This is a genomic window from Paraburkholderia youngii (assembly GCF_013366925.1).
GTDB lineage: Bacteria > Pseudomonadota > Gammaproteobacteria > Burkholderiales > Burkholderiaceae > Paraburkholderia > Paraburkholderia youngii.
In genome coordinates this window covers 1,204,420-1,315,389 of record NZ_JAALDK010000002.1, presented here as the reverse complement: position 1 = coordinate 1,315,389, position 110,970 = coordinate 1,204,420, and the positions used below count along the sequence as shown (strand labels likewise).

Genomic DNA, 110,970 nt, shown 5'->3' with positions numbered 1-110,970 from the left:
TTCGTCGAGTTTTTGCAGCGCGAACGCGAGCCAGGAGCGGATTTCCGCATCGAGCTTCTCTTCGCTCGCGAGATCGACCGGCACGTGCAGCAGCGAGCACGACGGCGCGAGCCACAAGCGCTCGCCGAGTTGGCGCGCGAGCGGCGCGAGCCATTCGAGCGCGGCGTTCAGGTCGGTCTTCCAGACGTTGCGGCCATTGATCGCGCCGACCGACAGCACGCTGTGCGCGGGCAGCTTGCGCGCGGCCAGCGCGACTTCGTCGCGTGCGTTGATTGCGTCGATGTGCAGACCGTCGACGGGTAAGCCGCACGCGAGTTCGAGGTTCTCTTTCAGCTGGCCGAAGTAGGTAGCGAGCAGCAGCTTGACGCCGCGTTCCTCGAAGCCTTGATAAGCGGTCACGAACGCGTCGCGCCATGCCGGATCGAGTTCGGTGACGAGCACCGGCTCGTCGATCTGCACCCACTCGACATCCATCACCTTGAAATAGTCGAGCAGCGCGCGATAGACGGGCATGATGCGAGCCAACAGCGCGAGTTTGTCGGAGTCGTCCTTCGCCTTGCCCAGCCATAGATACGTGATCGGGCCAATGATCACCGGCTTCGCCTTGACGCCCTGCTCGCGCGCTTCACGCAGCTGTTCGAGGAAGCCGGACGTGTCGAGGTTGAACGTCGTATCGGCGGTGAATTCAGGGACGATGTAGTGGTAGTTGGTATCGAACCACTTCGTCATTTCGCCGGCCGCGACGCCGCCGCAGCAGGCGGCGTGCTCCTCGGCACCCTGCGCCGAACGGCCGCGCGCGACGCGGAAGTAGTTGTCGAGCCTGTCGCCATGAAAGCCCTGCACGCGTGCCGGCAGACAGCCGAGGGTGAAGCTCATGTCCAGCACCTGGTCGTAGAACGCGAAATCGCCGACCGGTGCGAGATCGAGCTCGCTCTGGTCATGCCAGTGACGCGCGCGTAGTTGCGCGCCTAGCGCCTTCAGTTCCTCGCGCGACGATTCGCCCTTCCAGTAGCGTTCGAGGCCGAACTTCAGTTCGCGTTTTGCGCCGATGCGCGGGAAGCCGAGATTATGTGTCGTGACCATGGAGGCTGCCTTCCGATGAAAAAATGCAAGGAACGATGTAAGGATCGGCAGCCATGATAGGGGCTTCGTTCCATGAAGAAAAATGGCATTATTTCATTTATTCATTAGTTTTGTTCATTCGAGTTGTCGGGCGCCTGGATCGGGTCGCGGCGTCGGTTCGCGTCTCAACGCGAACCGACGCCATGTTCTTCTGCCATCACGCGTCGACAATCGTTTCGAAACCGCCATAAATTAGCCGCTGGCCGTCAAAAGGCATTGGATCTTTATCTGGTTGCAGCCGCGGGTCGGCCATTACCGCTTTCATTCCTTCGTCTCGCGACTGACGCGACGGCCAGACAACCCAGGAGAACACCACTGTCTCATCATCCTTGCGCTTGATCGCCATTGGAAACGACGTCACCTTGCCTTCCGGCACGTCATCTCCCCAGCATTCGACCACCTTCAACGCGCCGTGCTCCTTGAAGACGGCCGCCGCTCTTTCGGCGAACTGTCTGTAAACTTCGCGGTTGGCTGTAGGCACGGGGACAACAAATCCATCGACGTAAGTCATTCGGAAACTCCTTTTCCCATACGGACCATTGGTGACGGTCGGCAGCGCATCGCAACACGACCGCCCATACGTACGACGAGCGGGGAGTCAAGAAATCGACAATAGTCGGTTCCCTTGCACCGATAGCCTGCTTCGATCCTAAGCGGCGCTTTCAGGGCATGGTCCCTTCTGTATAAGCGATCCCGTTTATCGTTTTTAGGCCGGGACGATCGTATTCTTTCGAACGCGATGAATGAGCTTCATGCAGCGAGACTCGCCGATGCGGTATGCGATACACCGATTGCCGAGCGGATCGCATCGACGACATGCGCCGCATCGCGCGCAATGCCGGAGAAGCGGCCCGACCCCCAGGTATGCAGCCACGGCAAGCCGATGAAATACAACCCGGCTTGCGGCGTCACGCCGCGTACGTGGGCAGGATAGCCTCGTCCATTGAATACGGGGGCGTCGATCCAACTGAAGTCCGGCGTGAACCCGATGCACCAGATAATCGACCCGATGCCGCTCGCCGCCAGATCGAGCGACGTGCGTTCGCCTTCGGGCTTCCACACGGGTTCATACGGCACCCCCGGCGGCGCGTCGATGCCCTTTCTGTCGATGAAGGCATCGATGCTCGCATTGATGCGGTTGTACGTGTCGTCGGCGCTTTCCAGATTGCCGGTCAGGTTCGGCGCGAAATGAAGGTGGCCGTCGCGCACATCGTCAAGCCGGCCGTACAGTTCCATTCCTTCGAGCGCAAAGCGTCGCAAGTCGATATCGCGGCCGCCGTCGCGGCCCGTGACGTAGTGATTCGTGTTGTCCCGCACGCCTTCGCGCAACGGATGCTGATCGACGGGCATCTCGTAGTAGCCCATGTCGGCGAGCCAATCCACCACATCCCGGCCGCGATAGAAGCGCGCGCAACGCGGCGCCTCGCCGACCGCCAGATACACCTTGCGACCCGCGATCTGCAGGTCCTCCGCGATCTGCGCGCCGGATTGCCCCGATCCCACGACGAGCACCGCGCCTTCGGGCAAGGTCTGCGGACTGCGGTACTGCGACGACTGCAACTGCACGATGCCGTGCGGCAAGCGTTCCGCCATCCGCGGCACGATAGGCGTGTGATAGCCACCCGATGCGACGACCACATGATCGGCCGTGAATTCGCCATTCGACGTCGACACCACATAGCTGCCGTCATGCTGACACCTGACGCGCCTGACCTCCGTATGATCGACCACGGGCGCATCGACCATTTCGATGAATCCATCCAGATACGCGATGATCTCGTCCTTCTTCATGAAGCCGTGCGGATCGTCGCCGCGATACGGATAGCCGGGCAGCGCGCATTGCCAGTTCGGCGTGACGAGACAGAAAGCGTCCCAGCGCTGCGAGCGCCACGTATGGGTGAGCGTGTGTTTCTCGATGACGAGATGATCGATGCCCGCTTCTTTCAGATAAAAACTGATCGACAGACCAGCCTGACCGCCGCCTACGACGATAACCGTATAGTGCGGAGGCTGGTTCGATCCGGTTTGCGTCATCGCATTCGAGTTCGACATGATTCGTTCCTGCTGTTCATTGGATGGGCCGGCGCGCCGTCCTGCTCGTGACGCGAGCGGCACTCGGGTTTCACAAAAGTTCGACGATATGCACCTTGGCCTGCGCATCCGAGGCGAAGCGCTCCGCCTGCGCCTCGATCTGCGCAAGCTGGTCCATCGCAGCCGAGCACGCGAAGCCGTACTTCTCGCGTACGCGTTCCGAGCCGATATGAAGCGCTTCGCGCGCCAGTTCGACGAAGTCGTCGAGCGCATAGCGCTGCCCGGCAACGAAGTATTCGCCGACTACGGTCGAGGGCGAATAGCAGTTGGCCTCGGTGCCGTCCGGCCACCGGACCCTGAAATGCATGACAGGCATCGCGTTTCCTTTGAAAGAGAGATTCAGGCGGCGGCGGGCTGTGCATAGCGCCGGTACAAACCGATATGGCGGCGGGCGCTCTCGCGCCAACTGAAGCGATTCAGCAGGTCGGGCACCGCGTACTCGAAGTCGATGCCCCCGCGCCGGTCGAGCGCGTGTTGCAGCGCTTGCGCGATGCTGCCCGCGTCGTCAGGTTGCGCCCAGCAGCAGACGCGCTCATTCAGATGCTCCGTAAACGGCTCGATCCGCGAGACGACGACGGGCGTCCCCACGGCTAACGCTTCCAGCACGACAAGCCCGAAACCCTCGCACCGCGACACCATCGATACGACATCGGCACGTCGCATCAATGCGGGAATCTCTTCGTCGCGCAGCGCGCCCGTGACGACGATTGCCTCGCCTCGTCCAATCGCGAGGTTCAATTGCGTGGCCCGCTCGACGAATCGCCGTGTATAAACGTCGTGGTCGAGCAGACTTGCGCCGCCTGCGATGACCAGTTGCCCATCGGTGTGCGTGCGTCGGAACAAAGCAAACGCGTCGAGAAGTTGCAGCGTGTTCTTGCGCGCTTCGATACCGCCCACCGCCAGTACGACCGGCGCACCACCGATTCCGAATTTCGCGAGCGCGGTCGTATCGTTCCCCGCGTCGGCGGCCCGGAAACGCTCGACATCGACGCCGTTGCTCACGGTCGATGCCGCGGTGCCGTAATCCTTCAGCATCCTGCGCGTCCATGTCTCGCTGACGCAGAAGACCGCGTCGGCATCCGCATACGCGCGCCGCTGCCATTCGATCAAACGAGGATCGCTGAACGCATCGAGATGATGGACGGTACGCACGAAGCCGCGTATCACCCCTTCCTGACGAAGCTCGGCGAGCGCATTGCCGCCGATCCCGTCTTGCGCGTGAAGGATGTCGAAGCCCGAAGGTCCGTCGGCGCGCAATGCGGCCTTGAGCGCGTCGATGCGCATCTGCACCATCGCTACCGTATCGTTGCCGTGCACATCGACCGGAGCGGGCACGATCCGGCAAGGCGAAGCACGAAACATCCGCGCGCCGTTGACCGAAGGCGCGAAGATCGTCACATCGTGCCCTGCGTCTTGCAGCGCGCGCCCGAGTTCGAGCGTGTGTACGACGCCGCCACGCGGATTCACCGAGTGCGTGAAGAGCGCAATGCGCAATGGCGTGGCGCTCATGCTGACAACGGCGCTGGGGCACCGATAAAAGGGCCATCGCCGAAACTCCATAGCAGCGCGGCATCCGTTTCTTGCATCACGACGACTTCGCGCGATGCGTGCACGCGCCCTATCGTTGCGCAAGCCAGATCGCGCTGCCGGAAGCGCGCAATGACTGCTTCGCAATGTTCTTCGCGAACCGACAGCAGGAAGCCGAAGCTCGGAAACGCGTTGAGCCAACGTTCGAAATCGACCTCCGCTGGCCGCGGAATCGCGTCGAGATCGATGCGCGCACCGACGCCCGAGCATTCGAGCAGCATCAACGACGTGCCGAGCACCCCCGCCATACTGATGTCTTTCGCCGCATCGCAAAGACCGCTTTCCGCGAGCAGCGGCAACAGTTCGAGATCGCCGCGCAAGCGTTGCGCCGGTGCGCCGACCGATGCGTTCCAGAATGGATAGGGATCTTCGAAACGGCCCCGCAGATCGACGGCCATGATCAGACAATCGCCAGGCTGCGCGTTGAAACTGGACAGCAGCCTCTGCGCGCGGCCGACAATCGACACCGCCAGTTGTGGCTGAGCGCTGCGCGCATTGCTATGGCCGCCGACGACGGCGACGCCATACGCGCGCGATGCCGCCGCGATACCCGCGAGAATCTCTTCGGCCGCGCCGAGCCCGTCGCTCCACAGCGCATCGACCACCGCAAGCGGCCGGCCGCCCATCGCGTAGACGTCGCTAATGTTGACCATCACGCTGCTATAGCCCGCGAACCAGGGCATCGACGCGACGAAATCGGACACCAGCCCTTCGATCGCAAAGAGCAGATAACCGTCGCCATCGGCAATCGCCGCACAGTCGTCTCCCACTGCGACGGCCTGGGCGAGATCGCGCGCACCATGGGGCAAATGCGCCGCCAGCGATGCAACCACGCCCGCTATGTCGGTCTTGTGGCGAAAGCCGCGGCTTTCGCGCATGCGTTCGACCAGATCGCGCAGGCTCATGATCGCCCCCGCCACGACGTGACGAAACCGCTCTCCGGCGTATGGCACGGCGGGTAATGCGCGAGATCCGCCTCCATCAGGTGATGCGGCCGGCCGAACAGCGTTTCTTCCGCGACCGTCTGCCAGTTCAGCCGCCGGAACAACGGTACGTTCTGGCTCTGCACATGCGCGAGAAAGGTCTCGCATCCAAGCGCTTGCGCGCTGCTGACAGCCAGCCTGATCAGCGTCGAGCCGAGCTTGCCGTGCGAACGGAACGCGGCGTGCACCGCGAGGCGCGAGCCGAGCCACGTGCGCGGCTGCGTTGCGTGAATCCGCACCGTCCCCACCACCTGTTCGGGCACGCCAGCAACGCAGCTGAGCGCGACGAGCAGCTTCGCGTGATGGTCGATGTCGTCGCGGTCGTCGCCGACGAAGATGCCCTGTTCGACGCAGAACACCGCGCGCCGCAGTGCATACGCTTCGTTGCTTTCCCATGGCAGCGTGGCCCATTTCACGCGGTATTCGGCCGGCGTGAACGCAAGTGGCAACGCGTCGGATTCGTCGAAGGTTTCGCAGTACATGGCTAGACCTCGTACGATGCCAGCGACGAGCACGCGCCGCATTTTCCGCAACCGGCCTTGATGTCGGCGGAGCGCATCTTCGCATCGCGCAGCATCGCGCCGAGCGGCGCGAGTATCGACTTCATGAACTCGGGCGTGGGCGCGGGGTGATCTTCGAGCGGCGTGCCGCTGATCGGCACGAACGGCACGACGAACGGATAGACGCCGATGTCGATCAACTCGCGCGAGATCGACAGGATCGCCTCGGCCGTATCGCCGAGACCCGCGAGTATGTACGTGCTGACCTGCCCCCTGCCGAACACCGCGACAGCCGCCCTGAACGCTTCCATGTAACGCGAAATGGGCACGCTCGCCTTGCCCGGCATCACGCGGGCGCGCACTTCGGGGCTCACCACTTCGAGATGCATACCCAGCGTATCAATGCCGCTCGCCTTCATTCGCTCGAACCAGAGGTCGTCGTCGGGCGGCTCGCATTGCGCCTGGATGGGCAGATCGACGGCCGCCCTGATCGCGAACGCGCTCTCGCATAGAATCCGCGCGCCGCGATCGGGCGTGGGTGGCGTGCCCGTCGTGAGCACCATGTGCCTGACGCCATCGAGCAGGACTGCGGCGCGCGCGACCTCGGCCAACTGCTCCGGGGTCTTGCGCGCGATCGTGCGACCCGCCGCGAGCGACTGGCCGATCGCGCAAAACTTGCATGTCTTCTTGCGGCTTTCGTAGCGGATGCAGGTTTGCAGCACCGTCGTAGCGAGCACATCTGTTCCGTGCAGCGTCGCGATGTGCGAATAGGGCACGCCGTCGAGCGTTTGCAGCCGCGTGAAGCGTGGCGCTTTCGGGAAAGTGATGTTCGCAATCGGAATCGTGCCGCGCATCAGCGCGCTTTCGCCCGCTTCGTCGGGCACGCCCGCGACGAACGGCGAATTCCACGCCGAGCTCGTGTGCACCGGCACCATGATCGTCACGCCATCGACCGTCACGGCCTTGTGGTCGGAAGGTCCCGCGCCACCACGCCGGCTCGCGGCGCCCGCGCTCGGATCGACGAGACGCAGGCCTGCCGACTGCAACTCGGTACGCAATTCCATCATCTCGCGCGCACTTGCGCCCTCAGACGACAGATTCGTGCTGGCATTCATCCTGACCTCCACTCGTGGTTTCGGACCCAAGGTCCGCGCTCGCGGTCGAAAACGCCGCAGACATCGGCGCGACGGGCGTCGCGGGGCGATCGTTGATGGCAAGACTGAGCAATTCAGGACGCGCATAGTGGCCGACCGAATTCATCATGCGTTTGCGCTTGGTGATCAGTGCCATGTCGAGATCGGCGACGACCATCCCTTCGCCTTCGCGCAGCGGCTCGGCAAGGTGCTGCCCTTCGGGCGAAACGATGGCCGTCATGCAACCGCCGCGCAGCGCCTGTTGCAGCTTAGGGTCGGTCGTCACCGACTCGATTTGCGCTTCGCTGAGCCAGCCCGTCGAATTGACGACGAAGCAGCCCGATTCGAGCGCGTGATGACGGATCGTGACCTCGATCTGCTCGGCGAAAATCGGACCAACGAGCGAGCCGGGAAACTGGCTGCAATGGATCTCTTCGTGCTGCGTCATCAGCGCATAGCGCGCGAGCGGGTTGTAATGCTCCCAGCACGCGAGCGCGCCGACCCGTGCGATGCCCGTGTGCGCAACCTTGAGACCCGCGGCGTCGCCTTGTCCCCAGATCATCCGTTCATGAAACGTCGGCGTGATCTTGCGGCGCTTGAGCACGAGGCGACCGTCGACGTCGAACACGAGTTGCGTGTTGTACAGGCTGCCGTGATCGCGCTCGTTGACGCCGAGCACGACGACCATCGCATGACGCCGCGCACGTTCCGACACAGCCTGAGTGACTGGCCCCGGCACGACGACGGCCTGCTCATAGAGACGCATGTGATCGGCGCCCGACGCCACCGGCGGACGCACGAAAGAGAAATACGGGTAGTACGGCACGAATGTCTCGGGAAAAACGATCAGCCGTACGCCCTGTTGCGCGGCTTCGTCGATGGCGGCGCACACCTTCTCGAGCGTGCCGCCGGGACGCTCGAACTCCGGCGCAATCTGCACCGCCGCCGCACGGATGATTCGTTGCTCGGACATGATCGGCACCCGGCGCGCTCAAACGGTCCACGTGTGGATGATCAGCGCGTCTTCCTTGCGATGAAGCAACTGGAGATCGAGCACATCGAGCGGGTTGATCGGCCGGATGCCTTCGATCAGCGACGCCTCGCCGTGACCGTACAGTGCCTGCAATGCAAAGCGGCACGCATAGACCTTGCCGCCCTCCGCCATGAACTTGACCAGTTGGTTATTGAAATTCAGATGACCGGGAAACGCTTCGTCGCCGAGTGTCGGGAAGCCGCGTTGCAGGCCCAGCGTCACGCCCGGGCCATAGAGCAGCACCGACGTATCGAAGCCCTTGCGCTGAAGGCGCGTCGCCTGCAGAAGATTGACGAAGCCGATCGATCCTTCGAATGCGACCGTATGAAACGTCACCAGTGCTTTTTCACCGGGCTCGGCCTTGACGTCGGGAAAGACCTTCTCTTCGTAGTCGACCAGGTAGTCGCCTTTCTGATGCAGAGGTTGATTGACGGCGGGCATTTCGCTCTCCAACAAGTCGTGTCATTGATCGGATTGCTCAACCGGAAAGAACCGGATGGCGAATCGTTTATTGCAACGCATGTGCCAATTTCCGGCCCGGTTCATGCAATCAACTTCCAATCAATCAGAACAGGATGGTTCGAGCGATCCGAAAAATTTCTTTAGGAGCCTTGTTCGACGGGCTTTTCAGACTATTTGCAAATTTGCTCGCGCACCGTCTTTGGGCAGCGAAAGCGCATCGTTCGCGTCTGCTTGGTGCGCACTACCCCTTAAGCGGGCACGGTCCGATCAATGCGATCAAGTCTTGAATTGAACCAATACCGATTATTTTTCGGGAGAACGCTGTGCTACTTTTGAATAAAGGCAATCAGGAATCCGCATTGGGAATTATTGGCATGGACAGTCTCACGCATCACTGGCTCAAACGGCTGACCGAAAGCCGCAAGCCGGCGTATCTCGTGATACCGGATCTGATCGAAGAGGATCTGGCGAGCGGACGTCTGCGTCCGCGCGACCGGTTGCCCGGATTGCGCGATCTTGCGGGTGCCTTGCATCTGAACTACACGACCATCGCGCGCGCCTATGCGGAGGCGCGCAAGCGCGGCCTGCTCGATGCCCGCGCGGGCAGCGGCACCTTCGTGCGTGGACGTACGCAGACCTTGCCGCTTGCCGGCGGAAGCAGTGTCGAGATGTCGATGAACATGCCGCCCGAGCCCCCCGAGCTTGCGCCACGGTTGCGGGAATCGGCGGCGAGCCTGCTCGCGCATACCGATCCCTATCGCCTGCTGCGTTACCAGGACTTCGGCGGAACGCCCGACGATCGCGCGGCCGGCCGAGCGTGGCTCAAGCAACGCTTACCGGATTGCGAAGAAGGTACGGTACTGGTGTGTCCCGGCATTCACAGTGCCCTCGTCGCGCTCGTATCGCAGCTTGCGCGACCGGGCGACACGATCTGCCTCGATACGCTCGCCTATCCGGGCATCAAGGCGATCGCATCGCAAATGGGTGTGCGCCTGCAGCCACTGCCGCGCGACGACGAAGGTCCGCTGCCGCATGCATTCGAAGCGCTCTGCAGGAGCGAAAAACCGGGCGCGTTCTACTGCAACCCTACGCTGCAGAATCCGAGCACGCTCACGCTGTCGTTACAGCGGCGCGAGGCGCTCGCGGATGTCGCGCTGCGCTACAGCGTCCCCATCATCGAAGACGATGCCTACGGATGGCTGCCATCAAACAAGCCTGTGGCACTTGCCACGCTCGCCCCCGAATTGACGTGGTATGTCACCGGCTTTTCTAAAACGCTGGGTGCGGGCTTGCGGGTCGCCTATCTGCGCGCGCCCACTGTGCGGCAGACACAACGTGTGGCGGGCGCGTTGCGCGCCACGACTGTGATGCCGAGTCCTTTCACTGTGATGCTGGCAACGCAATGGGTCAATGACGGGACCGCACATGAAATGCTCGACGCGATCCGCAAAGAAGCCAATGCGCGCCAGGCGATCGTGGCACAGGAACTAGCCGACTGGCACTACGACGCGCACGACGATGGCTTCCATTTATGGTTGCGGATTCCTCCGCATTGCGACTGGAACGCGCCCGAGCTCGCGCTGCAATTGCGCAACCAGGGCGTTGGCGCGGTGGGGGGCCCTGCTTTCTCCACGGACGGCAATCCGCCGAATGCAATCAGGCTCTGTCTCGGGGGCCCGCAAGACAGAGACGATTGTCGGTACGCGCTGCAGTGCGTGGCGCAGACATTGAACGATCCGCATCATCTGCACATTCCGATGATGTAAGCCTGCTTCATGCAGTTAGAGCTTTCGGACCCTGCGTTGAAAGTCCATGCAGCCCGACAGCTTGGTCGTCAGAAACGACTGCGGCGCGCCTGCGCCGCCGGGCGGCGGGAGATGGCAGCACGATATAGCGAAACAATTGCCAGCGCCCTGCGCCATCGAGGCTCGCCGCTTCGAGCGGATCGTCGGGAATGGTCTGCAATGTGGCCAGCACCATTAGCATCGTGAACGGGAACCATTGCCACGTGTCGGCGGCGGCGACTGCCCACAGCGCGGAAGACGATTCGCGATCAACGAACTCACAGGATAACCGGCCGACTCCAGCACACGATCCGCCTGCCACGCTCGCCATTCTTGCCCAAGGTCGGGGATTTACCTATTTGCGTCATTGGCCCGCAGGTGCAACATCGCAATTGCATTGCATAATATCCATGTATACGAAACAGCCGTCTAAATGCACATACTAAAATGAAGACGTGACCCTGCTGGTCGCACCCGCGTCGCTGCTATGTTGGGCCTGAATACACGGTAGTGGATTTGCGTTCATCGTCCGTAATGATCGAGAGGCGGATGCACTTTTCACCGGCCCCGTTTCAGAAAGCAAAATGACCAAACTAAATCGCAGATCATTTATCCATACCTCAATTGCATCGGTCGGCGGATTGATGCTGACTCCCGCGTCCGCCCATGCGGATGCGACGGTGGCACAGAAGCCTCCAGCGCAGAGCGCCGCTGGTCCGGATGACATCGTTGCGCTTGCAGACTATTGTTTGCAGACCACCTATGACAACCTGCCGAGCGCGGTGATTGCCATAACCAAGAATCAGATTCTGGATACAGTGGGCGCGGCGCTAGGGGGCACCAATGAGCCAGGAGCCAAAGAGATACGCGAGTTCACCATCGATATGGCCGGTAAGCGCGAAGCCGCAATCTGGGGTACCAGCATTCAGGTTCCCGCCCAGGATGCTGCTCGCGTCAATGCAATCATGGCTGACGCTCTCGACTATGACGATACCTATGAGCGGTCTTTCATGCACCCCTCGGTCATCACGATTCCGGCCGCCTTAACCGTAACCGATATGCTCGGCAATGTCAGCGGCAGGGATCTAATTACGGCTACGGCTTTGGGCGTGGACCTTGCCTGTCGATTGGCCAATTCGGCACAGCCTGGCGTCGATGCGTTCATTGTGGGCTGGCACAACACTAGTCTTTATGGATATTTCGCTTCAACTTTTGTCGCAGGTAAGCTGATGGGGTTGACGCGCGATCAGTTGATATCCGCATTGGGTATTGCATTTCATCAAGCCTCAGGTAATTCCCAAGCACATCTGGACGGTGCATTGACGAAGCGTATGGGCGCTGGCTTCGCTTCCTATGCCGGCGTAATGGCTGCGCGTCTATCTCAGCGGGGCGTCCAAGGAGCCAAAAATATTCTGGAAGGTCGCCGTGGCTTTTATTATCAGTTTCACGGTAACAAGTATTCGCGCGATTTCCTCTTTGAGGGACTAGGAAGTACTTTTGCCGCGACCGAGGTCTCGTTCAAGCCATGGCCGTCGTGCCGTGGTAGTCATACGGCGGTCGATGCAGCGCTGACTATGTTTGCAGAGAACAAAATTGAAGCTCCCGATGTGGAAAGCATCACCATCTACAATGGCCCGGGCGAATATCTGCTTCTCGACTTTCCGCTTGGCAAAAAGCAGAACCTAACATCTGTCGTGGACGCGCAATTCAGCAATCCTTGGGTTGTGGCGTGCGCGTTGGTGGACCATAAGGTCGGATTCGAACATTTCACTACGGCAGCGATCCGGCGCCCTGATCTGCTGGCAATGGTCAAACGCATCAACACGATGGAAGACAAAAGCCTGGCACGTCCGGGCGGCGGACCCGGTGCTACACGCCTTGACGTTTCTCTGAAAGATGGCCGGACGTTTACCAAAACGGTGGCATTTGCCAAAGGCGAACCCAAGAATCCAATGTCGCCCATCGAGTTCCGTCAAAAATTTCTCGATTGCACGAAAAAGGCGGGAATGAGTAGTGCGCAAGCCCAAGCGTTGATGGCCGACATTCAACAACTGGAGACCCTGCCAAAGGCCAACACCTTGACCACAGCTATGGCCTTGTAGCCGTGATCCTGCGGGGATTATATGGGCGGATTTACTAATCCGCCCCTAAGGAATCGCGTCTTCCTCATCGTCGAACGGAATACATGCCAATACCGGGCATCCGAACGTCCACGCCCTGCCGGGATAGGAGGCCTACCGCTGCACCAAGGCTAGCTTGACCCCGACCCCGACGAACGCGGCTGCAAAGCTCCGGCGCATCCACTTGAGAACATCGGGGCGCGAAAGAATGCGGTCACGGACCCTCGCGGCGAAGACGCCGTATGCCATGAAAACGACGAACGTCATCGCCATGAAGACGAGCGATAGTTCCAGCATGCGAAGCGCAGGCTGGTTTTCGCCGCGATCGATGAATTGCGGCAGGAACGCGAAGAAGAAGATCGAGAGTTTAGGGTTGAGAATATTCACGAGGATCGCGTGCAAGATCACATCCCGGTCGGTACGGGCGGGGCTGTCGAACGTGATCTTCAACGGTCCTTTTTCCTCGAGTGTTTTCCATGCAATGAGAAGCAGGTAGGCGACGCCCGCATATTTGATCGCTGAGAACGCGACAGCGCTCGCGCAGGAGCGCTGCCAGACCAGTGTCATCAGTCGAACGTGATCAAGTCCTTGAAGATCAGTCGTCCCCAGTTATTTCCGCGCGCGTGCACAAGCAGTCCACCCTCCGAAAGCCCGCCAAGTTGGATTGGCGCGAAACCGAGTTTTTCCGCAAGCGCACCAATTTCCGCTGCGGCGCCGTCATCATCGCTCGCGAGGAACACGACTCTCCTGCCGCCCTGCACGGCCGGATCCTGGCCGAGGCCGGCCGCAGCCAGATGATTGAAGCCTTTCACCAGCCTGGCTCCGGTGAACGCGTTCGCGACGAAAGCTGACGACGGGAGACCGTCGAGTTCCTCGGGCGGGGAGAACGTGTTCATCACGTCGACGATGATCTTTCCCTTCCAGTTGGGCAGCGCCTTCGCGACCTGCGGGTATGACTCGAAACGAACAGCCAAAAAGATGATGTCCGCCTTGACGGCTTCCGCCAGGGTTTTGGGAATGATCGTAGGTCCGATCGCTGCTGCATCGGAAGCAAAGCTTGCCGGGTCGCGCGTGGTTGCAACGGATACTTCGATGCCATTGCGAGCGAACGCCCTGGCAAGTGCGTGGCCGATCTTGCCGAAGCCAATGATTGCGTAACTCATATGTTTCTCCATCGTTTCCCGGCGGGCTCAGAGCTTGTAGCCGCCGCTCGCTTCAATCGTTTGGCCGGTCACCCAATGGCCTTCATCGGAGGCCAGGAACGCCACGACGGCCGCGATTTCTGAAGGCTCGCCAAAGCGGCCCAGCGCGATTTGGGCCTCGACCGCCTTGACGAGTTCGGGATTCGCCCGAAAATCGGCGTTCGCATCCGTTCGCGTGAAGCCCGGCGCTACGGCGTTCGCTGTGATGCCACGCGGCCCGAGCTCGATTGCGAGCGTATGGGTCAGGGTGTTGATGGCCGCTTTCGCCATCGAGTACACGGGCGCAGCCGTCACGGGCTTCGTGGCGGCTGCGGAAGAAATGTTGATGATGCGTCCACCATCGGCGAGTCGATCGAGAGCGGCCTGAATGATGAAGAACGGCGCGCGGGCGTAGACCGCCATCAGGGTGTCCCAACTCTCCGGCGTCGCGTCCTTGAAGCCAACCCAGCCGGAATTGCCAGCGTTGTTGACCAGAATGTCGAGGGCCTTGCTTCCGTTGCGCTTGATGAACTCGTCGTCGAGTCTCTCGAACAAGGCCGGGACGCTCGCCGGATCAACGAGATCCGCATGGATCGCGAACGCGGTGCCTTCCGCTTTCTCGATGGCCGCGATCGCCTCGTCCGCGCTGGATTTGCTGGCGTTGTAGGTTAGCGCGACTGTCGCACCATCCTTTGCAAGACGTTCGGCGATGGCGCGGCCAATGCCTCGTGATGCCCCGGTAACGAGAGCTGTTTTGCCCTTTAGAGGTTGTGTCATCTGATTCTTCTCCTCAGAGTTGTGCCAAGCCGCCGTCAACGGCGACCTCGCTGGCGGTCATGAAGCTGCTGTCCGACGACGCAAGAAAGGCGGCGACCGCCCCGATCTCCACCGGATCGGCCATACGCTGGAGCGGCGTCATCGCTCCGTAGGCCTTCTGGCCCTCTTCGCCTAGCGCCTCCTTCGCTAGTTCGGTCGCCGTCGCCCCGGGCGACAGAACGTTTATCCGGATGCCAGTGCCCTTCAGGTCTTCCGCCCAAGTCCGGGCAAGATTGCGCACCGCTGCCTTGCTCGCGCTGTAGGCCGTGAACCCCGGGGCTCCTGTGGTGCCAGCGCTCGATCCGGTCAGGATGATCGAACCGCCAGAGCCCATCAGCGGCAGCGCCTTCTGGACCGCGAAGATTGTCCCCTTCACATTGGTGTCGAAGGTGTCGTCAATGTGCTGGCCGGTGATCTGTCCGAGCGGAAGCGGGCTTCCCGTCCCCGCATTGGCGAAGACGATGTCCAGGGTTCCGCGCTCGGCCTTCACCGCCGCGTAGAGCCGGTCGAGGTCGGCCAGATCGGTGACCGAGCCCTTCACCGCGCGTGCATTGGGCCCGAGGGCGGCCACAGCGGCGTCGAGCGCTTCCTGCCGGCGGCCGAAGACGAAAACGAACGCGCCCTCCTCGATGAAGCGCTGAGCCGCGGCGCGGCCGATACCGGTAGCGCCGCCGGTGATCACGGCGGTCTTTCCATTCAGTCTGTTCATGTCATGCATCCTTCGAAACGAAAGCGACAAACACGATTCTGCTGCTCTTGATTCATGAAGCCAATTGACTAAATATGGATGTTTCTCATCTATTCTTTAGATACATATGCTCGACAACGTCACGATCAATCAACTTCGGGCCTTCGTCGCCGTGTGTGATCACGGAAGCTTTTCCGGGGCTGCACGGGAGCTGAGGCGTGCACAGTCGGCGATCAGTCACGCGATCAGCGCTCTCGAAAGCGCCTTCGATGTGGTGCTGTTCGAGCGCAACACTCGCAAAGCGACGCTGACGGCTGCTGGCCGCAGCCTCCTGCCTGATGCTCGCGGTGTGATCTCGCGCACCGAGGAAATGAAGATGCGTGCGGTTGCCATTGCTGAAGCTGGGGTCCCACAGGTCTCGGTTGCCGTGGATAGCTACTTTCCACGTGCGCACCTGATCGAATGCCTGCGCACCTTGCAGGCGGACTTTCCAACGGTTGCAATCAATCTGCGCATGACGACCATGCAGGACGGCGAGCGTTTGGTTCGCGAAGGCATGTGCGCGTTGGCGGTGACGATCACGGACGTGCCGGAGCTGAGCCCCGGCACCATAGAAAGGCAGCATCTATGTGACGCGCAAATGGTGACCGTCTGCGGGCCATCCCATCCGCTGGCCTCAATCGCGGGGCCAATCCCGCGGGAGGAATTTGGCCGGCACATCCAGCTCGTCGTAACCGACAATCAGCCCGATGCGGAAAAGACACAACAGGGGGTCGCCAGTGAACGACAGTGGCGGGTGAATGACCTCGGCGCGAAGCACGATCTGCTCAGAGGAAGCTTGTGCTGGGGGCACATGCCGCGCCATCTGGTCGAGGAAGACCTCTTGAAGGGGACACTTGTCGAACTCCAACGGCGCGCATGGCACATGCGCCCCCTCACGTTCATGATCTCGCAGCGGCGCGGCTACTCGTTTTCCGAATGCGAGGCACGGCTGGTCGAACTTCTCGGCAATCGTGATCCTTCGCAAACGGTGGGAAGACCGCGGCCAGCGTAACGCGCGGCCGCTGTCGACAGCGACACAAGAAACGCGCGCACAATAATGCGTCGCTTACCTGGCCCCGGAGGAAACAATCATGTCGCTCGATCGCTATACCCTGCTCGGTCGTTCCGGCCTGCGCGTGAGCCCGATGTCGCTCGGCACGATGACGTTTGGCACCGAATGGGGCTGGGGCGCCGACGAAGCAACGGCGCAGCGGCTCTTCGATCTATACGTCGACGCAGGCGGCAACTTCATTGACACGGCTGACCTTTACACGGAAGGCACGAGCGAGCAATGGGTCGGCCGCTTCACAGCGGCGCGCGCGATGCGCGAGCGGCTCGTGATCGCGACGAAGTACTCGTACAACGCGCAGCCCGGCAACCCGAACGCAGGCGGCAACCACCGGAAGAACCTGCTTCGGGCGCTCGAAGGCTCGCTCAGGCGGCTCGGCACAGACTACATCGATCTCTATTACCTGCACACGTGGGACCGCATGACGCCCGCCGACGAAGTGATGCGCGCGATGGACGACGCCGTCAGCGCTGGCAAGATCCGTTACGTCGGCCTCTCTGACGTGCCAGCGTGGTATGCGGGTCGGGCGCAGACGCTCGCGGACTGGCGCGGTTTCGAACCGGTCGCTGCAATGCAGTTGGAATACTCGATGATAGAACGCAACGCGGAACACGAGTTCGCGGACCTTGCTACACACCTCGGCATGGGGCTCGTGGCGTGGAGCCCGCTTGGCATGGGCGTGCTGTCGGGCAAATACCGTCCGTCGCAAGACGCCCAAAACCAGGCCGCTGTAACGGGCAGTGGTCGCCTGCAGACGCTAGGTACCGCGCCGCCGCCCGGATTCGACAAGCTATCTGCGCGCAACTTTTCGATCGTCGCCGAGCTGGAGGCAGTCGCGCACGCTGCGAATCGGCCGATGGCCCAGGTCGCCCTGAACTGGCTGTATCAGAAACGGGGGGTTGCGAGCATCGTCGTCGGCGCGACGAAGGCCGCGCAGCTCGAACAATCGCTCGGTGCACTCGACTTCGTGCTGGCGCCCGAGTTGATTGCCAGGCTCGACGCGGCTTCGGAGCCGCCCCACCCGTTCCCGTACTACATGTTCGCGGATGGTCATCAGGCACGCATTCATGGACAGGTCGATGTGGCCGCACAACCGCCGAATCATGCCGACTTTCAGCGAGTGCCCGCGCCGCAGCCCACCGGGAAGTGAGCAGCACACACTTACCGTCGCAACAACCACAAGAGCACTGACACCACGACCGAAATCACGATGCACGTGACGATCGGGAAATGGAAATTGATACCGCCGCGAACGATATGGATGTCGCCAGGCAGCCGGCCGAACGGGATACGCACGAACCAGCGCCATCCGAGGCCGGCAAGCAGGCACAGCACGCCCAAAAGAACGAGGAAGCGGTTCATGGTGCTCGGTCACTCACGAAAAAACCAATCGCGTCGAGGTCCCCTATCGAGAATGGCTCCAGCTACCGCGTCCGTTCTTCCCGGGTTGCCTGCTGATAGCCACGCCATCGACGCGCTCAAAGGAATCCGCCGCCGCCATCCCATGGGCACGCAGCACCTCGGCCAGCGAATCGCGCAAGAGTGCGATCGGCCGCACGAGCCGTCCCGGTAGCGGGTGGTGAACGAGCCAGACCTCGACGCCTGATTCGAAATCCGTGACATCAATCACCTGCAACACGTCGCGAAACGGGCTGCGCGCAAGCACTTCCGGCGAGACGATCCCGATTCCGAGTTGGCGCGCGACAAGCGATAGCTGCAAGTCGGAGCCGAACGCCTCGACGGCGATGTTGAACGGCAACCCCGCCCGCGCGAGCGCGCGCGACAGCGCCGAGCGCATGCCGCAGCCGTCCTGGTTGAGCACCCATGGATGCTGCGCGAGGTATTCCAGGGTGACGGGCGTTTTCGGCAGCCCAAGCGAACGCGCCGCGACGACGGCAGTCGGCATGAAAGCGAGCCGCGTACTGACCAACGCCTCGGGCAGCGCGATATCACCGGGCATCAACACGACAGCGGCGTCTACCTGCGCCAGTTCGACCGATTGCAGCAGACGCGGTGACCAGCCCGCCGTAACACGCAGCGTCAGCTTGGCGTAGGTGCCGCGCAAGCGGTCAAGCGGCTGTTCGAGCGCGAGGTCGGAGAGGAACGGCGGCACGCCGATGCGCAGTTCGCCTTCCGGCTCGCTGTCTGGGGACGCGACGGCCAGCAGTTCATCGACGGCGCCGAGCACATTACGCGCAAGCAGGTAGACCTCCCGCCCGGCGGCGGTCGGCTTGAGCGGCTTCTCCTGACGGTCGAGCAGCGCGAGAGCCAGTGTGCTTTCGAGGCTCTGGATGCGGCGCGTCAGGCCGGGCTGGGTTAGATGGAGCCGTTCGGCGGCACCGACGATCGAGCCACACTCGACGACGGCCACGAACGCCTGTAGATCACGCGTGTTCAAAACAATCTCGCATAATCATTATCAATACATTTCAATTGTCGCATAACGATGCGACTTCTAGCATAGACCATAAGTCCTTCAACCGGAGCGTCGTCATGGCCCGCCCCGCAGATCTTTCACCCTGTACCGTCGGCCAGCCGCACGCCGAACGCGCCGACGAGCGCCAGGCCGGCCAGCTCACCACGTCGATGACGGTTTTTTTCGCCACCGCAGTCGGTCTCATCATCATCCTGTTCGCCGCGCAGCCGCTCACCAGCCCGATTGCCACCACGCTGAGTCTGCCCCATGCGCTCGGCGGCCTCGTCTCGATGCTGCCGCAGCTCGGCTACGCCACTGGGCTCGTGCTGCTCGTTCCGTTGGTCGATCTGATCGAGAACCGCCGCCTGATCGTGCGGACGCTGTTCTGCTGCGCATTGCTCCTCGCTGTGCCAATGTTCGCGCGTTCGGCGTGGGTGTGCCTTGCCGCGCTATTCCTCGCGGGCGCGACATCGACCGTGATCCAGATGCTCGTGCCGATGGCCGCGTCGATGGCGCCCGAGGCCCAGCGCGGCCGCGCCGTGGGCAACGTGATGAGCGGCTTGATGATCGGTATCCTGCTGTCGCGGCCGCTCGCCAGTGTCATCACGGCTTGGGCCGGCTGGCGCGCGTTCTACGGCACGACCGCGCTGATCAATGCGTTGCTCGCGGGTGTGCTCATGCGGCGCCTGCCCTACCGCGCGCCGCCGGTAATCACACGCTACGCTGCCTTGCTGCGATCGCTCTGGACGCTTCTCGCGCGTGAACGCATCCTGCAGCGGCGCGCAACCTCCGCCGCTTTGGCGATGGGGGCATTTAGCGCGTTCTGGGCGTCGGTCGGACTACGGCTCGCGCAGGCACCGTTCGGATTCAGCATGCACGGGATCGCGCTTTTCGCGCTCGCGGGTGCGAGCGGCGCGGTCGTCACGCCGCTCGCCGGCCAGGCGGGCGACCGCGGGCACGGTCGCAGCGCGCTTCTGTTCGCGCACCTGTTGATCATCGCGGCCCTTGTGCTGATCGCCGTGGCGGGATCGGGCGGACTGGGGTTCGCCCCGCAGGCCCACCCCCGGCTCGCGATCGCGGCGCTAGTCATCGGCGGTGCGGCGATCGACACAGGCGTCGTCATCGATCAGACGCTCGGCCGCCGCGCCGTCAATCTCATGAATCCCGCCGCGCGCGGGCGGCTGAACGGGCTGTTCGTCGGTGCGTTCATGGTCGGCGGCGCGCTGGGGGCGGCGCTTTCGGGAGCCGGATGGGCTGTCGCGGGGTGGCGCGGTGTCTGTGGCGTGGGCGTTGCATTCGCGGGAGCAGCCTTTGCCTATGGTGTCGCGGGCCGCTCCAACCGGGTGGGAACCTGAGGCCTGCAACGCGGTTGAGCGCGCGTGGCCCGGCGCGAAGCGTCGCCGCCCGGAGGCACGCAGCCGGCCGTGCCCCAAGCACTACGGGCGGGCCGGCTCGGCCTCGATGCGATAGTCCTCCTTACAGAAAAGAGGCTCTGCGCATTGCGCGGACCGAGTTCGCCGACATGGCGAGCTTTACCCATGCGGCCGAGAGCCTCGGGGTCTCCAAAAGCCGTGCATCCGCTGTCGTGACCCAATTGCAATGCGAAGTCGGGGCGCGACTCCTGCATCGGAGCACGCGCAGTGTACGACTGACCGAGGACGGTCGGGCGTTTCACGAGCGCGCTATGGCGCTGCTCGCCGAACTCGACGAGCTGCGGGCAATGTTCGACGCCAGCAAGCAAAGAGCGCTCCGTAGCTCGCTGCGGGTGGATCTTCCGACCGAGCTGGCGCGCAGTATCGTTGTGCCGGCGCTGCCTGGCTTCATGACGGAATATCCGGAACTCAAGATCGAACTGTCCTGTGTCGACCGAAGGGCGGGCCTGGTGCAGCCACCTAACCCAATCTTCAGGGCCGGCCCATTCCCGCCGCTAACTACGAAACCGTTCAGCGCGAAACGGACGCGCATCAGCAAAAGTCGGTGTCCCGGTCATCATCTCCGCCAACAGTCGACCGGTGACGGGCCCCAGCGTCAAGCCATGGTGGTTGTGACCGAATGCAAACCACAATCCGGGATGGCGCGGCGCGCGACCGATGACTGGCCGCATGTCGGGTGTGCAAGGACGCAGGCCGAGCCACGGACTCGCGTCGAGTCGCTCACCCAGACCGAAGCTTGGCCTGGCGATTCGCTCCGCGCGTTCGAGCTGGATGCCTGTCGGCCTGGCGTCACGACGCGCGATCTCGACCCCCGTGGTAAGCCGCAAGCGCCCTTCCATCGGCGCCACCACATAACCCTGCTCCGCGTCGACGAACGGCATCGACAGCATCTGGCGGGTCGGACGGTAGTGCATGTGATAACCGCGCTTCGCGCGCAAAGGAATGCGGTAACCAAGCGGCGCGAAAACGCGGTCAGACCATGAACCGAGCGCCACCACGACTTCTTTTGCGCTGATCCGGCCCGACGATGTCTGAACCGTCCACGCGCCCGCTTGCGCCGTCAGCGTGGTGGCGTCGCCGGTCAACACCGTTCCGCCGCCGGCTTCGAAAAGACCCGCATAACCTTTAGTCAGTGCCCCGGGATTGACGATGCTCTTCGGGTCCTGCCAATGCAACGCGCCACAAAAGCCGTCGGCGAGGCCCGGCTCTCGCGCGGCCAGCGCCGCCGAATCCAGCACCGCGACCCGCAAGCCATAGGTCCTGGCAGTCATTGCGGCGGCCGCCGACTGCCGCGAAAATTCCGCTGGGGTGCGATAGGCGTCGATCCAGCCGCCGTCGCGAATGAGATGGCCGAGTTGCGCGCGCTCGATGAACCGATCATGTTCCGCAACGCTTTGCTGGATCAATGGCAACATGTCGCGCGCGGCCGCCATCAATCGCTCGGGCGACGATTCCCACCAGAAGCGCGCCAGCCAACTCGCAAAGTGCGGCAACGCCCGATAGTCCCAGTACAGGTCGGTCGAACGATTCTTCGCATAGCGCAGCAACGTGCCGAAATCGCGCGGAAAGCCGTACGGAACGACCGACGAGCTTTCAATCAGACCCGCGTTGCCGAAGCTGGTCTCTTCGCCTGGAGCGCGCCGGTCCACCAGTGCCACCCCGCGGCCGCGATCCTGCAACTGCAGCGCGGACGATACGCCGACAATCCCGGCGCCCAGCACTATCACATCGAAATCCATAAACTCGCTTCGCTTTTTCTGTCAGGACTGGACGCCGGGCTGCCGCATTTTGCGCAGCAAGCCGGCGCGAAACCTCTGGCGCCGGCTCGTGGACCCGTTACTTCGCGATGATGTCGTTGTTGAAATACTTCTGCGAAAGACTGCTCAGCGTGCCGTCTTTCTTCAGCGCGTCGAGTGCGGCATTGACTTTCGCGACCAGCGCCTTGTCGGCCTTGCGCAAGCCCCAGCCGGTGCCCTCGCCGAGCGTTGCCGGATCGCTGAGCGGCTTGCCGACGATCGCATACTCGTGGCCCGCGGGCTTACCGAGGAAACCGTCCTGCGCAGTTTGCGCTTCCTGAACGGCAGCGTCGAGGCGCCCGCCGAGCAAGTCGGCGTACACCTGATCCTGGTCCTGGTACGAGACGACCGTTACGCCGGCATTCGCCCAATGAGCTTTGAGGAAATCCTCCTGCGAGGACCCCTGCAACACGCCTACCCGTTTGCCCTGCAGACTTTTCACGTCGGGCAACAGGCCGGAGCCACGTCTGGCCACCATCACGATCGGCACGATATAGATCGGCTTCGTGAATTCAATCGATTGCTTGCGCTTGTCCGTGATGTTCATCGCGGAATTGATTACGTCGAATTTGCGGGCTTCCAACGCGGGAATCAGTCCATCGAACGCGTTTTCGACCCACACGCACTTCACGCCCAGCTTCGTGCAGACCGCATTGCCGACGTCGACGTCGAAGCCCTGCAATTGCCCGCTCGGCGACTTGCTTTCGAACGGCGGGTAGGCTGCCTCGATGCCGAAGCGCAAGGTGTCCTGAGCCTGCACGCCGACGGTCCCAAGCGAGCCCACCAACGCAGCGGCGACGATAAGTGAAAGTTGAAGCTTCCGAAACATAAAAGGTCCCCTGGTGTTTGGGCGACGACGATTGAGGGCATGCGCGACGGTTGACCGACCCGCTCCGAGACATCGCATGAGGCAGCTGACGCGCCGGCCTCACACCTGTTCTGGATTGACAGTCTATTCTGGACAAATATAAAAGCAAGCAATTTTCAAAATAAATGTCCAGACTGGACAGTTTGACTTAGAATCACCTCACCGCCGGAGCACCGGCACCGTTGTGGAGCGCAGTTCAATGATCCAGTCAGAAAACACAATGCCCCTCATCGTCGACCAGCAAACCGTTCGCGAGGCGCTACCTCACCTCGACGTGCGCAGCGTGCTGGCACAGATGTTTCGCGCGCTGGGAAGCCACATGGCAGTGCAACCTCCGCAGACGCTGACTCTTTTCCCGCAGAACGCTGGCGACTTCATCACATATCTGGGCGTGATGGCGGACGCGAAGGTGTTCGGCGCGAAGCTGTCGCCGTACATCGTCACGCAGGCGAAGCCCATCATTACCGCGTGGACGGCATTGATGTCGATGGAAACGGGGCAACCGCTGATGTGGTGCGATTCAGGCTTGCTGACGATCGAGCGCACCGCCGGAGCGACCGCACTCGCGGTACAGCAACTCGCCGCCGATCATGCGCGCCAGCTCGCGATTGTCGGCGCAGGGGCGGTCGGACGGGCTCATGTGCGCCATCTGGCGTCGACGCGGCCGTGGCAATCGATCTGGTTGTTTTCGCCCGGGCTTGCGAACGACACCGAAAAACGTGCGCAGCTTCCGGCGCTCGATGAAAGAGTGTCCATCTGTGCAAGGATCGAAGACTGTGTCGCCGACGCCGACGTCGTTGCGCTGTGTACCTCGTCCGGCACCCCGGTGCTGCACGAAAATATGCTTGGCAAGCCAGCGCTCATCACGTCTATCAGCACCAACGTGGCGAACGCTCATGAGATTCCGCCCGCATGGCTCGCCGACATGGACGTCTATTGCGACTACCGTCGCACCACCCCGGCCAGCGCGGGCGAGATGAAGCTGGCTTCGCAACATCATGGCTGGCGTCCAGAAGCCGTGCTGGGCGATCTCGCCGAACTCATGTGCGGCGAAGCGACCAAACCGTCCTATCGAAAGCATGCGTTTTTCCGCTCGATCGGGCTGGGTCTTGAAGACGTCGCGATTGCCTATGAACTGTTCAAATATCTGACTGCTCGAGCGGGCATGTAAGTAATCGCCACGATCTTGCCGACGCGCCAGATCGCACCATGCCGCCGGAGCAATGGCAAAGGCCGTTCGCCAACATGCTGGTCGTCGTGCCATCGAGCAGAAGTACCGCATCGCTCGTGGCAAAATGCCGAACGTTTTCGGACCTTCCATACCGTCGCCCACCCAAGTGGACTTTCAGAAAGCTGCAAGCATCTATCCCCTATGCGAAAGCCCAAGACAACGGCCGCACGTCGGCTACTTCTGGATCGCTACAGCCGTGTCGCCGATGGCATTGCGCTGTTGTTTTTCCCGTACGTCGAAATCGTCATTCATGACCTGCAAAGTCAAACGATCGCCTACATCGCCAATAATCTGTCGAAACGCGAACTCGGCGACGACTCCGCGTTGGAAGAGATCGACCATTCCGCGGAGTCCGGTACGGTCGGGCCGTATGAAAAAATCAATTGGGATGGGAGGCGGATGCGGTGCGTCAGCACGGTGTTGTTCGACGATGCCGGTAGCGCTGTCGGCGTGATGTGCGTGAACTACAACATCGCCGTGTTCGAAGACATCAAACATGTGATCGATCGTGTGATCTCCGGCGCCGGCGTCGTGAAGCAGCCCGAAGAGCTGTTCAAGGACGACTGGCAGGAACGCATCAACACGTTCCTTCACACATGGCTCCAGGAACGTCAGTTGGCCCTGAATTCGCTGACTCGCGACCATCGTCGCGAGATCGTCGAAGCGCTGTGGGCCGAAGGGGCGTTCAAGGGGAAAAGCGCTGCCAACTACGTCGCGAATGTGTTGGGGATGGGACGTGCCACCGTCTATCAGCACATTAGAGATTTGCGAGGCACGGCGACCTGATACGGGACAAACAACACCGACATGCACACGATGGCAAGGGCTATGCCCAGTTGCGACAGCGCGTGCATCACTCTGCTCGTGTGAATTTTCGTCGATAGACTGCTGTGCCGGTGCCTAGTTGCGTGCGCCGTGACCGCCGCTGTGGCCCCCGCCCTGCTCGAACTGAGTACTGCGACCGTGGAACCCATGGTGAAAGCCGTCGCCATGGTCAAAGTCGTGGAAGCGGCGGAAATCGCCGCCAAGGAATACACATGGCTGGCCGCGAGACGGGCACCCGGCATAGAACTCACACGGATAAGCCGGATACGCAGCGCACGTGTTGTAATAACCTGGCTCCGCAGCGCAATCAATCGCGCCAAGCAGCAGCACGGCAAACAGAACCTTCCCCTTCATGATGCAAACCTGCCATACCCCGTTCTTTCAGTACTCACCGCCACTATTCACAGCCGTCGGCATGATGGCGCCGTCAGCCGATGGCATGTTTTGCCTAACAGGTGGCGCGTTTTGCGTATCCGGTGCCGCTGTCCTGGTCTTTGATCGGCTATCCGCTGCCTCTGCATCGACGCAACGACTGAAGTTTAGTCCATTCGATCCAGTGGATAACCAGACCCGTGAGTAAAGCTCAGTCCGGAGGCAGCCGGTCACGTCTGGCGAGTTCCGCGACCGGCTGAGGCAAGGTCCTTCGTCCCGAACTTCGTCAATGGTCCGCGACTCGCTCCCTGGAGCCGCTTGCCGGAGCGATGATCCCGAAAAGTCCATTTGTCTCCTTGTTAGGACCGGCCGAGAAGTACAGCGTGTCCGGGCTCGAATTGCGGCCGCCACCGAGTGTCAGAGTCCACAGCCCGTCGATTGCCAGTGGATTGCCGAACTCATTCTCCAACTGATCGACGAACCCGCCGTCATTGTCGAAGACATTGATTCGACCATCGCCGAAGTTGCCAATGAGAATCTTGCCGCTGAAGCGGCCGAACGCAAACGATGCGCGCGTGATACCCCACGGCGAGTCGAGCGTCCCTCGGCTTGCAAAGCGACGCAGCAGGTGGCCGTCGGTATCGAATACATCGACGAATCCACGACCGCGTCCTGCATCGTCGTCGTGCTTCTCTTTGTTCTGCTTTGCGTAGGTGACGAAAAGATCCCCATCGATGTTCGCGATGCCAAACGGCGCATAGCCGGCTGGGATGTTCGGGTCGACGAAGCCGCCGTCGGTCGTCGCAGGCGTGAACAGGCCGTCTGAACCGTTCGGCCCAAATACATCGATCCGACCCGAACGGAAGTTCGTCGCAAACAGGAATCCGCCTTGCGCATTCACTCCGAAGACGAGCGCCTTGTAGACAGCCCCACTGGCGGCGGAGGGATTGGACGAGTTATCGACCGCGATCACGGCGTTGTTCGCCGGATTCAACCCACCGGCCCAAGCGGAAATCGTGCCATCTTCAGTTGCGAAGATGAATATGGCCGGGATCTTGGTACCTGGCACGAGAAACGCAGACGAAGGATTCCATACAATCCCGGTTGGCGCCGCGGGCGTGGGATTCGGTGGAGACTTCGGAAGGACGGGATGACAAGCGCCAGCCGGTATCACGTTGCCTGGCAGCGGAATGGCGACCTGCAGCGTCGTCACCTTGGTCCCCTCGCCGTCATACAGCGTGGAGCAGCCGGTGGCATTGTCGTTGATCCAGAATGGACTTCCTGCCGGACTAAAGGCAATACCCCAGGCGTTCTGCAAAACACCGTCGACCTTCGGGGCAGCGCCTGCCACGTTGGACACGAGCGGTTTGACGACATAGGCATCATCAGCAGCGGCATGCCCGATTGTGAAACCGGCGGCGAGCACAATCACAGCCGCCTTGAGACCACGCGAGATCAGAGACATAGCTACCCTCCTCGGCACTGGCGAGACATCGCCGCAAGCTAAACGACCGCAGGACTTCGAATATTCCCGCTCTACAAGAAGAATTCCGAAGCCACGACTTGCCACGACCGGTTGCTTCAGAGTCGACGACGTCGATCTATCTGCATAGTGATGAAGTGAAGGGGGCACGGCAGATGAGCGAGTTCGGCAGGTGGCTAAAGTGCCTTGCTAAAAGCCGCATCGTGCACTAAAAAACATCTACCTACCTCGTACGTCTACTGGCCGCCCAGCCAATGCAGTGGGCGCCTCCACCCAGCGAACGCGACAGTCTATGAGTCTTCTCGAGCTCAGAGGCGTTTCCAGACATTTCGGCGCCATTCAGGCCCTGATCGACGTGACGCTCAGCCTGGAGCCAGGCGAGGTGGTCGGGCTCATGGGCGATAACGGGGCCGGGAAATCGACATTGGTGAAGGTGGTCGCCGGCAACTTTCCGCCTTCGCACGGTGACATTCTCATCGATGGAAATCCCGTGCATTTCAACAAGCCGATCGACGCCCGCACGCGCGGCATCGAGGTCGTCTATCAGGACCTCGCGCTTTGCGACAATCTAACGGCAGCCGCCAACGTCTTCCTTGGCCGCGAACTGCGGATCGGGTTCGGACCTATCCGCGTGCTCGATCACGCGACCATGTATCGGCGTGCGGGTGATCTGTTCAAGCAACTGAAGTCCGAGACGCGCCCGCGCGACCTCGTCAGGCAAATGTCGGGAGGGCAGCGGCAAGCGGTGGCCATCGCCCGCACGCGCCTCTCCGAAGCGAGGCTCGTCCTCATGGACGAGCCGACCGCCGCGATCAGCGTCCGCCAGGTCGCCGAGGTGCTTGATCTCATCAAACGCCTGTCCGAACACGGTATCGCCGTCATCCTCATCAGCCACCGCATGCCTGACGTATTCGCCGTCGCCCACCGGGTGGTTGTCATGCGGCGCGGGCGCAAGGTCGCGGACAAGAAGACCGAAACGTCCTCCCCGGAAGAGGTGACTGGTCTCATCACCGGCGCCATCGCCGCTGCCTGAAACTGCCTTGCATCGGAGCCCCACATTGAACGACGCGTCGCGAAGGCCCCCCACAATGCCGCCATTGCTCGATGATCCACAGTCCGCGAGGACGCATACTCGCTGGTCGGGACTACTCGCAAGCCAGGTGTTCTGGGTCGTTCTGGCAACGATCGTTGCCTGTATCGCCCTATCGATTGCGACCTCGACCTTCGCGACCTCCGAGAATCTTTTCAACGTTACGCGAAACTTCGCCTTCGTCGCCATCGTGGCGCTGGGAATGATGGCGGTGATCGTCACGGGCGGCATCGACATTTCGGTTGGCTCGACCATCGGCATCAGCGGTATCGTGCTCTCGGTCGTCATGAACGCGGGCTACCCGATCTGGGCCGGCATCGGCATGGGACTATTGACCGCCGGGCTGGTCGGCCTCGTCAACGGCTTGCTGATCGCGTATCTCGGCATGCAGCCTTTCGTCGTGACGCTCGCCATGCTGAGCGTCGGCCGCAGCCTCGCACTCGTGATTTCCCGCAGCCGGACCATTTTCGATTTCGGCCCCGACGGCAGCAAACTCCTCGCGCTCGGCGGCGGCGCCACGCTCGGCGTCGCCAATCCGGTGTGGTTCCTGATCCTGCTTGGGCTGTTGTTCTGGTTCGCGTTCGGCTGGACGCGCTGGGGCCGCTACGTGTTCGCGATCGGCGGCAACCGTCATGCGGCGACTCTCACCGGCGTACCGGTACGCCGCATCGTTTGCAGCGTCTACGTGCTCTGCGGCCTGATGGCGGGCGTCGCGGCGATTCTCGAAGTCGGCTGGCTGGGCGCAGTCACGACAGGCCTCGGCACGGGCGACGAGCTGCGCGTGATCGCGGCCACCGTGGTCGGTGGGACCAATCTGATCGGCGGGGTTGGCAGCGCCTTCGGCACGATCGTCGGCGCGGCGCTCATCGAGGTCATCCGCAACAGTCTGATCCTGCTCGGCGTCGACGCGTTTTGGCAGGGCACGGTCGTCGGCAGCTTCATTGTCGTCGCAGTGCTCTTCAACCGGCTCGGTGGCGAGCGGCAAGCGGATTGAAATGTCTCTGGACGCATTGGCCGCTTTCGAGCCCGTGCGCAGGACGCGGGACGCGTTACGAAGACTGTGTAAGCCGACATGGGCACCGTAGAGCCGGCGCCGAACAGGAGGAAGCTATGAAAAAACTGTGGATGTGTCTTGCTGCGGCTGGAGGACTCGCGATGCTGGCGTCCCCGGGCTTTGCGGCCGATAAGACCCTTGCGCTGGTCGTCAAGGGTCTCGACAACCCGTACTTCGACCTTATGCATCAGGGATGCGAACGGGCGAACAAGGAACTCAACAAGCAAGGCTACAACTGTTATTACACCGGTCCCGCGACCGCGGCCGACGAGAGCGCGCAGGTGCAGATCATCGACGACCTGCTGACCAAGGGCGTCGCGAGCATGGCGATCTCGCCCGCGAACGCGCCGGCTGTGGCGGAGGTGCTGCGCCGCCGCGGCGGATCGGTCCCGGTCATCACTGCGGATGCCGATCTGCTGCCGAAGGATGCGTCGCTGCGCAAGAGCTATGTCGGCACCGACAACTACGAGCTGGGCGCCAAGCTTGGCGAGCAGTTGAAGATGCTGATGCCGAAAGGCGGCAACGTCTGCCTCGTGATGGGCAATCCGGCAGCGGAGAACATCAATCAGCGGGCCCAGGGCGCACGCGACGTGCTATCCGGCAAGAAAGGCGTCACCAAGCTCGCTGGCGAGAACGGCTGGCATGAGATCAGTGGCTGTCCGCTCTACGTGAACGACGACGCCGCGAAGGCGAACCAGATGATGCAGGACACGCTGACCGCCAACCCCACGGGCCTCGACGCCTTTCTGCTGGCGGGCGGCTGGCCGCTCTTCGCTCCGCAGGCCTTTTCGCAGGTCGTCGCCCCGATCATGGACAAGATCAAAAACGGCAAATTCGTGATCGTCTCGGCTGACACGCTCGGGCCCGAACTGCAGGCGCTCAAGGACCGCAAGGTGAATGTGCTCGTCGGCCAGCGGCCCGAGGAAATGGGCTACCGCGCCGCGATGGTCATGCGTGACCTCGCGGAAGGGAAGTCCGTGCCTCCGGTCATTCACACGGGACTCGACGTCTGCACGTGGAAGAACGCCGACACTTGCCTGAAGCATTGAAAGCCGGTGACCACGGCGACGACGAAGCCGTACTTCTCGAGTCCCGGATGAAATGGCCATCGAAATGGATGAGCGCGGTCCTGGCAGTCGTCGCGGTCGCTGCACTGCTTGCCGTCCCGTTGCCTCGGCTGGTCAATCTTACGACGAGGATTGCCACCGTGATCTCGATCGAGCGACCGGATACGGTGGTTTTCGACTACGTAACGACACCCGCTCACTGGCCCCGCTGGCATCCGTCTTCGCTATCGGTAAGAGGGGCGATCGACCACTCGTTAAACGTTGGTGAACAGGTTGCGGAAGAATTTCGCGTGGCGGGTCGCCGGGGAAGCGTCCTGTGGACCGTCGCCGTACGGGACCGTCCGCGCAAATGGGCGATTGTCGGCACGATAGACGGGAAGCCAGCAGGCACAGTGAGCTACGCTCTGACGCCCGTAGCGTCCGGGACACGATTCGAGCGCGAGTTCGTGTACCGCGCACCGACACTGTGGTTTGCGGTGTTAAATGTCTTGTTCGTTCGAACGAGAATCCAGCAGGAATCCGACGAGGCAGTCGCGCGACTGAAGAAAGCATTGGAAACAATGCCGTAGCCCGGATTTTTCCGAATCTCCAGGCGCAGCGACACGTCGAGTTGCGCGAGCGGTATGCGCCCGATCCGCCCACGTCTTCTAACGCTCGCGCCACACCACGTCTTTCGGGCTGATCGTGTAGCGCAGCATCCTTTCGCGCGATGCTTCGAGCAGACGCGTCATCGCGGCGGACGCGGCCTCCGGCTCGCGCGCAACGATCCGGCGACGCACCGCGTCATGCAGCTCGATATCTTCGCTCGGCCGCGCCGCCTGCCGCAGCAGCATCTCCGACGACACCCGCAACGCCGCCTTGATCGCACTGCCGATCGTAATGAACATGCCGTTCTGCGACATCGCGATGATCGCCATATGAAATTCCAGCACCGCTTCGCTCACCGCGCGCACATCCGAATGCGCCGACGGCGAAGCATAAGCGCTCGCCAGCTCGCGATAGCGGCGCTCGATCAGCTGAAGGTCGTCGTCGCTGCCGTGCCGCGCCGCCAGAAAGCTCGCGCGCGGCTCGAAACAAATGCGCATCTCGAAGATGTCCTCGACGATCTTCGAATCGAATTGCGCATTGAGCCGCCACGCGAGCACGTCACGGTCGAGCAGATTCCAGTCCGAGAACGGCAACACGCGCGTGCCGATCTTCGGCGTCACTTCGATCAGGCGCTTGCCGGTGAGCTGTTTGATCGCCTCGCGCACGGTCGTGCGACTCACACGGTACTCGGTGCACAACTCGCTTTCGACAGGGAGCAGATCACCAGGGCCGAATTCGCCCGAGACGATCCTCATGCCGACGATCCGCGCGACCTGCGCGGTCATCGTCCCTACGACGGGCTCACGCTCGAACATCACCCCTCCTTCGTAGACTTCCCGTGCGAACCACCTAGCCGCGCTTTGCCGCAGTCGTGACGATCACGTTCCACGAACCCGGCTTCAGGCGCGCCGTCAGTTTCTCGCCATCGACCGAGATCTTCTCGTTGGTTGCGGGCACGACCGTCAGCGGCGCTTCGCGCGTATTCACCGCCTTCATGTTCGGGTGGTGAAGTTCGAGCGCGTGATCGAGCGTGCGCTCCACGCCGAGGCCGCGCAATTCGATGCTGAGGTCCATCTCGTCGGTCAGGTGCCGGTTCAACGCGAAGATCGTCGTGGTGCCGCTCGCGCGGTCGTCGACTACGGCGGCGCACAGGTAGGCGATTTCGGAAAAGGTCTCGGCCTCGTAGGCCGGCGATTCGATCACCGGCTTGAGCACGCGGCCGTGACCGAACTTCGACGCCTGCGAGAACGGATAAAAGATCGTCTGCCGCCAGGCGGCTCCGCCCGGCTCGGTCATGATCGGTCCGATCACGTTGACGAGTTGCGCGAGGCACGCCGTTTTGACGCGATCCGCGTTGTTCATCATCGTGATCAGTGCGCCGCCGACCACCAGCGCGTCCTCGGCGTTGTAGACCTCCTCGATCAGGCGCGGTGCGCTTGGCCAGCCCGGTTTGCGCAGATCGTTGATCGAGCGCGCCTTGTACCAGACATTCCATTCATCGAACGACAGCATGATGCGTTTGCTCGAATGCTTGCGCGCCGCCACGCTGTCCGCAACAGCGACGATCTCCTTGATGAACAGATCCATCACGTCGATGTTGCCGAAGAATTCCGCGGTCGAGTCATGACGGTTCTCGAAGTACGTGTGCAAGGAGATGAAGTCGACCTGATCGAAGCAGTGTTCGAGCACGCGATCTTCCCATGCTCCATAGGTCGGCATGTCATGGGTCGACGAGCCGCACGCCGCGAGTTGAATGGTGGGATCGACCGCACGCATCAGTTTGGCCGTTTCGAGCGCGACACGGCCGTACTCGTCGGCGGTCTTGCGGCCGATTTGCCAGGGGCCGTCCATCTCGTTGCCGAGACACCAGAACTTGATGTCGTGCGGCTTCGCATAACCATGTTCGTGACGCAAGTCCGATAGCGCGGTGCCGCCGGGGTGATTGCAGTACTCGACGAAATGGCGCGCTTCGTCCGGTCCACGCGTGCCGAGATTGACTCCGTACATAGGCTCGATATCGAGCTCGCGGCACCAGTCGATGAATTCGTTGGTGCCGAACTGATTGGTCTCGACCGAATACCACGCGAGATCGAGCCGCTTCGGCCTTTGCGCCTTCGGGCCGACACCGTCTTCCCAGTTATAGCCCGACAGAAAATTGCCGCCGGGGTAACGGACGATCGTCGGCCCGAGTTCGCGCGTGAGCGCCATCACGTCTTTTCGATAGCCACGCTCATCCGCGTCGGGGTGATCCGGCTCATAGATGCCGGTATAGACGCAGCGGCCCATATGTTCGACGAACGTACCGAACAAGCGCCGGTCAAGGTCCGCGACGACGAAATCCCGGTCGACGACAAGGCGGGAGGTAATCATTGTGATAGGTCCTGTGGTGAGATCGCCTGCGCGTGCCGCGCGATGCGGCACGCCGGCTTTTGAGCTCGGTTGGGTTCGGTGAGGTTCCGTTGAGTTCGGGTCAGGCGCGCGGCCACTACCTGGACAGCAGCTTGTTGACGCGATCTTGCGCATCCTGTTCGACGGCGGCGATCGGCTTGCCCGAGGTCAACATGTTGCTGACCTCGCTGCCGACGATCTCCTGAATCGCGAACTGGCGCGGCACCGTGTTCGGCAGCGCATAGCCGGTGGACGAGATCTCCTTGATCTCCGCGCGATGCGGCAACGCGTTGAACGCCGCGCTATCGACGACCGACTGCCGCGCCGGCAGATGCCCGGTGCGGGCCCAGTCGGCGTCGTGGTCGTAGAGGAACTTGAGGAACACGAACGCGGCGTGGCGGCTCTTGTCGTCTTTCGCGCCGCCCTTGAGCATGACCCATGAGTGGCCATCGGCCCACACCGCTTTCTTCTGGAACAGGTTCGGGAACGGCACGACCTCGTAGCCGTTGTTGGCGAGCGGCGAATCGGCTTTCTTCGACAGATTGGTCAAGTCCTCGATCACCCATGTGCCGCAGATCAGCACCCCTGCCTTGCCGTTCATGAACGCCTGGTTCGACGCACCGTAGTCGAGGTTCGGGGTGATATCGCCCGCCTTCATCAGCCCATCCAGCAATTGCAGCGCATTGGTCACGGGCTTGACGCGCGGATCGATTTTTGTCGGGCCCGACGGGAAGAGCGTACCGTTCTGCTGATAGACCATCGTGTACAACGAGCGGGTCTGCGCGGCGCTCTCGTTGGCGATCGGCATCGTGAGGTACGGCAGACCGGTCTTGTCCTTGAACTGTTTCGCCTGCTTCAGCAGTTCGTCGGGCGTGCTCGGCAGGATCGGCTTGCCGCTCGCGTCGACGAGACCCGCCTTCCTGAACAGATTGATGTTGATATGCCACAGCCACGAATGCGTGTCGAACGGCAACGCGTAGGTTTTGTCGTCGAACGTGACGCCGCGGCGCGCGTGATCCGTGAAGTCCTTCGTATCGATCCCCACCGATTTGAACCCGGTGTCGAGCGGTTCGACGAGCTTGCGCTTCACATAGTCGCCGAGCACTGCTTCGTGCATGACCGAGATCGTCGGTACGTCGTGACTCAGAATGCGCGCATCGATCTGCGTATAGTAAGGAGACCATTCGATGATCTGCGGCTTGACGACGATGTCTTCCTTGTTCGTCGCATTGAACTCATTGACCAGCGTCGTGATGATTCCGCACTCACCCGCGGCCTTGCTCACGTCGTTCACATTGCCGTATTCAGCGTCGCAGGCGCCGAAAAAGCGCGATAGCGTAATTTCGGTTTTGGCCTGAGCGGGAGCCGCGAGGCCGGCCGTCAGACTCAGCAAGGCAAGCAAAAGCGCACCGCGTACGAGCGATCTCTTCATGGTTGTCTCCTGTCGAATACTCGATGAGCCGCGTATTTCCGATCGACACCGCGCGGCCGCTATGGGTTACCGGAGTGACCGGTTCTTTTCAAGCAAGGCGCCGATGTCTGGAAACATCGGCCAGCGGTTCAGCGCACCGTGGTGCCCGCAACGGCGGCCACGATGTACTTCTGGAAAAACAGGTACAGCACGAAGATCGGCAGGCCCGCGAACACGGCTTGCGCCATCAGGTAGCCAATGCCCTCGGACTGCGCGAAATTGCCTTGCGTCGATGCCAGGCCGATCGTCAACGTATACATCTCCGGCTTCGACGCCGACACGAGCGGCCACAGGTAGTCGTTCCACGCGCTGAGGAAGGTGAAGATCGCAAGCGTCGCCTGTGCCGGAATCGACAGCGGCAGCACGATGCGCCAGAACACCTTGAAGCGCGACGCGTTGTCGAGCAGCGCGGCTTCCTCGATTTCGACCGGCACGGCCTTGAAGTACTGGGTCATCAGGTACACGCCGAACGGTGACGCGAGCCGCGGCATGATCAGTGCGCCATAGGTGTTGTGCCAGTCGAGCGACGCGAACAGGCTATGCAGCGGAATCACGAGCGCCTGCTCGGGAACCGCGAGCCCGGCGAGGCAGACCACGTAAAGCCAGCGCTTGCCTGGAAAGGTCGTGCGCGCGAAGCCGTAGCCAGCGAGCGACGCGATGACGAGCGTCAGCAGGGTCTGGCCCAGCGCGACGATCGCGCTGTTGACCAACCAGCCGCCGACAGCTGAGGTGCCGATGATGCTGGCGTAGTTCTGCAGCGTGAACGGCGGCGAGAACAGCACATCGGTATGCTGCTGCAGGAAGGCGTTCGGCTTGAACGACAGCGCGAACACCCAGACCAGCGGCGCGATCCACACGAGCGCGAGCAGCACCACGGCGCCCAGCATCACGCGCTCGCCGAGACGACCGGCTAACGAACCGCGCGAACGTTCGGGACCGGCCGGATTCGAAGCGGATTGCATTGCGGCGGTACTCATGCGGGGTCCTTTCTGCGTACGATCCATGACTGCACGGCGATACCTAGCAGCATCAGCGCGAACAGCACCTGGGCCGCGGCAGCCGAATAGCCGAACAACCATTGGCGAAAGCCGGATTCGTAAATGAACTGGACGAGCGGTCGCGATGCATTGTTCGGTCCGCCGCCGGTCAGCAATTGCGCCTGACCGAACAGCTGGAACTGGAACACCGCTTCGATCACCGCAACTAGCGCGACGGTGCGCCGGATCGACGGCAGCGTGATCGCTACGAAGGTGCGCCAACGGGTCGCGTTATCGAGCGCAGCCGCTTCGTATAACTCCTGCGGGATCTGCTGAAGCGCGGCGAGAAACAGCATCATCGGCAGGCCCACGATCCACCACACGGTGACGATCGCGATCATCGGCAGCGCCGTGGCTTCATGGACGAGCGGCACGTACTCGGGGATGTTGAGCGCGCGGCTGACGTCGGCCAGCAGCCCATGACCCGGCATCAATACCAGCTTCCAGACGAGCGTGACGATCGTCACCGACAGCACCGACGAACCGAAGAAGATCGCACGCAGCGCGGCGCAAAATCGGCCCGGCCGATTGAGCACGAGCGCGAGCGCAAGACCGAGCGCGACGAACATCGGCACGGTCATGAACACGAAGTAGAACGTGTTGCGCACGGCGCCGCGAAAGATCGGATCGGACGCGAGGTCTAGATAGTTCTTCAGGCCGATGAACTCGGACGTGCCACCGAGCAGATCGACGTTCTGCAAGCTCAGCCACCAGCCGTACATAAGCGGCACGACCAGCAACAGCACGTAGACGATCACGAACGGCAATACGAACAGCCCGTTCGACCAGGACGCGAGGGGATAGTTGAAACGGCGCTGCCGCGCTTTCGGCAGACCGGCCGTCAGCGGGCGATCAGCCGCCATGATGCGCGCTCCCGTTGGCGTCGAACAGATGCAGATGGGCAGCATCGAGATTCATACGTAGCGGGTCGCCGGGCTGCAATTCGTACTCGCGCGGAATCTCGATGACGATCAGCTGATTGCTGGCCAGACTCACGTGCGCGAGCGAACGGTCGCCGAGGCGCTCGATGAATTCGGCGCGCCCATTGAGCGCGCCGGCCGCGTCGATCACCACATGCTCGGCGCGGATGCCGAGCGTGAGTTGGCCCGGAGGCAATCTGCCGGCCGCGATCGTGGTCGGAATCACGACGTTGTCGACGGGCAGGCGCACGCGCAAACGGCCGCCGTTTTCGCCGGCCGGTTCGACATCGATGAAGTTCATTGCCGGTGCGCCGATGAAGCCGGCCACGAAGCGCGTGGCCGGACGCCGGTAGATATCGAGCGGCGCGCCGATCTGCTCGATGCGGCCGCGGTTCATCACGACGATGCGTGTGGCGAGCGTCATCGCTTCGATCTGGTCGTGTGTGACGAAGACCATCGTCGAGCTGAGGCGCCGATGGATCCGCGCCAGTTCGACCCGGGTACGCGTGCGCAACGCCGCATCGAGGTTCGACAACGGCTCATCGAACAGGAACGCTTCCGGTTCCTTGACCACCGCGCGGCCAATCGCGACCCGCTGACGCTGACCACCCGACAGTTGCGCGGGGCGGCGCGTGAGCAGCGCATCGAGTTCGAGCATGCGAGCGGCCTCGGTAATGCGCCGGTTGATCTCGCTCGCGACGACGCCCGAGTTGCGCAAGCCGAACGCCATGTTGTCGTAGACCGTCATGTGCGGATAGAGCGCGTAGTGCTGAAACACCATCGCGACGTCGCGCCTCGCCGGCGGCAGGTGCGTGACCTCGCGGCCACCGATGCTGATCTGCCCTTCGCTGACGGCCTCCAGCCCGGCGATCATGCGTAGCAGCGTCGACTTGCCGCAACCGGACGGGCCGAGAAAGACGAGGAATTCGCCTTCATGGATGTTCAGGTCGAGACCGGTGATCACTTCCGTCTCGCCATACCGCTTTGTCACGCCGTTGAGCTGAATGCCCGTCACCGTGCCTCCTTGGGTTATGTCCCGGAACTGCCGTCTCTGTTTGTATTTGTCTGCTTTGATATTATGAAAATATAGTAATTTCGATCGCTTTGATTCGTCCAATCCCTATTTCGATATTGATCTATTCGGATTTGGTATCGGGATATGCGTATTGAATTGCCTTCGCAATACGCAATTCAAAACGAGAATTTGCGGCCGATGCCGAAGCGCTTTCTAAGCCAAAGACAAGGTCGTCCATTCGTGGGCGCGGAACAGGAAAGGTTACCGGCGGGCTTCCGTTGCCATACGGACTGCAAGGCCCGCTAGCACCGTGCCCATCAACCAGCGTTGAAGCGTAATCCACGTCGGGCGGCTCGCGAGAAATCCGGCAATCGAGCCAGCCATAGTCGCAATGGCTGCATTCACGCAGACGCTGATCACGATCTGCGTTGCACCCAGCGCAAGCGATTGATGAAATATGCTGCCGTGCGACGGATCAATGAACTGAGGCAATAGCGACAGGTAAAGCACGGCGATTTTGGGGTTCAGCAGATTGGTGGTGAACCCCATCAGGAACAGTTTGCGACGGCTGTCCACGGGAAGATCGCGGACCTGAAATGGTGAGCGTCCGCCGGGCTTGACTGCTTGCCACGCAAGATAGAGCAGATACATCGCGCCGCCAAAGCGGAGCGCATCGTAGGCGTAGGGTATAGCGAGAACCAGAGCGGTGATGCCGAATGCGGCACACAGCATGTAGAAGACGAAACCAAGGGCGACGCCAGCCAAGGAGATAAGTCCAGCTTGACGACCTTGGCAGATGGAGCGTGAAATCAGATAAACCATATTCGGTCCGGGGGTAAGCACCATGCCGAATGCAACGAGACCGAATGAAAGGAAATGGCTTAGATTGGGCATCGAAAACTCCAAAGTTACGCGTATCGAAGGCGGCGAATTTTCATCCGTGATTTTCCACTAGCTTTGCGGGTTGCCGCCAGCAGATGTTTTGCGAGACTCAAGCGAACGGATGCAGCGCCAGTTCGAGAACCCAGGACGATGAGGAATAGAGAAAGCAACGGCGGAAGGTTTTTGGACTGATCTTCTGCCGCACCATCGAGCCCAACCACATTCCAGCGAGAGCGGGCACGACAGCCAGCAGCGACACGCCGAGCCGGTCAATCATGAACGCGCCACGGGCGAGCATATGAGATTCGATCTCGCGGATCTGCGTCTGTTCGTTTGCGTGGTCGATGCTGGCAGCATTGCAGCCGGGGCCCGACAGGCAAATCTCGCATTGGCGTCGGCAAGCGAGCGGATCAGTAACATCGAGTCGGATGCAGGTGTCGTTCTGCTTGAAAGAAGCCGCCGGGACGTAGTGACCACCGAGGCAGGAGAGGCGCTCGCGCACCATGCGCGTCTGATTCTCCGACAACACAGTCTGTTGCAGGGGGAACTACGCGACTTCGGTGCCGGTGAACGTGGTACGTTGCTGCTGTACGCAAATACGGCAGCGCTTACTGGCCTCTTGCCGCACGCAGCCGGCGATATTGAACGCGCCCCCGCAATCGACCACCGCTGCGGTGGCGCCCAGTTCCGAGGAGTTACCATGCCGCTCGCCACCGCCTCCGCACGGCTCGCCGCCGATGCTCCCAACTATCTCGTGGCCCTCGAAGCCGGCCGCCATGCGCTCGCTGGCGACGAAGGCCCGCACGAAGGCGGTGAGGATCGCGGGCCCGCCCCTTTCGAATTCGTGCTTGCGGGTCTCGCCGCGTGCACGTCCGCGACGCTGCGCATGTACATGCAGCGCAAGGGCTGGCCCGACGGCGCCATCGATGTGACCGCGACGCTGCACGCGGACCAGGAGCGCAACCCGTACATTCGTCGCACCGTCAAAGTGGATGCGCCGCTCGACGCCACGCAACGGGCTCGACTCGCGGAGATCTGCGAAAAGACGCCCGTCACGCTCTTCATCAAGCGCGGCACGCGCATTGACACCACGATGATGGAGCGGTGAAGAGCGGACGAACGCGTACTGCAGGCTAGTTCCCGTCATTGCTCTCATATGGTCGATGCGCTTCGGCAACTGACGTTTGCCTCTCAGTGTTGCCAGAACAGGGCGGGCGGCTGCATACAGCCATCGGAGGGACATACGCAAGGGATTTATTTAACCCTTCAAGTTCCATCCAATCGTGCCGCGCATCGAACAAGAGCCGCATCGGCGACAATCAAAAAAAGCGCGTCAATCAATAAGCGCTTGCCTGCGTCAATCAACATCGGCTGCGCGGCCGAAAACGAGGCGGCGGATTATCTTGACCCGCCCGAGCCCGAACCGCCTCCGCCGTAACCGCCTCCGCCCGAACCGCCTGAGCCGTGACCGCCTCCACCCGGACCGCCTGAGCCGTGACCACCCGCGCCCGAACCGCCTGCACCCGAACTGCCTGCACCCGAACTGCCTGCACCGTGACCGCCTGCGCCCGAACCGCCTGCGCCCGAGCCGCCTGAACCTGAACCGCCTGCGCCCGAGCCGCCTGCGCCCGAGCCGCCTGCACCTGAACCGCCTGCGCCCGAACCGCCTGCACCCGAACTGCCTGCACCGTGACCGCCCGCGCCCGAACTGCCTGCGCCCGAGCCGCCTGAACTTGAACCGCCTGCGCCCGAACTGCCTGCGCCCGAACTGCCTGAACCCGAACCGCCTGCGCCCGAACCGCTTGCGCCCGAACTGCCTGAACCCGAACTGCCTGAACCCGAACTGCCTGAACCCGAACTGCCTGAACCCGAGCTGCCGGCACCCGAACTGCCTGCACCGTGACCGCCTGCGCCCGAACTGCCTGCACCCGAACTGCCTGCGCCCGAGCTGCCTGCGCCCGAACTGCCTGCGCCCGAGCTGCCTGCACCCGAATTGCCTGCACCGTGACCGCCTGCGCCCGAACTGCCTGCACCCGAACTGCCTGCGCCCGAGCTGCCTGCGCCAGAACTGCCTGGGCCCGAGCTGCCTGCACCCGAACTGCCTGCGCCAGAACTGCCTGGGCCCGAGCTGCCTGCACCCGAGCTGCCTGCACCCGAGCTGCCTGCACCCGAGCTGCCCGCACCCGAGCTGCCCGCACTAGAACTGCCCGCACCCGAACTGCCCGCACCGCGACCGCCTACGCCCGAACTGCCGGCATTCGAGCTGCCGGCACCCAAACCACCGGCACCGGAACCGGCCGCGCCTGCGCCGGAGCTGCCTGCACCTGCACTCGAGCCACCGGCACCTGCACCAGAACCACGTCCGCCCGAACCGACCGCGCCTGCACCCGAGTTGCCGGCATTCGAACCGCCCGCACCCGGACCGGCTGCGCCTACCCCTGAACCGCCCGCGCCCAAACCGCCTCCTGCGCGACCGCCTGCAGGCTGCCTTTGAACCAGTTGCAGTGAAGCAGAATTCCGAGAAGGTGCGCCGCGAGTATTCGGAGAAGGTGCACTGCGGTGATCGAGCGAAGCGGAAGACCCGCGTGGGGCGTGCTCAGCACTGCTAGTTGCAGATCCCAGCGCAGGAACTGGCGATGGTCCTGCGACATGATCGGACGAAGACGCTCGTGGCGTCGGCGATCTGGGTCCAGTGATCCCGCTCGCATGCCGCTCGATTGCTCTCACGTCCGGCGCCGAATGGCGGCGAGCTTGTGTAGCGGTATAGCTTGCCTGGTCGGGCCCTCGCGTAACCGACTGCGGCGCAGCACTATCCGGAGTAGCTTTAGCGCCATGATCGGACGGAACGGAAAACGCGGGCGGGGCGAGTTCAGCACTGCCAATCGCGGTTGGGTGAGTGGGAGGCGAGGGCGGCAGCGCGACATGCCCGAACCACGTCGTGTGTGGCGCTGGCGACGTAGTTTCGATAATCCCGAGCGCCTGATCATCGTCGAACCGATCGATTTGCGCGACCACACCCATGACCGCGACAGCCAACGCGCTTGCCGACCCAGCCCAAAGCGCGAGATGTCTGCCACGCGAAGGCTGTGCGGTATTGATGTCTGCATCCGGGCTACCTGCACCCGAACCCGGATGCCCGGACTGCCTGAACATTCCAACACGCTTCGGATCGTTTCGCCTGGTCCTTCCATTCACTACGTTCATCTGCCGTCCCCTTACGGAGAGCTCATCGAAATGAGCCGCGGTTCGGCCTGTTCGCCCACGGTTCCGTCACGGCAATGGGCAGCCGTGAACCAGCTTTTCTATCCTAAGCCTTTGAGCTATGAAAACGTCCGCCATCTTCGTGGCTGATCTGGACTAGTGGCCGGAATCGCCCTCCGGCGCACCTCTGCGCAATCCCTCCAAAGTCGGCGGCGACTCATGCAGACGGAGCATTCGCTGTGCCTGATCGGTCGCATCCCAATGAAGCTATGAGATCGTGGACATAGCATGGGCAAACACGGCTCAACAGGGTCCGTGCCGGGCGGGGTTGTGGTTTGCGTCGCCTTAGTCCCGCTTGCGTTATGAGGCACTTTGCATGCGCATCACGCAGCGACGGTCACCTGAGCGTGACGGAGACAAACCGGCGAGCATTTTGACGCTGGATCAGCACCGATATCGCTTTCTTCGCCTTTTCTTCCACTGCGCTCGCTTGCTCCCGGGATTCGATCAGCTCGCCATTGAAGGACAGGACGATATCGCCAGTGCGAATGCCAGCCGTCGCCGCAGGTCCGGTCACCTGGTCCACCATCATCCCTTCCGGAAGATCATTCGCCCGCTTCTCGTCGTTGTTCAGCGGATGCATCGTCAAGCCAAGGCGATCCGGTGCGGCGCTTGCACTTTGGGTCGGAGGGGGATTCGACGCTGCGTCAGGGGTTTGCACGGCGCTTGGGGTTGCGCCGGGCGCGCCGACGATGATTTCAATCGTCATCGGCTTTCGGCTGCGGATCAGCGTGAGCGTCGTCTTCGTTCCGGGCTGCAGCCCGGCGGCATACTGGGACAGTTCGGCCGAGCGAGCGATCGTCCTGTTGCCAATCTGCATGATCACGTCGCCAGGCCTAATGCCACTCGCGGCGGCCGGCGTACCAGGCGTGACGACGTTGACGAGCGCCCCGGCCGGCCGTTGCAGGCCAATGGCCACCGCCAACCCAGGTCCGACGTCCTGAACCTCTACACCAAGAATGCCCGCCGGGCCATTGCTCTGGGTTTGCAACTGCGCTCGCACCTTATTCGCCGAGTTGATCGGAATCGCAAAGGTCAGGCTCGGGTACCGCTCCGCGTCCGGATAAACCTGCACGTCGATGCCGATCACGTCGCCCGCCCGATCAAACAAAGGACCGCCCGAATTGTCGGGACTGGCTGCGACCTCGGTCTCGAAAAAGGGAAAACTGCTGCCGTCGGGCAACAGGCGCGACGTGGCGCTAACAATGCCAGTCGTAACGGTGTTCTGGTAACGGTCGGGCGATCCGATCGTCAGCACCTGTTCACCGACGCGCACGCGCGACGAGTCACCAAGCTTGACGGTCGGCAGCGTCGCAGCATCGATCTGAATCACCGCAACGTCGCTATCTGTGTCGACGACGAGCACCTTGCCTTTGAACTCCCGCCGGTCGGTCAGACTGACCGTGACTTCGTCCGCCTGATCCACCACATGTGCGGTGGTCAGAATGAGGCCATCGGGGCTGATGATGAAACCGGAGCCGGTGCCCGTTGTCACGCGAGCAATATTGCGTTGCGGCTCCGGGGATTGCGGCGCGACGCCGCTGAAAAACGCGGCAATCGGATCGTGGGGGCCGATGTCCTCAGGGGGCGGCGCCGATGTTTGCTTCTCTGCAGCCGTTGCGCGGATATGGACTACAGCGGGCCCGTATCGCTCGACCATGGTGGGGAAGTCAGATGGCGTCGTGGCATTGGCCGGTGCAACCAACTTCCCCTGGGCGGACTTGGGCGAGGCGTTGTCGCCGGCGAGCGCAGCTGGCAAGAGGCACGGACAGCCGCCCAGAAGTCCAGCTACCACCGCAGCATGGAGCAAGGTGCGATTCAAGGTCCGGCGGAACACGGCGCCTCCGAGGCGGTCGTCATCGCAGCGTATCGAAGTCTGAAGCGACCAAGGCTAACAGCGATGGCGAACAGGACAGACGCTGATGAAATAATTCTATGCCTCTGGCGGCGCTCCGGTGTGACACGGCTCGCCACGAAGGCAAAATCACCCAGTTCTGGCGCGCCAGAATATAGAGAATGACGTGGATGACTGAGACAGCTCGATACAACCCAGACCAGCTACGGATTTCGCGAATCGCTTGGCGACGGACCGGTGCAATTTCGTACTTCCTGACTAAAAGCTTAGCCGTTGACCGCTCCCGCCGCGCCGGATTGTTTGCTCTTGCGGCGCAGTTCTTCGGTCGTTTCGCCTCCGCCGTGCGGCAGCCAACCCGGCGGCTGGATCACGTGATTGATCGCGATCCACGGGCTCTTCGCGTTGACCATATCGCGAATCAGCGTGGCCCAGTGCTCGAACTCGACGACGAGCGGGTTGCGCGACGTGGTCGGCGTCACGAGACCGTAGCGACACGGTTCGTCAGCGCGTTCTTCCACGTAGGTGCCGAACAGCCGGTCATAGATGATCAGCACGCCACCATAGTTCGCGTCCAGATAATCGACGTTCGATGCATGGTGCACACGGTGGTGTGACGGCGTATTGAACAGATATTCGAACCAGCCCAGCTTGGGAATGTACGTGGTATGCAACCAGCCCTGGTACATGAGATTGAGGAACAACGTGAGCAGCACGACCTCGGGCTTGATCCCCAGCCATACGAGCGGCGCGAAGAACAGCGTCGAGCCGGTCAGTTTGCCGGTCAGGCCGAGACGATAGGCCGTTGAAAGCGTCAACTGGTTCGGCGAATGGTGCACGGCATGCGTGGCCCAGAAGAAGCGCACGCGATGCGACGCACGGTGATACCAGTAGTAGCAGAACTCCATTCCGATGAAAAGCGCGAACACCATGAGCGCGCTATTGATGCCGACCGTAAAGATGCGATGGTCGTACACGAAGCTGAAAATTGGCGTCGCGACCGAGATCGGCAGCAGCGACATCAGCCTGCGCGCGGCCAGGTCGAACAGTGAGATCCACACCTCGTGCCAGGCAAATGGTGAGGACGCACTCTTCCTGCGGCTCAGCACGACTGCTTCGATCAGCGAAACGACAACGACGACGCCGGTGACGGCAAGAAGAAGTTTTGTGAAGGATTCCATGACGATGCCATATCGGGTGGTGGCGGGAGGTATCGTCTGCGGTGGTGAGGGGTCAGTGCATCGCATCGATACGCGCACTTTAGACAGGGTTCGCGTGACTGGCTACGCAAAAGGTATTTCACCGAGTGTCATGGGATCACTATTCACGGGTCGCGGCGAACAAGGCGATGTGCCGCCGCTTCGCCCTCGTTGACTTCGAGAGCATCCTACCGAATTATTTCAACAAACTTACATCGTGACTGCGCGATTATCGGCAAGACGGCACGCGTAGCCTCCCCGAATCTTTTATTCACAGACGCGAACCTGTCCCCTTCCCCGGCAATATAAGTTGCACCCTTTTGAACTAGACTTGGAAAATGGAAAATCGGGAACGGGAGTGTTAGCCATGAGTGAACCGTGCATCATCTCTGTTGCGATCACTGGCTCAGTTCCGCGCAAGAAGGACAACCCGGCTGTGCCGATCACGATCTCCGAGCAGATCGAAAGCACCCAGGAAGCGTACGAAGCCGGGGCATCCCTCGTTCATCTGCACGTGCGCGACGAACAGGAGAACTCGAGTTCCGACCGATCGAGTTTCGCCGCACTTCAGGACGGCATCCGGAAGCACTGCCCTGACATCATCATTCAGTTTTCGACAGGCGGTCGTGGCCGTTCGTTCGAGCAACGCGGCGCCATGCTCGACCTGCGCCCGGATATGGCGTCGCTGGCAACGGGCTCCGTCAATTTCCCGACTACCGTCTATGAAAATCCGCCGGACTTCGTGCGCGCGCTTGCGCAAATGATGCTCGACTACGATGTCAAACCGGAAATCGAAGTCTTCGATCTGGCAATGTTGTACAGCACGGCAGATCTCGTTCAGCAAGGGCTGCTGAAGTCTCCGGTGCACGTTCAATTCGTGATGGGTGTAAAGAACGCGCTGCCTGCGCGCCGCGAGATTCTCGAGTTCGAGGTCCAGCAACTCAAGACGCTATTGCCGGATGCAACATGGACCGCCGCTGGTATCGGACGACACCAGTTGGAGGTCAATCACTGGACTCTTGAAATGGGCGGGCACTGCCGCACCGGTCTCGAAGACAATGTGCGCTGGGACAAGGACACGCTGGCAAAGAGCAACGCGCAACTCGTTGCACGGGTGGCCGCTTTGTGTGATGAATACGGCCGGCCGGTGGCAAGTGCGGCCAAAGCGCGCGAAATGCTCGATCTTCCTCCGAGATAGGCCGACGGGGCGGGCCACTCGCTCTCGTCCGGCGTCCGCGTAAGGGGGCGCCTGAATGCGCTACTCAGCCCGACCGGGGCTCCGAGCCGTAGGTATTCGCTCAATGCTCCCGGCGTCGGGCTGTCGCTTCGTCTCCAGGTTTTGCAGCCCGACCGCATAATCGCGCTACGATACGCGTCGCACTTTGTCGAATCTCATACTCCGTCATGCTCGAACGCTTTCATCTCACCCTGATCCGCGAAGTGGACCGGCAGGGCTCGCTCACGGCGGCAGCCGGTGCGCTGCATCTGACGCAATCAGCGCTGAGCCATACCGTCAGGAAGCTCGAGCAGCAACTCGGCACGCCGGTCTGGGAACGTGACGGCCGCAACCTGCGCCTCACGCAGGCGGGTCAGTATCTGCTGTCGCTCGCCGATCGGCTGCTGCCGCAGTTCGAGCACGCCGAAGCGCGCATGAAGCAATACGCGAACGGCGAGCGCGGCACACTGCGCATCGGCATGGAATGTCATCCGTGTTACCAGTGGCTGCTGAAGGTCGTGTCGCCGTACCTCGCGCGCTGGCCCGATGTCGATGTCGACGTCAAGCAGCGCTTCCAGTTCGGCGGCATCGGCGCGCTGTTCGGCTACGACATCGACGTGCTCGTCACGCCTGATCCGCTGAAGCGGCCCGGCCTCAGCTTCGAACCCGTGTTCGACTACGAGCAGGTGCTGGTGGTGGCCGACGGGCATCGGCTGGCCAACGCGCGTTACGTGGAGCCCGAACAGCTCGTCGATGAAACGCTGATCACCTATCCGGTCGACACCGACCGCCTCGATATCTACAACCTGTTCTTGCGCCCCGCCGACGTCGCCCCGCGCCGTCACAAGACGATCGAAACCACCGACATCATGCTGCAGATGGTCGCAAGCAAGCGCGGCGTGGCCGCGCTGCCGCGCTGGCTCGCCGAGGAATACGCCGACCGTATGCCGGTGGTCAGCGTGAAGCTCGGCAAGGCCGGCATCGCCAAGCAGATTTTTCTCGGCACGCGCGATGCGGATGCGTCGCTCGACTATCTGGGTTCGTTCGTCGAGTTCGCACGCAAGTCGAACTGGAAGGGCTCGAAGCCGCGGCGCTAAAGGTTGCGTGCCGCGGGTCACACGCGGACCCGCGTTCTGTCATAGCGCGCGGCACGCTTCCGCGCAACGGCGACACGCATCGCTGCAATCCTGGCAATGCTGCGCCGGATGACGCGCGCATTCGTCGGCGCAGACATCGCAGAGGCGCGCGCAGAGGTCGCAGAAATCGCGCATGAACTGCGTGTCGCGCGCGAGGGCCTCCGAAGTCAAGCGGCACAGCGCTGCGCAATCCATGTCGAGCCGGATGCATTTTTCCATTTCATCGAGATGCCGCTCAGCGATGCACGCGGAGTAACACCGGGTACAGGCGCTCGCGCAACGGTCGAGCGCGTCGATACAGTCCTGGGGGGTCATTGCGGTTCCTTGGCACATGATGGTGCGGCAACTCCGCGGCTGCGCGCGTCAACCGTCCTCGCCCACTTCCTGCGGCTCGGGCAGATCGGGGAGGTCTTCGGTGGTTGGCGGCTCCGGTTCGCCCGGCATGTTTGGCAGGTCCGTGTCGTCGTCGTTGGCGGGCGACTGTTGCACGGAATGCTGCGTTGCGCTCATGGTCTGCTCCTTCAGGTTTCGTTCGATATGCCTGTCAGTGAGCATGCGGCAGACCCGCGACGCACCACAATCGGCCAGGGACGCCGATGCGGCGCATGTGCGTCATGGGATCGGCATCGGGCGATTGGTTGCCGCGCTGTCCCGAGCGCGCGTTATTTACCTTCACATTCGACGCGTAAGCCTCCTTCGAGCGGTGCTCCCTGAAAAAAGGCGATCACCCGACATTGCGACGTGATCGCCATTAAGCGTTTCTGGAGAAACGCTGTCCCCGAATCCGTAGGGGACGTCGCAGTATACGAACACTATGTGGCGACGTGCTGTGTCCTTAAGTGTCGAGTAACGGACACCTGCAGTCCGGGACTGGCGCGACTATCATGAAGGTGGGCACGCGCTTATCATGCCCTTCACGCGCTGCCCGGGTGTAATTCAGCGGCCGGCACAGGTAACGATGCCGGCCTTTTTGTGTCAGCGCCGCTCACCGCGTGGCCGCCAGCACGCGCACTGGAATCGATTTCGCCCCCGGCACCTTGCTCTCTTTCGCGTAGTGCCACAGCGGCAGCAGCGGATTGCATTCCGGGTAATAGCCACCGATGCATCCCTGCGGCACATCGAACGGCACGACGCTCAGCCCGTCGACGCGGCGCTCGACACCGTCGTCCGCTATCGTCTCGAGGCCGATGCGGTCACCGTGCGCGAGCCCGCGCTTCTCCATGTCGGCGGGATTCATCAGGATCACCATGCGCGAACCCTTGATGCCTCTGAAGCGGTCGTCGAGGCCATAAATGGTCGTGTTGAACTGGCTGTCGCTGCGCAGAGTCATCAAGCGCAGCGAATCGGGCTCACGCTCGGGCATGTCCGGATCTTCGCCGATCGAAGTCGGCACCATGAACTCGGCCTTGCCGCTTTTGGTCTTCCACTTGCGCTCGCGCGCGGGCAGCGGCCGTATCACGCCGCCGGGTGTCCACATGCGTGACTCGAAATCACCGAACATCTCGGGCCACGTCTTCGCCATTTCCAGCCGTACCCGCGAATAGTCGTCGCGCCACGCATCCCAGTCGACGCTCGAGCGCTCGCCGAGGGTCGCCTTCGCGATGCCCGCGACGATGAACGGCTCCGAGCGGATCGTCGGCGCGGCCGGTTCGGCCATGCCATGCGAACCATGAAAGTGCGCCGTGCTGTCTTCCATCGACACCGCTTGCGCGCCGCTCGCCTGCCGGTCGATCTCGATGCGGCTCAGGCACGGCAGCAGATACGAGCGCTGGCCGTGCACCAGGTGGCTGCGATTGAGCTTGGTCGCCACATTGACGGTCAGCCCGAGCGCGGCCCAGGCCGGTTCGGTGCGCACCCGGTCGGGCACCGAGCGCACGAGGTTGCCGCCGAGGTTGATCATCGCGTTGACCTTGCCATCGAGCATCGCCTCGAAGGCTTCGACGATGTTCATGCCTTTCTCGCGCGGCGGCTCGAACGAAAACTGCCTGGCCAATTGATCGAGCGGCGCGAGTTCCGGCTTTTCGGTGATGCCGACCGTGCGCTGACCCTGCACGTTCGAATGACCGCGCACCGGCGACGGCCCCGCGCCCGGCTTGCCGACATTGCCGCGCAGCAGCAGCAGATTGCACAGCATGCGCACGTTTTGCACGCCCATCCGATGCTGCGTGACACCCATGCCATAGTGGATCATCACCGCGTTCGCCTTCATGTATTCGTCGGCGGCCGCTTCGAGCGCGGTGCGCGGCAAGCCGCTCACGCGTTCGATGTCGTCCCAGCTCGCCGCGCGCGCGTACTGCGCGAACTGCTCGTAGCCGTTCGTATGCTCGCGGATGAAATCGACATCGACGACCCGCGCGCCGCCCGTACTGACCGCGCGATCGTCCGCTTCGATCACGAGTTTGCAGATGCCGAGGATCGCGGCGGTATCGCCACCCGTCTTCACCTGATGGTATTGCGTGCTGATCTGCGTATCGGTGGGTGTGAGCATGTCGACCGGTGACTGCGGATTTGCGAAATGCAGCAGCCCCGGTTCGCGCAAAGGATTGAACGTGATGATCGGCACGCCGCGTTTGCGCGCGTCCTGCAACTGATGCAGCATGCGCGGGCTATTCGTACCGACGTTCTGGCCGAAGAAGAACATCAGGTCGGTCTTCTCGAAGTCGTCGAGCGAGACCGTGCCGACGCCAACGCCAATCGCTTCCTTGAGCCCGACGCTGGTGCTCTCATGGCACATGTTCGAGCTGTCGGGCAGATTGTTGGTGCCGTACATGCGCGCGAAAAGCTGCAGCATGTACGAGGTTTCCAGCGATGCGCGGCCCGACGTGTAGAACACCACGCTGGCCGGGTCGAGCGTGCGCAGCTCGGCGCCGATCGCATCGAATGCCTGCTGCCACGACACCGGCACGTAGCGGTCGGTAGCCGGGTCGTAGCGCAGCGGCTCGGTGAGCCGCCCCGCTTCCTCGAGATCGTGATCGTGCCACTTCGCAAGCTCGCAGACAGTGTGGACCTCGAAGAAATCCGGCGTTACGCGTTTGGCCGTCAGATCCCACGCAGTGGCTTTCGCGCCGCTTTCGCAGAACTCGAACGTATGCGGATCGGCCGGCTTCGCCCACGAGCAGCTGACACACATAAAACCGTCGGGCTTGTTTTGATGCATCAGAACCTGGCTATCCTTCAGCGGTGCTTTTTCCCGAAGCAGGATCGTCGCGACCGCCTTGACGGAACCCCATCCACCCGATGCGTAGGGATATGCAGCGCTTTTGGCTTCATTGCTCATGACTCCACCCGTCTGGTCAAAAATGTCACGTCATGATGGGTCAGCACGTCACGTTCCCGCCTGCGGCGCCGGGCGGTACGGTGATTGCTGCGCCGCTGATTACGGATGAAAGACCGGTTCGACAAGCTGTCGCTAGCCAGCATCGGCCCACTGGAAGGAGAAGATCATGACAACTGTTGCGGAAGTGATGACACGCAATCCAGCGTCCATCGGACTCCGCCTGACCATACGAGAAGCTGCACAATTGATGACTGAACTGAACGTCGGCGTGCTACCCGTTTGCGAGGACGGGGAGGTCGTGGGCATGCTGACTGACCGGGATATCGTGACGCGCGCGGTAGCGCTAGGAGCGTCGACCGAGGAAACGATAGAAGGAATCGTCAGTGGTGAACCGAGCTGCTGCTACGAAGACGACGACGTCCAGGCCGTCAAGGACAGGATGGCGGACGCGCAAGTCCGCCGGATTCCCGTCGTGGATCAAAGCGACCACCTGATCGGAATCCTTTCCCTCGGGGACCTTGCCACGCGCTCCGATGACGAAATTTCTTCAACGCTGGGGGCGATTTCCACGCCTTGCGAACCGGAGCGCTAAAGCAGCAATACGCGCCGTGAACTCAACAGCCAGCCATTCGACGGGGGTGTCCGCGTCGCGTGATCTATCCCCGGCGTACGTAGTGATCGGATACGACGTGGCGCCCATCGATCCAGGCGATCGCGAGTTCCGTCGCCTGGACATGAGCGTCGTTCGGCTCCGCGAAATCGCCGTCGACGCCCAGCGTCCGCGCTTCGCCTGTCTGGTCGGTCACAATGGCTGCCGCCCTATAGCGATCGCTGTCCGCGGGAGTAACGACTGATCGGATCAGCAAACCGCGGTACTTGGTAACTTGATCGGTTTTCATAGAGTCTCCCTATGGTGAAGGTCTCTTTCATGAAGCGCTGTCGTCGTCGCGCGCGTCGCGCACCTGCAGCACACCAGCCTCGATGCGCACCGGAAACACCGCCACGTCTTCGTAGGCCGGCGGAGCCAGCACCTTGCCGGTCCTGATACAAAAACGGGCGCCATGACGAGGACATACCACTTCATCATCCTCGACGGCACCGCCAGTCAGGATGCCGCCGTCGTGCGGACAGGTATCTTCGATCGCGTAGCAGACGCCATCAAGATTGAACACCGCCACCTGTGTGCCGTCCACGTCGACGCTGCGTACCGAACCCGGCGGGAAATCCGTCATCGCCGCGACTTCGACCCAGTTTGTCATGTCAAAGCATTCCCAATTGCAGACGGGCGGCTTCGGACATCCGCTCTTTCGTCCACGGCGGTTCCCACACCAGCTCGACGCGTACCGTATTGACGCCTGCCACCGAATAGACGACATCTTCGATCGTCGCGGGAAAGGTCTGCGAGACCGGGCAGCCCGGCGCCGTTAGCGTCATGCGAATGGACACGTTGCCCGTATCGCCGTCGACGTCCAAGCCGTACACCAGCCCCAGATCGTAGATGTTCACGGGAATCTCCGGGTCGAACACCGTACGCAACGCGTCGATCACACGCGAGCGCAGGTCGCCGTCGCCGGGCTCCGGCCCATCTGCCCGTTTCAGCCAGTCGAATGCGCTCTTCCTGTTCACCTCACTTCCTCCACTAATCATTCCGTCGAGATGGTGCCGCACTCGTCATGCAATGCTGCATGGAGCGTATGCCATGCGAGCGTCGCGCACTTCACGCGCGCCGGAAATTCCCGTACACCCGAGAACACCGCGAGCTTGCCGAGGTGCGAAGACGCGTCCGCCGGCGGCGCCGTCATCATCATGTCGTGAAACGCCCCGAAGAGCGCCTCCATTTCCGATTCCGTGCGCCCCTTGAGCGCTTCGGTCATCAGCGATGCCGATGCAATGGCGATTGCACAACCTACACCCTCGAACCCAACGTCCGCCACGACGCCATCCTCGATGCGCAGATACAGCGTGATGCGATCTCCGCACAACGGGTTATAGCCCTCCGCCTTGCGATTGGCATCCGGCAGCCGGTGACGGTTTCTCGGTCTCCGGTAGTGGTCGAAAATCACTTCCTGGTACAGGTCGCGCAGACTGCTCATTGCCCAAATACCTCCTGCACGTGCGCCATTGCCTTGACGAGTGCCTCCACGTCGGCCCGCGTGTTGTACAGCGCGAATGACGCACGCACGGTTGCCGGCACGCCGAAGCGCTGCATGACGGGCATCGCGCAATGATGGCCGGCGCGCACCGCGACGCCGTACTGATCGAGAATCGTACCGACGTCGTGTGCATGCACGTGGTCGAGCACGAACGATAGAATGGCCGCCTTTTCGGTTGCAGTACCGATCAGCCGCAGATGTGGCATCGCACGCATTGCATCGGTCGCATACGCGAGCAGCCCGGCCTCATGTGCGCCGATCGTTTCGCTGCCGATTGCATTCACATAGTCGAGCGCCACCGCGAGCGCGATCGCCCCGCTAATGTCCGGTGTGCCCGCCTCGAACTTCCAGGGAATGGCGTTATAAATGGTCTTGTCGAACGTCACCGAGCGGATCATGTCGCCACCGCCCTGCCACGGCGGCATCGCTTCCAGTCTGTCCGCCTTGGCGTACAGCACGCCGATTCCCGTCGGTCCATACACCTTGTGCCCGGAGAACGCATAGAAATCGCAATCGAGCGCGCGCACGTCGACAGGCAGGTGCGCAACCGCCTGCGCGCCGTCGATCAGGACAGGCACGTCGCGCGCGTGCGCGGCCTCGATCATCCGCGCGACCGGGTTGATCGTACCGAGCGCGTTCGATACATGCGTGATCGCCACGATGCGCGTACGCTCGGCGATCATCTGCCGGTAGGCATCGACATCGAGCGCGCCGCTGTCATCGATCGGCACGACCTTCAACACCGCGCCCGTCTGCCCGCATACGAGTTGCCACGGCACGATGTTCGAGTGATGTTCCATCGCGCTGATCAGGATCTCGTCGCCGGGCTTCGCGAGAGGACGCACATAGCTCTGCGCAACCAGGTTGATCGCTTCCGTCGTGCCGCGCACGTAGACGATTTCCTCCGCGCGCGCCGCATTGATGAAGCGCGCAATCCGTTCGCGCGCACCTTCGTACGCGTCCGTGGCGCGCTGCGACAACTCGTGCACGCCGCGATGCACGTTCGCATTTGCATGCTCGTAGTAGTCGCGCTGCGCGTCGATCACGGCCGAAGGTTTCTGGGTAGTCGCGCCGTTGTCGAGATACACCAGTGGATTGCCGTGTATGAGCTCGCGAAAGATCGGGAAGTCGCTTCGCCAACGCGCCACCGTCTCGTCGTCCGGGATCATCACAGGTTCGATCGGTTTCATACCAGTCCCCGAATGCGCTCACCTTCCGGCGTGCGCGCGAGCAGCATTTGCGTCAGTCGGTCGCGCACCGCCTCGATACGCACGTGCTCCAGACTGCTGCGCGCAAACGCCCAGATGAGCAAAGCCCGCGCCACGCGTTCGTCGATGCCGCGTGAGCGCAGATAGAACAGCTGGTTCTCGTCAAGCTGGCCAACGGTTGCGCCATGCGTGCACTTGACGTCGTCGGCATGGATCTCCAGTTGCGGCTTCGTGTCGATCTGCGCATCGCGCGACAACAGAAGATTGAAGTTTGACTGATGCGTGTCGGTCTGCTGCGCGTGACGATGCACGACCACGTTGCCGTTGAATACGCCATGTGACGCACCGTCGAGCACCCCGCGGTAGTGCTCGCGGCTCGTTCCGTGCGGTTTCTCGTGATCGATGCGCGTGTGATGATCGACATGCTGCCTCGCGCTCGCGATATACAGCCCGTTCAGTTCGGCGCGGGCATCGGCGGCCTGCAGCCGTGTGTCGATCTGCGTACGCGAGAGTGCCCCACCGAATGCGAACGAGTGCGACGTGAAGCGGCTCGCCCGCCGTTGCGAGACGTCGACATGCGCAATATGGAACGCGCTGCGTGCTTCATGGTGGACGCGGCAATGCTGCACGTCGGCCTCGTCGCCCGCCACGATCCTCGTGACGGAATTGACCAGATACGCGTCGTCGGAAAAACCGGCAAACTGCTCGACGATCGAGCACCGCGAGCGCCCGTCCGCCAGTACCGTGTTGAACGGATGTATCGCGAGGCCGGCTTCGTCGGTCAGGAACAGCATGACGAGCGGCGCATCGATCGCACAGTCCGGCGGCAGCAGGACCACGTAACCGTCGCTCAGGAACGCCGTGTTCAGGGCCGCGAAGCCATCGGGCGCTGCCTGATGCGCAATGACGGCTTTCAGCCGCTCCGGTATCTCACGAATGGCACGCGTGAGACTGCCGACAAATGCGCCGTCCGGCAACGGCGGCATGCGCGACAGCTTCGGCATATGGCGGCCGTTGACGAACACGAGCCGACCCGCTGTCCCGTAGGGCACGAGATCGTCGACGATGCGCTCCACATCCAGGTCGTCGCTGCGCCGCGACGTGAAATGCCATGACCGCTTCGCGATGGTCGCCACATTCGTGTACTTCCAGTCTTCGAGCCGAGTTGTGGGAAAGCCAAGCCCTTCGAATTTTTCGAACGCCTGGCGCCTCGCGCTGCGCAACCACGGAAGTTCCGCGCCGGGCAGCGTACTCGACAGGGTCTGGAAAGACTGATGGAGGTACTCGAGCGTCGGTTCACTCATTTGACGTCTACTCCTCGCGATATCGCGTATGACCGCCTCGTGTCAGTACGGGTTAGGCGGCCCAGAATCCGGCCCGTTCGGCGCATCCGCATCGAGCCATCCATAACCCTTGCGCTCCAGTTCAAGTGCCAGCTCGCGCGTTCCGGATTTCGCGATACGCCCCTTTGAAAGCACATGCACGCAATCGGGCACGACGTATTCGAGCAAGCGCTGGTAATGCGTCACCAGAACGATTGCGCGGTCCGCATGGCGCATCTGATTGACGCCTCGCGCAACCACTTGCAACGCATCGATATCGAGCCCCGAATCGGTTTCGTCGAGAATCGCGAGGCGCGGCTCCAGCACCGCCATCTGCAGCACCTCGTTGCGCTTTTTCTCACCCCCTGAAAACCCTTCGTTGACCGCGCGATGCAGCAGACTTTCGTCCATCTGCATGAGCGCCATTTTCTCCTTCACCAGTTGCAGGAATTCCATTGCATCCAGTTCGGGTTCGCCGCGGTGCGTGCGCTGTGCATTCAACGCGGCCTTCAGCAGATACACGTTGCTGACACCCGGTATTTCGACAGGGTATTGAAACGCGAGAAAAAGCCCTTCGCGTGCACGCTCTTCCGGCGCGAGCGAGAGCAGGTCACGGCCCGCATACTGCACGCTGCCACCTGTTACGCGGTAATGCTGGTGGCCCGCCAGCACGTTGGCAAGCGTGCTCTTGCCCGAACCGTTCGGGCCCATGATGGCGTGCACCTCGCCCGCGTTCACACACAGATCGACCCCGCGCAGAATCGGCTTGCCTTCTACTTCAACGCTCAGTTTGCTGATTTCTAGCATGACCGTGGTCCCTGTCAGCCCGTGCTGCCTTCAAGACTTACGCCGAGCAGCTTTTGTGCTTCGACGGCGAACTCCATGGGCAGCTCCTTGAAGACCTCCCTGCAAAATCCGTTGACGATCATCGACACCGCTTCTTCCTCCGAAAGGCCTCGCTGTCGGCAATAGAAGAGCTGGTCCTCGCCGATGCGCGACGTCGATGCCTCATGCTCGACCTTCGCGGTCGGGTTTTTCACCTCGATATACGGAACCGTGAGTGCACTGCAGCGATCGCCGAGCAGCAGCGAATCGCACTGTGTGTAGTTGCGCGCGTCCTCCGCCGAGCGGGCAATTTTCACGAGCCCACGATAGGCGTTCCTGCCGTGGCCGGCGGAAATGCCCTTCGACAGGATCGTGCTGCGCGTATTGCGACCCAGATGCGTCATCTTCGTGCCGGTGTCGGCCTGCTGATAGTTGTTGGTGAGCGCCACCGAATAGAATTCGCCGACTGCGTTGTCGCCTTGCAGGATCACGCTCGGGTATTTCCACGTGATGGCGGAGCCAGTTTCGACCTGTGTCCACGAAATCTTCGAGTCTGCTTCACGGCAATCGCCACGCTTGGTCACGAAGTTATAGATGCCGCCGCGCCCGTGCGCATCGCCCGGATACCAGTTCTGCACCGTCGAGTAGCGGATTTGCGCACCCTCCAGCGCGACCAGTTCCACCACTGCAGCATGCAACTGGTTCTCGTCACGCATCGGCGCAGTACAACCCTCCAGATAACTGACGTAGGCTCCCTTGTCCGCAATGATCAGCGTTCGCTCGAACTGTCCCGTGTTCTGCGCGTTGATGCGGAAATACGTGGAAAGTTCGATCGGGCAACGCACGCCCGGTGGGATATAGCAGAACGACCCGTCGCTAAAGACCGCGGAGTTCAGCGCAGCGAAAAAGTTGTCGGTATGCGGCACCACTGAGCCGAGGTATTGCCGCACCAGTTCAGGATGAGTCTGCACCGCTTCCGAAAACGGACAGAACACGATGCCGAGCGCGCCAAGCTTTTCACGAAACGTCGTCGCGACCGACACGCTGTCGAACACCGCATCCACCGCGACGCCCGCGAGGATCTCGCGCTCCTCCAGCGGAACGCCGAGTTTCTCGTACGTGCGCAGCAGTTCCGGATCGACATCCTGCAGACTCTTCGGGCGATCCTTCGGAGCAATCGGCGCCGAATAATACGCAATGTCCTGATAGTCGATAGGCGGGTGCTCAACCGATGCCCAATGCGGTTCGTTCATCGTGAGCCAGTGCCGGTAGGCCGCGAGGCGCCAGGCGAGCATGAAGTCGGGTTCATTCTTCTTTGCTGAAATCAGGCGGATGACATCTTCAGACACACCGCGCGGCAACGTATCCGACTTTACATCGGTCACGAATCCGTGCCGGTATTCGCTCCGGATCAGCTCGTCAATTCTCGATACACTTGAACTCATGCAGACCTCCGCTTTCAGCGTTGCGGCGGCCCGATCGCGCGCTTGGGGCGATCACGGAATCACGTGTGCGTAGCCGCTGGCGGGCTGTCCTGACGGCTCCAATTGCGTCAAACAGCGTGATCCGCCTGGCGACTGCCGTAGCCAATAGCGGATAGCCGTGCATCGGCGAGGCTGCCAATACTCTCCACGGTGTCCGGATCGCGTGCCATTGTGATCGTGATCACCGTGACCTAGTCGGCAAGCGTGCTCATGCGCAACATGATTAAGCCTCCGCGAACCGTACCTGTCTGGTCTGGTTTCACATTCAACCCTAGCACCGCGCCGCCGCTGATAAAAGAAAGACATCACTGCGCGTGTACGTTCTCGCTGCTGTCGTCAACTCGGCCTTGTCGCGGCTTGCGTCGAGGTACGACGATTGCGGAGCTTGAACTCCCGCGAAGGTGTCTTCTGATCTTTGACACCAGAGAAGCGTAGTGCGCCGGACCCTAGGGTAGTCGAATGCCGGTGCTCGGACCGGATCACGCGTCGAGGCGAACTACCGGGAACAACGTTCCAAAGCAGCTACCGCTCTGTGGGTCGCTTCGACGATTTCCACGCACTCTGCGTGGCGACGGGTGTGCTCGATCGTTGAACACTCACCGGCGCGGCTCACTTGCGCCAGATCGGCGCGAGCTTTTTCCAGCGCCGCCGACGGTGACCCATTGTCTGCAATCAGCTTCGCCAGATCGAAGACCGTGCCGGAAGACAGTTCCACGTATGCCGGGCAAGCAGCGCTGGCGGCGCCGCTGTATACCCAGAACCCCGCAATGGCAAATACGACGCGTCGTGCCACGCTAGTAGTCAAATTACTCATGGCAACATCCTGTTTGCTCCTTACTGGGCCCAAGCCGATTCGTGTGTTGTTTGCATAACTCCAGCGTCCACGAAACGGCCTGCAAAAATACCCGCGTCAGTGCCGAAATTCCCCGCAAGCTTGCGCCCTCACTTCCGACCTGGCGCTCCGTGGCCGTCGCATCCTGCATTCCCGCTCCAACTCTACGAGATGGAAGATACGCGCTACCAACGGACTAAAAGCTTACTCGGACGCAGGGTTGTGCGGGGGAACTAGGGGAATCTACCGAATACTTCGCGCTTGCGTTGTCAGGGTACCTGATATCAAATACAGAACATCACGACGGACGGACGGGCGCGTTTTCAGGACGCGCTTAATTTTTAACCATAATATCAGCCTACCTGATATTTAATTGTCGCACTCAGGCCGCTGCGCCGGCTCCGAGCGAAAGACCAGGTCGTACCCAAGATCCACAACCGCAGCTCAACAAAAAAAGCAAACAACAGGTCCGGAGATATCACCATGCAATTGAAGTCGACTCACGTCCTCATGTTCGGTGCGCTCTGCGCGCTGAGCGCAGGAGCCTCGGCGCAATCGAGCGTCACGTTGTACGGCATCGTTGACACAGGGATCGAGTATGTCTCACACGCGAACGCGAACGGCGACAGCGTCGTTCGCATGCCATCCGTTACCGGTGAGTTCCCATCGCGCTGGGGGCTGCGTGGCAACGAAGATCTAGGCGGCGGCTACAGCGCTGTGTTCACTCTCGAAAGCGGCTTCAACCTGCGCGATGGCAGTTCCGGACAGGGCGGCAGGCTGTTTGGACGCCAGGCGTTCATCGGCGTGAAGAGCCCGTATGGAACGCTCGCGTTCGGCCGTCAGTACACGATGACCTATCTCGCGGTCCAGGGCGCCGACATCATCGGTCCGGACATCTACGGCATGGGCTCGCTGGATGCCTATGTGCCCAACGCGCGCACCGACAACTCGATCACCTATCTCGGCTCGTACAAAGGCTTTACGTTGGGCGTGGGTTATTCATTCGGACGGGACGCTGCGGGTACCGGCAACTCGCCGGGACAAGGAACCTGTACCGGCTCCGTTCCAGGCCACGCCACGGAATGTCGCGACTGGTCCGCAATGCTCAAGTACGACTCGCAATATTTCGGCGCTGCCGCGTCGTACGAGGAGCAACGCGGCGGCGCGACGGCAGCCGCCAACTTCTTCGACGGTGTTGCGCCGACACCTCTGATCAACGCCGCGGACAAGGACGCCCGTACGCAACTGAGCGCCTATGCGCAGTACGCAGGCGCGAAGATCGGCGCCGGTTGGATTGGACGCCGCGTAGTGACCCAGTCGCCAAGCGTGCCCAATATCCGTTCGGACCTGTTCTTCCTCGGCGCTTCGTACATGGTCACGCCTGCATTCCTCCTCGATGGCGAAGTGTTTCGCATCATCAATAGCGACCACGATACCCGCGCCACGATGGGAACGTTACGCACCACCTATCTGCTGAGCAAGCGTTCGTCGGTCTATGCGCAGGCAGCGTATCTGGCGAACAGTGCGAAGGCGCGCTATTCGGTGAGCGGCGGCGGTGGCGGGACCACGCCAGGCGCGGGCATGGGTCAAACGGGCGTGATGGTCGGCATCAAACACATGTTCTGATACGGGTCGAAAATGAAACGAACTTCAATTGCTGTATGCGTATCGGCCGTGTCCGCGATGCTGGCGGCCTGCGGCGGCGGTTCCGACTCCCTCTCCACCAGTGCGACGCAATTGCCTCGGCTCTCCGCCGCACAACCCGCGACGCTGTCGGGAGACTGCGCCGCGCTCGCCGCCAGGTTGACGTTTGCCAACACGACCTTTACCTCAGTCACCGACGTGCCGGCCGGAACGCTCACGGTGGCGGGAAAGTCCGTCCCCGAACATTGCGTGATCGAAGGAAAAATGAATCAACGCACGAGCGCCGTTGACGGCCGGACTTATGCGATCGGTTTTGAAATGCGGCTGCCAATTGCGTGGAATGGCCGCTTTTTCTATCAGGCCAACGGTGGTCTCGACGGCAATGTGACGCCGGCGACGGGAGTGCTCAGTGGCGGGGGCCCGCTGAACAACGCGCTGAACATGGGCTTCGCCGTGATCAGTTCGGATGCAGGTCATTCCGGGTCGCAAAACCCGTTGTTCGGTCTCGATCCCCAGGCGCGTCTCGACTATGGCTATAACGCCGTCGCTACGCTCACGCCGATGGCCAAGCAGGTGATCAGGTTGGCCTATGGCAAGGGCCCCGACCGCAGCTACTTCGAAGGCTGCTCGAACGGCGGCCGTCATGCGATGGTGGCGGCAGCCAGATCGTTCGCGGATTACGACGGCATCATTGCCGGTGACCCCGGCTTTCATTTGCCCAAGGCAGCGATCGGGGAGTTGTGGAGCGCGCAACAGCTCGCCACCGTCGCGACCGCGACGACCTCGTCCGGCATTGCCGATATCACCACCGGCTTGACGACTACTGAAAGGCAGCTGATCGCATCGAAGATCATCGCGAAGTGTGATTCGCTCGATGGTGTGGCGGACGGAATGGTCCAGGACATCAAAGCGTGCCAGGCGAACTTCAATCTGGCCACCGACGTACCGACGTGTTCGAGCAATGGGCGCGACGGCAGCTGTCTTACGGCGGCTCAAAAGCAGGCGGTTGGAAATATTTTCTCCGGGGCGAAAAACAGCGCCGGCACGGCGCTCTATGCGAGCTTTCCTTATGATGTCGGTATCAACGGATCAGGCTGGGCCGCGTGGAAGCAAGGCAATTCCATCAGCCTTGATCCGGCCGCGGCAGCCTTCGTGTTTACGTCGCCGCCGCAAAGCGCTTCGATCCTCGGTTCGATGGGTGCCTACGGTCTGAACTTCAGCATGGACAATGATGCGCCGAAGATCTTCGCCACGAGCGGGATCTATTCCGAGTCTTCGTGGTCATTCATGACCCCGCCGAACGAGACCGATCTGAGCGGTCTGCGGAGCCGGGGCGCGAAGTTGATCGTCTATCACGGAACGAGCGATCCGGTGTTCTCGTCGAACGATACGACCGACTGGTATCAACGCCTATCGACGGCTAGTGGCGGAGACGCAAGCAATTTCGCTCGGCTCTTCACGGTAGCGGGGATGAACCACTGCAGCGGCGGTCCGACGGCCGATCAGTTCGACATGCTGACGCCCATGGTGGCATGGGTCGAGCAGGGGCAAGCACCGAACCAGGTCATCGCAACGGCTCGCGACACCAGCAACGCGATTCCGAATAGCGAAGTGCCGACTAGCTGGGGTGCCGGGCGCACGCGTCCGCTGTGCGCCTACCCGAAGGTGGCCCGCTACACGAGTGGAGACGTGAACTCGGCGAGTAGTTTCACTTGCAGCTAAGGCACTGACTCTGACCTGGCGAGGGAATCGGCGCAGTCGGCCCCGGCCGATGCGCTGTCCCGTCCGTGCGGAACGCGACATGCTGCTCCTTGCGCATACCTCTGTCCGCGATCATCGGGCGTGCGTTTGCGCCCCCGCACTGGAGCGCTGCCATGAAAATGCGCGAGTACAAAATCGGTTCGCCGTGGTATCAGGCCGTCTGTGCGACGCTACGCCGGGCCGTCCCATCGGGGCTGTTGTCCGGGTGCCTGTCGGCGGCGACGGCCTCGGCGGCATCCGCGGACGCATCGGGCAGCCCGCTCGCGCCGATCAATGCGGTCACCCACTCCATGTGGCCGCAACGCGCGTTGCGCGAACGCGGCTTCAGCATCCGCCATACGGTGACCGGCTTCGCGATCCATCAGGCGGCCGCCATCTTCTGGGCATTCCTGTTCGAGCAACTCGTTGACCGGATGGCCGGCCCTGTCCCGTCACGACGGCCCGGCGCCGCCGCGCTAGCCGCCGCCGCGACGGTGGCAAGCGCGTACGTGGTCGACTACAAGGTGGTGCCCAACCGGCTCACGCCGGGATTCGAGGCGCACCTGTCGCGTCGCTCGCTCGGCAACGTCTACCTGGTGCTCGGCGCCGGCCTGCTCGCGGCCGCGCTGCTGCGGCGGCCGGATCGATGAAGACTGCGCGCGCAAAAAAAGCGACCAGCCTTTGACCGGCATGGTCGCCACAAGCGCATTTGAGAACGCTGTCCCCACGAGTCCAAGCGGAGGACAAATCGAGTATAGGAAACCGGTCCGCACCGCAGTCTGTCCGTAAGCCCTGCATCGCGGACAGTTCTCCACGCGAAACGCGTCGCGCACCATCATCCTGCCATCTGCTCCGCCGGCACCGCCACTGAACGGCCCGCGAGCCGCTCGAATTCGTCGACCTCGTGGCTGCAAAAAATCCTCAGCGCGGGACTCGCCCGCTTCGCCAGATCGCGCAGTCGGCGCTGGTTGTACAGTCGTGCCGCGCGGTCCTTTTCGAGCATCCACTGATAGAAGCGCAACCCGGGCGCGCAATGCGGACGCACCGGGTCGAGCTCGCCGTTGTCGAAATAGGCGTCGCCTGCGAGCAGCAACCAGCCGCCGTCGCCGTTCACCGCGACGCCCGCTTGACCATAGGTATGGCCTCGTAGCGGCACTAGTGCGATCTCACTCGCGAGTTCCTCGATCGGATGCACCTTCGCGAAGCCTTCCCAGCGCTCGGTGTATTGCGGCGAATGCACGCGCCACATGTTCTGATACGACCACTGCTGCGGCCTGAAGCGCTGCCGGTCGAGCCAGGTCTTCTGCTGTGCCGCGTACTGACGCTCGCTCGCGAGCATGTGCACGGTCGCGTGCGGAAAGTCATCGAGGCCGCCCGCGTGATCGGAATCGAGGTGCGTCATGACGATATGGCGCACCTCGGCCGGGTCGAAACCAAGCCGCTCGATCTGCCTGATCGCCGTCATTTCATTCCGGAACTCGGGCTTCAGCAGCCTCAGAAAGAATTTGCCGAGGCGCGAATAGGGATCGGCGACATCGCGCAGACCGAAACCGGTATCGACGAGCACGAGCCCCGCCGAACTTTCGACGAGCAGACAATGGCAGACCAGATGCCCGCGGCGAATCAACGATTCGGGTTGCCCGTTGAACAGCATGCCGCACAACGGGCAGGTCGAAATGCAGTTCAGATGGTGCACTCTCATGCCGCACTCCCCGTCTTGGGAACTGCATTCCTGCTTGACGCTTCCGCGGCAACTGTTGCGCGGAACGCGCCGTATGCGTCATTCAGCGAACAGATCTGGTCCGAACACCTCGTAGTGAATCTTCGACTCGTGAATGTCCAGGTTTTTCAATGCGTCGTGCTGTAGCCGCATGAATGGAACCGGACCGCAGATGTAGTAGTCGGCGCCGGGCAACAGGATCTCGTCGCGCAGCTTGCCGAGGTCGATGAAACCGGCGTTGTCGTAGTCGCGGCCCTGCACGTCGGTATCGAGCGGCGCGTCATAGAACACGATCGCGCGGAAGTTCGGCTGGGTGGCGGCGGTCTGCTGCAGACGGTCACGCATCGCGTGCACCGCGCCGTTGCGTGCACCATGAATGAACACCACGCGCCGCTGCGGGTCCTGAATTGCGCGCTTCAACATGCTGACCATCGGCGTCAGACCGACGCCGCCGCTGATCAGTACGATCGGCGTCTTCGCATGGACATCGATGTAGAACGTACCGTACGGCGCTGCCAGCTTCACCTCGTCGCCGACGTTCACGTGATCGTGCAGCAGCGAGGACACATAGCCCGCCGGCCGCCCGGCCTCGCCGCTCTCGCGCTTGACCGAGATCCGATAGCTATGGCCGTTCGGCAGGTCGGACAAACTGTATTGCCGGATCTGCTGCAGGCCGAGCGCGGGCACATCGACGGCAATGCCGATGTACTGTCCCGGCTCGAAGTTGGCGACCGGCTGTCCATCCTTCGGTTCGAGGATGAACGACGTGATCACGCTGCTCTCGGGCCGCTTCTCCTTGACGACGAACGTGCGCCATCCGGTCCAGCCGCCTGGCTGCGCCGCGCGCGTTTCGCGCAATTCGGACTCCATGCCCATCAGCACGTCCGCGAGATTGCCGTATGCCTGCGCCCACGCGGAGATGATGTCGTCGGTCGCGGCGTCGCCGAGCACGTCCTTGATCGCGCCCAGCAGATGTTCGCCGACGATCGGATAGTGCTCCGCTTTCACGTCGAGGCTCGCGTGCTTGTTGGCGATATTGCGCAGCACCGCGGCGAGACTGCCGGGGTCCTCGATGTTCTCGGCGTATGCGTACACGGCGCGCGCGAGCGCTTCCTGCTGCTGCCCCTGCTCCTGATGCGCCATGTTGAAAACGTTTTTCAGTTCGGGATGCGCTTCGAAGAGCCGTCTGTAGAAACGTTGAATGATCGTATAGCCGTGCGCGGCCAGAACCGGGGCCGTCGCTTTTACGATGTCCTTGGTTTTCTGCGTCAGCATTTCTTTCCTCCTGCAGTAGGACGACTGGTTACCTCGCTCGTGCGCGCAGCAGCGCGGATATCTGAGTCGAGTGCCTCGCTCACATGCAAGTTCCTGGGGCATTCGTCCGCTGCTTCAAGCCTATCCGGGCGACCATGCTGCTCCAACCGATGCCGGCTGTCCATATGCCAAAGGCCACGGACATGCCGATGACGATCAGCGCGCGGCATGGGGTAGACGCCATCGGCCACTGCGCACGCCATCGCGGGCCGGCCAACGACGCGATGCGAGAGCCGGCCAGGAACACGGCATGCGAGGCGATCCACGCGCCGCTCGCGACGAACGGCGCTCCGCACGCGTGGCACGGCGGATCGAAGACCCAAGTACCAACTCCAATGGAGGTCACGATGTTCATGCACAACAAAAGGCTGCAATACACGGTTCGCGTCGGCACGACCAATCCCGGGCTTGCGAATCTGATGCTGGAGCAGTTCGGCGGTCCGCAAGGCGAACTGGCCGCCGCGATGCGCTACTTCACGCAGGCCGTTGCGGAAGAAGACCCCGGGCGCAAGGACATGCTGTTCGACATCGCCACCGAAGAGCTGAGCCATCTCGAGATCATCGGCTCGATCGTCGCGATGTTGAATCGCGGCGCGAAAGGGGAACTCGCCGAAGCGGTCGAGCAGCAAGCCGATCTGTATCGCAAGCTCAACGGCGCGGGCAACGACAGCCACCTTACGCAGGTGCTATACGGCGGCGGACCGCCGCTGACGAACTCCGGCGGCGTACCGTGGAGTGCCGCGTACATCGACACGATCGGTGAGCCGACTGCGGACCTGCGCTCCAACATCGCCGCCGAAGCGCGCGCGAAGATCATCTATGAACGGCTGATCAACGTCACCGACGATGCCGGCGTGCGCGAGGCGCTCGGCTTTCTGATGACCCGCGAAGTCGCGCATCAGAAGTCGTTCGAGAAGGCGCTGTATGCGATCACGCCCAGTTTCCCGCCGGGCAAGCTGCCGCCGAGACAGGAATTCGCGAGCGTCTACTACAAGATGTCGCACGACGGAGCGGTGATCAACACACCGTGGAACAGCGGCACCGGTCTCACGATACGGACTGGTGAGCCGGCGGTGGATGGCGGCGACGGCAATGCGTCGGTGAGCCTCGAAGCGCAACAGCAAGCCGCGGTTACCGCGATGGCCACGCGTCTGCGATCCGACCCCTCGAGCGATCCGACGACCGGCGCCGAAATAGGCAGCGAAGTCCCGCGCAGCAACGAGCTCGGGTGATCGCTCAAGTCGCTGCCGCGGGTATCGTCAAGGTCCGAAAAACGTGTTGCAGAACTTGCCGGCCACGTTGCAGGTCGGTTGACCCGAAGGCTGCGCCGTGCCGGCTTCGGGCGGCGTCGCGCACGCGGCCGTCGCGGCGATCGCGAATGTCATGACGAGCGCTGTGCGCAGCGCCGCCGTGCGACGGTTTTTCGCAGCGCGCGCCGCGTCGCGGTTCGGATCGCACCTCGCGGAATTTTCGCGCTCCCGCGCATCGATGGCGCGAGGGCAGCCTCGTCGGACGTCAGGCATTGCGCCCTCCTTCAACCGCCATTCACATTGACTACGCTACGCCAAATCGGTCGCGAACGGGTTTCTTCGAATTCGCGCGAAGGCGGGGCCGCGCGCCCCAGCATGGCTGTCCGCAACGTCAGAGTTTCGGACATACGCCTCTATGCACCTTCTTGCGGTTGCCAGCGTATGCTGATTCCGGCGTTTTCCGACACGTCGCCAGACCGGTACGACTTACTGTCGACAACGCGACAAACGTACGTTCCGTGAAAAATTGACTGCTCAAGGAAAGACCATGCTGAGCCCTCATGAATTTGCGGTTTTTATGCTTGTGAAGGCATCGCCGGATTACACCGATATAGAGCGCGAAGAATTCGACGCGCTGCTCGAGCGCCAACTGGTCGCGCTCGAAAGCGCACCGTCAGGCGCGCATCGTCCGCGTGTGACGAACCACGGCGAATCGTTGCTCCAGACCCTGATGCGAAAACGTTGAGGCGGTACAGGCGCGCCGAGCGAGCGACGCGGTAGGGTCGAAACGCTGACTCACGACAACGACTAACAACAAACCGGAGAGAACCTGTGAATGCCGCGCGCAACTATAACGACGCCGCCAACGAACTGAAGCACATCAGCACGATGGTCCAGCGGCTCGAACAACTCGTTCACCGCGACTGCGTCGACTGGCAGGGCACGGTAGTTGCAACGCCCGCTTACTGGCGCGCGCGCATCGAGGCCAATGCCGAACTGCCGCCGGCGCTGCAACCGCAAGCGCGCCTGCTGCTCGCGCGGCTCGCCACGCTCGAAGCACGCAGCGAGCGCCGTGGCCGTCGTGCATGATCGGCGCGCACCGGCGCGATCACACACTTACGCGACGAAGGACATGATGATGCGGACCTACGAATACCACGGGTTCACGATCGAGGTGATCGTCGAGGCGGACTTCACGTTGCGCCCCGCCGGGCGCGCGGCGGTACGCACGCGCTATGCGGCGGTGGTTCACATCTATCAGGCGGGTGCCGCGATTGCCACGTTCTCGCCGCTGCGCTTCGACATTGCCGGCGGACGGCCATTCGACACCGAGGCCGATGCGTTGATGGGCGGATATAGCGCGGCGCGCCGAATCGTCGACGACCTGTTCGCCCGTGCAGCGGACGCCACGGACTCCGCCTTGAGCGCACTGTCGAGCAGCAAAGAGCTCCGCTAGCGGGCGCTGGCGCACGCTTGACCCATTGTGGGGCATCAGGAATGGCGCATGCGGTATCCGCGAGCACCCTTTTCGTGGAGAAACACCATGTCCAATGACGCCTCATCGTTGTCGCCGTCGATTACGTCGATGATCCGCCTCGACCATATGCACGTGCTCGCCGCTTCGCACCGATACCACGCGTCCACGCCGTGGTGGCGAAAACGCGCGATCGTCAACGGCGTGTGCGATGCGCTTGAAATCCACGCGCAACTGGAGGAAGAAATTTTCTACCCGGCGCTAGACCGCGCGCTGGGCAACGACGAGACACTGACCAAAAGTCGTTCCGAGCACGACGAGATGCGCGCGACGATCGCAAAGCTGCGCGCAATGGGCCCCGAAAACGCCGCGTACGACGGGCTGTTTCTTCAACTGATCCGCGAAGTCGCCCATCACGTCGCCGACGAGGAAACCATCCTGCTGCCCGACGCCGAGCGCGTGCTGAAAAACGAACTGCAGTCGCTCGGCGCCGCGATGACGCGCCGCCGGATGCAGTTGCTCGGAGAGCGTCCGATGAACATTGCGGTGAATGCGGCGGGTACGTTTCCGATCGCCACGCTGCTACTGGGATCGACCTTATTGCTCGCGTTGCGGCGCAGCCTGCCGAGGTCGCGTCGCGCGGCACGGACGCAGCGTCAATATGAGTAGCAGATGCGCGAACGACTGGCGCAAGCTGGCATCAACGATTCGCGCCGGGCGCCGACGGCGTCCGCGCGCGCCGCTGTTTCGTCTTGTGGAGCGTGCCCGGGTCGACGAGCGTGGCCGCGACGCGGCGCGCATTCTCGGCCGCGATGTCCTGCGCGTCGCCCCACGACACGTGGCCACACGTCCCGCGTCGCTCGAAGACCGTGCCATGTCCGCCGCCCCGCTCGGTCACGAGCACGATCCATTGGAAAGCACCTTCCGAATCTCTGATGACGGTCCAGCTTACGAGGAAGTCGGCCATCTCTATCGCCTGCACACGCATGTTCGGCTCCTTCGGTCCGTTGCATCGGACCGTTTTGAGCGGAGATGCGCATTGCGCGTGCCTGGCGCGGACCGCGCGCGCGTCGCGTTGCAATCCCCGCCTCACGGCCGCTGATCCGTGTCGGACCGACGCGGGTCGGGCTCGTCGCGACTTTGCGGCGAGCCTGTCAACACCGCGGGCAGCGAAGGATTCTCCGGTTGGGTGTAGCGCGCGTGGATCGCCGCGCGGATGCGCGCGAGGCTTTGCGCGGCATCGAGCGCGCTGTCCTGCTCGATGCCGCGTGCTTCGTCGGCCAGGTCCGCGTCGCCGATCTGCTGTTCGAACCAGCGCGAATAGTCGCCACGCTGGCGATGAAACTGCCATGTCGCCGCATCGACACCCTCGGCAATCTCGATGAACAGCACGAGGTTGTGCGCGCGCAGGTTCAGCGCGTTGTGCTCGCCGCGAAAGTAAAAGCTGCGCTCGGGAATCAGCAGCCCCTCAGCGTACTTGCGACGATGCCGGCGCTTTTCCTTGCGGCCGGGCTCGAGCCGCACGAGCTGCGGCGGCGCGGCGGCGCTGACGCGCCATAACAGCGCGTCGCCTTTGGCGAGTTGCGCCCCGTCGCCGCTCGACGCTGGCGCATCACGTCCACTTGCCGCCGCAAAGCGCTGCAAGGCCGCATGCGCGCCGTCGCCCATCGCGAGCACGGTGCCGACCTGCTGCAGCAACACCGGCGATAACTGCTCCGGCGACACGGTGACCGCCAGCGCCGTTTCCAGCGCATCCGGAATCGCCTGGTTCGCGCCGGCCCATTGCGCGGGAAACACGTGATGCGCCTCTTCGAACACGAGCCAGTGCGGCCGCCCGGTGCGCGTGCGCAGACGCTGCACCTGCAACAGCAGATTCGCGCAGAACAGCGGCCGATCCGACGGCGGCACCCGCAGCAGATTGAGCGCGATGGCGGGCCGCGCCGGACGGCGCAGCAACTGCATCGCCTCGTCGATCGACGGTGCATTGCCCGCATCGCCGAGCACGAAGGTCGCATCGTCATTGTCATAGTCGCCTTCAGGATCGACGATGCACATCTGGCAGCCCGCGCCCGCGAGCCGTTCGAGCAGGCCTGCCGTCGCGGTGGACTTGCCGCAGCCCGATTCACCGACGAGCAGCACGACGCTGCCGTACGCGGGCAACGACAGCGGCTCGCTGTCCGGCGCATCACGACGAGGGCCGAGCACGATGCGATTGCGCGGCGACGCATCGGCGATGCTGCGCAGATCGTCGGCGACGAGTGCGTCGATCAGTTCGGCGACGCCCGCGCCCGCGACGCCGCCCGTCACGATAGCGGCGTGCTTCTGCAACTCCGGCAAGGCGTTCGCGACAGTCGCCGCGAGGCCGCACGCGTCGAGCAGCGCATGGTCGTTTTCCGCGTCGCCGATACCGGCCACGTTCAGCGGCGACAGTTCGAGATCGGCGAGCGCCGCGCTCAGGCCGCTCGCCTTCGACACGCCCGGCGCCACGATCATCACCGCGTCGCCGTTGAAGATGATCCGCAACTCGAGCCCAAGGTCGCGAATCACATCGAGCGCGACATGCTCATGGGGCTTCATCGTCGCGACCAAAGTCTGGCTGACACTGAAAGCGTTGGGCGCGCGCCGACGTAACTCCGCGACGAAATTTTCCGGCGGTGCGGGTGCGAGCAGACGGCGCGCGCCATCGGCCGGGCAATACAGCACGCCACCGTTTTCCGCGACCACGCGCGAAAACAGCTCGATGCGCGGGCAGATCGCGAGCAGGTCGTCGAGCTCGCGTCCGCTGACGAGGATCGCGTGACGGCCCGACGCGCGCAGGCGTTCGAGCGCTGCCCACGTCGAATCGGCGACCTGGCCGTCGGTGGCGAGCGTGTTGTCGTAGTCGGTCGCGAGCGCAAAAAATCGCATGGTGCTCGACTCCTTCGATCGATTCATGGGTCCGCTCAGCAAGCGCTATACCTCACGACCCGCGCCCAACGGTATGGGGCTTGCTGCGGGTCGTGTCGAAGCGGCGGAGCTGCCGCCAGCCTGCCCCGAGGAACGATGATGTCTATTCCCATCGATGCCGTGACCCTCGCGCGAATGCAATTCGGCTTCACGATTGCTTTCCACATCATCTTTCCGGCGCTGTCGATCGGTCTCGCGAGCTACCTCGCCGTGCTCGAAGGCGCATGGCTCGTCACCCACAAGCCCGTATATCTCGCCGTCTACCGCTACTGGCTGACGATCTTCGCGGTCGTGTTCGGCATTGGCGTCGTGTCGGGGCTCGTGATGTCGTATCAGTTCGGCACCAACTGGGCGGGCTTTGCGTTTCGTGCGGGTCCGATCGTCGGGCCGCTGATGGGCTACGAAGTATTGACCGCTTTCTTTCTCGAGTCGGGCTTTCTCGGCGTGATGCTGTTCGGCATGAAACGCGTCGGCCCGCGTCTGCACTTTCTCGCGACCGTGCTCGTCGCGATCGGCACGCTAATGAGCGCGTTTTGGATTCTCGCCGTCAATTCGTGGATGCAGACACCGCAGGGCTATGCGATCGTCGACGGACGCTTCTTTCCGGCCGACTGGTTGCGCATCATCTTCAACCCGTCATTTCCGTTCCGGCTCTTACACATGGTGCTGGCCGCGTATCTGAGCGTCGCGTTCCTCGTCGGCGCGGTCGGCGCCAGGCATCTGCTCGGCGATTCGCGCAATGTCTGCGCGCGCCTGATGGTGTCGATGGCGCTATGGATGGCCTGCATCGTCGCGCCGATCCAGATGGTGGTCGGTGACCAGCACGGTATCAACACGCTCAAGCACCAGCCGGCCAAAATCGCCGCGCTCGAAGGCGACTGGCTCGCGCGTCCCGGTCAGCCGTTGATTCTGTTCGGGTTCCCGAACATGCGCACGGAGACGACCGACTATGCGCTCGAAGTACCGCATCTCGGCGCGCTGATTCTGACGCACACCTGGGACGGCTCGATCGCCGGCCTCAAATCGTTCCCGCCGTCCGAGCGCCCGTTCTCGCCGGTCGTGTTCTGGGCGTTTCGCGTGATGGTCGGACTCGGCATCCTGATGGCGCTGCTCGGCCTGGGCAGTCTCGCGTTGCGCTATCGAAGGACCCTGTACGAAGCGCGCTGGATGCAGCGGATCATGGTCGCGATGGGCCCGGCTGGTCTGATCGCGTTGCTGTGCGGCTGGACCGTCACCGAAGTCGGCCGGCAGCCGTACACGGTGTACGGTCTGCTGCGGACGGCCGACAGTGTGTCACCGATCGCCGCGCCCGGCGTCGCGGTATCGCTCGCGAGCTTCGGTGTGGTGTACGCGATCGTCTTCGGCGCAGCCGTGGTCTTTCTGTTCCGGCTGATGGCGGCGACGCCCACGCTCGACACGCCCGGCCCCGCGAAGGACAAGCCGCATCGCAGCGCCGGCATCACACCGGGCCCAGCACAGGCACCGTCCGTCCCATCAACTCCGGGGAGTCACGCCGATGACGACAGGAACGTTTGATCTCGCTTTGGTATGGGCCGCGATCCTCGCGTTCGCGGTGCTCGCATACGTGCTGCTCGACGGCTTCGATCTCGGCGTCGGCATCCTGTTCGCGGTCGAGCACCACCGCGAAGACCGCGACGTGATGGTGAATTCGATCGCACCGGTATGGGACGGCAACGAGACGTGGCTCGTGCTCGGCGGCGGCGGCTTGTTCGCGGTGTTTCCGCTTGCCTACGGCGTGATTCTGCCGGCGCTCTATCCGCCGATCATCGCGATGCTGCTCGCGCTGGTGTTCCGCGGCGTCGCTTTCGAATTCCGCTTTCGCGCGATAGGTCGCGGCCGCGCATGGTGGGACGCCGCGTTCTTCGGCAGCTCGGCGCTCGCGGCGCTGTGCCAGGGGCTCGTGCTCGGCGGCCTGCTGCAAGGTATCAAGGTCTCGGGGTTCTCGTATGTGGGCGGCTGGTGGGACTGGCTGACCGGCTTCACGATCCTGTGCGGTCTCGCGGTGATGGCCGGTTACACGCTGCTTGGCTCGTGCTGGCTGATCTGGCGCACCGAAGGTCCGTTGCACGAGCGTTGCCGGCGACACGCGCGCACGATGGCCGTCACCGTGCTCGCGCTGATCGTGGTGGTCACGCTATGGACGCCGATGCTGCCCAACTCGCTGACGGCGCGCTGGTTCCGTTGGCCGGACCTGCTGTTCACCGCCTGGGTACCGGTGCTGGTCGTGCTGCTGGCCTTCGGATTTTTCCGCAGCCTGTCTGCGCGCCGCCATCTGTTGCCGCTGCTGTTTGCGTACGGCATCTTCGTGCTGTGCTACGCGGGGCTTCTGATCAGTCTTTATCCGAACCTCGCGCCACCGTCGATTTCGTTCCGCGCGGCGGCAGCGCCGCATGCGAGCCTGCTGTTTCTGCTGGTCGGCGCCGCGATCACGGTGCCGATGATTCTCGGCTATACCGTGTATGCGTACTCGGTGTTCAAGGGAAAGATGCGCGCGGGCGAGGGGTACCACTGACATGTGGCGCCGCCTTGCGTGGTTCGCCGGCCTGTGGCTCGCCGGCGTCGTCGGGGTCGCGACGGTGGCGGGTGTGTTGAAGCTTCTGCTGCGCGCGGCCACGCATTGAGCCGGGCGCGCGCTGGCAGTGTGATTACCGCGGCGCGATTACGGCAACGTATAGGCGACCACGGAGTCGCGCTGCTTCGTGCCGAGCGAGCCATATTCGCCCGCTATCACCAGCACATCTTGCTTGCCGTTGCTGTCGGCATAGGTCGATCGGCGTGTCTTCGTAGGTGGTTTCGGTCGGGTCGCCCGGACCGGCTTTGTCGCCGGTCTCGATGCGCCATGCCTTCGCGCGGCGCGGCGGGTGGCCCGAGCGCGAGCCGCTTGCTCACCGGTGGCAGCAGCAGCCAGATCGCGAGCACGACCCACACCCAAAGACGTGGCAGCAATTGCCAGAAATCGAAGCGCGCCTCGACCGCCGCCCAGATCGTCGATGCGAACAGCACGATCGCGAACACGAACAGCGCGGCCCGCCGGCGCAGCCACATCAGCACGCCGGTCGCCGCGATCGCGATGCCGGCGAGCAGGTAGTACCACGAGCCGCCGAGCATCGCGAGCCGGATACCGCCGATCGCGAGCAGCCCGCCAACGACGACGAAGACAACGCCCGGCACCGCGAGCGCGGCCGGGAGCCGCGCTGCACGCGGGGACGGGTCGCGGGTGAGCCTTGACCTGGCTGGGGCGGCGATGCAGTTTGCGGGCTATTCATTGCCGACGCCCTTCGAGACTTCGGCGGGGCTCTGATACTGCTGGTCGGGCAGATCCTGGAGCCGTTGCAGCACGTCGTCATCGGCGCCATTGGCTTTCGCGGTTTCGATGAGGCTGTCCTTGTCGGCGGGATAGGAAGCGCCCTTCAGCGCTTTCTGCACGTCGATGAACGGGTTCAGCGGGCGCTCGCCCGTGGTCGAACGGGAGTTGGTCATTTCGTTCCCCTGATGGGTTGCGTGGAAGGAAGGTCAAGTGCTGGCCGGGAATGGCGCGTCACGGCGGCGCCGAGCCCGGTGCTTGCACGTCCGGCGTGTCGCGTACCGGCTGCTGCTCCGGCTGTACATCCGTGCCGGGCATCGCTTCGGGCACGCGCGGATGCTCGTGCCTTCGCATCCGGCGTGCCTGTAGGACGCCGGGCTGCGCGCTGCGACGCGCGCTAACGGTCTGCCCGACTCGTGCTCGCCGATCGCGATACGCTCGGGCCGCTGCGCGCGTGCACCCGGCGGCCGCGTGACGCGTGGACCTGTCCCATGCTCCGTGGCCATCAGAGCCGATGGCGTTGGTCAAGAATGGCGTGCCGCGTTAGAAAAAATCCACGCTCGCGCAGGCGTCGTTGCGCTTCAACGCTCCGACGCCAATAGCTTCCGGTACACCTCGATGTACTCGTCGGCCATGCGTGCCGCGGTGAAGCGCCGCTCGAAGGCTTCGCGACAGCGCGCGCGGTCCAGCTCGCCGATCCGGTTCACCGCATCGACGGCCTCGTCGACACTATCGACGATGAAGCCGGTCACGCCGTCGTCGATGATCTCGCGGACCGAGCCGTGTCGAATGCGATCACCGGTGTGCCCGCCGCCAGCGCCTCGACCAGCACGAGCCCGAACGGCTCGGGCCAGTCGATCGGAAACAGCAGCGCTCGCGCGGCGCCGATGAAGCGATCCTTGTCACGGCCACCCAGCTCGCCGCGATAGCACACATGCGGTTGCCGCATCAGCGATGCGACCTCGTGCTCGTAGTAGACGCGATCGCCGTCGTCGATCTTGGCCGCGATTTCGAGCCGCGCGTTCGCACGGCCCGCGATCTCGATCGCGAGATCTGGTCGCTTGGTCGGCGCGATGCGGCCGACGAATGCCAGGTAGTCGGACGGCGTGCGGCTGAAGGTGTGAAGGTCGCGCGGCAGGCCGTGATGGACCGTGCGCTGCCACGCGAGTCGCGGCAGCGGCGCGCGCTGCGCGTCGGAGATCGATACCAGCGGTACGTCGCAAAACTCGCGGTACAGCGCCTCCAGACCGGGGATGTCGAGCCGCCAATGCAGCGTCGTCACGTGCGGGCAGCCCAGCCGCCTGCCGAACGGGAAGCTCGTGTAGTCGGTAGGGCCGCGGATAGACGGACACGAGATGCGCGCGCGTCAGCGAGTCGCCGCTCGCGAACAGCGTGACCTCATGGCCGAGTTCGACCAGCGCCTCGGTCAGCCACGACACGACGCGCTCGGTGCCGCCATAGGCGACGGGCGGAGCGCGCTCGTAGAGCGTCGACACTTGCGCGATGCGCATGCGAGCCTCCGTCGTTCTTCCGCCGTGCAGACCTCCGTCGTCGAGCATCCACCATTCCAGACGCGCGGTGGACGATGGTATGGCGCTTGCGGGTTGTCGATCGAAGCGTGTCATCCGTCCCGCTTCGATTCATCCCGTTCCACTTCGTAGAGGAGAAAAACATGAAGCGCGTTACCGCCATTGCCGCACTTTGCTGTGGGCTTGCCGCTATCCCTCATATCGCCGGCGCGCAAACCGAGGCCGCCTCGACCACGAGCGCCAATCCGCTGCCTCAGGCCGACAAGGACTTCGTGCAGGCGGCGAGCATGTCGTCGTCGACCGAAATCGACGCGGCCAAGCTCGCGACGAAGAACTCCAGCGACAAGGATGTGAAATCGTTCGCGCATCACATGATGCTCGATCACACGAAGCTCACGATGCAACTGAAGATGGCTGCGCCACACGGCGTCGCGGTGCCGAAGGACAATTCCGACACCACGGTGCTGGACTCGCTGAAGAGCCTGCATGGCAAGGCATTCGATCAGGCGTATATCCAGAAGGTCGGCATGCAGGGACACGAGGACGCGCTGAGCGCATTCAAGAAAGAAATCTCCGATGGCCAGAACGCTGATCTGAAGAAGGCCGCGCAAAAAGCGCTGCCTACCATCGAGGAACACTACAAGATGGCGCAGGATCTCGCGACGAAGAAGGGGGTGACGAAGTAGCGCCGAAGGCAGGTACCCGCGCCATTCGTGTAGTCCGGTAAAGCAGTCCGCGCTAGAAACTCATCGCGAATCCGAACGACACGCCGTGCACGTTGCGACCGAACACGTAGCGCACCAACGCGCGCGTGCGGGTGACGATGACGGGATACCTGCTGCTATCGAGTTCGAGGCCGACTCCCAGCGACGTGAGGTCGTTGAAACCCAGCACCCCGGCGCTGTCGCCGAAGTAGTGTGAGTAAGCGGCTTCGAGCACATAGCGGACTGGCCGGTCCAGTGCGTGCCAGCCGGTGGGCGCGCGCCAGCGTGTCCATAGGCTCACTTGCTGGGCCGTGGCCGAGCCCTGAACGGCCTGCGATGAACCGCCGAAACTGCGCAGGTAAATATCTGTCGCCCGCAATTCCGCGTCGATTTCGTAGTTTTCGCGGTAGTGCTCGTAGTCGAGCATCAGGGAGCCGCCATAGCCGTAGGCATTGAGCGAGCCATTCTCGAGGAACTGCAGGTTGCTGTCGGTGACGTGATTGTACAGCGTCTGCCCGACCTTCAGGTCACTCGACACGCGCCCGATCGTACCGTTCAGGATGGGACGGAATGCCAGTTCGTCCGTGATGCGGAAATCCCAGCCCAGGCCGACCGTGCCGCTGAAGGTGTTCCACTTGGTGGGCACCGCACGCTGCTGGGCGCCATCCGTGGCGATGAAAACCGGATCGTAGCGGCTGTAGGCGAGCGTGCCCTCCATGTACAACGGAAACGACCTGCTGAGCGTGAAGCCGCCGCCGAATTGCGTCTGCCCGAAGCCGGGATTACCGGTCAGGCCGTTATTGACCGACAGGTTGCTGGTCGTGACGTCCGGGACCGTCGTGTAGCTCATGATCGCGAGCACAGCGTCCGCGTGCTGCTTTACATTGCCGCCGATCACGGTATTGCTCGACAATTGCCCCGGCACGACCTGCGCTTGCGACGGGCAGGACAGCAGGCTCAAAGGCAGAGCGGCACCCGCGCCCAATGCGCGAAGTGACCAACGCTTCCGAAGTGCCGGCATAGTCAAACAACCTCGCCATTTGTCGACGACCAGATTGCAGACTGACTTGCAGGCTCACTTGCACGCTCACCCACGGCGTATCCAACGAGCATCATGCACTCCTGTCAGTCGGCCAATTGTGTTCGTCTTCCGCGAAGTCGCGATTCCGCTGCACTGAAACAGGTGTACGCAGTCGATGCGACTCCGGCGGGCGTTGCGCCGCTCACAGCACCTGGAAGGTCTGCGCTAGTATGTATAGAAATACCCGAAGTGAAGTTGTACGGCAATACGGGCATATCTTCAGTCGCTTGCCTTGGCGCTCGGGCAAGGGACACCACCCACTTCCCCACGGAGCATCGTTATGTCCACCCATTCGGTCCCGAACGACAAACCCGTCAAGATCCCCGGCCCGGACCATCCGATCACGATCGAGCAGCACCGCGCGCGCGTGATCGTGATGGCTGGCGGCCACGTGATCGCCGATACACACGATGCGTTGACGCTGCGCGAGGCCCGCTATCCGGCCGTGCTGTACATCCCCCGCAAGGACGTGGACATGACCCGGCTCGAACGCACGGCGCACGCGACTTATTGTCCATACAAAGGCGATTGTGCCTACTTCTCGATTCCATCGGCCGGCGAGCGCGGCACCAACGCGGTGTGGACCTACGAGCACCCTTACGACGCCGTCGCGTCGATCCGCGAACACCTCGCGTTCTACCCCGACCGCGTGGATTCCATCACGCAGGAGCCGGCCGCTCATTAGGCGGACTCGCGCGGGTTATTTGCCCGGCAATCCGGCACGGCTTGGCGGTCCCTGTTCCGCCACGCCCTCGCGGCATTTGACCACCGACCGACGAAACGGCACGGACTGCGATAACCCGTGCCGTTTTTTATGCTTGACGACTCGCGCGGATCACGCGCGGAATCGAAGCCGATTCACAGCGCCCGCGCGTCGAACGGATCACACCGACCTTAACAAGACCTTAAGACTTCAGTATCGCCAAATAAAAAAACCAAGGTCACGTAAATGACTTTTTTTACGGTTCAAATTCGTCCCGCTTTACCCAAATTCGTTGTCAAGCAAAGGACGAGACATGAAACCGATTACGAAATGGAAGCGTAAGCAAAGCGCAATGTGCGCCGCCGTCGCACTGCTCGCCGGGCTGTCCTCGGCAGTCGCGACCGCCGGCGACGATCACGATCACGACCGCGATCACGATCGCGATCGCGCGTCGGTCAAGCATGTGCTGCTGATCAGCTTCGATGGTCTGCATGAGCAGGACGTCGCGCGTTGCATCGGCGCGAACACCTGCCCCAATCTGGCGCTGCTCGCGAAGTCAGGCACCACGTACACGAACGCGCATACACCGGGACTGTCGGATTCGTTTCCGGGCCTCGCCGCACTCGTGACCGGCGGCTCGCCGAAGTCCGCGGGCCTGTTCTACGACGTCTCCTACGACCGCACGCTCTATGCGCCGTCCGATACCAGTTGCACGGGCCCGACCGGCTGGAATGTCGTGTTCGATGAAACGACCGGCATCGACGGCGAGAACGGCGGCGCGCTGATCCATCTCGACGGCGGCGGCGCGTTCAATCCGCAGGCGATTCCGCATGCGCTCGTCAATGGCGTCTGCACGCCCGTCTATCCGCACAACTATCTGAAGACCAACACGGTCTTCGAAGTGATCAAGGGCAACGTGAACGGCGCGCGCACCGCGTGGGCCGATAAACACGCGTGGGGCTACGACTGGCTCAACGGACCGTCCGGCACGGGTGTCGACGATCTTGCGCGCACCGAAATCAATTCGATCGATCCGGATACCAATAGCAACTATCTCGACACGTACACGCACACGGAGAAGTTCGACAACTACCATGTGCAATCGCTGATCCATGAAATCGATGGCAAGGATTCGACCGGTCAAAAGAACGTCGCGGTGCCGACGGTGTTCGGCGCCAACTTCCAGACGCTGAGCGTCGCGCAGAAGGCCACGGTCGCGTCGGGCGGCGGCTATCTGGATGCGAGTTTCACGCCGGGTCCGCAGGTGGCCGGTGCGATCGCGTATATCGACGACGCGTTGGGACGCATCGTGTCCGAACTGAAGCAACGCAATCTCTATTCGTCGACGGCGATCATCGTGACCGCGAAGCATGGCCAGTCGCCGACCGATCATTCGAAGCTGGTGAAGAACGGCGATACGCTGACCAAGCTGCTAGAAGCCAACAACTATCTGGATTCGGGCGGCGCTTTTGGGCAAAACGCTACGACGAGCGGCAACCTGAACGATGGCACCGGGCTCGTCGGCACCGGCATGGTGCAGACCGACGACGTCGGTCTGATCTGGCTGCGCGATCAAAGCCAGACGGCCGCGGTCGTGAAGACGCTGAAAGACAATCTGAGCTGCAACGCGCCGGGGATTTGCGCGGACGGTCCGCAGGCGTACATCCTGTCCGGCCCGCAACTGGCGAACCGGTTCGGCGATCCGTCGCGCGGCCGCACGCCCGACATCATCGTTCAGCCGAACCCGGGCGTCATCTATACGTCGAGCAAGTCGAAGGACGAGGAGCATGGCGGCAACGCGCCCGACGACAGCCATCTCGGTCTCGTGATGTACGTGCCTCATGCGCATCATGCCGGGAAGGTCAACGACGAGCGAGTGCTGACCACGCAGGTCGCGCCGACGATCTTGCGTCTGCTCGATCTGAAGCCTGAACTGCTGCATTCGGTCGCGATTGAAGGAACGCGTCCGCTGCCGGAGTTCGATCGCGAAGACTGAGTGCTTACCGTAGTCGACGTATTCGAGTAGTGAGCTGCGCCGCGATCGGTGTTGGAACGATCGTGGCGCGGTCGTTTTTTGCCGGGGTCCAGCCGCGCGGACCTCGCGCGCCGGCGCGTGCGAGAATGGGAGCCGCCTGATTTTCGCCAAACAGGCGTGCGTCGATCGCCTGACAAGGAGCCGCGCTGCCATGAACAACATTGCTCTCGGATGCGTAGCGGTGTTGGGGCTGCTGTTATTCGGCCTCGGCTTGTCGGTATCGATGCTGCGTTTTCGCGAACGTACCACTGCGGGCTGCGCCGATGATCCTGCCGACCTGTTGCACAAGCTGGTTCGGGCGCATGGCAACACAGCGGAATACGCGCCGTTTCTGGCGGTGCTATTTCTCTTTCTGGGCGCGAGATCGCCGTCCACGGTGACGGTGTCGCTGATGGTCATCGCGACCTTGTGCCGGTGCTTGCTCGTCGTAGGGCTTGTCGCGTTTCCGACGATGGCGAAGCCCAACCCTTTGCGCTTCGTCGGTGCGATTGGGACTTATGGCACAGGGATTGCATTGTGTTTGGCGTTGATGCGCTGAGGCGCCGTGCTGCGGATCGCCGGCGCGCTCTACCTGATCTGGCTCGGCATCAAGATGATCGTGACCGCGCGGCGGCCATTGTCCGCAGGCGTCGGCAGCGCCGCGTCCGGCTGGGCCGCGACGAAGAAAGGCTATTTCGTCAGCATGACGAATCCGAAATCCATCGCGTTCTACGGCAGCATCTTCGCGTTGATGGTGCCCGCGCATGCACCGTTGTGGCTCGATATCGCGGTCGTGGCGCTGTCGATCGGCATGTCGTGCGCGTGGTACTGCGCGATGGCGTTGCTTGGATCGCATCCGGCGGTTCGGCGCACGCTGATTCGCCGCAAGGCCGTGCTCGATACCGTAGCGGGTGCGTTGCCGGCCGGAGTCGGCGGGCGGATGTTGGTGGGGCGTTGAACAGCTACGGGCGCACGAAGTGATGCCGCGTTCGAACGGTCAGGCGGAATCGGCTTGCGGCGCACCGCCGCGAATCACGAGTTCCATAAACCCTGTCTGCGGATCGTGCTCCCGCGCGAACGAATAGCCCGGAACCGACACGAGCAACAACTCGACGGTCGTGCGCACCATGCACCCGCGCGCCACATGACCGCCGAACACCTGCCCGCGTGCATCAGCGATCGACATGTGCAGATGAGCGCCATCGGGCGAGACGGAGCCTGCGAGGGTCAATATTTCGAGGTCGCCGCGAATTTCCGTTGGCGCTTGCGCGCCAGCGAATCTCAATGCCGCAACGTGAAGACTGCCGATGCCCTGGACGACGAAGGCCGCTTGCAGCTCGGGTTGACGAAGCGCGTCTTCGATGGCGACGCGAAGGTCGTCGCCGGGCGAGAGCCGGAGGGGATGTGCTTGCATGCCTGGGCCGTTTGAAACGCGGTGGACGCAGGGACTTTGCGTGGATGAGGAAGTATCTCACAGGCACTTGTACGCGAGCGGCCCGCCGCAATCAAAGGCCCGCAGCCAGTTCGTCGCGCCAACTCGTAATCGGGCGCCGGCTCACGCTTTTGCTAGTCCCTTTCAACACTTCGAATTCTGTGCTTCCGTCGGTTCGCGTGAACCGGATATCGAATATCTGCGCGCCTACCTTGAGGTTTCGCAAGGTCAGCGTGTCGATCCAGGGAGGCAGCACCGGGTCGACGTACAGTTGCCTGCGCGGCGCGTCGGGCTGAAGACCCAGGATCGCATACACGAGCGAAAAAATCGATCCCGCGGCCCATGCCTGCGGCACATTTGCGCCCATGTACTGCACCGGAAAGCTCGCCTCCGTGCGCTGGAGGCCTGCAAATAGCTCGGGTAACTGGTTCAGCGCGAAATAGCCGCCTGCATCGCAGATGTCTTTCGCGATCCGTCCTGCCTCGTCCGCAAAACCATAACGCTTGAACCCTTCGGCGATGAGTCCGTTGTCATGCGGCCACACGGCGCCCTTCTGATAAGAATGCGGATTGAAGGCCGGATGTTTCGACGACAGTGTGCGCACGCCCCACCCGCTATACATGTCCGGCTTCATGAGTCTTTGCACTACTCGGCTCGCGCGCTCGGGCGGAACGATTCCCGACCACAGACAGTGGCCCGGATTGGAGGCGATGCTCATCACCCGTTGCTTGTCGCCATCCAGGCATAGTGCGTAGAAACCGGTGCGTTCGTCCCAGAACGCGTCATTGAATCGCTCGTACAAGTCGGCGGCTTTCGCGCGCAGCCTGGATGCACGGCGCTTCTCATCGAGCAGGTCGTAGACCGCGGCCATACGAAGCCACGCGTCATACACGTAGCCTTGCAGCTCGCAGAGCGCCTTCGGTCCTTTGACGAGCATGCCGTCGGGGTACACCACGGCATCACCGGCATCTTTCCAGCTGTGGTTTTTCAGGCCGTTCGTCGAACGCGTCTCGTACTCCTGGAACCCGTCGCCGTCACGATCGCCATAGTTGTCGATCCATTTCAGGCACCGTTCGGCATTGGGCAGATGACGGATCAGCAATTCACGGTCGCCGGTGCAACACCATGCGGTATGGAGCACGATCAGATACAAAGCCGTCGCGTCCGCGGTTCCGTAGTACGGCGTATGAGGAACGAGTCCAAGCTTCGCCAGCTCGCCCCGACGCAGCTCGTGCATGATTTTGCCCGGCTCGCCGTCACGAAAGTCGTCACGCTTCGTGGCTTGTCGTGCGCCGAGCGCTGCAAGCGTGCCGCGCGCGAACCCCGAGTAAATCAGCGCCGTCTGCAGCGAGGTGATCAGACTGTCACGTCCGAACAGCGCGACAAACCACGGCAAGCCCGCTGCGGGAATCATCAGACGCCTGCCATTGACGTGCTCCGGCACCCGCAACGCCGCGACATCATCGGTCGCCTGACGAAACAGACGGTTGAAGGTTTCGTTGCTGCACTCGAGCGACGGAATCGCGCGTTTCCATTGTGCGAGCCGCTTTCCTTCGGGCGACAGTTCGCCGGCCGCGCCGCAGCGCTGCGGCGCGCGTACGGCCCGGCCGTCATCGTCGATGTCGTACTTCAAGCAACAATGCCAACGCGCGCCGGGTCGCAAGCTCACACCAAATGTGATGCGGCCGTTTGCATAAGCGCCTCGCGTGTGGCTATCGTGCACGCTCAGACTGATGCCACGGCCAAAGTGCCCATTCTGGTAACTGGTCTTCAGGTGTTGCGTGTGCTCATTCCAGGTGGTCACGACACGACCGCGACGAACCACATGCCCGGCCCTGACTTCGAAGATGTCCGCGAAATCGCTACGCACCGCGATCTCTAGATTGAACGACACCGTATGCAGGCCGTGATTGGTCATGTCGATGTCCTCGTGGACTCCACCACCGACATGACGGGTCAGTATCAGGCTGACCGTATGTTCCTCGATGAGCCCGTCCTCGCTGTCGAGCGAACGATTCGCTAGACATGCCCGCATCAAAAAGGACTGCAGCGCTCCCGAGCTGAGCAGATCCCAGGGCTCGCCATTGGCGAAGATCGTCCAGTTGCTGATAAGACGCGTGTCCTGGAAATACAGACCCTTGCGCGACCCGCTGATGATCTGCCCGTCCGGCTGCGTGAGCAGGACCGTATGCCCCTGATGGATGGCAATCTGCGGCGGGCCAATCCTTACCTCGAGCGACATGTCAGTGTCCCTCTAAACGACCAGGCGAAATTGCGCATTGCGCTCAGGCTTCCACATGGATGTTTCGGAACCTTCATGTGATTTGAGACAGCAACACTTGCGCCGCCTTCACTCAGGAAAGGTACGGGGTGCACCCGCGCGTGTTCGGGACCGCGTTATGCTGCCGGCCTCCATTCAAATCGGAGAGGTGGTGGTTGCCTTGCTCATCACCGTTGTCGGTGTAACGATCGCAGACGATCGGGCTCGTCGTGCTCGACCGGAAACGCCGCGCGTAAATCGGGGCTATGGAGGAGGTGGGAGTTGGGATATCAGCGCACATCAAAGTCTGCGACAAAAATTCCCGCTGAACCCCATTCCACCGTCGCACTACGCGCTACCAAATATCACAGAGTTTGACGCAACCGGTTGTCGCCGCAAATCCAATCGATTTTCGGAACACAATGTCTGCTCGAAACCCGCAGCTCAATGGTCCGCTTCGCCAGTGCGCCGACCGACCGCCAACCGCTGCAGTGCGCGGTTGCTCAGGTAGTCGCATGTTCGAAAGCATCTTGCGCCGCTGTATCGAGGAGCGGTCTGCGCGCCGGGCTCGGGGGCCAGCTATCGCCCCACTCAGCCGGTATGCGCCGAATTTGCGCGACAGTGAAGCAGTTGCCGGAGGATGACCCAGCGCGTGACGACGAACCCGAGCGCCGCGGTGTACACGGCTTTCAGAATAACGAATCCGGCAAAAGAAAGCCCGGCGGACCCTAGCAAAAGGAACGTCGCGGACATGAGTGCGGTGATCACGGCGGCGGCAACAACACCGATCACCAGCCCGAAAGACCAGGCTTTGCTTGGCAAATGCGCGAGCACGCCGCTCTCCGCGAAGACCGTGTCGCTCCCTGTGAGCCGACCGGCGCGATACTCCCCGCGCGCCGCCGGTGTGACAAACAGGGATACCAGCAGCGACAGCACGATGGACGTCACTGCGATATCGATGATGATGCCACTGTCTCCGAAGAGCGGCACGAATGCCATCCGCCGATTGCCGAGCCACGTAATAGCCGGGTTGAGCACGGCATTAATGACGGCGCAGGCCGCGCCTTGTGCGCGGATATAGGATTGGACAGGCTGCATCATCTTTCCACGCAGGTTAAAGCCGTCCTTGGCGCTGAGCTGAGCCGAATCCAGCTGCCTGGTCCAGGCCGTTTTCCATGCTAGCGGTCAGGAGTATACTGCTCCCAAATTCGCGGCAGAGGAATGCTGAACATGAGTTGCGATTTTGAAGCATTGTTTGGCGAGATAGTGGGGAGAGGAGCGCAAGCCACGGTGTATGCGAAGGGAGAGCACGCGGTAAAACTGTATCGCGAAGGTTATCCAAAGAGGAACGTCTTCAGCGAAGCGTACATCATGGCGAATCTGGAGCTCGTGAATTTCCCCGGGCCGATGATTTACGAAATACTCCTCGTAGACGGGCGATATGGTTTACGCATGGACCGGGTAAAAGGCGAAGTGATGTCGGAGGAGTTCCGCGATCCGGCGCGCCGCGATCCGGTGCGATGTAAAGACACGCTGGATGTTCTTGTGGCTCTCCAGTGCCGCTTGCAAAAGTATGACAAGACTGGGTGGATGCCGGATCTCAAACAGCGTTTTCACGACGACTTGGTGATTAACGACAGGCTTTCCGCTGATCTCAAGAAAAACCTCCTGGGGGTTCTGGGCGGTCTGCCGGACGGTCAGGCGTTATGTCACTGCGATTTTCATGCGGGCAACGTTTTTTTTGACGGCGCGAAGTACACGGTTATCGATCTGCTCCAGGTCAGCAGGGGCGATCCGGCGGCGGATGCCGCTTGCTCGTATGTAGCGTGGAGTTTTACCGGTACGGAAATCGCCGAATACTATTTGAATAGGTATTGCGGTGAATCAGGGATTTCCGAGAAAAGCGTTCGGCAGTGGCTCAGGGTGTATGCTGGAACGCTGTTGGGACAAGTGCCTGAAAAATTTACACCGGTTATAGAACGGTTCATCGCGGGTTCGTGATGGCGCGCAGCTGTACCCCGAATCGTTTCGCTTTCGGGTCTACCTGTAGAGACCAGTGGCATGAGCCTGCGCGCAGGATGTACAAGCGGTCGTAAGTCATCCCACTTCACGGATATCCACAGACATCACATATTAATCGGCTTCGCGCATGCCACATTAACTTGCGTGTGCCTTGCGGGCGCAACGTGCGTCCTGCGCGAAAGGCCGACGGCGGAACACCGTGCTGTTGACCACGAAGTCGCGGGCGCACTCAGAAAGGTACTCAGCACTGCCGCACCCAGTACTTCACGCAGCGGCGCGCGAGCCGGGCCATAGCACGCCACGGCGAAGACGGGGCCCGACTCGTTCGACACGGATTCCTTCACTGTCGTCCCGCTGTCCAACCTGGCTACATTGATCGTGAAAGTCGATGCTCGCTGTTCCTGCGGGCACGCGCCATCGTACCCGTCCTGCCGTGCAGCGATCGGTCAATCTGACGGTAGAAAGAACCAACCCGACAACGATCCGCAGCGACACCCCTTCCGCCTAGTGCATTTGCAGGGCTGGCATCGCGTAACGGATGACCGCAGAGCAAACCATAGCGGCCCATGGCCGGCGATCATCCCAGTGACCGTTTTCGCCGAATTCTGTGCGTAGCTGGTCCGTCAGGTTTCGGAGGCAACAACCGGCCATTCGACTCGCGACAATCACCTGAACGCGAATAAAGCCAGGTCGCGCAGGCTGGGCTTCTATTCGTCGATGTGCTGTTCGGCCGGCATCAAACTGAGCTTTTTACAGCCATCCTCTCGGCCATCCACGCTTTCAGCGCCTTCACACCTGGTTGAAGCTCGTCCGCATCGGGGTGTACGAGATAGTATCCCTCGCACAACGGCAACGCTTTTCCAAACGGCTCCACAAGCGAACCCGCAGCAAGCTCGCCTTCCACCAGAATCGCACTGGTCAGGACGACCCCTTGCGCACGCACCGCGGCGTCGATCGCCATCAACGACTGGTCGAACTCAATGCCGACGATCGCCTCGATCTGCTCATCGGCAAGATTGCTGAATCGTGTCAACCACGCCCTCCAGTGAGGATGCAGCGTGTTGTGAAGCAGCGTCGCGGACTGGAGGTCTTCGGGCCACTTCAATCTTAACTTGGCGGTCCGCCAAATGCCGGACCCAAATTGCAAAAATTGAGGTGTATGCCTCCTGCGACGATTCGCGGAACTGCCGTTCAGGGGCGCGCTGACCATCGAGCCAAGAAACAAATGTTTTCTCTGGCTCCTGAACCCCGTTGGCAAGCCTATCCTCTTGGCGCAATCGATCTCCACTTTTTATCGGGTTACCAGGTAAAGAATAAGTCGTCGCGGGTCCTGAAGGCGAGCAAAACGCTGGTTCGCTGCGTAAAAGCAAGGATCACTTTTGAAACATACTAGATAAGAGAGAAAAATTATCGTTAAGCCCGACTGACTTAATTGTTCTCCGACTGACTTAATTGTTTCCCTTCAGAGCACCGATAGTGAGACCTACGAGGCTTCCTCACTCTCCTTGACATGCAAGCAATCTGTTGCCTATAGTAAATGCAACAGATCACTTGCCTATAGCCGTTCATGGCCGAGCTCCCCGACGACACAGACCTGCTATTCAAAGCCCTCGCCGATCCGAGCCGGCGCAAGCTGCTGGACGTGCTGCATGCGCACGACGGCCAGACCCTGAACGACCTGTGCGAGCACCTCGACATGACACGGCAAGGCGTGACGCAGCATCTGGGCCTGCTGGAAGCGGCGAACCTCGTCGTGACGGTGCGCAGCGGGCGCGAGAAATTGCACTTCCTCAATCCAGTGCCGCTGCAGCAGATCTACGAGCGCTGGATTGCCAAGTTCGAAAAACCGCGCCTGAAGGCGCTCTCTTCCCTGAAACGACGCCTGGAGAAAGGCAATGACTAGATCGACATTCGTCTACGTGACCTATATCCGCACCACGCCCGAACAGTTGTGGTCGGCGCTCACCGACGCGGAGTTCATCAAGCAGTACTGGTTCGGCATGCACTGCGATAGCGAATGGACGGCGGGCTCGTCGTGGAAACTCGTGTCGAGCGCGGGGGAGACTTTCGACGCGGGCGAGATCATCGAGGCTGTGCCGCCGCGGCGCCTCGTGATTCGCTGGCGGCATCAAAAACGGCCCGAGCTGCAGGCCGAAGGCGATTCGCGCTGCACGATGGAGCTCGAACCGAGCGGAACGGCGGTCAAGCTGACGCTCACGCATACGATCGAGCGCGATCAGTCGAAGTTCATCGAGGCGGTGTCGGGCGGCTGGCCGAAGATCATGTCCAACCTCAAATCGCTGCTGGAAACCGGCTCGATTGCGTTGCAGGAGGCTTACCCAGCCAATGGCGGCAGTCATGCCGGGAAGGCATGAAGCGGGGGCACACTGAAGCGCGGCAGGCATCGCTTGATCGCAGGCTCGATAGCCGTCCGTCCGCGAAATCGCGCTGATAGAATCGTCTGCCTACCCTCGCCCGTCTCAGGAAACCAGCATGGAAATCCAACCCTATCTGTACTTCAATGGCCGTTGTGAGGAAGCCATTGCGTTCTATCGTTCGGCGCTCGGCGCGCAGGAGTTGCTGAAGCTGCGAGCGAAAGACGCGCCGCCCGATCCCGCTCGCCCGGTCGCGCCCGAACACGCCGACAAGATCATGCACGCGACGCTCGTCATCGGTAACACGCACGTGCTGATGTCGGATGGCGATTGCCGCGGCGGCGATACCGTGCATGCGGGCTTCAGCCTGTCGGTCACCGCCGACGACCAGGCGTCCGGCGAGAAATATTTCAACGCGCTGGCGGATGGCGGACAGGTCACGATGCCGTTTCAGCAGACCTTCTGGACCAGCGGCTTCGGTACGTTGATCGACCGCTTCGGCGTGCCGTGGATGGTCAACGTGCGGCACGAGGAGCCCGCGGCATAGCCTTTGGAGCGGGCCTTCGTTGAGTCACCTGCTGCGCGCGGTTCCGCATCCCGTTCCATTCGGGCGAAACCGGGACGAAATAGATAAGAGCAGGAGCCCCCGAGCGCGTGGAACGGCGCATGCTGCCCCGAAAGCGAACCAGCCAGGAGAACCGTCGATGCAGGAAGTTCATCTCCACCGCGGCTTCACCATCACCGTGCTCGTCGAGGACGACCCGGCCGGCGGTTCGTCGATCACCACGCGAATCGATCGCACTGGTACCGACGCTCGCGACCTCGAAGCCTGGACCGCTCCGTGGCATGCGCGCTCCGCGCTGCGCGGCAAGCCCGCGATCGGCGAGGCCGTCGACAATGCCCAACGCGCGATCGACTCCGCATTGGGCGACCCCGATCCGTTGGACGAATAGTTCTGCCATGCGCCGGGCCTGAGCGACGCCTACTGCGTCGCGGACGCCCCGCTCGCCGGCGTGCTGTGGACCGCCGCGGCGTGGCTCGCGGCGGGCGATGCGCTCGCTGCCGCGCCCGCCTCGTCGTTCGCACGCTTCGCCGCGTCGCTATCGCCGGGTGTGCCACGCGGGCTCGCCGAATTGCTCATCACGCCGCTGCTCATCTGGCCCGTCGAGATGCGGCCGTTCTCGGCCGACCGCTTGCAGCCGGATGCGCCCGCCATCAACGCAATGGCCGATAGCGCGATCAGCATGTTTGTCGCAACTTCTCGCATGATTCGCTCTCCCTGGGATGACTCGGCTCCAGTAGCGAAGCATTCGACATGCCCATCGCAGCCCTGTGCGGCCGGATACCCGCGCGCGTACACGGACCAGGTCGAGAAAACGAGGTTTGGGACTTGCCATCGAGAGCGGGGCCTTCAGGCCCCGTCGTCTTCTCCGACGACGCCGAACTCGGCCGTCGTTTTCACGTAGAACAGATGTAAACCCTCAGCGCTCAGACGATCGAACAGCCGATCGGCTTCGTCGCTCGTCACCGCCATCACGACGGACAACGGTTGATCGGCAAGCTCGAAGAAGTGCGCGGAGTGAATGCGGTGATGATGGCCGATGCCTTCGCAAGCTGGAATCACGGTCGCGCCGCGCAGGCCGAGTTCGCTCGCGAGACGCACGAGCCAGTCGGCAAGCGGCTTGCCATGATGGCTGCGCCCCTGCTGGGTGAAGAACGTGATCTGAAAGCCTTGCATGTCAGTGCCTCCCCAATGCGGGTCGGGCCGGGGAAGCGCCGGTTGCAGCCGATTCGGCATACCGGCTCGCCACATCACGGCTCAGGAAGGTCATGACCACAGTTTAGATGTCGGGCCGCGCGAGTGCCAGGTCGAAGCTGGCCGCGTGCCGCGCGGTCTCGGCTCACTGACCGTACACGTCGAAATCGAAATACTTTTTCGCAATGCGGTCGTAAGTGCCGTCGGCGCGGATATCGGCAATGGCTTTGTCGATCTTTTCCTGCAGATCGGTATCTTCTTTACGCAAACCGATCGCCGTGCCGCTGCCGAGCGTTTTCGCGTCGTAGAGCGGATTGCCGGCAAATCCGAAGTCCTTGCCGCGCGAGGTGCGCAAAAAGCCGATATCGGCTTGCACCGCGTTCTGCAATGACGCGTCGATACGGCCGGCAAGCAGATCCGAATACACCAGATCCTGATCCTGATACGGCACGATCACCGCGCCGGCCGGCTCCCAATACGTCTTCGCGTAGGTTTCCTGAATCGAGCCCTGCTCGACGCCGATGCGCTTGCCCTTCAGCGCTTGCGGCGTCGGCTCGATCGGCGAGCCCTTCTTCGCGACGAGACGCGTCGGAATGCGGAACACCTTCGACGAGAACCCGATCTGCGCCTGACGCGCGGGCGTCATCGACATCGTCGACAGCACGCCGTCGAATTTGCGGCCTTTCAGCGCGGCAATCATGCCGTCGAACGAATTCTCGATCCACACGCATTTCGCGTTGAGCCGGCGGCAAATCTCATTGCCGAGATCGATATCGAAGCCGACTAGCTTGCCGTCGGCGCCTTTCGATTCGAACGGCGGATAGCTCGCGTCGACCCCGAACCGCACGGTCGACCAATCCTTGGCGATTGCGCTCCCGGACGATGCGGCCAGCAGTGCAATCGTCAGGGTGGCCAAGATGGCTTTCATTGTTGCTCCTTATCGGCTTTTTTTGATGAATTCAAACAGGCGGCGCAGCGTTATACGCCGGCCGCGAGAAACCCTACATTCGACCGTGTTCCGGCCGTCTGCGCAAATTCATTAAAAAAATCAATTCATGCAGGCCGCGCATAGGCCGGTATTGGGCTTCGGCGGGCAAATAGCTCTTGGTTCTTTGCAAATAAAACCTGTTCCGGAGCAATGAAACCAGTCGCTTAACTGAACGGCATTACCGTTTTGGCGGGGTTTTCTTTTTCCAGTTACGGGATCACTCATCCCAGCCGAAAATGGCGAGCGTGGATTCCCCTTCCCGGATGCGACGCATCTGATCTGCTTCCTTGGCCTCACGAGCTTGCGCAGCGGCAATCACTTCAGCAACACGGGCTACCGGAATCGCGACCACACCGTCTTCATCAGCGACGATAAGATCACCGGCTTCAACCGTCACATCGTCGAAGCGGGTCGGCGCATTGATCCAGCCACGGGCCCCGAAGCCCTTGCCCGTACCCCGGATGCACAGGCCACGCGCATAGACCGGGAAACCCATTTCTGCGAGCAACCGCTGGTCGCGTACACAGCCATTGATCACGAGGCCGCCGAGACCGCGCGCAAGAGCCGCAGTGGACATGACCTCCCCCCAGTAGCCATACTCATAGGCGTCCCCGACGGACACAACCAGAACGTCTCCCGGGTCGGCTGCATAGATCGCACGATGCAGCCACAGGTTGTCGCCGCCCGGTGCGTGAACGGTGAGCGCAGGTCCGCAGATCCTGAATCCGGGAGCCACGGGTTTGATCGCGGGGGGCATGACCCCGATCTTGCCAGCTGCTTCGTGGAGCGTCGCGGCAGGAAGAGCAGAAGCCTGCGCCAGAAGATCCGGGCTCGGACGCCTGATATCGAGCCTGGTGGTCGTCTTCGGATTGAAACGGGGCTCGCTCATACCTGGTCTCCGATGCGACGCGTCTGTAACCGGTGATACTTGAACTGGGCGCGAGCGTCATCGAGGCGCATGCCGGTCGCGACCGAAGGCGATGGACAATTTCACCTTTCGTTGTCATCGATTTTCCTTTGTGGACCATACAGCTTTTACGACGAACTATGGTCGTTCAATTTTCCGCGCTCTTGAGGGCGTCAATCGCGATTTCGCGCACTAATGCGAGACTCCCGCGCAGACGCGCCACTTCGGACGACGCCAGGCATGAAAAGAATTCTTCTTCAGCTTTGTTCACGGCTTCGCTGCAACGCATGAACGTCTCCCATCCGAGTGGTGTGCGTTGAATGCGGAGTGCTCGCGCGTCGTTCTCGCTTGCCATTTTTTCCAGAAGCCCACGTTGTTCCAGCGCTTTCACCGACTCGCCCATAGCCTGGGCTGTCATGTGAGCACGGCGCGCCAGTTCTGCACTGGAGCATGGTTCATGGTTGGACAGCAGATCGAGAAGAAGGAATTGGCGGGCCGTAATGTTCTCGGCGTTCAGTGTCTCGTCGATGCGACTGACGACCAGCCGGTTTAATTGTTGAATCAGGAAGAAAATTCGAATGGATGTGCTCATTTTTCGGGCCTTGAAAAAGATTGCGCCTCGATCGTAATAGGAGAACGTTCGTGGACTGTCATTGTAGCCGCAGTCGCGCCCCCATGTAACGCTAATGTTACCTTACGATATACGTGCCAATGCGCAGCTAAATCCCCATGTTTAAGGGAAAGTACTTGGTCGCAATACTACATGACGTTGATATTATCTGTTGTGACCCTGGTCGAGACCCTGGCCGGAAACCTGGTCGGGGACCGGCCATGCAATTCGGAACACTGGAGAACACAACATGAGCGACGCGGGTGCCGAAATATCGAATCTGGGCTACGTGGTAGTCGGTGCACAGGACCTCGAAGCGTGGTCCAGGTTTGCGAGCGACATCCTCGGGCTCCAGGTGAAGGCCGCGCCGGACGGTAATTCGTTGACGCTGCGTATGGACGAGTACGTGCAGCGGATTCTCGTTCAGAAAAGCGACGACGAAGACATCTTCGAAGCGGGCTGGGAGTTCGAGACTCCGGAGAAACTCGAAGCCTACGTCGAACGTCTTCGGGGTATCGGTCAGGCCGTCGAGCGAGGAGGTCCGGCACTGTGCGGGGAACGCCGGGTCGAGATGCTCTACCACTGCGACGATCCTTCGGGCTTCCGTCACGCGTTCTACACCGGGCCTCATATCGCTCCGATGACCGACGCCTGGCATTCGAAGGTCATGCGCGGTCGTTTCGAGACCGGCAGGCTCGGAATCGGCCACATCGTGATCCGGTCAAAAGACCTCGATCAATCTGTCGATTTCTATCGCAAGGTCCTGGGCCTCAAGCTCAGCGACTATATCCGCGCAGAACTTGCGCCCGGCGTCAAAGTCGATGTGACATTCATGCACACGACTGGTGGGCGTCATCATTCGCTGGCCACAGGCACGATGCCGGGCAACAAACGTCTCGGTCACCTGATGCTCCAGGTTCAGGACATGAACGACGTTGGGCTCGCATACGATCGCTGCATCGCTGCCGGTCTGCCGATGCTCATGCATCTGGGCCGTCATCCTAACGATCTCACGTTCTCGTTCTATGTCAAATCGCCTTCAGGATTCGCCGTCGAATACGGCCATGGCGGGATCGTCGTGGACGACGCAACCTGGAAGGTGTCCACGCACCCGCGGTTGAGCGACTGGGGTCATAAATTCGGCTGATCGAATGACTGCATAAAAAAAGGAAATATTATGAACAGTAGAGAAGTCGCGACGCAGATTCCGACAGAAGATGAACTGGTGGCGCGTGCTCGCGTCATGATTCCGTGGCTGCGCGAGCGTGCTGCCGAAGTCGAGGCCGCACGATCGGTCCCCGCCGACATCATCGAAAAATTCGTTGAAGCAGGTTTTTTCCGTATCCTTCAGCCGCGTCGCTGGGGTGGCTACGAGATGAATCCGGCTGTGTTCTTCAAGGTGCTGATGGAACTCGGCCGCGGCTGCTGCTCCAGCGCCTGGAACATGATGATTCTGGGCGTCCATCCGTGGGAATTCGGGCTCTTTCCGCAGCAGGCCGGTGACGACGTATGGTCGGCCAAGGATGACGTGATTGTCGCGTCATCCTATGCGCCGGTCGGTTCGGTCAAAAAGGTCGAGGGCGGCTACATCATCGACGGTAAGTGGCCGACTTCGAGCGGTACCGATCACGGTGAATGGGTGATTCTCGGCGCGTTCGAGCGCGACGATGAAGGCAAGCCCATCGACAAACTCAGCTTACTGCTTCCACGATCCGACTACCAGGTCATCGATGACTGGCATGTCATGGGTCTTTGCGGCACCGGCAGCAAGAGTCTGCTTGTCGAGAAGGTCTTCGTTCCCGAACATCGGACGCACAGTATTTCCGATTACTCGATGGACCCTCGTGGCTCCGCGTTCCTGTTCCCGTTCGTGCAGATTTTCGCGGGTTCGGTATCGGCGGTCACAGTCGGTATGGCTCAGGGCGCAATCGATCACTACATCGAGCAGATGAGGTCGCGGCGGAATGGCACGACCGGCAAGCCCGTCAGCTCGAGCCCCTACGTCAAGGACAGACTGGCCAACGCAGTGCTGCTCGTGCGCTCGGCGCGCGCCCGTCTGCTTCAAATGATGATCGAAACGACAAAGATTGTGCAACGTCGTGAACTGATCCCGATTGAAGACCAGGTGCTGTACAGGCTCGATGTCGCATCGGTCGGTCGTGACTGTCAGGAAGCGGTGCAATTGCTGTTCACGGCAACTGCGGCGAAAGGGCTTTTTAACGACCAGCCGATCCAGCGCATCATGCGCGACGTGATGGCGGCCGCAAATCACATCACGCAGAACGCGGACGATAACGCAGGGACGCTCGGCGGTTTCCTGCTCGGTGAGGCACTGCCGCCGTTGCAATATTCCCGCCAATCGTCCGGCATAAATTTCTAAATCGGATATTTCTGGAGCACACCAAATGTCCTTTACCGAAGCAGGTACCAGCCAGTTCGTGACGATCAACGAACCGCGCCTCGAGAATTTCAAGCTCCACTACAACGACATGGGCACTGGCCCCGCGGTCATCATGCTCCACGGCGGCGGTCCGGGTGCGAGCGGCTGGAGCAATTACTACCGCAATATCGAAGCACTGGCGGCAGCGGGTTTCCGCGTCATCCTGCTCGATCAGCCTGGCTTCAACAAATCCGATGAACTGAAAATGACGGACACGCCGCGCAATGTGCTGAACGCACGTGCAATCAAGGGCGTGATGGATGCCCTCGGTCTCGACAAGGCGAATCTGGTCGGCAACTCGATGGGCGGTGCGACGGCCATCGCATTCGCTCTCGACTTCGCTGATCGCCTGGACAAGATGATTCTGATGGGGCCGGGTGCGCAAGGTCCGAGCCTTTTCCAGCCGCAGCCAGCAGAAGGCATCAAGCGTATGTCGCGTCTTTACGCGCAGCCTTCGTACGAGAACTTCGAGGCCATGCTCGAAGTCTTCGTCTACAACCCGGCTGGTATTACTGAGGAACTGCGTCAAGGCCGCTGGAACAATATCCAGTCGAACCTGAACCACCTGAAAAACTGGGCAGAAGGCGGCAAGATCATGCCCTCGACATCGATGGACCTGTCAGCACGTTTCCCCGAGATCAAGCACAAGACGCTCATCACGTGGGGCCGTGACGATCGTTTCGTCCCTATCGATCACGGTCTGCGCATGATCAACACGATGCAGGATGCACGCCTGCACGTATTCCCGAAATGCGGCCACTGGGCACAATGGGAACACGCGGAAGAGTTCAACCGTCTGATCATCGACTTCCTGCGCGACTGATTCGCACCGCCTGCTGTGCCTGATGAGCCCTGACAGATCGATATCTGTCAGGGTTTTTTGTTTTTTGTTGTTTTGTATCAACACAACGTCGACAGCGTTCGCGCAACTAAACCTGTTTGTTGGTCTCCCGAGACGGCTGGTGTCGGCGTCGGTGTACTTCAGTTTGTTTCGGGTCGTGAACGTGTTCTCTGCGTGCCTGATGGTTTTGCTGCGCTCTGCTGCTTGAGCAAATCGAGCGCGACGTCGACGATCATGTCTTCCTGCCCGCCGACCATGCGGCGTTTGCCCAGTTCGACCAGGATGTCGACAGTGCGCAGGTCGTATTTCTTCGCGGCGACTTCCGAGTGACGCAGGAAGCTCGAATACACTCCGGCATAGCCGAGCGCGAGCGTCTCGCGGTCCACGCGCACCGGGCGGTCCTGCAGCGGCCGCACGATATCGTCGGCCGCATCCATCAGCGTGTATAGATCGGTGCCATGGTTCCAGCTCATGCGCTCTGCCGCGGCGATGAACACTTCCAGCGGCGCATTGCCGGCGCCGGCGCCCATCCCTGCCAGCGATGCATCGATACGGTCGCAGCCCTCCTCGACCGCGACGATCGAGTTCGCCACGCCCAGGCTAAGGTTGTGGTGCGCATGAATACCGGTGCTGGTTTCCGGCTTCAGCACCGCCTTCAGCGCGCGGAAACGGCTGCGCACATCGTTCATGCTCAGCGCGCCGCCCGAATCCACCACGTAGATCGTGGTCGCGCCGTAGCTTTCCATCTTCTTCGCTTCCTGCGCCAGATTCTCCGGCGAGGTCATATGGCTCATCATCAGGAAGCCCACGGTATCCATGCCGAGTTCGCGCGCATACTCGATATGCTGCTTCGAGATGTCGGCCTCGGTACAGTGCGTGGCCACGCGCACGATGCGCGCACCGGCGTTGTATGCCGCCTTCAGGTCACGGATGGTGCCGATACCCGGCAGAAGCAGCGTGGCGATCCGCGAGTGCGTCACGACGTCGGCCACCGCCTCGATCCATTCGAGGTCGCTGTGCGCGCCGAAGCCGTAGTTGAAGCTCGAGCCCTGCAGGCCGTCGCCGTGCGCGACTTCGATCGAATCGACCCGGGCTTTGTCCAGCGCGCGGGCGATGTCCTGCACGTTCTGGATCGAGTACTGGTGGCGGATCGCATGGCTGCCGTCGCGCAGCGTCACGTCGGAGATATAGAGTTTCTTGCTCATGGTAAATAGTCCCTTATGCCGCCGCTACCGAAGCCGCAATGCGCTCCGCCGTTGCCAGCGCCGCCGAGGTCATGATGTCGAGGTTGCCGGCATAGGCTGGCAGGTAGTGCGCCGCGCCTTCCACTTCGAGAAAGATCGAGGTCTTGAGACCGCTGAATTTGCCGAGGCCCGGGATAGTGAGCGGCGCGCTCTCGGGGATCACGTCGAACTGCACCTTCTGCTTGAGGCGGTAGCCAGGCACATAGGCATTGACGGCTTTGGCCATCTGCTCGACCGAGGCTTCGACTTCGGCCTGACTGATCGCTTCGGACAGCACATACACCGTGTCGCGCATCATCAGCGGCGGCTCGGCCGGGTTCAGGATGATGATGGCCTTGCCCTTGGTGGCACCGCCGACCACTTCGATGGCCTTCGAGGTCGTTTCGGTAAATTCGTCGATATTGGCGCGCGTACCCGGGCCGGCCGACTTGCTGCTGATCGAGGCGACGATCTCGGCGTAGTGCACCTTGGCCACGCGCGATACGGCCGCCACCATCGGGATCGTGGCCTGGCCGCCGCAGGTCACCATGTTGACGTTCGGCGCTGCCAGGTGCGCTTCGAGGTTCACCACCGGCACGCAATACGGGCCGACGGCCGCCGGCGTCAAGTCGATCACGCGGATGCCGGGCTTGTGCTGGCGCAGCAAGGCGTCGTTTTTCACGTGCGCTCCTGCCGAGGTGGCGTCGAACACCACATCGATGTCCTTGAACATCGGCAGGTTCACCAGACCCCGCACGCCCTCGTATGTGGTCGCCACGCTCAGACGCGCGGCGCGTGCGAGGCCGTCCGAGTTCTGGTCGATGCCGACCATCGCGCCCATTTCCAGATGCTTGCCGTGCCGCATGATCTTGATCATGAGGTCGGTGCCGATATTGCCGGACCCGATAATCGCTGCCTTGAGTTTTGCCGAAGCCATGTGTTTTCCCGAATCCTGAAGATTTGGTTGACGAGACCTGAGCAATGACCTGTTATGCGAAGGTCGTGCGCACGCTGCCGAGGCCTTCGATCTGCGCCGTATAGGTACCGGGCTGCGTGACCGCGACCATCGGTCCCAGCGCGCCCGTCAGCACCACATCGCCGGCGCGCAGCGGCGTACCGAGCCGAACCATGCGGTCGGCCAGCCAGATCGCGGCATTGAGCGGATTGCCAAGGCAGGCCGCGCCGCTTCCCTGCGACAGCACTTCGCCGTCGCGTTCGAGCGTCATGGCGGCCTTGAACAGATCGAGATCCGCGAGCGGTACCGGGCGGCTGCCGACCACGAAGGCCGCGCTCGAGGCGTTATCGGCCACGGTATCGACGAACCGGATATCCCAGCCACGGATGCGGCTGTCCACCACTTCGATCGCGGCCAGCGCGTAATCGGTGGCGTTGATCAGGTCTGCATAGGTGTGCTTGTCGCACGTCAGGTCCCGCCTGAGCACGAGTGCGATCTCGGCTTCGACCTTCGGCTGGATCAGACCGGCCAGTTGAATCGGCTGCTGGTCGCCGTAGGCCATGCTGGCAAACAGCGCGCCGAAATCGGGCTGGTCCACGCCGAGCTGTTTCTGCACCGGCAGCGAGGTCAGGCCGATCTTGCGGCCGACGATGCGCTCGCCTGCTTCCACGCGTGCATCGACGTTGGCCTGCTGTACCGCGTAGGCGGTCGCCATGTCGTCCAGCGGTATGCCGCCCAGCGGAATGCCGCCCAGCGGATTGCCGCCCAGTGCGACCTCGCGGCGCACCGGATCGATCGCTTCGCGGTTACGTTCCGCTTCGCGCAGACGCGCGGCGATGGCCTGAATGTTCTCCTTCGTCATCCTTTGTTCTCCTCTCGCTCCGGCTAATCGGTTAGCGTGTCGGACTGAACAAATAGAGAGCCGACCATGAGCAAGCCGAAAAGCCCGGAGGAATTGTTCGCAGGTCGTCACTTCGACCGCGATGTGATCATCGTGTGTGTCCGCTGGTACTTGCGTTACAAGCTCGGTCTGCGGGATCTTGTGGAAAACACGAAAAACGACCCGGGCGCGCATGCGACCGGGTCGTCAAATCCCGCCCTTCGCGTTAGTCAGTACGGTACAGTAGAAAGAACATTAACTGAACGGCATTGGCGCCGAAGCGGGGGTTCTTGTTACCCGGATTCAAATCACTTCGAGCGCCCGATACTCCTCGCCGCGGCAAAGAACGACCACGTTGCGATCGCGACCATGATGATCGGGGCAATCATTGCATACCGCAGACCTTGTGTACCCGCCACGTGGCACGATGCTGCCACTGCGTCAGCGATCGGAGCCTTGCAGGCCGCCGCATAATCACCGCTACCGGTAAAGATGTTCGATGCGAACCTGTCGCTCATCCAGCCCACCCATGCCGGGCCCAGACCTTGGCCGACAAGGTTCATCAGCAGGAACACGAGTGCCGAAGCCGTGGCGCGCATACGCGGTTCGAGTCGGCTATGAATGACCGAAAACGAAGGACCGTTCCACACGTTCAGCGAAGTCGCCATCAAGAACATTGCGACGGTGGAGACCGCGAAGTTCATCGACGTAAATGAAATGATCGTGAACGGAATACCCAAAAGCGATCCGACCGCCGGAATCCAGCCGTACCAACGACGGTCACGTTTCGCCATCCAGTCCGAACCATAGCCACCGATCAAGCCGCCGACGAATGCGCCGACGCCATTGACGATCGCAAGCGTCAATCCCGCCTGTTGCATATTCAGGCCAAACGTGCGACCCATATAGATCGATTGGAACATGAACGTGCCGTAAATCGAAATTGAGGTCGTCACGATACCGAGAGACATTTGCCAGAACGGCTTTTCACGCACGAACGCGGCAAGGACTTCCTTGAGCGCCGGAACATGCTTGGACTCGATGGAGTCGAAGTTGCCACGCTTCGGTTCACGCAGCGTGAAATAAGCAATCAGGCCCAGGATGATACCCGGGAAACCGAACGCGTAGAACGCCATGCGCCAACCATAAAGGTGGGCAATCGTACCACCGCCGAATGCGCCAATGAAAACGCCAACTGCCGGTCCCAGTGCGTAGATACCGTAAACGGTTGCACGCTTGGACGGTGGAAACTGATCCGAAAGCAGCGAGTGCGAAGTCGGGGTCGAGCCCGCTTCACCGATACCGACGCCAAGACGGTAGACCATCATCGAAGCGAAGCTGCCTGCGGTACCGCAAAGCATCGTCATCAGAGACCAGGCAACAATCGAAACCGAGATCATCAACTTGCGGTTATAACGTTCAGCCAGTCGCCCAATTGGAATACCGAGCGTCGCGTAGAAAATCGAGAACGCGAGACCGCTGAGCAAACCCAGCTGGAAATCCGAAAGCCCCATTTCACGTTTGAGCACCGGACCGACGATTGCGACCAGAATGCGATCCGTCATACTGGATGCATAGATTAGAACGAGCAAAAACAACAACCATCGCTCGTAACCTCGACTCCGGGTCGAAATCCGGGTTGCCTCTGCGGTGGACATCTTCAGTCTCCTGTTACGCTCAGAATCTGAGCATTTATATCGATTAGTTCATTCTTTTATTTGCTGCCCTTTACGCCCAGGTAACAAACCCTGCGCCGACGCCGGTACCTGCGGGAGTTCGCCTAAGCGGGAAATACTCGGCACTCTGCACATTCAGGTGCTCGAGCGCGCCCGCCGCCGTTACCCAGTTCAGAATTTCCGAGGAACCGGAATTGAGTGCGCCTCGCGGGATGCTCTGGAGAAAATCGGCGTCCTTGTTCTCGAAGGCTGCAATGATCTGACGGTCGAGCGGTTCATCGACCACGAAGTGGCTCAGACCGCCGCTCGCGATGACCATTACGCGCTGGTCACCCGGGATCGCTTCGACCACACGACGAATTGCACGGCCCACGTTGTGGCAACGACGCGAGGATGGGACGTTCGGACTGAAATAGGTATTCAACAGCACCGGTACGATCGGAATCGGGAGACCGGCAAACAGACGTTTGACCACGAAGCCGTAGGCATGACCAAAACCCTTGTCCAGTGGGTCCTCCACATGGTCTGAAGCCGCGACATCCACCTCTTCATCGATCAGTCCTTTGATCAACGTGAGCGCCATCTGGGGATCACAAGGCAATCCGTGGACCTGATCGAGCATATAGCCTTTGCGCACCGTACGTAGCCAATCAGGCGTCGTCGGCTCCTGGAGCTTGTCGATCGTGTATGCGGTCTGTCCGTGGTAGATCGCGAACGCCGGTTGATTGGCGCTGTTGAAAAGTTCTGCCTGATCGTCACCGATGATGATCGCGACATCGGGCTTGACCTGAGCAACGAATGCCGCGAGCTTGTCTAGCGCGTCATTGCATTGCTGCTCCTTTTTGGCCAGCGTCGGCACATCCACTTCGTTCTCGTAGCGCGGCCCTACTTCAGTCAGCAACTGCGAATACGTCATCAACCGTCCATCGGACGTGTTGAGCTCCGGGTTTTCATAGTCGACATTTGCCCGATGAATCCATTGTGCAGCACCGAGCGTCAGAAGGGGCGTATGAGAAGTCGCGACGCCAGCAACGATTTTGGCCATGATGTTTAATCAATTCCGAATTTGCTTACGACAAAGCGCGGGACCGATGTCCCGCGCTGCGTTTCTCTGCCGATCGATTACTCTTCGCCGGTACGAAAACGCGAATACAGCTTCATGCAGTTGCAGCGGAAGATGTTGTTCTTGTCCTCTTGCGAGAGCATGGCCATCGATTCGATAACCGGCTTCAGATCGTCGAGGTCCAGACCCGTTTCCGGGTCGACGGCGCTGCCGGTGCCTGGCTTTTCAGTGGCGAACAGTACCCGATCCGCACCCACCTTTTTGATCAGGAGTTCGAGCGAATCCTTGTCGTAATTGGTGGTGTCGTAGTGGAGTTGACGCAGCTTTTGCTCGAACGGCATCACACCGCGACGGATGTTCCAGGCACGGAAGCGGCCGATCTGGTACGGAATTGCGCCGCCGGCGTGCGGGACGATCAGCTTCAGGTTCGGGAAACGATCGAACACGTCCGATTCCATCAGCGACAGAATGGCGATACTTTCTTCGTTGATAAATTTCAGGGTGTACGACTCGCGCGGCTGACAACTGCCGGCTGAGTGGATCAGCGCAGGAATATCGAGTTCGCACAGCTTTTCATACAGCGGGAACCAAAACGAATCCCCCAGTCCTGGGGGCGGCGTGTCATCGCCTTCGGTCGGATCCGGATTCAGCAGACAACCGATAAAACCCTGCTCCTTTACGCGGAATTCGAGTTCTGCGAGGCAGTTGACCGGGCTTTCATTACGGTACTGCGGCAAACCTGCTACCTTGCGAAAACGCGTGGGCCACATTTCGGCGGTCCGGTGAACCAGATCGTTCATGTGCTTCGTCCATAGCGCCGTCACCTTCGCGGGCTTGATCGAATGCATCTGCATGTACGGACGCGGCGACAGGAACTGAATGTCCGTACCGACACGATCCATGATCTCGATGATCGTCTGACCGGCTTTGCGCACCGCGTCATCGCTCAACCTGGGCACACCGACGTGCGGATTAGCGCGGTGAGACGCGAGTTCGGCCATGAATTTATAGCTTTCGCCTGGAATCACGACGTGAGCATGCGAATCGATGATAAGTGACATTTTGGATATGACTCGTAGGGAAAAGATTTCAAATTACAAGGTTGTTTGCCATTGCTGGTCGTTCTCGTAGACGCCGCCCAGCGGCATGACCGACCTATAGTCGATCTTTTCGTGCTGTGCGAGTTTCGGCACTGAACCTGCCGAAAATTCGGTTAACGAATTCATCAGGCAGCGACGGACCTGCATCACCGCACCATCACCGGCACCGAGATATTCTTTGGTGCGATCCTGGAGCCTACCCATACTGAGAAGGATTGCGAAATCTTCGGTACCAAGCGTTTGCGGGAAGCCAGAAAAGTGACCGTTCTTCATCGCTTCGCGATCCTGGCCCCAGAGATCGTCGGCCGAACGCGACGAAACCGGAGGCCAGTTGTCGCGATCGGCGGGAAAGATGTAATCTTCGTGCGGAACTGGCTTGTCCAGGATGAACGTCATGTGCCAATACCACGTGTTCTCGTCATCAATAGGCACAGAGAAGAACATCTGCGAGCGCGTGGTGTCACCGGCCTTACGCGGTGAAATCATGCCGTACCATGGCATGACGAACGAATTGGTGCGCACATATGACCTGCCATCTCCGAGTGCGCGTACAGCCGCGTAACGGAAGCCGTATTCCTTCTGCCTGATTTTGTAGACTGGAGCCTGGTTGACCGAGGCATTGGTCATTTCGTATTCGAGCCACGACTGGTGGAGAACACCGACGTGCGCCGAGTCCATCGTAGTCTCGACCGCTTGCAGCCAGTTGCATTCGATGCGCTGACGATGCACCACCACCTGATCGGCGGGCAAGCCCACGAACGGCAAATCAGCGAATTTCGGGGGTTCGCCCTGTCCGAGATATACCCACGCGATGCCACCCGCTTCCTGAGTCGGATAGTGCCTGAGCGGCACGTGTTTGCAATACTCAGCTTCATTATTTGGCTGCGTCGGCACCGCGACAGTCACGCCTTCGGAATTGAATTTCCAGCCGTGGAAGATACAACGCAGCGCGTTGTCTTCGTTGCGGGCGAGTGCCAGCGAAGCACCACGGTGCGGGCAAGCTTCGTCAAAGAAGCCGACCTTGCCATTATCACCACGGAAAGCTACGAAATTCTGACCGAAGAGTCGCACACGCTCAGGTCTTCCGCTAGCGACGAGCGACGCCGAACGCAGCGCCGGAATCCACCAGTTCTGGCGAATCATTTGACCCATCGGAGCGTCGCCCGAGACCCTGGTCAACAATTCGTTCTCGTCTTTAGTCATAGCACACCTCCTTGGAACTGAATTCTGAATACCTAATCACCGAGCACTGCGATCACTTCGAGCTGGATCTGCATGCCGCCCGGCAGATCCACGATCTGGGCGTGACGCGCCGGACGATCTTCAGGATCAGGAAACATTTCAAGCCAAGGTGGGTTGACGATCGGACGAAGCGATCCGTCTTTGAGAAATACCGTGACACGCACAATATCGTTGACGGTACCGCCACCTGCTTCGACGAGCGTCCGCATATTCTGGAACGCGAATTTAGCCTGCGATTGCGCATCTTCAGGCAGCGTATCCGTCTGCGGATCTTTACCCGCGATGCCTGACGAAAAGATGAAGTTACCCTTTCTGGCACCCATCGGAATGGGCGTCTGCCCATGAGTCACGCCCGGAACTTCAATCGATCGCTTTCCTTCGTATTTCATCACCGTGCCTGATAATAAGGTTTCGCCCGAGTCTCGGTTACAGAGCCGATTCCACTTATCTTGATGCGACGTTGCGGAAGCGTCGGGTAATCCGAGACAAACAAGTAACCTTATGAATACTATCAGTCGAAATTCAATCGATGAGTAGGGGTGTTCACCTACGCAGCGCATCGAGTAATAAGAAAGCCAGACTTATCGTGAGATAAGTCTGGCTTCGTTACTGCTTCAACCTAGATCAGTTACGACGCGCGATCAGAACAGCGTGCGAATGCCGGTGTTCACGCCGACCGTCGTGACAGACGGAGCAAACAGCGTGGTCGCACCGTCGCTTATGTTCAGGCCGAGATTGTTGATGCCCTTGTTGTTGACGAATGCAACCTGGGCGTATCGAGCGAGGCTACGCGGATCGAGTTCGAACAGCACGTCGAGTAGTGTGCGAAAGGCAGACACCGGGGAGAAAACGCTGGCGAGGTCTATCGATAAAGGCCTCTTGTATGATCAACCAAGAGGCCTTTACCGATGCTTAAGCCTCTATCACTATCAGATTCGGGGCCTCGACAACATCGTAAAGCGCTTGGACTTCAGTTGCCCTCGATTCCAGGACCTTCCGCTGATTGATGTAACCCTTATCGTTAGTCTCCCCCCGATCCATGGACGCCGGCTCCTCCAGCAGCCACAGGCGCTTCATCTTCATGCTGGACCCGGGGTTGCGCTCATTATGCGCCTGGAGTGCGGAACGGAGCGCGCGCCTGATATCCGGATTCTTTACCAGATCGGAAAACCCGAGGCCACTCTGTTTCAGATACATATTGCAGGCTTCGATGTTCAGCCACGCGAGTGCCCCTACATAGGGACGATCGGCGCCCGTGATCACCATGTCGCGCACGAGAGGGGCACACGCGCTGACACAATCAGCTTTGAGACACGAAACGCGAACGAAAATACCGGACATAAGTTTGAATTCTTCTGCCACCCGACCCGCAAATACCATCCCTTCTTCGGGATGCTCCGGATCGACAAATGTCGCCGCGTCGCCCATGATAAAAAAGCCTTCATCATCGAATGCCTGCGCCGTCAGCTCCGGGTTTTTCAAATAGCCGGGTGTCACGGCTTCACTACGGACCCGGATTTCATAGCGGGTCCCATCCTCGAGCGGTACGAGCTTGATTTCGACGCCCGGATGGGGAAGTCCGATCATACCCGTGCGATCGGTTGCCCAATGCACGTACGTCACAGCGGCTGAGGTCTCGGTCGAACCGTAAGCCGAAACGAACGGAATCTTGCGGCCCGAGTACTTGATGGCTTCGCGTTGCATAGCCTCATACGTCGCGTCCGGCAGACGGGAGCCCGAATACGTCATACGCTGCATATTGCTGAACATTGCGGATCCGAGTTCCGGGTCCTTTTGCAATGCATCGACAAGCATCGCATATGCGACAGGAACGCCACTGAAACGTGACGGCGAGACCTCGCGCAGATTGCGCAACGTCTTCGCGAATTCGGCCGGTGTCGGCCGGCCATCATCGAGGTACATCGTGCCGCATTCCTCAAGCACGCAGTTGAAGATCGAGTGACCGCCGGCAACGTGCGACCATGGAAGCCATTCGAGCAGCACCGTTTCCGGCATTGCGCCCGGCTCCCACGCGAACATCTGTTCCGTCATCATCAGCGAGACCGTGAGCATACGCTGCGTCACAATCACGGCCTTCGGAGTCCCGGTCGATCCTGACGTGAATTGATACTTGGCAATCGTATCCGGCTTGATCGAATCAATCGAAATGCGTACCTGATCCGTTGCTTCGGTCGCGATCACCTGATCCCAGGTCACGACATTAGGTGCATCGATCGGATCTTCGACGCAGATTACGAGTGCTTGATCATCGATTGCCTTGACGGCCCGCTCATAACGCTTGCCGCTCTGGACGAAAATCACAGCCGGTTCGAGAAGTGCGGCCATCGCCTTCAGCTTCTCGTGATCGCCACTCAGCAAGGAATATGCAGTCGTGATCGGCGAATATGACATATGCGCTTGCATCGCCGCGATTTCGATAACGCCATGCTCCGGCGAATTCTCGCTTAGTACCATCACGGTCTGACCGTGCTTGTTCAGATCGAGCAAAAATTGAGTCGCGGCCTGAATCTGCGATCGCCCTTGACCGTAGGTCAGTGCTTGCCATTCGTTATCAGGTCCGCGTCGTTGAACCAGCCACGGATGATCAGGACGACGATCGGCGCTCCGATGCAACAGGAACGGGACATGCGGCACCGCTGATTTGAGTTCAATACTGCTCCTGAGAATCAATGTCCCGTCTTTGCGCTGCTCGAGGTTAATGTCACGAGGCAAAAACGGGACATGGCGAAACGGGGCGTCTTTCAGATCAGTCGTCATAGCCAAAAAGGTGAGTCTTGAACAGCACATGACGTACCCGGCAATTTTCATCACCGAGCTTTATGTACGTAAATTTCGAATCTATTTCAGAGCAGCGCACGCCATCCGGCTTCGTCTTCGAACGTACCCGACGCCGGGGCTGCGCTCTTGTAGTCGATCTCTGCGTGACGTGCGAGCTTCGGGGTATCGCCGTTCATGAACTCCTTGAGGGAATTCATGAGGCAACGACGAACCGCCAGGACAGCACCGTCACCGGCACCCAGATATTCCTTCGTCCGGTCGGAAATCGGTCCCATGCTCATGATGACCGCGAAATCCTCGGTTCCCAGCATCTGCGTGAAGCCCGTAAAGTGACCGTTCTTCATGGCCTCACGATCTTGACCCCAGTTGTCCTCAGCCGGTCCCGGAGGCAGCGGGGGCCACGAATCGGCGTCGTCGAATACGAGCGTCGGATTCAAGACCAGCTTACCGTCCGTGCGATACGTGAGCTGGTAGTACCAGATATTTTCGTCATCGATCGGCACGGAGAAAAACATCGAACCGCCCCTGATCCCCGAATTATTCCCAGAGATAACGCCATACCACGGCATGACGAAAGAGTTGACGCGCACGTACGAACGGTTTTCTTTCAGCGCGCGGACCGCCGCGTAGCGAAAGCCAAACGGTTTCTGCGCGATGTGATAAACCGGAGCCATATTTGCGGATGAAAGCTCAATATCACCGAACCCCTTGAGCCACTCCTGGTGCAGGACACCCAGGTGCGCGGAATCCATGGTCGTCTCGACGCCCTGTAGCCAGTTGGCATTCACTTTTTGACGGAAGACCACGAAGTTTTCGCGCGGGAGCCCGACGCACGGCAATTCGGGGAACGCCGGGGCCTGGTCTCCCTGACCGAGCCATGCCCAGACCATGCCGCCTTCTTCGCGCACCGGGTAGTGCCTGAGCGGCACGTGCTTGCAATACTCGGCTTCGTTGTTGGGTTGAGTCGGCACCGCAACGGTCACGCCTTCGGCGTTGAATTTCCAACCGTGGAAAATGCAGCGCAAGCCATTTTCCTCATTGCGGCCAAGTGCCAGCGACGCGCCCCGATGCGGGCACGCCTCGTCAAAAAAACCGATCTTGCCGTCAGTGTCGCGAAACGCGACATAGCTTTCACCAAACAGGCGAATACGTACGGGCTTGCCGTCCGCTTCGAGTTTGTCCGATAGCGCCACCGGCATCCACCAATGCTGGCGCAACATTTTTCCCATCGGAGCGTCGCCGCATACGCGGGTCAACAAATCATTGTCCGCTTTAGAAGGCATGATGTCTCCTTGTGAATCAATCTTGGGTTTGATTGCGACGTTCGTTGAAGAAATCGGTGATGCGCTTGTCGGCACCGGTGTTGGCGGCTCGTGTCATCGTCGTCACCATCGTTTCGGCAAACAGGCCCTCGCCAAGCGGCATTTCCGAAATGCGGGTGATACCGTTGATAATCGCGTAATTCGTGGCCGCTGCATTGGCCACGATTCTGGACGCAAGTTCGCGCGCCTTGCCAAGACCTGCGCCATCTTCCGTCACATAGTGCGCGACACCCATGCGCTCGGCCGCCAAAGCGTCGAACGTGCTACCCGTGAGCATCATTTCGGTGACGCGGGATGCGCCGATCAGACGAGGAATGCGAACCGATCCGCCGCCACCGAGGAAAATGCCGCGTTGCCCTTCGGGCAACTGGAAGAATGTCGATTTTTCTGCGACGCGCACATGCGTGGCAGCCGCGAGTTCGAAGCCTCCGCCGATCACGCCGCCCTTGAGCACACTGATAACCGGAATTTCACCGAACTGCATCAGGTCGAACGTTCGATACCATCGACGCGAACGGCGCTGGCTCACAATCACGTCGGAACTTCGATTCGCCATCAGTTCGAAGAGGTCGAGGCCGGCACAGAAATGCTCACCTTCGCCGTGAAGGATCACAGCGCGTGCGCCTTCGAGACCGGATACGAAGATCATATTCAGTTCATCGAGCAATGCATCGTTGATCGCATTGCGCTTCGTCGCGCGGTTGAGCTTCACGAGCGCGACATCGCCTTCGCGTTCGACCTGTATCAGGGTTTCAGTGTTTGACATAGAGTGAGACCGCGTTAGTCGTGGATGGATCAATCATAAGCCTATATTACCTATAGATAGCCGTGAATTCGGTACAAACCCTTGCTATCATGGAGTCCGGCTTTGATGGAGAATCGTACTATATAAAGTAACCTTACTAATAATGACCGGATCCAAGGAGCCTCCCCATGGGTAGTAAAGGTGGTGCGTACATTGCTGGTATCTATGAGCATCCCGTGCGTCGTGCTGACGGGATCTCGACGGCACAGCTTCATGCGCAGGTTGCGCTAGGCGCGCTCAAGGATGCGGGCCTGACTCTCGATGATGTCGATGGTTATTTCTGTGGTGCGGACGCTCCGGGTCTTGGAGGTCTCACCATGGCTGAATACATTGGTCTGCGTAATCTGCGGCACATCGATACCACCGAGAGCGGGGGTTCAGCGTATCTTTTACACGTGGCGCACGCGGTTGAAGCGATCCGCGCCGGTCACTGCAATGTCGCCCTTGTGACAATGGCAGATCGCCCACTCTCGTCGGGCACGGGTACTGCGCTTGCGGGTGTCGATCGCTCGACGATGCCAAATCTGGCTTTCCAGTCGGCGGCGCCTCCTCCCCCGATGTACGGCTATGCGATGGTTGCGCGTCGCCATATGCACGAATTCGGTACCACGAGCAAGCAACTGGCGTGGGTCAGGGTCGCGGCTTCCCATCACGCGCAGCACAATCCAAACGCGGTGCACCGTGAAGTTGTGACCGTGGATGATGTACTCAGATCACCGATGGTTGCCGATCCGCTGCACCGTCTCGATTGTTGCGTTGTCACCGACGGGGGCGGCGCGCTCGTGATCGTGAATCCCGCAATTGCGGCCCAGCTGAAGCGTCCGAAAGTTGCGGTTGTTGGAACTGGCGCCGCCGTCAAGCATCCTGACGCCGGGAGAATCGATCTACTGACTTCGGCGGGCGCTCGATCGGGGGCCAACGCATTTGCCGAGGCCGGGATCACACCCCGGGATATCGGATATGCATCGCTCTACGACAGCTTCACGATCACGGTGCTGATCCAGCTCGAAGACCTCGGTTTCTGCGCCAAGGGAGACGGTGGCAAGTTCGTAATGGACGGCAATCTCATTTCGGGCGTCGGCAAGCTCCCGTTCAATACCGATGGCGGGGGCCTGTGCAACAACCATCCGGGCAATAAAGGTGGCATGACCAAGATTCTCGAGGCGGTGCGCCAGTCTCGGGGTCAAGCGCATCCTGCGGTCCAGGTCAAAAACCGCGATTTCGTACTCGCACATGGCACGGGCGGCAATCTGGCGAGCGCACACGCCGCGGGCACCCTCATTCTGAAAGCGGAGTAATCATATGGCGCAAAAGCGGAATTTGCCTCCGGCACCTGTTCTGTTTCCGGGCGACGAGCCCTTTTGGGAGGCAATGCGTTCGGGTCAGCTACTGGCGAAACACTGTCAAGACTGCGATACGTTGCATTATTATCCGCGTTCGCACTGCCCATTCTGCGGCAGTGAAAAAACCGAATGGCACTCATTGTCTGGGCGCGGCACCATCTATTCCTATTCAATCGTTGAACGCAGCCCCAAGCCTCTGGCACCGGCAATCATCGAACTGGAAGAAGGATTGCTCATCAATTCGGTGGTCACCGACGCGGATGTTCGAAGCCTCAATATTGGCGATGAGGTCATTCTGCATTCGATGCCGACTCAGGATGGACCACCCGCCCCGGCTTTCACGACCGTACGTGCGAACGCCGCACGCGAATATACGAAAGCCGCGTATACCGCGCTCGAGTGTCGGATTTCGGATCAGCCGCGGCTGTTCGAGCGGGGCGCGGTCATCGGTAGTGGCAATATGGGGATCGGCATCGCGACTGCCCTTCTCAATGCCGGACTATCGGTCCGACTGATTGATCAGTCGGACGACTCGCTTGAGAACGCGGTCACCCGTATCACGGAATCACTGAACCGTGACGTGGAGCGGGGAAGGCTGGCCGAAAAGGAGCGCGATGCGCGACTCGCGGTGTTGACGGCGGATCGAGATCTATCGGCAATTGCGAGCGCTGATGTCGTAATCGAAGCCGTGTTCGAAGACATGGAGGTCAAGCAGAAACTATTTGCCGAAATCGATCAATATGCATCGCCTTCGGCGCTTCTGGCGACCAATACCTCGACCCTCGACATCGACCGGATTGCCGCGGCGACGACGCGTCCGCAATCGGTAATTGGCCTGCATTTCTTCAATCCGGCCAACCTGATGAAGCTCGTCGAGGTCGTCCACACAGACACGACATCGGCGGTCACGCTCGATGCCGCGCTCCAGTTTTCGGCTCAAATCAAAAAGACGGCCGTCCCGGTCGGCGTATGTGACGGCTTTGTTGGCAACCGTCTGATGATCGCGCGCGAACGTCAGGCATCGCGTCTGCTGCTCGAGGGTGCGCTCCCCGAACAGGTAGATCGTGTGCTGCGCGAGGTCGGCCTTCCGATGGGTACGTTTGAACTCCAGGACATGACGGGCGGCATTGAACTCATGTACCGATCGCGCCAGCGTCGCGGTCAGAAAGACTGGC

Annotated in this window: 115 protein-coding genes and 5 pseudogenes (2 of these 120 cut by a window edge); 46 read left to right on the top strand and 74 right to left on the bottom strand. The window is 61.4% G+C overall.

Features of this window, described 5'->3' with window-relative positions:
* From metE to G5S42_RS37370, 10 genes are all read right to left on the bottom strand, one after another.
* Window positions 1-1,083, bottom strand: partial view of a 5-methyltetrahydropteroyltriglutamate--homocysteine S-methyltransferase gene (metE, locus tag G5S42_RS37415; protein ID WP_176111731.1) — the 5' portion only. 1,212 nt of this gene lie to the left of the window's left edge; only the first 1,083 of its 2,295 coding nucleotides appear in the window; its start codon is at window positions 1,081-1,083; its stop codon lies off the left edge, out of view.
* A gap of 196 nt (window positions 1,084-1,279) precedes the next feature.
* Entirely contained in the window at window positions 1,280-1,633 is a 354-nt protein-coding gene (locus G5S42_RS37410; RefSeq protein ID WP_176111730.1) for a DUF1428 domain-containing protein, read from the bottom strand.
* Between the two features lie 239 nt (window positions 1,634-1,872).
* Window positions 1,873-3,174: an MSMEG_0569 family flavin-dependent oxidoreductase gene (locus tag G5S42_RS37405; RefSeq protein ID WP_176111729.1), complete on the bottom strand. Its 1,302-nt coding sequence runs from the start codon at window positions 3,172-3,174 to the stop codon at window positions 1,873-1,875.
* 70 nt (window positions 3,175-3,244) lie between these two features.
* Window positions 3,245-3,529, bottom strand: coding sequence for an MSMEG_0570 family nitrogen starvation response protein (locus tag G5S42_RS37400; RefSeq protein WP_176111728.1), 285 nt, complete (start codon window positions 3,527-3,529; stop codon window positions 3,245-3,247).
* Window positions 3,530-3,552: 23 nt separating this feature from the next.
* A complete protein-coding gene (locus G5S42_RS37395; protein ID WP_176111727.1) occupies window positions 3,553-4,722 on the bottom strand; it encodes an MSMEG_0565 family glycosyltransferase in 1,170 nt (389 codons plus the stop codon).
* Entirely contained in the window at window positions 4,719-5,705 is a 987-nt protein-coding gene (locus G5S42_RS37390) for a sll0787 family AIR synthase-like protein (RefSeq protein ID WP_176111726.1), read from the bottom strand. The genes G5S42_RS37395 and G5S42_RS37390 overlap by 4 nt, the downstream gene beginning before the upstream one ends.
* Complete coding sequence (locus G5S42_RS37385; protein WP_176111725.1) at window positions 5,702-6,265, bottom strand: MSMEG_0567/Sll0786 family nitrogen starvation N-acetyltransferase; 564 nt, start codon at window positions 6,263-6,265, stop codon at window positions 5,702-5,704. Before G5S42_RS37385 ends, G5S42_RS37390 begins: the two co-directional genes overlap by 4 nt.
* A gap of 2 nt (window positions 6,266-6,267) precedes the next feature.
* A complete protein-coding gene (locus G5S42_RS37380) occupies window positions 6,268-7,398 on the bottom strand; it encodes an MSMEG_0568 family radical SAM protein (RefSeq protein WP_176111724.1) in 1,131 nt (376 codons plus the stop codon).
* Window positions 7,370-8,389, bottom strand: a complete 1,020-nt coding sequence (locus tag G5S42_RS37375) for a Nit6803 family nitrilase (RefSeq protein WP_176111723.1) — start codon at window positions 8,387-8,389, stop codon at window positions 7,370-7,372. The genes G5S42_RS37380 and G5S42_RS37375 overlap by 29 nt, the downstream gene beginning before the upstream one ends.
* 18 nt (window positions 8,390-8,407) lie before the next feature.
* The gene (locus G5S42_RS37370) at window positions 8,408-8,890 is read right to left on the bottom strand and encodes an MSMEG_0572/Sll0783 family nitrogen starvation response protein (RefSeq protein WP_013093336.1); all 483 of its coding nucleotides are present in this window, start codon (window positions 8,888-8,890) and stop codon (window positions 8,408-8,410) included.
* 395 nt (window positions 8,891-9,285) lie between these two features.
* On the opposite strand from G5S42_RS37370, the gene G5S42_RS37365 reads away from it, so the two are divergent.
* On the top strand, window positions 9,286-10,677 hold the full coding sequence (locus G5S42_RS37365; RefSeq protein WP_176111722.1) for an aminotransferase-like domain-containing protein: 1,392 nt from the start codon (window positions 9,286-9,288) through the stop codon (window positions 10,675-10,677).
* Between the two features lie 7 nt (window positions 10,678-10,684).
* Here the strand turns inward: G5S42_RS37365 and G5S42_RS37360 are convergent, their stop codons facing one another.
* Window positions 10,685-11,026: a carbohydrate ABC transporter permease gene (locus G5S42_RS37360; protein WP_176111721.1), complete on the bottom strand. Its 342-nt coding sequence runs from the start codon at window positions 11,024-11,026 to the stop codon at window positions 10,685-10,687.
* A gap of 253 nt (window positions 11,027-11,279) precedes the next feature.
* Between G5S42_RS37360 and G5S42_RS37355 the strand changes: the two genes are divergently transcribed.
* Complete coding sequence (locus G5S42_RS37355; protein ID WP_246392339.1) at window positions 11,280-12,797, top strand: MmgE/PrpD family protein; 1,518 nt, start codon at window positions 11,280-11,282, stop codon at window positions 12,795-12,797.
* A gap of 132 nt (window positions 12,798-12,929) precedes the next feature.
* Here the strand turns inward: G5S42_RS37355 and G5S42_RS37350 are convergent, their stop codons facing one another.
* Genes G5S42_RS37350 through G5S42_RS37335 form a run of 4 tightly spaced genes read right to left on the bottom strand, consistent with a single transcriptional unit; the run spans window position 12,930 to window position 15,521 of the window.
* Complete coding sequence (locus G5S42_RS37350) at window positions 12,930-13,382, bottom strand: LysE family translocator (RefSeq protein WP_176111720.1); 453 nt, start codon at window positions 13,380-13,382, stop codon at window positions 12,930-12,932.
* Window positions 13,382-13,978, bottom strand: coding sequence for an NADPH-dependent F420 reductase (locus tag G5S42_RS37345; protein WP_176111719.1), 597 nt, complete (start codon window positions 13,976-13,978; stop codon window positions 13,382-13,384). The genes G5S42_RS37350 and G5S42_RS37345 overlap by 1 nt, the downstream gene beginning before the upstream one ends.
* Window positions 13,979-14,005: 27 nt before the next feature.
* Window positions 14,006-14,773: an SDR family NAD(P)-dependent oxidoreductase gene (locus G5S42_RS37340; RefSeq protein WP_176112012.1), complete on the bottom strand. Its 768-nt coding sequence runs from the start codon at window positions 14,771-14,773 to the stop codon at window positions 14,006-14,008.
* Window positions 14,774-14,786: 13 nt separating this feature from the next.
* The gene (locus tag G5S42_RS37335) at window positions 14,787-15,521 is read right to left on the bottom strand and encodes an SDR family NAD(P)-dependent oxidoreductase (protein ID WP_176111718.1); all 735 of its coding nucleotides are present in this window, start codon (window positions 15,519-15,521) and stop codon (window positions 14,787-14,789) included.
* Window positions 15,522-15,627: 106 nt separating this feature from the next.
* On the opposite strand from G5S42_RS37335, the gene G5S42_RS37330 reads away from it, so the two are divergent.
* Window positions 15,628-16,554, top strand: a complete 927-nt coding sequence (locus G5S42_RS37330) for a LysR family transcriptional regulator (protein WP_176111717.1) — start codon at window positions 15,628-15,630, stop codon at window positions 16,552-16,554.
* A gap of 79 nt (window positions 16,555-16,633) precedes the next feature.
* On the top strand, window positions 16,634-17,761 hold the full coding sequence (locus tag G5S42_RS37325; protein WP_176111716.1) for an aldo/keto reductase: 1,128 nt from the start codon (window positions 16,634-16,636) through the stop codon (window positions 17,759-17,761).
* Window positions 17,762-17,772: 11 nt separating this feature from the next.
* On the opposite strand, the gene G5S42_RS37320 is transcribed toward G5S42_RS37325, so the two are convergent.
* On the bottom strand, window positions 17,773-17,973 hold the full coding sequence (locus tag G5S42_RS37320; RefSeq protein ID WP_176111715.1) for a DUF2905 domain-containing protein: 201 nt from the start codon (window positions 17,971-17,973) through the stop codon (window positions 17,773-17,775).
* Window positions 17,974-18,016: 43 nt separating this feature from the next.
* A complete protein-coding gene (locus G5S42_RS37315) occupies window positions 18,017-19,009 on the bottom strand; it encodes a LysR family transcriptional regulator (protein ID WP_176111714.1) in 993 nt (330 codons plus the stop codon).
* A gap of 95 nt (window positions 19,010-19,104) precedes the next feature.
* On the opposite strand from G5S42_RS37315, the gene G5S42_RS37310 reads away from it, so the two are divergent.
* Together G5S42_RS37310 and G5S42_RS45510 are read left to right on the top strand one after the other, a co-directional pair.
* Window positions 19,105-20,382, top strand: a complete 1,278-nt coding sequence (locus tag G5S42_RS37310; protein ID WP_176111713.1) for an MFS transporter — start codon at window positions 19,105-19,107, stop codon at window positions 20,380-20,382.
* Window positions 20,277-20,633 (top strand): annotated as a pseudogene (locus G5S42_RS45510) (hypothetical protein); the annotation flags it as partial. The gene G5S42_RS37310 and the pseudogene G5S42_RS45510, both read left to right, overlap by 106 nt.
* Window positions 20,634-20,954: 321 nt before the next feature.
* On the opposite strand, the gene G5S42_RS37300 reads toward G5S42_RS45510, so the two are convergent.
* Complete coding sequence (locus tag G5S42_RS37300; protein ID WP_176111712.1) at window positions 20,955-22,199, bottom strand: NAD(P)/FAD-dependent oxidoreductase; 1,245 nt, start codon at window positions 22,197-22,199, stop codon at window positions 20,955-20,957.
* 97 nt (window positions 22,200-22,296) lie between these two features.
* The gene (locus tag G5S42_RS37295) at window positions 22,297-23,085 is read right to left on the bottom strand and encodes an ABC transporter substrate-binding protein (RefSeq protein ID WP_176111711.1); all 789 of its coding nucleotides are present in this window, start codon (window positions 23,083-23,085) and stop codon (window positions 22,297-22,299) included.
* A gap of 238 nt (window positions 23,086-23,323) precedes the next feature.
* Between G5S42_RS37295 and G5S42_RS37290 the strand changes: the two genes are divergently transcribed.
* Complete coding sequence (locus tag G5S42_RS37290; protein ID WP_176111710.1) at window positions 23,324-24,295, top strand: ornithine cyclodeaminase family protein; 972 nt, start codon at window positions 23,324-23,326, stop codon at window positions 24,293-24,295.
* Window positions 24,296-24,496: 201 nt separating this feature from the next.
* The gene (locus G5S42_RS37285; protein WP_008923557.1) at window positions 24,497-25,141 is read left to right on the top strand and encodes a helix-turn-helix transcriptional regulator; all 645 of its coding nucleotides are present in this window, start codon (window positions 24,497-24,499) and stop codon (window positions 25,139-25,141) included.
* A 114-nt stretch (window positions 25,142-25,255) separates the two neighbouring features.
* Here the strand turns inward: G5S42_RS37285 and G5S42_RS37280 are convergent, their stop codons facing one another.
* Together G5S42_RS37280 and G5S42_RS37275 are read right to left on the bottom strand one after the other, a co-directional pair.
* Window positions 25,256-25,534, bottom strand: coding sequence for a hypothetical protein (locus G5S42_RS37280; RefSeq protein WP_176111709.1), 279 nt, complete (start codon window positions 25,532-25,534; stop codon window positions 25,256-25,258).
* 304 nt (window positions 25,535-25,838) lie between these two features.
* On the bottom strand, window positions 25,839-27,017 hold the full coding sequence (locus G5S42_RS37275) for a TIGR03118 family protein (RefSeq protein WP_176111708.1): 1,179 nt from the start codon (window positions 27,015-27,017) through the stop codon (window positions 25,839-25,841).
* Window positions 27,018-27,327: 310 nt separating this feature from the next.
* On the opposite strand from G5S42_RS37275, the gene G5S42_RS37270 reads away from it, so the two are divergent.
* The 4 genes from G5S42_RS37270 to G5S42_RS37255 all read left to right on the top strand — a co-directional run bounded on the left by G5S42_RS37270 (window position 27,328) and on the right by G5S42_RS37255 (window position 30,815).
* Window positions 27,328-28,068, top strand: coding sequence for an ATP-binding cassette domain-containing protein (locus G5S42_RS37270; protein WP_176111707.1), 741 nt, complete (start codon window positions 27,328-27,330; stop codon window positions 28,066-28,068).
* A gap of 127 nt (window positions 28,069-28,195) precedes the next feature.
* On the top strand, window positions 28,196-29,119 hold the full coding sequence (locus G5S42_RS37265; RefSeq protein WP_312883696.1) for an ABC transporter permease: 924 nt from the start codon (window positions 28,196-28,198) through the stop codon (window positions 29,117-29,119).
* Window positions 29,120-29,235: 116 nt separating this feature from the next.
* Window positions 29,236-30,228, top strand: a complete 993-nt coding sequence (locus G5S42_RS37260) for a sugar-binding protein (RefSeq protein WP_176111705.1) — start codon at window positions 29,236-29,238, stop codon at window positions 30,226-30,228.
* A gap of 47 nt (window positions 30,229-30,275) precedes the next feature.
* A complete protein-coding gene (locus tag G5S42_RS37255) occupies window positions 30,276-30,815 on the top strand; it encodes an SRPBCC family protein (protein WP_176112011.1) in 540 nt (179 codons plus the stop codon).
* Between the two features lie 78 nt (window positions 30,816-30,893).
* On the opposite strand, the gene G5S42_RS37250 is transcribed toward G5S42_RS37255, so the two are convergent.
* The 8 genes from G5S42_RS37250 to G5S42_RS37215 all read right to left on the bottom strand — a co-directional run bounded on the left by G5S42_RS37250 (window position 30,894) and on the right by G5S42_RS37215 (window position 38,845).
* Window positions 30,894-31,649 (bottom strand): FadR/GntR family transcriptional regulator, encoded by a 756-nt coding sequence (locus G5S42_RS37250; protein ID WP_176111704.1) that lies wholly within the window; start codon window positions 31,647-31,649, stop codon window positions 30,894-30,896.
* A gap of 34 nt (window positions 31,650-31,683) precedes the next feature.
* Window positions 31,684-33,204, bottom strand: a complete 1,521-nt coding sequence (gene arfA, locus G5S42_RS37245) for an arabinosylfuranosidase ArfA (protein WP_176111703.1) — start codon at window positions 33,202-33,204, stop codon at window positions 31,684-31,686.
* 115 nt (window positions 33,205-33,319) lie between these two features.
* Entirely contained in the window at window positions 33,320-34,654 is a 1,335-nt protein-coding gene (locus G5S42_RS37240; RefSeq protein WP_176111702.1) for an extracellular solute-binding protein, read from the bottom strand.
* Window positions 34,655-34,782: 128 nt separating this feature from the next.
* Window positions 34,783-35,670: a carbohydrate ABC transporter permease gene (locus tag G5S42_RS37235; RefSeq protein WP_217710251.1), complete on the bottom strand. Its 888-nt coding sequence runs from the start codon at window positions 35,668-35,670 to the stop codon at window positions 34,783-34,785.
* Window positions 35,667-36,593 (bottom strand): carbohydrate ABC transporter permease, encoded by a 927-nt coding sequence (locus tag G5S42_RS37230; protein ID WP_176111701.1) that lies wholly within the window; start codon window positions 36,591-36,593, stop codon window positions 35,667-35,669. The genes G5S42_RS37235 and G5S42_RS37230 overlap by 4 nt, the downstream gene beginning before the upstream one ends.
* Window positions 36,583-37,665 carry an ABC transporter ATP-binding protein gene (locus G5S42_RS37225; protein ID WP_176111700.1) on the bottom strand — a complete coding sequence of 361 codons (1,083 nt, stop codon included), beginning with the start codon at window positions 37,663-37,665 and terminating at the stop codon, window positions 36,583-36,585. The genes G5S42_RS37230 and G5S42_RS37225 overlap by 11 nt, the downstream gene beginning before the upstream one ends.
* Before the next feature lie 261 nt (window positions 37,666-37,926).
* Entirely contained in the window at window positions 37,927-38,559 is a 633-nt protein-coding gene (locus tag G5S42_RS37220) for a LysE family translocator (protein ID WP_176111699.1), read from the bottom strand.
* Between the two features lie 97 nt (window positions 38,560-38,656).
* Entirely contained in the window at window positions 38,657-38,845 is a 189-nt protein-coding gene (locus G5S42_RS37215; RefSeq protein WP_176111698.1) for a hypothetical protein, read from the bottom strand.
* Here G5S42_RS37215 and G5S42_RS44630 point away from each other — a divergent pair.
* From G5S42_RS44630 to G5S42_RS37195, 4 genes and pseudogenes are all read left to right on the top strand, one after another.
* Window positions 38,846-38,977, top strand: a pseudogene (locus tag G5S42_RS44630) (helix-turn-helix domain-containing protein); the annotation flags it as partial.
* Window positions 38,978-39,247: 270 nt separating this feature from the next.
* Complete coding sequence (locus G5S42_RS37205; RefSeq protein WP_176112009.1) at window positions 39,248-39,655, top strand: OsmC family protein; 408 nt, start codon at window positions 39,248-39,250, stop codon at window positions 39,653-39,655.
* A gap of 295 nt (window positions 39,656-39,950) precedes the next feature.
* Window positions 39,951-40,748 carry a hypothetical protein gene (locus tag G5S42_RS37200; protein WP_176111697.1) on the top strand — a complete coding sequence of 266 codons (798 nt, stop codon included), beginning with the start codon at window positions 39,951-39,953 and terminating at the stop codon, window positions 40,746-40,748.
* A gap of 721 nt (window positions 40,749-41,469) precedes the next feature.
* The gene (locus tag G5S42_RS37195; RefSeq protein WP_176111696.1) at window positions 41,470-41,898 is read left to right on the top strand and encodes a hypothetical protein; all 429 of its coding nucleotides are present in this window, start codon (window positions 41,470-41,472) and stop codon (window positions 41,896-41,898) included.
* A 247-nt stretch (window positions 41,899-42,145) separates the two neighbouring features.
* Here the strand turns inward: G5S42_RS37195 and G5S42_RS37190 are convergent, their stop codons facing one another.
* Both G5S42_RS37190 and G5S42_RS37185 read right to left on the bottom strand, forming a co-directional pair.
* Window positions 42,146-43,645 carry a trypsin-like peptidase domain-containing protein gene (locus G5S42_RS37190; protein ID WP_176111695.1) on the bottom strand — a complete coding sequence of 500 codons (1,500 nt, stop codon included), beginning with the start codon at window positions 43,643-43,645 and terminating at the stop codon, window positions 42,146-42,148.
* Window positions 43,646-43,929: 284 nt separating this feature from the next.
* Window positions 43,930-44,841, bottom strand: coding sequence for a sterol desaturase family protein (locus tag G5S42_RS37185; RefSeq protein WP_176111694.1), 912 nt, complete (start codon window positions 44,839-44,841; stop codon window positions 43,930-43,932).
* 385 nt (window positions 44,842-45,226) lie between these two features.
* Here G5S42_RS37185 and G5S42_RS37180 point away from each other — a divergent pair, with 385 nt between their 5' ends.
* Together G5S42_RS37180 and G5S42_RS37175 are read left to right on the top strand one after the other, a co-directional pair.
* A complete protein-coding gene (locus tag G5S42_RS37180; RefSeq protein ID WP_176112008.1) occupies window positions 45,227-46,057 on the top strand; it encodes a 3-oxoadipate:acetyl-CoA acetyltransferase in 831 nt (276 codons plus the stop codon).
* Window positions 46,058-46,263: 206 nt separating this feature from the next.
* Window positions 46,264-47,172, top strand: coding sequence for a LysR family transcriptional regulator (locus G5S42_RS37175; RefSeq protein ID WP_176111693.1), 909 nt, complete (start codon window positions 46,264-46,266; stop codon window positions 47,170-47,172).
* Between the two features lie 39 nt (window positions 47,173-47,211).
* Here G5S42_RS37175 and G5S42_RS37170 read toward each other — a convergent pair whose 3' ends face one another.
* The 3 genes from G5S42_RS37170 to G5S42_RS37160 form a co-directional block, all read right to left on the bottom strand.
* Window positions 47,212-47,526 carry a four-helix bundle copper-binding protein gene (locus tag G5S42_RS37170; protein WP_176111692.1) on the bottom strand — a complete coding sequence of 105 codons (315 nt, stop codon included), beginning with the start codon at window positions 47,524-47,526 and terminating at the stop codon, window positions 47,212-47,214.
* Between the two features lie 48 nt (window positions 47,527-47,574).
* Entirely contained in the window at window positions 47,575-47,721 is a 147-nt protein-coding gene (locus G5S42_RS37165) for a hypothetical protein (protein WP_176111691.1), read from the bottom strand.
* A gap of 475 nt (window positions 47,722-48,196) precedes the next feature.
* Entirely contained in the window at window positions 48,197-50,488 is a 2,292-nt protein-coding gene (locus G5S42_RS37160; protein WP_176111690.1) for an FdhF/YdeP family oxidoreductase, read from the bottom strand.
* A gap of 166 nt (window positions 50,489-50,654) precedes the next feature.
* Between G5S42_RS37160 and G5S42_RS37155 the strand changes: the two genes are divergently transcribed.
* Window positions 50,655-51,080, top strand: a complete 426-nt coding sequence (locus tag G5S42_RS37155; RefSeq protein WP_176111689.1) for a CBS domain-containing protein — start codon at window positions 50,655-50,657, stop codon at window positions 51,078-51,080.
* A gap of 64 nt (window positions 51,081-51,144) precedes the next feature.
* Here G5S42_RS37155 and G5S42_RS37150 read toward each other — a convergent pair whose 3' ends face one another.
* The 9 genes from G5S42_RS37150 to G5S42_RS37110 form a co-directional block, all read right to left on the bottom strand.
* Window positions 51,145-51,387, bottom strand: a complete 243-nt coding sequence (locus G5S42_RS37150) for a hypothetical protein (protein ID WP_176111688.1) — start codon at window positions 51,385-51,387, stop codon at window positions 51,145-51,147.
* 27 nt (window positions 51,388-51,414) lie between these two features.
* The gene (locus tag G5S42_RS37145) at window positions 51,415-51,747 is read right to left on the bottom strand and encodes a Rieske (2Fe-2S) protein (RefSeq protein WP_176111687.1); all 333 of its coding nucleotides are present in this window, start codon (window positions 51,745-51,747) and stop codon (window positions 51,415-51,417) included.
* Between the two features lies 1 nt (window position 51,748).
* Window positions 51,749-52,114, bottom strand: a complete 366-nt coding sequence (locus tag G5S42_RS37140; RefSeq protein ID WP_376777150.1) for an SUF system Fe-S cluster assembly protein — start codon at window positions 52,112-52,114, stop codon at window positions 51,749-51,751.
* Window positions 52,115-52,131: 17 nt separating this feature from the next.
* Window positions 52,132-52,581 carry a Fe-S cluster assembly sulfur transfer protein SufU gene (gene sufU / locus G5S42_RS37135; protein ID WP_176111685.1) on the bottom strand — a complete coding sequence of 150 codons (450 nt, stop codon included), beginning with the start codon at window positions 52,579-52,581 and terminating at the stop codon, window positions 52,132-52,134.
* Window positions 52,578-53,831 (bottom strand): cysteine desulfurase, encoded by a 1,254-nt coding sequence (locus G5S42_RS37130; protein ID WP_176111684.1) that lies wholly within the window; start codon window positions 53,829-53,831, stop codon window positions 52,578-52,580. The genes sufU and G5S42_RS37130 overlap by 4 nt, the downstream gene beginning before the upstream one ends.
* Complete coding sequence (gene sufD, locus G5S42_RS37125; RefSeq protein ID WP_176111683.1) at window positions 53,828-55,153, bottom strand: Fe-S cluster assembly protein SufD; 1,326 nt, start codon at window positions 55,151-55,153, stop codon at window positions 53,828-53,830. The genes G5S42_RS37130 and sufD overlap by 4 nt, the downstream gene beginning before the upstream one ends.
* Before the next feature lie 42 nt (window positions 55,154-55,195).
* The gene (sufC, locus tag G5S42_RS37120; protein ID WP_176111682.1) at window positions 55,196-55,978 is read right to left on the bottom strand and encodes a Fe-S cluster assembly ATPase SufC; all 783 of its coding nucleotides are present in this window, start codon (window positions 55,976-55,978) and stop codon (window positions 55,196-55,198) included.
* Window positions 55,979-55,992: 14 nt separating this feature from the next.
* Entirely contained in the window at window positions 55,993-57,441 is a 1,449-nt protein-coding gene (sufB, locus tag G5S42_RS37115) for a Fe-S cluster assembly protein SufB (RefSeq protein ID WP_176111681.1), read from the bottom strand.
* A gap of 535 nt (window positions 57,442-57,976) precedes the next feature.
* Window positions 57,977-58,294, bottom strand: a complete 318-nt coding sequence (locus G5S42_RS37110) for a hypothetical protein (protein ID WP_176111680.1) — start codon at window positions 58,292-58,294, stop codon at window positions 57,977-57,979.
* Window positions 58,295-58,795: 501 nt separating this feature from the next.
* Between G5S42_RS37110 and G5S42_RS37105 the strand changes: the two genes are divergently transcribed.
* From G5S42_RS37105 to G5S42_RS37095, 3 genes are all read left to right on the top strand, one after another.
* Window positions 58,796-59,938 (top strand): porin, encoded by a 1,143-nt coding sequence (locus tag G5S42_RS37105; RefSeq protein ID WP_176111679.1) that lies wholly within the window; start codon window positions 58,796-58,798, stop codon window positions 59,936-59,938.
* A gap of 12 nt (window positions 59,939-59,950) precedes the next feature.
* Window positions 59,951-61,678 (top strand): tannase/feruloyl esterase family alpha/beta hydrolase, encoded by a 1,728-nt coding sequence (locus G5S42_RS37100; RefSeq protein ID WP_176111678.1) that lies wholly within the window; start codon window positions 59,951-59,953, stop codon window positions 61,676-61,678.
* A gap of 152 nt (window positions 61,679-61,830) precedes the next feature.
* On the top strand, window positions 61,831-62,346 hold the full coding sequence (locus G5S42_RS37095) for a hypothetical protein (RefSeq protein ID WP_176111677.1): 516 nt from the start codon (window positions 61,831-61,833) through the stop codon (window positions 62,344-62,346).
* A 185-nt stretch (window positions 62,347-62,531) separates the two neighbouring features.
* Here the strand turns inward: G5S42_RS37095 and G5S42_RS37090 are convergent, their stop codons facing one another.
* Window positions 62,532-63,398, bottom strand: a complete 867-nt coding sequence (locus G5S42_RS37090) for an MBL fold metallo-hydrolase (protein WP_176111676.1) — start codon at window positions 63,396-63,398, stop codon at window positions 62,532-62,534.
* Between the two features lie 78 nt (window positions 63,399-63,476).
* Window positions 63,477-64,691, bottom strand: coding sequence for an NO-inducible flavohemoprotein (gene hmpA / locus G5S42_RS37085; RefSeq protein WP_176111675.1), 1,215 nt, complete (start codon window positions 64,689-64,691; stop codon window positions 63,477-63,479).
* Window positions 64,692-65,077: 386 nt separating this feature from the next.
* Between hmpA and G5S42_RS37080 the strand changes: the two genes are divergently transcribed.
* Entirely contained in the window at window positions 65,078-65,962 is an 885-nt protein-coding gene (locus tag G5S42_RS37080) for a manganese catalase family protein (protein ID WP_176112007.1), read from the top strand.
* Between the two features lie 27 nt (window positions 65,963-65,989).
* On the opposite strand, the gene G5S42_RS37075 is transcribed toward G5S42_RS37080, so the two are convergent.
* Complete coding sequence (locus G5S42_RS37075; RefSeq protein ID WP_176111674.1) at window positions 65,990-66,253, bottom strand: hypothetical protein; 264 nt, start codon at window positions 66,251-66,253, stop codon at window positions 65,990-65,992.
* Between the two features lie 274 nt (window positions 66,254-66,527).
* Here G5S42_RS37075 and G5S42_RS37070 point away from each other — a divergent pair, with 274 nt between their 5' ends.
* From G5S42_RS37070 to G5S42_RS37055, 4 genes are all read left to right on the top strand, one after another.
* Entirely contained in the window at window positions 66,528-66,725 is a 198-nt protein-coding gene (locus G5S42_RS37070; protein ID WP_176111673.1) for a hypothetical protein, read from the top strand.
* 86 nt (window positions 66,726-66,811) lie between these two features.
* Window positions 66,812-67,069, top strand: coding sequence for a hypothetical protein (locus tag G5S42_RS37065; RefSeq protein ID WP_176111672.1), 258 nt, complete (start codon window positions 66,812-66,814; stop codon window positions 67,067-67,069).
* A gap of 49 nt (window positions 67,070-67,118) precedes the next feature.
* Window positions 67,119-67,436 (top strand): hypothetical protein, encoded by a 318-nt coding sequence (locus G5S42_RS37060; RefSeq protein WP_176111671.1) that lies wholly within the window; start codon window positions 67,119-67,121, stop codon window positions 67,434-67,436.
* Window positions 67,437-67,523: 87 nt separating this feature from the next.
* Window positions 67,524-68,123, top strand: coding sequence for a hemerythrin domain-containing protein (locus tag G5S42_RS37055; protein ID WP_176111670.1), 600 nt, complete (start codon window positions 67,524-67,526; stop codon window positions 68,121-68,123).
* 31 nt (window positions 68,124-68,154) lie between these two features.
* On the opposite strand, the gene G5S42_RS37050 is transcribed toward G5S42_RS37055, so the two are convergent.
* Both G5S42_RS37050 and G5S42_RS37045 read right to left on the bottom strand, forming a co-directional pair.
* Complete coding sequence (locus G5S42_RS37050) at window positions 68,155-68,442, bottom strand: hypothetical protein (protein ID WP_176111669.1); 288 nt, start codon at window positions 68,440-68,442, stop codon at window positions 68,155-68,157.
* 101 nt (window positions 68,443-68,543) lie between these two features.
* Window positions 68,544-70,361 carry an HAD family hydrolase gene (locus G5S42_RS37045; protein WP_176111668.1) on the bottom strand — a complete coding sequence of 606 codons (1,818 nt, stop codon included), beginning with the start codon at window positions 70,359-70,361 and terminating at the stop codon, window positions 68,544-68,546.
* A gap of 138 nt (window positions 70,362-70,499) precedes the next feature.
* Here G5S42_RS37045 and G5S42_RS37040 point away from each other — a divergent pair, with 138 nt between their 5' ends.
* The 3 genes from G5S42_RS37040 to G5S42_RS37030 are packed head-to-tail and all read left to right on the top strand — an operon-like array spanning window position 70,500 to window position 73,042.
* A complete protein-coding gene (locus tag G5S42_RS37040; RefSeq protein WP_176111667.1) occupies window positions 70,500-71,936 on the top strand; it encodes a cytochrome ubiquinol oxidase subunit I in 1,437 nt (478 codons plus the stop codon).
* On the top strand, window positions 71,917-72,933 hold the full coding sequence (gene cydB / locus G5S42_RS37035; RefSeq protein WP_176111666.1) for a cytochrome d ubiquinol oxidase subunit II: 1,017 nt from the start codon (window positions 71,917-71,919) through the stop codon (window positions 72,931-72,933). The genes G5S42_RS37040 and cydB overlap by 20 nt, the downstream gene beginning before the upstream one ends.
* Before the next feature lies 1 nt (window position 72,934).
* Window positions 72,935-73,042 carry a hypothetical protein gene (locus tag G5S42_RS37030; protein ID WP_176111665.1) on the top strand — a complete coding sequence of 36 codons (108 nt, stop codon included), beginning with the start codon at window positions 72,935-72,937 and terminating at the stop codon, window positions 73,040-73,042.
* A 106-nt stretch (window positions 73,043-73,148) separates the two neighbouring features.
* Here the strand turns inward: G5S42_RS37030 and G5S42_RS37025 are convergent, their stop codons facing one another.
* The 3 genes and pseudogenes from G5S42_RS37025 to G5S42_RS37015 form a co-directional block, all read right to left on the bottom strand.
* Window positions 73,149-73,592 (bottom strand): hypothetical protein, encoded by a 444-nt coding sequence (locus tag G5S42_RS37025; RefSeq protein WP_176111664.1) that lies wholly within the window; start codon window positions 73,590-73,592, stop codon window positions 73,149-73,151.
* Between the two features lie 87 nt (window positions 73,593-73,679).
* Window positions 73,680-73,901 carry a DUF2795 domain-containing protein gene (locus G5S42_RS37020; protein WP_176111663.1) on the bottom strand — a complete coding sequence of 74 codons (222 nt, stop codon included), beginning with the start codon at window positions 73,899-73,901 and terminating at the stop codon, window positions 73,680-73,682.
* A 405-nt stretch (window positions 73,902-74,306) separates the two neighbouring features.
* Window positions 74,307-75,236 (bottom strand): annotated as a pseudogene (locus G5S42_RS37015) (glycosyltransferase family 4 protein).
* 161 nt (window positions 75,237-75,397) lie between these two features.
* Here G5S42_RS37015 and G5S42_RS37010 point away from each other — a divergent pair.
* Complete coding sequence (locus G5S42_RS37010; protein ID WP_176111662.1) at window positions 75,398-75,940, top strand: DUF4142 domain-containing protein; 543 nt, start codon at window positions 75,398-75,400, stop codon at window positions 75,938-75,940.
* A gap of 52 nt (window positions 75,941-75,992) precedes the next feature.
* Here G5S42_RS37010 and G5S42_RS37005 read toward each other — a convergent pair whose 3' ends face one another.
* On the bottom strand, window positions 75,993-76,979 hold the full coding sequence (locus G5S42_RS37005) for a hypothetical protein (protein ID WP_176111661.1): 987 nt from the start codon (window positions 76,977-76,979) through the stop codon (window positions 75,993-75,995).
* Window positions 76,980-77,319: 340 nt separating this feature from the next.
* Between G5S42_RS37005 and G5S42_RS37000 the strand changes: the two genes are divergently transcribed.
* The 4 genes and pseudogenes from G5S42_RS37000 to G5S42_RS36985 form a co-directional block, all read left to right on the top strand.
* Window positions 77,320-77,724 carry a DUF427 domain-containing protein gene (locus tag G5S42_RS37000; protein WP_176111660.1) on the top strand — a complete coding sequence of 135 codons (405 nt, stop codon included), beginning with the start codon at window positions 77,320-77,322 and terminating at the stop codon, window positions 77,722-77,724.
* A gap of 331 nt (window positions 77,725-78,055) precedes the next feature.
* The gene (locus G5S42_RS36995; protein WP_176111659.1) at window positions 78,056-79,738 is read left to right on the top strand and encodes an alkaline phosphatase family protein; all 1,683 of its coding nucleotides are present in this window, start codon (window positions 78,056-78,058) and stop codon (window positions 79,736-79,738) included.
* A gap of 190 nt (window positions 79,739-79,928) precedes the next feature.
* On the top strand, window positions 79,929-80,315 hold the full coding sequence (locus tag G5S42_RS36990; RefSeq protein ID WP_176111658.1) for an MAPEG family protein: 387 nt from the start codon (window positions 79,929-79,931) through the stop codon (window positions 80,313-80,315).
* Window positions 80,316-80,324: 9 nt separating this feature from the next.
* A pseudogene (locus G5S42_RS36985) lies at window positions 80,325-80,714 on the top strand (LysE family translocator); the annotation flags it as partial.
* Between the two features lie 39 nt (window positions 80,715-80,753).
* Here G5S42_RS36985 and G5S42_RS36980 read toward each other — a convergent pair.
* The 3 genes from G5S42_RS36980 to G5S42_RS36970 all read right to left on the bottom strand — a co-directional run bounded on the left by G5S42_RS36980 (window position 80,754) and on the right by G5S42_RS36970 (window position 84,546).
* A complete protein-coding gene (locus G5S42_RS36980) occupies window positions 80,754-81,170 on the bottom strand; it encodes a PPC domain-containing DNA-binding protein (RefSeq protein WP_176111657.1) in 417 nt (138 codons plus the stop codon).
* Between the two features lie 91 nt (window positions 81,171-81,261).
* Window positions 81,262-83,430: an amylo-alpha-1,6-glucosidase gene (locus G5S42_RS36975; RefSeq protein ID WP_176111656.1), complete on the bottom strand. Its 2,169-nt coding sequence runs from the start codon at window positions 83,428-83,430 to the stop codon at window positions 81,262-81,264.
* 609 nt (window positions 83,431-84,039) lie between these two features.
* Entirely contained in the window at window positions 84,040-84,546 is a 507-nt protein-coding gene (locus G5S42_RS36970) for a hypothetical protein (protein ID WP_176111655.1), read from the bottom strand.
* A 132-nt stretch (window positions 84,547-84,678) separates the two neighbouring features.
* Here G5S42_RS36970 and G5S42_RS36965 point away from each other — a divergent pair, with 132 nt between their 5' ends.
* On the top strand, window positions 84,679-85,449 hold the full coding sequence (locus G5S42_RS36965) for a phosphotransferase (protein WP_176111654.1): 771 nt from the start codon (window positions 84,679-84,681) through the stop codon (window positions 85,447-85,449).
* A 125-nt stretch (window positions 85,450-85,574) separates the two neighbouring features.
* Here the strand turns inward: G5S42_RS36965 and G5S42_RS45890 are convergent, their stop codons facing one another.
* Window positions 85,575-85,832: a hypothetical protein gene (locus tag G5S42_RS45890; RefSeq protein ID WP_217710299.1), complete on the bottom strand. Its 258-nt coding sequence runs from the start codon at window positions 85,830-85,832 to the stop codon at window positions 85,575-85,577.
* 374 nt (window positions 85,833-86,206) lie between these two features.
* A complete protein-coding gene (locus G5S42_RS36955) occupies window positions 86,207-86,680 on the bottom strand; it encodes a LysR substrate-binding domain-containing protein (RefSeq protein ID WP_176112005.1) in 474 nt (157 codons plus the stop codon).
* A gap of 357 nt (window positions 86,681-87,037) precedes the next feature.
* Here G5S42_RS36955 and G5S42_RS36950 point away from each other — a divergent pair, with 357 nt between their 5' ends.
* The 4 genes from G5S42_RS36950 (at window position 87,038) to G5S42_RS36935 (ending at window position 88,798) form a co-directional block, all read left to right on the top strand.
* On the top strand, window positions 87,038-87,373 hold the full coding sequence (locus tag G5S42_RS36950; RefSeq protein WP_176111653.1) for an ArsR/SmtB family transcription factor: 336 nt from the start codon (window positions 87,038-87,040) through the stop codon (window positions 87,371-87,373).
* A complete protein-coding gene (locus G5S42_RS36945) occupies window positions 87,366-87,845 on the top strand; it encodes an SRPBCC family protein (protein WP_152852848.1) in 480 nt (159 codons plus the stop codon). The genes G5S42_RS36950 and G5S42_RS36945 overlap by 8 nt, the downstream gene beginning before the upstream one ends.
* A 118-nt stretch (window positions 87,846-87,963) precedes the next feature.
* Window positions 87,964-88,392 (top strand): VOC family protein, encoded by a 429-nt coding sequence (locus G5S42_RS36940; protein WP_176111652.1) that lies wholly within the window; start codon window positions 87,964-87,966, stop codon window positions 88,390-88,392.
* 157 nt (window positions 88,393-88,549) lie between these two features.
* Window positions 88,550-88,798 (top strand): hypothetical protein, encoded by a 249-nt coding sequence (locus G5S42_RS36935; RefSeq protein ID WP_176111651.1) that lies wholly within the window; start codon window positions 88,550-88,552, stop codon window positions 88,796-88,798.
* A 29-nt stretch (window positions 88,799-88,827) separates the two neighbouring features.
* On the opposite strand, the gene G5S42_RS36930 is transcribed toward G5S42_RS36935, so the two are convergent.
* The 5 genes from G5S42_RS36930 to G5S42_RS36910 all read right to left on the bottom strand — a co-directional run bounded on the left by G5S42_RS36930 (window position 88,828) and on the right by G5S42_RS36910 (window position 92,088).
* Window positions 88,828-89,112 (bottom strand): hypothetical protein, encoded by a 285-nt coding sequence (locus tag G5S42_RS36930; RefSeq protein WP_176111650.1) that lies wholly within the window; start codon window positions 89,110-89,112, stop codon window positions 88,828-88,830.
* A 144-nt stretch (window positions 89,113-89,256) separates the two neighbouring features.
* A complete protein-coding gene (locus G5S42_RS36925) occupies window positions 89,257-89,583 on the bottom strand; it encodes a putative PII-like signaling protein (RefSeq protein WP_176111649.1) in 327 nt (108 codons plus the stop codon).
* Window positions 89,584-89,746: 163 nt separating this feature from the next.
* Complete coding sequence (locus G5S42_RS36920; RefSeq protein ID WP_176111648.1) at window positions 89,747-90,529, bottom strand: ABC transporter substrate-binding protein; 783 nt, start codon at window positions 90,527-90,529, stop codon at window positions 89,747-89,749.
* A 277-nt stretch (window positions 90,530-90,806) separates the two neighbouring features.
* On the bottom strand, window positions 90,807-91,478 hold the full coding sequence (locus tag G5S42_RS36915) for a 4-carboxy-4-hydroxy-2-oxoadipate aldolase/oxaloacetate decarboxylase (protein ID WP_176111647.1): 672 nt from the start codon (window positions 91,476-91,478) through the stop codon (window positions 90,807-90,809).
* Window positions 91,479-91,644: 166 nt separating this feature from the next.
* Window positions 91,645-92,088, bottom strand: a complete 444-nt coding sequence (locus G5S42_RS36910) for a MarR family winged helix-turn-helix transcriptional regulator (RefSeq protein WP_176111646.1) — start codon at window positions 92,086-92,088, stop codon at window positions 91,645-91,647.
* Window positions 92,089-92,356: 268 nt separating this feature from the next.
* Between G5S42_RS36910 and G5S42_RS36905 the strand changes: the two genes are divergently transcribed.
* From G5S42_RS36905 to bphD, 3 genes are read left to right on the top strand one after another with little or no spacing between them, the layout of a single operon-like run.
* Window positions 92,357-93,253, top strand: coding sequence for a VOC family protein (locus G5S42_RS36905; RefSeq protein WP_176111645.1), 897 nt, complete (start codon window positions 92,357-92,359; stop codon window positions 93,251-93,253).
* Between the two features lie 30 nt (window positions 93,254-93,283).
* Window positions 93,284-94,486, top strand: a complete 1,203-nt coding sequence (locus G5S42_RS36900) for an acyl-CoA dehydrogenase family protein (protein ID WP_176111644.1) — start codon at window positions 93,284-93,286, stop codon at window positions 94,484-94,486.
* A 25-nt stretch (window positions 94,487-94,511) separates the two neighbouring features.
* Window positions 94,512-95,369, top strand: coding sequence for a 2-hydroxy-6-oxo-6-phenylhexa-2,4-dienoate hydrolase (bphD, locus tag G5S42_RS36895; protein ID WP_176111643.1), 858 nt, complete (start codon window positions 94,512-94,514; stop codon window positions 95,367-95,369).
* Between the two features lie 158 nt (window positions 95,370-95,527).
* Here bphD and dmpG read toward each other — a convergent pair whose 3' ends face one another.
* From dmpG to G5S42_RS36880, 3 genes are read right to left on the bottom strand one after another with little or no spacing between them, the layout of a single operon-like run.
* Entirely contained in the window at window positions 95,528-96,592 is a 1,065-nt protein-coding gene (dmpG, locus tag G5S42_RS36890) for a 4-hydroxy-2-oxovalerate aldolase (RefSeq protein ID WP_176111642.1), read from the bottom strand.
* A gap of 13 nt (window positions 96,593-96,605) precedes the next feature.
* Entirely contained in the window at window positions 96,606-97,547 is a 942-nt protein-coding gene (locus tag G5S42_RS36885; RefSeq protein ID WP_176111641.1) for an acetaldehyde dehydrogenase (acetylating), read from the bottom strand.
* A gap of 52 nt (window positions 97,548-97,599) precedes the next feature.
* Window positions 97,600-98,427, bottom strand: coding sequence for a 2-keto-4-pentenoate hydratase (locus G5S42_RS36880; RefSeq protein ID WP_176111640.1), 828 nt, complete (start codon window positions 98,425-98,427; stop codon window positions 97,600-97,602).
* A 66-nt stretch (window positions 98,428-98,493) separates the two neighbouring features.
* Here G5S42_RS36880 and G5S42_RS44625 point away from each other — a divergent pair.
* Window positions 98,494-98,613: pseudogene (locus G5S42_RS44625) on the top strand (IS6 family transposase); the annotation flags it as partial.
* Between the two features lie 140 nt (window positions 98,614-98,753).
* On the opposite strand, the gene G5S42_RS36875 reads toward G5S42_RS44625, so the two are convergent.
* The 9 genes from G5S42_RS36875 to G5S42_RS36835 all read right to left on the bottom strand — a co-directional run bounded on the left by G5S42_RS36875 (window position 98,754) and on the right by G5S42_RS36835 (window position 108,413).
* Window positions 98,754-100,103 (bottom strand): spinster family MFS transporter, encoded by a 1,350-nt coding sequence (locus tag G5S42_RS36875; RefSeq protein WP_176111639.1) that lies wholly within the window; start codon window positions 100,101-100,103, stop codon window positions 98,754-98,756.
* Between the two features lie 70 nt (window positions 100,104-100,173).
* On the bottom strand, window positions 100,174-101,166 hold the full coding sequence (locus G5S42_RS36870; RefSeq protein WP_176111638.1) for a DODA-type extradiol aromatic ring-opening family dioxygenase: 993 nt from the start codon (window positions 101,164-101,166) through the stop codon (window positions 100,174-100,176).
* A gap of 77 nt (window positions 101,167-101,243) precedes the next feature.
* Window positions 101,244-102,245: an amidohydrolase family protein gene (locus G5S42_RS36865; protein WP_176111637.1), complete on the bottom strand. Its 1,002-nt coding sequence runs from the start codon at window positions 102,243-102,245 to the stop codon at window positions 101,244-101,246.
* A gap of 33 nt (window positions 102,246-102,278) precedes the next feature.
* The gene (locus G5S42_RS36860; protein WP_176111636.1) at window positions 102,279-103,487 is read right to left on the bottom strand and encodes an aromatic ring-hydroxylating oxygenase subunit alpha; all 1,209 of its coding nucleotides are present in this window, start codon (window positions 103,485-103,487) and stop codon (window positions 102,279-102,281) included.
* Window positions 103,488-103,519: 32 nt separating this feature from the next.
* Window positions 103,520-103,915 (bottom strand): RidA family protein, encoded by a 396-nt coding sequence (locus G5S42_RS36855; protein ID WP_176111635.1) that lies wholly within the window; start codon window positions 103,913-103,915, stop codon window positions 103,520-103,522.
* A gap of 252 nt (window positions 103,916-104,167) precedes the next feature.
* A complete protein-coding gene (locus G5S42_RS36850) occupies window positions 104,168-104,365 on the bottom strand; it encodes a hypothetical protein (RefSeq protein WP_176111634.1) in 198 nt (65 codons plus the stop codon).
* Window positions 104,366-104,438: 73 nt separating this feature from the next.
* The gene (locus G5S42_RS36845; RefSeq protein ID WP_246392337.1) at window positions 104,439-106,355 is read right to left on the bottom strand and encodes an AMP-binding protein; all 1,917 of its coding nucleotides are present in this window, start codon (window positions 106,353-106,355) and stop codon (window positions 104,439-104,441) included.
* 35 nt (window positions 106,356-106,390) lie between these two features.
* Entirely contained in the window at window positions 106,391-107,608 is a 1,218-nt protein-coding gene (locus tag G5S42_RS36840; RefSeq protein WP_176111633.1) for a Rieske 2Fe-2S domain-containing protein, read from the bottom strand.
* A 16-nt stretch (window positions 107,609-107,624) separates the two neighbouring features.
* The gene (locus G5S42_RS36835; RefSeq protein ID WP_176111632.1) at window positions 107,625-108,413 is read right to left on the bottom strand and encodes a crotonase/enoyl-CoA hydratase family protein; all 789 of its coding nucleotides are present in this window, start codon (window positions 108,411-108,413) and stop codon (window positions 107,625-107,627) included.
* A gap of 167 nt (window positions 108,414-108,580) precedes the next feature.
* Here G5S42_RS36835 and G5S42_RS36830 point away from each other — a divergent pair, with 167 nt between their 5' ends.
* Window positions 108,581-109,750: a thiolase family protein gene (locus G5S42_RS36830; protein ID WP_176111631.1), complete on the top strand. Its 1,170-nt coding sequence runs from the start codon at window positions 108,581-108,583 to the stop codon at window positions 109,748-109,750.
* Window positions 109,751-109,754: 4 nt separating this feature from the next.
* Window positions 109,755-110,970 carry the 5' portion of a 3-hydroxyacyl-CoA dehydrogenase NAD-binding domain-containing protein gene (locus G5S42_RS36825; protein WP_176111630.1) on the top strand. It continues 458 nt past the right edge of the window, so only the first 1,216 of its 1,674 coding nucleotides appear in the window; its start codon is at window positions 109,755-109,757; its stop codon lies off the right edge, out of view.

What these genes read in the sequence shown, in the direction of transcription:
- G5S42_RS37040 (WP_176111667.1), top strand. Translation starts at nt 70,500, where the DNA reads ATGTCTATTCCCATCGATGCCGTGACCCTCGCGCGAATGCAATTCGGC.
- G5S42_RS36995 (WP_176111659.1), top strand. Translation starts at nt 78,056, where the DNA reads ATGAAACCGATTACGAAATGGAAGCGTAAGCAAAGCGCAATGTGCGCC.
- G5S42_RS37220 (WP_176111699.1), bottom strand. Translation starts at nt 38,559, where the DNA reads ATGCCCAATCTAAGCCATTTCCTTTCATTCGGTCTCGTTGCATTCGGC.
- G5S42_RS37370 (WP_013093336.1), bottom strand. Translation starts at nt 8,890, where the DNA reads ATGCCCGCCGTCAATCAACCTCTGCATCAGAAAGGCGACTACCTGGTC.
- G5S42_RS36870 (WP_176111638.1), bottom strand. Translation starts at nt 101,166, where the DNA reads ATGGCCAAAATCGTTGCTGGCGTCGCGACTTCTCATACGCCCCTTCTG.
- G5S42_RS36970 (WP_176111655.1), bottom strand. Translation starts at nt 84,546, where the DNA reads ATGCAGCCTGTCCAATCCTATATCCGCGCACAAGGCGCGGCCTGCGCC.
- G5S42_RS37400 (WP_176111728.1), bottom strand. Translation starts at nt 3,529, where the DNA reads ATGCCTGTCATGCATTTCAGGGTCCGGTGGCCGGACGGCACCGAGGCC.
- G5S42_RS37390 (WP_176111726.1), bottom strand. Translation starts at nt 5,705, where the DNA reads ATGAGCCTGCGCGATCTGGTCGAACGCATGCGCGAAAGCCGCGGCTTT.
- G5S42_RS37230 (WP_176111701.1), bottom strand. Translation starts at nt 36,593, where the DNA reads ATGGCGGCTGATCGCCCGCTGACGGCCGGTCTGCCGAAAGCGCGGCAG.
- G5S42_RS37000 (WP_176111660.1), top strand. Translation starts at nt 77,320, where the DNA reads ATGTCCACCCATTCGGTCCCGAACGACAAACCCGTCAAGATCCCCGGC.
- G5S42_RS36945 (WP_152852848.1), top strand. Translation starts at nt 87,366, where the DNA reads ATGACTAGATCGACATTCGTCTACGTGACCTATATCCGCACCACGCCC.
- G5S42_RS37100 (WP_176111678.1), top strand. Translation starts at nt 59,951, where the DNA reads ATGAAACGAACTTCAATTGCTGTATGCGTATCGGCCGTGTCCGCGATG.
- G5S42_RS37005 (WP_176111661.1), bottom strand. Translation starts at nt 76,979, where the DNA reads ATGCCGGCACTTCGGAAGCGTTGGTCACTTCGCGCATTGGGCGCGGGT.
- G5S42_RS37395 (WP_176111727.1), bottom strand. Translation starts at nt 4,722, where the DNA reads ATGAGCGCCACGCCATTGCGCATTGCGCTCTTCACGCACTCGGTGAAT.
- G5S42_RS37165 (WP_176111691.1), bottom strand. Translation starts at nt 47,721, where the DNA reads ATGAGCGCAACGCAGCATTCCGTGCAACAGTCGCCCGCCAACGACGAC.
- G5S42_RS36920 (WP_176111648.1), bottom strand. Translation starts at nt 90,529, where the DNA reads ATGAAAGCCATCTTGGCCACCCTGACGATTGCACTGCTGGCCGCATCG.
- G5S42_RS36990 (WP_176111658.1), top strand. Translation starts at nt 79,929, where the DNA reads ATGAACAACATTGCTCTCGGATGCGTAGCGGTGTTGGGGCTGCTGTTA.
- G5S42_RS37290 (WP_176111710.1), top strand. Translation starts at nt 23,324, where the DNA reads ATGATCCAGTCAGAAAACACAATGCCCCTCATCGTCGACCAGCAAACC.
- G5S42_RS37080 (WP_176112007.1), top strand. Translation starts at nt 65,078, where the DNA reads ATGTTCATGCACAACAAAAGGCTGCAATACACGGTTCGCGTCGGCACG.
- G5S42_RS36975 (WP_176111656.1), bottom strand. Translation starts at nt 83,430, where the DNA reads ATGTCGCTCGAGGTAAGGATTGGCCCGCCGCAGATTGCCATCCATCAG.
- hmpA (WP_176111675.1), bottom strand. Translation starts at nt 64,691, where the DNA reads ATGCTGACGCAGAAAACCAAGGACATCGTAAAAGCGACGGCCCCGGTT.
- G5S42_RS37385 (WP_176111725.1), bottom strand. Translation starts at nt 6,265, where the DNA reads ATGTACTGCGAAACCTTCGACGAATCCGACGCGTTGCCACTTGCGTTC.
- G5S42_RS36905 (WP_176111645.1), top strand. Translation starts at nt 92,357, where the DNA reads ATGAGCGACGCGGGTGCCGAAATATCGAATCTGGGCTACGTGGTAGTC.
- G5S42_RS37360 (WP_176111721.1), bottom strand. Translation starts at nt 11,026, where the DNA reads ATGGCGAGCGTGGCAGGCGGATCGTGTGCTGGAGTCGGCCGGTTATCC.
- G5S42_RS37380 (WP_176111724.1), bottom strand. Translation starts at nt 7,398, where the DNA reads ATGAATGCCAGCACGAATCTGTCGTCTGAGGGCGCAAGTGCGCGCGAG.
- G5S42_RS36910 (WP_176111646.1), bottom strand. Translation starts at nt 92,088, where the DNA reads ATGAGCACATCCATTCGAATTTTCTTCCTGATTCAACAATTAAACCGG.
- G5S42_RS37325 (WP_176111716.1), top strand. Translation starts at nt 16,634, where the DNA reads ATGTCGCTCGATCGCTATACCCTGCTCGGTCGTTCCGGCCTGCGCGTG.
- G5S42_RS37285 (WP_008923557.1), top strand. Translation starts at nt 24,497, where the DNA reads ATGCGAAAGCCCAAGACAACGGCCGCACGTCGGCTACTTCTGGATCGC.
- G5S42_RS36980 (WP_176111657.1), bottom strand. Translation starts at nt 81,170, where the DNA reads ATGCAAGCACATCCCCTCCGGCTCTCGCCCGGCGACGACCTTCGCGTC.
- G5S42_RS36915 (WP_176111647.1), bottom strand. Translation starts at nt 91,478, where the DNA reads ATGAGCGAGCCCCGTTTCAATCCGAAGACGACCACCAGGCTCGATATC.
- sufB (WP_176111681.1), bottom strand. Translation starts at nt 57,441, where the DNA reads ATGAGTTCAAGTGTATCGAGAATTGACGAGCTGATCCGGAGCGAATAC.
- G5S42_RS37195 (WP_176111696.1), top strand. Translation starts at nt 41,470, where the DNA reads ATGCCCGAACCACGTCGTGTGTGGCGCTGGCGACGTAGTTTCGATAAT.
- G5S42_RS37335 (WP_176111718.1), bottom strand. Translation starts at nt 15,521, where the DNA reads ATGAACAGACTGAATGGAAAGACCGCCGTGATCACCGGCGGCGCTACC.
- G5S42_RS37045 (WP_176111668.1), bottom strand. Translation starts at nt 70,361, where the DNA reads ATGCGATTTTTTGCGCTCGCGACCGACTACGACAACACGCTCGCCACC.
- bphD (WP_176111643.1), top strand. Translation starts at nt 94,512, where the DNA reads ATGTCCTTTACCGAAGCAGGTACCAGCCAGTTCGTGACGATCAACGAA.
- G5S42_RS36885 (WP_176111641.1), bottom strand. Translation starts at nt 97,547, where the DNA reads ATGGCTTCGGCAAAACTCAAGGCAGCGATTATCGGGTCCGGCAATATC.
- G5S42_RS36925 (WP_176111649.1), bottom strand. Translation starts at nt 89,583, where the DNA reads ATGCAAGGCTTTCAGATCACGTTCTTCACCCAGCAGGGGCGCAGCCAT.
- G5S42_RS37020 (WP_176111663.1), bottom strand. Translation starts at nt 73,901, where the DNA reads ATGACCAACTCCCGTTCGACCACGGGCGAGCGCCCGCTGAACCCGTTC.
- G5S42_RS37070 (WP_176111673.1), top strand. Translation starts at nt 66,528, where the DNA reads ATGCTGAGCCCTCATGAATTTGCGGTTTTTATGCTTGTGAAGGCATCG.
- G5S42_RS37410 (WP_176111730.1), bottom strand. Translation starts at nt 1,633, where the DNA reads ATGACTTACGTCGATGGATTTGTTGTCCCCGTGCCTACAGCCAACCGC.
- G5S42_RS37340 (WP_176112012.1), bottom strand. Translation starts at nt 14,773, where the DNA reads ATGACACAACCTCTAAAGGGCAAAACAGCTCTCGTTACCGGGGCATCA.
- G5S42_RS37175 (WP_176111693.1), top strand. Translation starts at nt 46,264, where the DNA reads ATGCTCGAACGCTTTCATCTCACCCTGATCCGCGAAGTGGACCGGCAG.
- G5S42_RS37250 (WP_176111704.1), bottom strand. Translation starts at nt 31,649, where the DNA reads ATGTTCGAGCGTGAGCCCGTCGTAGGGACGATGACCGCGCAGGTCGCG.
- G5S42_RS37275 (WP_176111708.1), bottom strand. Translation starts at nt 27,017, where the DNA reads ATGTCTCTGATCTCGCGTGGTCTCAAGGCGGCTGTGATTGTGCTCGCC.
- G5S42_RS36950 (WP_176111653.1), top strand. Translation starts at nt 87,038, where the DNA reads ATGGCCGAGCTCCCCGACGACACAGACCTGCTATTCAAAGCCCTCGCC.
- G5S42_RS36955 (WP_176112005.1), bottom strand. Translation starts at nt 86,680, where the DNA reads ATGGTCAGCGCGCCCCTGAACGGCAGTTCCGCGAATCGTCGCAGGAGG.
- G5S42_RS37060 (WP_176111671.1), top strand. Translation starts at nt 67,119, where the DNA reads ATGCGGACCTACGAATACCACGGGTTCACGATCGAGGTGATCGTCGAG.
- G5S42_RS36935 (WP_176111651.1), top strand. Translation starts at nt 88,550, where the DNA reads ATGCAGGAAGTTCATCTCCACCGCGGCTTCACCATCACCGTGCTCGTC.
- G5S42_RS37345 (WP_176111719.1), bottom strand. Translation starts at nt 13,978, where the DNA reads ATGAGTTACGCAATCATTGGCTTCGGCAAGATCGGCCACGCACTTGCC.
- G5S42_RS36930 (WP_176111650.1), bottom strand. Translation starts at nt 89,112, where the DNA reads ATGCGAGAAGTTGCGACAAACATGCTGATCGCGCTATCGGCCATTGCG.
- G5S42_RS37350 (WP_176111720.1), bottom strand. Translation starts at nt 13,382, where the DNA reads ATGACACTGGTCTGGCAGCGCTCCTGCGCGAGCGCTGTCGCGTTCTCA.
- dmpG (WP_176111642.1), bottom strand. Translation starts at nt 96,592, where the DNA reads ATGAGCAAGAAACTCTATATCTCCGACGTGACGCTGCGCGACGGCAGC.
- G5S42_RS37310 (WP_176111713.1), top strand. Translation starts at nt 19,105, where the DNA reads ATGGCCCGCCCCGCAGATCTTTCACCCTGTACCGTCGGCCAGCCGCAC.
- G5S42_RS37050 (WP_176111669.1), bottom strand. Translation starts at nt 68,442, where the DNA reads ATGCGTGTGCAGGCGATAGAGATGGCCGACTTCCTCGTAAGCTGGACC.
- G5S42_RS37255 (WP_176112011.1), top strand. Translation starts at nt 30,276, where the DNA reads ATGAAATGGCCATCGAAATGGATGAGCGCGGTCCTGGCAGTCGTCGCG.
- G5S42_RS36855 (WP_176111635.1), bottom strand. Translation starts at nt 103,915, where the DNA reads ATGAAATACGAAGGAAAGCGATCGATTGAAGTTCCGGGCGTGACTCAT.
- G5S42_RS37150 (WP_176111688.1), bottom strand. Translation starts at nt 51,387, where the DNA reads ATGAAAACCGATCAAGTTACCAAGTACCGCGGTTTGCTGATCCGATCA.
- G5S42_RS37280 (WP_176111709.1), bottom strand. Translation starts at nt 25,534, where the DNA reads ATGAAGGGGAAGGTTCTGTTTGCCGTGCTGCTGCTTGGCGCGATTGAT.
- G5S42_RS37320 (WP_176111715.1), bottom strand. Translation starts at nt 17,973, where the DNA reads ATGAACCGCTTCCTCGTTCTTTTGGGCGTGCTGTGCCTGCTTGCCGGC.
- G5S42_RS36860 (WP_176111636.1), bottom strand. Translation starts at nt 103,487, where the DNA reads ATGACTAAAGACGAGAACGAATTGTTGACCAGGGTCTCGGGCGACGCT.
- G5S42_RS36875 (WP_176111639.1), bottom strand. Translation starts at nt 100,103, where the DNA reads ATGTCCACCGCAGAGGCAACCCGGATTTCGACCCGGAGTCGAGGTTAC.
- G5S42_RS37185 (WP_176111694.1), bottom strand. Translation starts at nt 44,841, where the DNA reads ATGGAATCCTTCACAAAACTTCTTCTTGCCGTCACCGGCGTCGTCGTT.
- sufD (WP_176111683.1), bottom strand. Translation starts at nt 55,153, where the DNA reads ATGAGTGAACCGACGCTCGAGTACCTCCATCAGTCTTTCCAGACCCTG.
- G5S42_RS37095 (WP_176111677.1), top strand. Translation starts at nt 61,831, where the DNA reads ATGAAAATGCGCGAGTACAAAATCGGTTCGCCGTGGTATCAGGCCGTC.
- G5S42_RS37295 (WP_176111711.1), bottom strand. Translation starts at nt 23,085, where the DNA reads ATGTTTCGGAAGCTTCAACTTTCACTTATCGTCGCCGCTGCGTTGGTG.
- G5S42_RS37205 (WP_176112009.1), top strand. Translation starts at nt 39,248, where the DNA reads ATGCCGCTCGCCACCGCCTCCGCACGGCTCGCCGCCGATGCTCCCAAC.
- G5S42_RS36880 (WP_176111640.1), bottom strand. Translation starts at nt 98,427, where the DNA reads ATGACGAAGGAGAACATTCAGGCCATCGCCGCGCGTCTGCGCGAAGCG.
- G5S42_RS37365 (WP_176111722.1), top strand. Translation starts at nt 9,286, where the DNA reads ATGGACAGTCTCACGCATCACTGGCTCAAACGGCTGACCGAAAGCCGC.
- G5S42_RS37170 (WP_176111692.1), bottom strand. Translation starts at nt 47,526, where the DNA reads ATGACCCCCCAGGACTGTATCGACGCGCTCGACCGTTGCGCGAGCGCC.
- G5S42_RS37130 (WP_176111684.1), bottom strand. Translation starts at nt 53,831, where the DNA reads ATGAAACCGATCGAACCTGTGATGATCCCGGACGACGAGACGGTGGCG.
- G5S42_RS37155 (WP_176111689.1), top strand. Translation starts at nt 50,655, where the DNA reads ATGACAACTGTTGCGGAAGTGATGACACGCAATCCAGCGTCCATCGGA.
- G5S42_RS37300 (WP_176111712.1), bottom strand. Translation starts at nt 22,199, where the DNA reads ATGGATTTCGATGTGATAGTGCTGGGCGCCGGGATTGTCGGCGTATCG.
- G5S42_RS37240 (WP_176111702.1), bottom strand. Translation starts at nt 34,654, where the DNA reads ATGAAGAGATCGCTCGTACGCGGTGCGCTTTTGCTTGCCTTGCTGAGT.
- G5S42_RS37330 (WP_176111717.1), top strand. Translation starts at nt 15,628, where the DNA reads ATGCTCGACAACGTCACGATCAATCAACTTCGGGCCTTCGTCGCCGTG.
- G5S42_RS37010 (WP_176111662.1), top strand. Translation starts at nt 75,398, where the DNA reads ATGAAGCGCGTTACCGCCATTGCCGCACTTTGCTGTGGGCTTGCCGCT.
- G5S42_RS37180 (WP_176112008.1), top strand. Translation starts at nt 45,227, where the DNA reads ATGAGTGAACCGTGCATCATCTCTGTTGCGATCACTGGCTCAGTTCCG.
- G5S42_RS37030 (WP_176111665.1), top strand. Translation starts at nt 72,935, where the DNA reads ATGTGGCGCCGCCTTGCGTGGTTCGCCGGCCTGTGGCTCGCCGGCGTC.
- G5S42_RS36865 (WP_176111637.1), bottom strand. Translation starts at nt 102,245, where the DNA reads ATGTCACTTATCATCGATTCGCATGCTCACGTCGTGATTCCAGGCGAA.
- cydB (WP_176111666.1), top strand. Translation starts at nt 71,917, where the DNA reads ATGACGACAGGAACGTTTGATCTCGCTTTGGTATGGGCCGCGATCCTC.
- G5S42_RS36965 (WP_176111654.1), top strand. Translation starts at nt 84,679, where the DNA reads ATGAGTTGCGATTTTGAAGCATTGTTTGGCGAGATAGTGGGGAGAGGA.
- G5S42_RS37355 (WP_246392339.1), top strand. Translation starts at nt 11,280, where the DNA reads ATGACCAAACTAAATCGCAGATCATTTATCCATACCTCAATTGCATCG.
- G5S42_RS37055 (WP_176111670.1), top strand. Translation starts at nt 67,524, where the DNA reads ATGTCCAATGACGCCTCATCGTTGTCGCCGTCGATTACGTCGATGATC.
- G5S42_RS37145 (WP_176111687.1), bottom strand. Translation starts at nt 51,747, where the DNA reads ATGACAAACTGGGTCGAAGTCGCGGCGATGACGGATTTCCCGCCGGGT.
- arfA (WP_176111703.1), bottom strand. Translation starts at nt 33,204, where the DNA reads ATGATTACCTCCCGCCTTGTCGTCGACCGGGATTTCGTCGTCGCGGAC.
- G5S42_RS37405 (WP_176111729.1), bottom strand. Translation starts at nt 3,174, where the DNA reads ATGTCGAACTCGAATGCGATGACGCAAACCGGATCGAACCAGCCTCCG.
- G5S42_RS37235 (WP_217710251.1), bottom strand. Translation starts at nt 35,670, where the DNA reads ATGAGTACCGCCGCAATGCAATCCGCTTCGAATCCGGCCGGTCCCGAA.
- G5S42_RS37110 (WP_176111680.1), bottom strand. Translation starts at nt 58,294, where the DNA reads ATGAGTAATTTGACTACTAGCGTGGCACGACGCGTCGTATTTGCCATT.
- G5S42_RS37105 (WP_176111679.1), top strand. Translation starts at nt 58,796, where the DNA reads ATGCAATTGAAGTCGACTCACGTCCTCATGTTCGGTGCGCTCTGCGCG.
- G5S42_RS36900 (WP_176111644.1), top strand. Translation starts at nt 93,284, where the DNA reads ATGAACAGTAGAGAAGTCGCGACGCAGATTCCGACAGAAGATGAACTG.
- G5S42_RS36830 (WP_176111631.1), top strand. Translation starts at nt 108,581, where the DNA reads ATGGGTAGTAAAGGTGGTGCGTACATTGCTGGTATCTATGAGCATCCC.
- sufU (WP_176111685.1), bottom strand. Translation starts at nt 52,581, where the DNA reads ATGAGCAGTCTGCGCGACCTGTACCAGGAAGTGATTTTCGACCACTAC.
- G5S42_RS37160 (WP_176111690.1), bottom strand. Translation starts at nt 50,488, where the DNA reads ATGAGCAATGAAGCCAAAAGCGCTGCATATCCCTACGCATCGGGTGGA.
- G5S42_RS37075 (WP_176111674.1), bottom strand. Translation starts at nt 66,253, where the DNA reads ATGCCTGACGTCCGACGAGGCTGCCCTCGCGCCATCGATGCGCGGGAG.
- G5S42_RS37270 (WP_176111707.1), top strand. Translation starts at nt 27,328, where the DNA reads ATGAGTCTTCTCGAGCTCAGAGGCGTTTCCAGACATTTCGGCGCCATT.
- sufC (WP_176111682.1), bottom strand. Translation starts at nt 55,978, where the DNA reads ATGCTAGAAATCAGCAAACTGAGCGTTGAAGTAGAAGGCAAGCCGATT.
- G5S42_RS37260 (WP_176111705.1), top strand. Translation starts at nt 29,236, where the DNA reads ATGAAAAAACTGTGGATGTGTCTTGCTGCGGCTGGAGGACTCGCGATG.
- G5S42_RS36940 (WP_176111652.1), top strand. Translation starts at nt 87,964, where the DNA reads ATGGAAATCCAACCCTATCTGTACTTCAATGGCCGTTGTGAGGAAGCC.
- G5S42_RS37090 (WP_176111676.1), bottom strand. Translation starts at nt 63,398, where the DNA reads ATGAGAGTGCACCATCTGAACTGCATTTCGACCTGCCCGTTGTGCGGC.
- G5S42_RS36845 (WP_246392337.1), bottom strand. Translation starts at nt 106,355, where the DNA reads ATGAAAATTGCCGGGTACGTCATGTGCTGTTCAAGACTCACCTTTTTG.
- G5S42_RS37215 (WP_176111698.1), bottom strand. Translation starts at nt 38,845, where the DNA reads ATGCTCGCCCGTGGCGCGTTCATGATTGACCGGCTCGGCGTGTCGCTG.
- G5S42_RS36835 (WP_176111632.1), bottom strand. Translation starts at nt 108,413, where the DNA reads ATGTCAAACACTGAAACCCTGATACAGGTCGAACGCGAAGGCGATGTC.
- G5S42_RS37375 (WP_176111723.1), bottom strand. Translation starts at nt 8,389, where the DNA reads ATGTCCGAGCAACGAATCATCCGTGCGGCGGCGGTGCAGATTGCGCCG.
- G5S42_RS36840 (WP_176111633.1), bottom strand. Translation starts at nt 107,608, where the DNA reads ATGCCTTCTAAAGCGGACAATGATTTGTTGACCCGCGTATGCGGCGAC.